At 42.6% G+C, this 103138-nt stretch carries 87 protein-coding genes and 1 tRNA gene; 33 read left to right on the top strand and 55 right to left on the bottom strand.

Going from position 1 to position 103138, the window contains the following annotated elements; translation table 11 throughout:
- Window positions 1–109 precede the first annotated feature (109 nt).
- The 18 genes from G563_RS0113525 to G563_RS0113440 form a co-directional block, all read right to left on the bottom strand.
- Window positions 110–727, bottom strand: coding sequence for a hypothetical protein (locus G563_RS0113525; RefSeq protein WP_028665785.1), 618 nt, complete (start codon window positions 725–727; stop codon window positions 110–112).
- A complete protein-coding gene (locus G563_RS39200; RefSeq protein ID WP_028665784.1) occupies window positions 724–993 on the bottom strand; it encodes a T9SS type A sorting domain-containing protein in 270 nt (89 codons plus the stop codon). Before G563_RS39200 ends, G563_RS0113525 begins: the two co-directional genes overlap by 4 nt.
- Before the next feature lie 114 nt (window positions 994–1107).
- Window positions 1108–1536 (bottom strand): hypothetical protein, encoded by a 429-nt coding sequence (locus tag G563_RS0113515; protein WP_028665783.1) that lies wholly within the window; start codon window positions 1534–1536, stop codon window positions 1108–1110.
- Window positions 1537–1592: 56 nt separating this feature from the next.
- Complete coding sequence (locus G563_RS0113510) at window positions 1593–1994, bottom strand: helix-turn-helix domain-containing protein (RefSeq protein WP_051210963.1); 402 nt, start codon at window positions 1992–1994, stop codon at window positions 1593–1595.
- Window positions 1995–2003: 9 nt separating this feature from the next.
- Window positions 2004–2375 carry a hypothetical protein gene (locus G563_RS37000; RefSeq protein WP_051210962.1) on the bottom strand — a complete coding sequence of 124 codons (372 nt, stop codon included), beginning with the start codon at window positions 2373–2375 and terminating at the stop codon, window positions 2004–2006.
- A gap of 68 nt (window positions 2376–2443) precedes the next feature.
- Window positions 2444–2629, bottom strand: coding sequence for a hypothetical protein (locus G563_RS0113500; protein ID WP_157585309.1), 186 nt, complete (start codon window positions 2627–2629; stop codon window positions 2444–2446).
- Window positions 2630–2697: 68 nt separating this feature from the next.
- Window positions 2698–3078 (bottom strand): hypothetical protein, encoded by a 381-nt coding sequence (locus tag G563_RS0113495; RefSeq protein WP_028665780.1) that lies wholly within the window; start codon window positions 3076–3078, stop codon window positions 2698–2700.
- 12 nt (window positions 3079–3090) lie between these two features.
- Window positions 3091–3447: a hypothetical protein gene (locus G563_RS0113490; protein ID WP_028665779.1), complete on the bottom strand. Its 357-nt coding sequence runs from the start codon at window positions 3445–3447 to the stop codon at window positions 3091–3093.
- Window positions 3440–3808: a hypothetical protein gene (locus tag G563_RS0113485; protein WP_028665778.1), complete on the bottom strand. Its 369-nt coding sequence runs from the start codon at window positions 3806–3808 to the stop codon at window positions 3440–3442. The genes G563_RS0113490 and G563_RS0113485 overlap by 8 nt, the downstream gene beginning before the upstream one ends.
- Window positions 3809–3830: 22 nt before the next feature.
- Window positions 3831–4211, bottom strand: coding sequence for a hypothetical protein (locus G563_RS0113480; RefSeq protein ID WP_028665777.1), 381 nt, complete (start codon window positions 4209–4211; stop codon window positions 3831–3833).
- Between the two features lie 22 nt (window positions 4212–4233).
- The gene (locus tag G563_RS0113475) at window positions 4234–5697 is read right to left on the bottom strand and encodes a hypothetical protein (protein WP_028665776.1); all 1464 of its coding nucleotides are present in this window, start codon (window positions 5695–5697) and stop codon (window positions 4234–4236) included.
- Between the two features lie 87 nt (window positions 5698–5784).
- A tRNA-OTHER gene (locus G563_RS0113470) sits at window positions 5785–5853 on the bottom strand.
- 68 nt (window positions 5854–5921) lie between these two features.
- The gene (locus tag G563_RS0113465) at window positions 5922–6266 is read right to left on the bottom strand and encodes a hypothetical protein (protein WP_028665775.1); all 345 of its coding nucleotides are present in this window, start codon (window positions 6264–6266) and stop codon (window positions 5922–5924) included.
- Window positions 6263–6484 carry a hypothetical protein gene (locus tag G563_RS0113460; RefSeq protein WP_028665774.1) on the bottom strand — a complete coding sequence of 74 codons (222 nt, stop codon included), beginning with the start codon at window positions 6482–6484 and terminating at the stop codon, window positions 6263–6265. Before G563_RS0113460 ends, G563_RS0113465 begins: the two co-directional genes overlap by 4 nt.
- Before the next feature lie 82 nt (window positions 6485–6566).
- Window positions 6567–6926 carry a hypothetical protein gene (locus G563_RS0113455; RefSeq protein ID WP_028665773.1) on the bottom strand — a complete coding sequence of 120 codons (360 nt, stop codon included), beginning with the start codon at window positions 6924–6926 and terminating at the stop codon, window positions 6567–6569.
- Window position 6927: 1 nt separating this feature from the next.
- Window positions 6928–7125, bottom strand: a complete 198-nt coding sequence (locus G563_RS0113450; RefSeq protein WP_028665772.1) for a hypothetical protein — start codon at window positions 7123–7125, stop codon at window positions 6928–6930.
- Window positions 7118–7243 carry a hypothetical protein gene (locus G563_RS39070; RefSeq protein WP_262506115.1) on the bottom strand — a complete coding sequence of 42 codons (126 nt, stop codon included), beginning with the start codon at window positions 7241–7243 and terminating at the stop codon, window positions 7118–7120. Before G563_RS39070 ends, G563_RS0113450 begins: the two co-directional genes overlap by 8 nt.
- Window positions 7240–7476 (bottom strand): hypothetical protein, encoded by a 237-nt coding sequence (locus G563_RS0113440; protein WP_028665771.1) that lies wholly within the window; start codon window positions 7474–7476, stop codon window positions 7240–7242. The genes G563_RS39070 and G563_RS0113440 overlap by 4 nt, the downstream gene beginning before the upstream one ends.
- 195 nt (window positions 7477–7671) lie before the next feature.
- On the opposite strand from G563_RS0113440, the gene G563_RS38645 reads away from it, so the two are divergent.
- The 4 genes from G563_RS38645 to G563_RS0113415 all read left to right on the top strand — a co-directional run bounded on the left by G563_RS38645 (window position 7672) and on the right by G563_RS0113415 (window position 10390).
- Window positions 7672–8886 carry a hypothetical protein gene (locus G563_RS38645; protein ID WP_028665770.1) on the top strand — a complete coding sequence of 405 codons (1215 nt, stop codon included), beginning with the start codon at window positions 7672–7674 and terminating at the stop codon, window positions 8884–8886.
- A gap of 47 nt (window positions 8887–8933) precedes the next feature.
- Window positions 8934–9380 carry a hypothetical protein gene (locus G563_RS36995; protein ID WP_051210961.1) on the top strand — a complete coding sequence of 149 codons (447 nt, stop codon included), beginning with the start codon at window positions 8934–8936 and terminating at the stop codon, window positions 9378–9380.
- Between the two features lie 146 nt (window positions 9381–9526).
- Window positions 9527–9997 (top strand): hypothetical protein, encoded by a 471-nt coding sequence (locus G563_RS0113420; protein WP_028665769.1) that lies wholly within the window; start codon window positions 9527–9529, stop codon window positions 9995–9997.
- A 165-nt stretch (window positions 9998–10162) separates the two neighbouring features.
- Complete coding sequence (locus tag G563_RS0113415; RefSeq protein ID WP_028665768.1) at window positions 10163–10390, top strand: type II toxin-antitoxin system MqsA family antitoxin; 228 nt, start codon at window positions 10163–10165, stop codon at window positions 10388–10390.
- 117 nt (window positions 10391–10507) lie between these two features.
- Here G563_RS0113415 and G563_RS0113410 read toward each other — a convergent pair whose 3' ends face one another.
- From G563_RS0113410 to G563_RS0113380, 7 genes are all read right to left on the bottom strand, one after another.
- Complete coding sequence (locus G563_RS0113410; protein ID WP_028665767.1) at window positions 10508–10942, bottom strand: hypothetical protein; 435 nt, start codon at window positions 10940–10942, stop codon at window positions 10508–10510.
- A 301-nt stretch (window positions 10943–11243) separates the two neighbouring features.
- Window positions 11244–11711 carry a hypothetical protein gene (locus tag G563_RS0113405; protein ID WP_028665766.1) on the bottom strand — a complete coding sequence of 156 codons (468 nt, stop codon included), beginning with the start codon at window positions 11709–11711 and terminating at the stop codon, window positions 11244–11246.
- 278 nt (window positions 11712–11989) lie between these two features.
- Window positions 11990–13759 (bottom strand): RagB/SusD family nutrient uptake outer membrane protein, encoded by a 1770-nt coding sequence (locus G563_RS0113400; protein ID WP_028665765.1) that lies wholly within the window; start codon window positions 13757–13759, stop codon window positions 11990–11992.
- Window positions 13760–13778: 19 nt separating this feature from the next.
- On the bottom strand, window positions 13779–17330 hold the full coding sequence (locus G563_RS0113395; protein ID WP_229598504.1) for a TonB-dependent receptor: 3552 nt from the start codon (window positions 17328–17330) through the stop codon (window positions 13779–13781).
- Between the two features lie 221 nt (window positions 17331–17551).
- Entirely contained in the window at window positions 17552–18649 is a 1098-nt protein-coding gene (locus tag G563_RS0113390) for a FecR family protein (protein ID WP_028665763.1), read from the bottom strand.
- A gap of 220 nt (window positions 18650–18869) precedes the next feature.
- Window positions 18870–19460, bottom strand: a complete 591-nt coding sequence (locus G563_RS34670; protein WP_037326797.1) for an RNA polymerase sigma factor — start codon at window positions 19458–19460, stop codon at window positions 18870–18872.
- 93 nt (window positions 19461–19553) lie between these two features.
- Complete coding sequence (locus tag G563_RS0113380) at window positions 19554–20702, bottom strand: Gfo/Idh/MocA family protein (protein ID WP_028665762.1); 1149 nt, start codon at window positions 20700–20702, stop codon at window positions 19554–19556.
- 307 nt (window positions 20703–21009) lie between these two features.
- Here G563_RS0113380 and G563_RS0113370 point away from each other — a divergent pair, with 307 nt between their 5' ends.
- Entirely contained in the window at window positions 21010–22221 is a 1212-nt protein-coding gene (locus G563_RS0113370; protein ID WP_028665761.1) for an MFS transporter, read from the top strand.
- A 78-nt stretch (window positions 22222–22299) separates the two neighbouring features.
- On the opposite strand, the gene G563_RS0113365 is transcribed toward G563_RS0113370, so the two are convergent.
- From G563_RS0113365 to G563_RS0113355, 3 genes are all read right to left on the bottom strand, one after another.
- Window positions 22300–23010, bottom strand: a complete 711-nt coding sequence (locus G563_RS0113365) for a tetratricopeptide repeat protein (protein ID WP_028665760.1) — start codon at window positions 23008–23010, stop codon at window positions 22300–22302.
- 70 nt (window positions 23011–23080) lie between these two features.
- Window positions 23081–23779 carry an MIP/aquaporin family protein gene (locus tag G563_RS0113360; RefSeq protein ID WP_028665759.1) on the bottom strand — a complete coding sequence of 233 codons (699 nt, stop codon included), beginning with the start codon at window positions 23777–23779 and terminating at the stop codon, window positions 23081–23083.
- A gap of 144 nt (window positions 23780–23923) precedes the next feature.
- Entirely contained in the window at window positions 23924–24916 is a 993-nt protein-coding gene (locus tag G563_RS0113355) for a 2-hydroxyacid dehydrogenase (RefSeq protein WP_028665758.1), read from the bottom strand.
- A 126-nt stretch (window positions 24917–25042) separates the two neighbouring features.
- On the opposite strand from G563_RS0113355, the gene lysM reads away from it, so the two are divergent.
- Window positions 25043–25504 (top strand): peptidoglycan-binding protein LysM, encoded by a 462-nt coding sequence (lysM, locus tag G563_RS0113350; protein WP_028665757.1) that lies wholly within the window; start codon window positions 25043–25045, stop codon window positions 25502–25504.
- Between the two features lie 73 nt (window positions 25505–25577).
- Here lysM and G563_RS34665 read toward each other — a convergent pair whose 3' ends face one another.
- Together G563_RS34665 and dnaA are read right to left on the bottom strand one after the other, a co-directional pair.
- The gene (locus G563_RS34665) at window positions 25578–26534 is read right to left on the bottom strand and encodes a GNAT family N-acetyltransferase (protein WP_084650846.1); all 957 of its coding nucleotides are present in this window, start codon (window positions 26532–26534) and stop codon (window positions 25578–25580) included.
- An 83-nt stretch (window positions 26535–26617) separates the two neighbouring features.
- On the bottom strand, window positions 26618–28048 hold the full coding sequence (gene dnaA / locus G563_RS0113340; RefSeq protein WP_028665756.1) for a chromosomal replication initiator protein DnaA: 1431 nt from the start codon (window positions 28046–28048) through the stop codon (window positions 26618–26620).
- A gap of 351 nt (window positions 28049–28399) precedes the next feature.
- Here dnaA and G563_RS0113335 point away from each other — a divergent pair, with 351 nt between their 5' ends.
- The 4 genes from G563_RS0113335 (at window position 28400) to G563_RS0113320 (ending at window position 34929) form a co-directional block, all read left to right on the top strand.
- Window positions 28400–29788 carry a methylmalonyl-CoA mutase family protein gene (locus tag G563_RS0113335; RefSeq protein WP_028665755.1) on the top strand — a complete coding sequence of 463 codons (1389 nt, stop codon included), beginning with the start codon at window positions 28400–28402 and terminating at the stop codon, window positions 29786–29788.
- A gap of 133 nt (window positions 29789–29921) precedes the next feature.
- A complete protein-coding gene (locus G563_RS0113330; RefSeq protein WP_028665754.1) occupies window positions 29922–30956 on the top strand; it encodes an AI-2E family transporter in 1035 nt (344 codons plus the stop codon).
- A gap of 49 nt (window positions 30957–31005) precedes the next feature.
- Entirely contained in the window at window positions 31006–33153 is a 2148-nt protein-coding gene (scpA, locus tag G563_RS0113325) for a methylmalonyl-CoA mutase (RefSeq protein WP_028665753.1), read from the top strand.
- A gap of 219 nt (window positions 33154–33372) precedes the next feature.
- Window positions 33373–34929 carry a glycosyltransferase family protein gene (locus G563_RS0113320; RefSeq protein ID WP_028665752.1) on the top strand — a complete coding sequence of 519 codons (1557 nt, stop codon included), beginning with the start codon at window positions 33373–33375 and terminating at the stop codon, window positions 34927–34929.
- Window positions 34930–34947: 18 nt separating this feature from the next.
- Here the strand turns inward: G563_RS0113320 and G563_RS0113315 are convergent, their stop codons facing one another.
- Window positions 34948–36519 (bottom strand): calcineurin-like phosphoesterase C-terminal domain-containing protein, encoded by a 1572-nt coding sequence (locus tag G563_RS0113315; RefSeq protein WP_028665751.1) that lies wholly within the window; start codon window positions 36517–36519, stop codon window positions 34948–34950.
- A 180-nt stretch (window positions 36520–36699) separates the two neighbouring features.
- Between G563_RS0113315 and eat the strand changes: the two genes are divergently transcribed.
- The 3 genes from eat to G563_RS0113300 all read left to right on the top strand — a co-directional run bounded on the left by eat (window position 36700) and on the right by G563_RS0113300 (window position 40279).
- Window positions 36700–37989: an ethanolamine permease gene (eat, locus tag G563_RS34660; protein ID WP_037326794.1), complete on the top strand. Its 1290-nt coding sequence runs from the start codon at window positions 36700–36702 to the stop codon at window positions 37987–37989.
- Window positions 37990–38235: 246 nt separating this feature from the next.
- Window positions 38236–38388: a hypothetical protein gene (locus tag G563_RS38045; protein ID WP_157585300.1), complete on the top strand. Its 153-nt coding sequence runs from the start codon at window positions 38236–38238 to the stop codon at window positions 38386–38388.
- A 61-nt stretch (window positions 38389–38449) separates the two neighbouring features.
- Window positions 38450–40279, top strand: a complete 1830-nt coding sequence (locus G563_RS0113300) for an alkaline phosphatase (protein ID WP_028665750.1) — start codon at window positions 38450–38452, stop codon at window positions 40277–40279.
- A gap of 182 nt (window positions 40280–40461) precedes the next feature.
- Here the strand turns inward: G563_RS0113300 and G563_RS34655 are convergent, their stop codons facing one another.
- The 3 genes from G563_RS34655 to porW all read right to left on the bottom strand — a co-directional run bounded on the left by G563_RS34655 (window position 40462) and on the right by porW (window position 46274).
- Window positions 40462–41604: a glycerate kinase gene (locus G563_RS34655; RefSeq protein ID WP_037326792.1), complete on the bottom strand. Its 1143-nt coding sequence runs from the start codon at window positions 41602–41604 to the stop codon at window positions 40462–40464.
- Between the two features lie 60 nt (window positions 41605–41664).
- Complete coding sequence (locus tag G563_RS0113290; protein ID WP_028665749.1) at window positions 41665–43989, bottom strand: penicillin-binding protein 1A; 2325 nt, start codon at window positions 43987–43989, stop codon at window positions 41665–41667.
- Window positions 43990–44111: 122 nt separating this feature from the next.
- Window positions 44112–46274, bottom strand: coding sequence for a type IX secretion system periplasmic lipoprotein PorW/SprE (gene porW, locus G563_RS0113285; RefSeq protein WP_169579755.1), 2163 nt, complete (start codon window positions 46272–46274; stop codon window positions 44112–44114).
- A gap of 566 nt (window positions 46275–46840) precedes the next feature.
- Between porW and G563_RS0113280 the strand changes: the two genes are divergently transcribed.
- Both G563_RS0113280 and G563_RS0113275 read left to right on the top strand, forming a co-directional pair.
- Window positions 46841–47278, top strand: a complete 438-nt coding sequence (locus tag G563_RS0113280; RefSeq protein WP_028665747.1) for a DUF2452 domain-containing protein — start codon at window positions 46841–46843, stop codon at window positions 47276–47278.
- A gap of 258 nt (window positions 47279–47536) precedes the next feature.
- Complete coding sequence (locus G563_RS0113275) at window positions 47537–50065, top strand: DUF5686 and carboxypeptidase-like regulatory domain-containing protein (RefSeq protein ID WP_063828407.1); 2529 nt, start codon at window positions 47537–47539, stop codon at window positions 50063–50065.
- On the opposite strand, the gene G563_RS0113270 is transcribed toward G563_RS0113275, so the two are convergent.
- Window positions 50045–51076 (bottom strand): glycoside hydrolase family 113, encoded by a 1032-nt coding sequence (locus G563_RS0113270; protein WP_028665745.1) that lies wholly within the window; start codon window positions 51074–51076, stop codon window positions 50045–50047. The genes G563_RS0113275 and G563_RS0113270 overlap by 21 nt on opposite strands.
- Before the next feature lie 496 nt (window positions 51077–51572).
- Here G563_RS0113270 and G563_RS0113265 point away from each other — a divergent pair, with 496 nt between their 5' ends.
- Complete coding sequence (locus tag G563_RS0113265; protein WP_028665744.1) at window positions 51573–53666, top strand: tetratricopeptide repeat-containing sensor histidine kinase; 2094 nt, start codon at window positions 51573–51575, stop codon at window positions 53664–53666.
- A gap of 94 nt (window positions 53667–53760) precedes the next feature.
- On the opposite strand, the gene trxA is transcribed toward G563_RS0113265, so the two are convergent.
- Window positions 53761–54147 carry a thioredoxin gene (trxA, locus tag G563_RS34650; protein ID WP_051210959.1) on the bottom strand — a complete coding sequence of 129 codons (387 nt, stop codon included), beginning with the start codon at window positions 54145–54147 and terminating at the stop codon, window positions 53761–53763.
- 163 nt (window positions 54148–54310) lie between these two features.
- A complete protein-coding gene (locus G563_RS0113250) occupies window positions 54311–55336 on the bottom strand; it encodes a glycoside hydrolase family 43 protein (protein WP_028665743.1) in 1026 nt (341 codons plus the stop codon).
- A gap of 314 nt (window positions 55337–55650) precedes the next feature.
- Between G563_RS0113250 and G563_RS0113245 the strand changes: the two genes are divergently transcribed.
- From G563_RS0113245 to G563_RS0113235, 3 genes are read left to right on the top strand one after another with little or no spacing between them, the layout of a single operon-like run.
- Window positions 55651–56079 (top strand): ester cyclase, encoded by a 429-nt coding sequence (locus G563_RS0113245; RefSeq protein ID WP_028665742.1) that lies wholly within the window; start codon window positions 55651–55653, stop codon window positions 56077–56079.
- A 13-nt stretch (window positions 56080–56092) separates the two neighbouring features.
- The gene (locus tag G563_RS0113240) at window positions 56093–56845 is read left to right on the top strand and encodes an HpcH/HpaI aldolase family protein (protein WP_028665741.1); all 753 of its coding nucleotides are present in this window, start codon (window positions 56093–56095) and stop codon (window positions 56843–56845) included.
- 12 nt (window positions 56846–56857) lie between these two features.
- Entirely contained in the window at window positions 56858–57349 is a 492-nt protein-coding gene (locus tag G563_RS0113235) for a DUF4231 domain-containing protein (protein ID WP_028665740.1), read from the top strand.
- On the opposite strand, the gene G563_RS0113230 is transcribed toward G563_RS0113235, so the two are convergent.
- Complete coding sequence (locus G563_RS0113230) at window positions 57346–58152, bottom strand: carbohydrate-binding family 9-like protein (protein WP_028665739.1); 807 nt, start codon at window positions 58150–58152, stop codon at window positions 57346–57348. The two genes, G563_RS0113235 and G563_RS0113230, sit on opposite strands and share 4 nt — an antisense overlap.
- A 153-nt stretch (window positions 58153–58305) precedes the next feature.
- Between G563_RS0113230 and G563_RS0113225 the strand changes: the two genes are divergently transcribed.
- Window positions 58306–58641 (top strand): type II toxin-antitoxin system RelE/ParE family toxin, encoded by a 336-nt coding sequence (locus G563_RS0113225; protein ID WP_028665738.1) that lies wholly within the window; start codon window positions 58306–58308, stop codon window positions 58639–58641.
- A 2-nt stretch (window positions 58642–58643) separates the two neighbouring features.
- Entirely contained in the window at window positions 58644–58970 is a 327-nt protein-coding gene (locus G563_RS0113220; RefSeq protein WP_028665737.1) for a helix-turn-helix domain-containing protein, read from the top strand.
- Window positions 58971–59020: 50 nt separating this feature from the next.
- Here the strand turns inward: G563_RS0113220 and G563_RS0113215 are convergent, their stop codons facing one another.
- From G563_RS0113215 to G563_RS0113180, 8 genes are all read right to left on the bottom strand, one after another.
- Entirely contained in the window at window positions 59021–60325 is a 1305-nt protein-coding gene (locus G563_RS0113215) for an enolase C-terminal domain-like protein (protein ID WP_028665736.1), read from the bottom strand.
- A gap of 249 nt (window positions 60326–60574) precedes the next feature.
- Window positions 60575–61678, bottom strand: coding sequence for a mannonate dehydratase (locus G563_RS0113210; RefSeq protein ID WP_028665735.1), 1104 nt, complete (start codon window positions 61676–61678; stop codon window positions 60575–60577).
- Between the two features lie 79 nt (window positions 61679–61757).
- Window positions 61758–63203 (bottom strand): GntP family permease, encoded by a 1446-nt coding sequence (locus G563_RS0113205; RefSeq protein ID WP_028665734.1) that lies wholly within the window; start codon window positions 63201–63203, stop codon window positions 61758–61760.
- Between the two features lie 86 nt (window positions 63204–63289).
- Window positions 63290–64816: a SusD/RagB family nutrient-binding outer membrane lipoprotein gene (locus tag G563_RS0113200; RefSeq protein WP_028665733.1), complete on the bottom strand. Its 1527-nt coding sequence runs from the start codon at window positions 64814–64816 to the stop codon at window positions 63290–63292.
- Window positions 64817–64835: 19 nt separating this feature from the next.
- Window positions 64836–67916, bottom strand: coding sequence for a SusC/RagA family TonB-linked outer membrane protein (locus tag G563_RS0113195; RefSeq protein WP_157585311.1), 3081 nt, complete (start codon window positions 67914–67916; stop codon window positions 64836–64838).
- 491 nt (window positions 67917–68407) lie between these two features.
- Window positions 68408–69427 carry a FecR family protein gene (locus tag G563_RS0113190; RefSeq protein ID WP_028665731.1) on the bottom strand — a complete coding sequence of 340 codons (1020 nt, stop codon included), beginning with the start codon at window positions 69425–69427 and terminating at the stop codon, window positions 68408–68410.
- A 46-nt stretch (window positions 69428–69473) separates the two neighbouring features.
- Entirely contained in the window at window positions 69474–70157 is a 684-nt protein-coding gene (locus tag G563_RS34645; protein ID WP_051210958.1) for an RNA polymerase sigma-70 factor, read from the bottom strand.
- Between the two features lie 281 nt (window positions 70158–70438).
- Complete coding sequence (locus G563_RS0113180) at window positions 70439–70894, bottom strand: cold-shock protein (RefSeq protein ID WP_028665730.1); 456 nt, start codon at window positions 70892–70894, stop codon at window positions 70439–70441.
- A 447-nt stretch (window positions 70895–71341) separates the two neighbouring features.
- Between G563_RS0113180 and G563_RS0113175 the strand changes: the two genes are divergently transcribed.
- Together G563_RS0113175 and G563_RS0113170 are read left to right on the top strand one after the other, a co-directional pair.
- Window positions 71342–71872 carry a gluconate 2-dehydrogenase subunit 3 family protein gene (locus G563_RS0113175; protein WP_028665729.1) on the top strand — a complete coding sequence of 177 codons (531 nt, stop codon included), beginning with the start codon at window positions 71342–71344 and terminating at the stop codon, window positions 71870–71872.
- Window positions 71873–71962: 90 nt separating this feature from the next.
- The gene (locus G563_RS0113170; protein WP_028665728.1) at window positions 71963–73675 is read left to right on the top strand and encodes a GMC oxidoreductase; all 1713 of its coding nucleotides are present in this window, start codon (window positions 71963–71965) and stop codon (window positions 73673–73675) included.
- Window positions 73676–73966: 291 nt separating this feature from the next.
- On the opposite strand, the gene G563_RS0113165 is transcribed toward G563_RS0113170, so the two are convergent.
- On the bottom strand, window positions 73967–74329 hold the full coding sequence (locus G563_RS0113165) for a DUF2200 domain-containing protein (RefSeq protein ID WP_037326787.1): 363 nt from the start codon (window positions 74327–74329) through the stop codon (window positions 73967–73969).
- A gap of 62 nt (window positions 74330–74391) precedes the next feature.
- Window positions 74392–74964, bottom strand: a complete 573-nt coding sequence (locus tag G563_RS0113160) for a dihydrofolate reductase family protein (RefSeq protein ID WP_028665726.1) — start codon at window positions 74962–74964, stop codon at window positions 74392–74394.
- A 455-nt stretch (window positions 74965–75419) separates the two neighbouring features.
- Between G563_RS0113160 and G563_RS0113155 the strand changes: the two genes are divergently transcribed.
- The 8 genes from G563_RS0113155 to G563_RS0113120 all read left to right on the top strand — a co-directional run bounded on the left by G563_RS0113155 (window position 75420) and on the right by G563_RS0113120 (window position 90048).
- Window positions 75420–76214: a thymidylate synthase gene (locus G563_RS0113155; RefSeq protein ID WP_028665725.1), complete on the top strand. Its 795-nt coding sequence runs from the start codon at window positions 75420–75422 to the stop codon at window positions 76212–76214.
- Window positions 76215–76226: 12 nt separating this feature from the next.
- Window positions 76227–78113, top strand: a complete 1887-nt coding sequence (locus G563_RS0113150; protein ID WP_028665724.1) for a helix-turn-helix domain-containing protein — start codon at window positions 76227–76229, stop codon at window positions 78111–78113.
- 261 nt (window positions 78114–78374) lie between these two features.
- Window positions 78375–81347 (top strand): SusC/RagA family TonB-linked outer membrane protein, encoded by a 2973-nt coding sequence (locus G563_RS0113145; protein ID WP_051210957.1) that lies wholly within the window; start codon window positions 78375–78377, stop codon window positions 81345–81347.
- 54 nt (window positions 81348–81401) lie between these two features.
- Window positions 81402–82997, top strand: coding sequence for a RagB/SusD family nutrient uptake outer membrane protein (locus G563_RS0113140; protein WP_028665722.1), 1596 nt, complete (start codon window positions 81402–81404; stop codon window positions 82995–82997).
- Between the two features lie 43 nt (window positions 82998–83040).
- The gene (locus G563_RS34640; protein WP_051210956.1) at window positions 83041–84351 is read left to right on the top strand and encodes a SusE domain-containing protein; all 1311 of its coding nucleotides are present in this window, start codon (window positions 83041–83043) and stop codon (window positions 84349–84351) included.
- A 99-nt stretch (window positions 84352–84450) separates the two neighbouring features.
- A complete protein-coding gene (locus G563_RS0113130; protein WP_229598503.1) occupies window positions 84451–85383 on the top strand; it encodes an alpha/beta hydrolase in 933 nt (310 codons plus the stop codon).
- 52 nt (window positions 85384–85435) lie between these two features.
- Complete coding sequence (locus G563_RS0113125; protein ID WP_028665720.1) at window positions 85436–87271, top strand: glycoside hydrolase family 13 protein; 1836 nt, start codon at window positions 85436–85438, stop codon at window positions 87269–87271.
- A gap of 2 nt (window positions 87272–87273) precedes the next feature.
- A complete protein-coding gene (locus G563_RS0113120) occupies window positions 87274–90048 on the top strand; it encodes an alpha-amylase family glycosyl hydrolase (RefSeq protein ID WP_028665719.1) in 2775 nt (924 codons plus the stop codon).
- A gap of 34 nt (window positions 90049–90082) precedes the next feature.
- Here G563_RS0113120 and G563_RS0113115 read toward each other — a convergent pair whose 3' ends face one another.
- Genes G563_RS0113115 through G563_RS0113105 form a run of 3 tightly spaced genes read right to left on the bottom strand, consistent with a single transcriptional unit; the run spans window position 90083 to window position 92858 of the window.
- A complete protein-coding gene (locus G563_RS0113115; protein ID WP_211235270.1) occupies window positions 90083–92065 on the bottom strand; it encodes a hypothetical protein in 1983 nt (660 codons plus the stop codon).
- A gap of 11 nt (window positions 92066–92076) precedes the next feature.
- Window positions 92077–92406 carry a MerR family transcriptional regulator gene (locus G563_RS0113110; RefSeq protein WP_037326785.1) on the bottom strand — a complete coding sequence of 110 codons (330 nt, stop codon included), beginning with the start codon at window positions 92404–92406 and terminating at the stop codon, window positions 92077–92079.
- Complete coding sequence (locus tag G563_RS0113105) at window positions 92403–92858, bottom strand: hypothetical protein (RefSeq protein ID WP_028665716.1); 456 nt, start codon at window positions 92856–92858, stop codon at window positions 92403–92405. The genes G563_RS0113110 and G563_RS0113105 overlap by 4 nt, the downstream gene beginning before the upstream one ends.
- 50 nt (window positions 92859–92908) lie before the next feature.
- Between G563_RS0113105 and G563_RS0113100 the strand changes: the two genes are divergently transcribed.
- Window positions 92909–96286 (top strand): methylmalonyl-CoA mutase family protein, encoded by a 3378-nt coding sequence (locus tag G563_RS0113100; RefSeq protein ID WP_028665715.1) that lies wholly within the window; start codon window positions 92909–92911, stop codon window positions 96284–96286.
- Window positions 96287–96483: 197 nt separating this feature from the next.
- On the opposite strand, the gene metH is transcribed toward G563_RS0113100, so the two are convergent.
- The 4 genes from metH to G563_RS0113080 form a co-directional block, all read right to left on the bottom strand.
- Window positions 96484–100293: a methionine synthase gene (metH, locus tag G563_RS0113095; protein ID WP_028665714.1), complete on the bottom strand. Its 3810-nt coding sequence runs from the start codon at window positions 100291–100293 to the stop codon at window positions 96484–96486.
- 309 nt (window positions 100294–100602) lie between these two features.
- A complete protein-coding gene (locus G563_RS0113090) occupies window positions 100603–101241 on the bottom strand; it encodes a porin family protein (protein WP_028665713.1) in 639 nt (212 codons plus the stop codon).
- Window positions 101242–101281: 40 nt separating this feature from the next.
- Window positions 101282–101758, bottom strand: a complete 477-nt coding sequence (locus G563_RS0113085; protein WP_028665712.1) for a hypothetical protein — start codon at window positions 101756–101758, stop codon at window positions 101282–101284.
- 64 nt (window positions 101759–101822) lie between these two features.
- A complete protein-coding gene (locus tag G563_RS0113080; RefSeq protein ID WP_028665711.1) occupies window positions 101823–102563 on the bottom strand; it encodes a YiaD family glycine zipper/OmpA-like lipoprotein in 741 nt (246 codons plus the stop codon).
- Window positions 102564–102850: 287 nt separating this feature from the next.
- Here G563_RS0113080 and G563_RS0113075 point away from each other — a divergent pair.
- A partial coding sequence (locus tag G563_RS0113075) for an Lrp/AsnC family transcriptional regulator (protein ID WP_028665710.1) occupies window positions 102851–103138 on the top strand: 288 nt, incomplete at its 3' end.

Genomic DNA, 103138 nt, shown 5'->3' with positions numbered 1-103138 from the left:
TGCCGTAGACGGCCGCAGGAAAGAGAATAAAACGAAGATTGAGTGTTTGACGTGGAATTATTGAAAAAGCAAAAGCCTCCGTGGTGGAGGCTTTTGCTTAAATTTCTCCTCAATTATTTTCCCCAATAAAAGCAGAAAATTGAGAGGGTTGAATACGTAAAGTATCAGGATAAGTAGAGGTACTCCCTTTTCGAGTTCGAATAAAAGTCATCATAAATTCCCCTTCTATATAGCCTGTACTTTTATCAAGCTTTGTTACCCTAAAATATTGCTTTTCACTGGGTAACACAGTATACTGGTCTTTACCTGCATCAAATTCATGTGTAAAAAATATAGCTTGTGGAATTGTGTCAGGACGACAGGCTGGTTTATATCCTTCTTGGAATACATACTCACCTACTTTTAGAGGAATTGCCCCAAAAGTTATACTCTCAAAGGGATACCTTTTATAATCTTCAAAGTCATAATAACGGTATAGAGATAACGAGAAAAAGCGTTTATAAAGGGTGTCCAAGCGTTCAGCCCAGCAAGAATAACAGGAAGTTCGAGTGGCAACAGCGACACCATTTGGCAAGACTTTATTCCACGGTTCGCCATTCATCACTATTTGAGCAGAATTGCGAGGGGTGGGAAGCGGTTCTTCTTTGGTGTCTTTACGGCATCCCAACACCAAAACAACACACACCCATCCTAACACAAATGTTGGGGTTATCTGCAACCTTTTCATTTTTCTATGATTAGTTTCTCAGTTTTTACAAAAGCACCATCCAATTCCATTTTACATAAGTAAACCCCTGTGGGTTCTGCTGTACAATCATGCGTTAAGTAATAAACTCCACTAGAATATTTTTTATTACTCAACGTGCGGATGATTTTACCTTGAAGATTGATTATATCTATTTTTACGTTCCCTTCTCTAGGAACTTTAAAACCAAGTTGAAATTGATTCTTGACTGAGTACCGAAAGAAGCATACATAGAAAACTGAAGACAATGTAAAAACACTGGCCGTAGACGGCCGCAGGAAAGAAAATAAGACGAAGATTGAGTGTTTGACTTGGAACTATTGAAAAAGGGAAAGCCTCCACAACGGAGGCTTTTTGGTTTATTAGTTATTTTTTGAAATTTCAACTCCAATAAGTTTTAAAAGTTTGATTAAGTCTTTGCCTGTCATCTCCGAAATTTTTTTATTAAGTAGTTGACCCAAATCTTTTTCTGTAGTGTATTGAGTATAAGAAATTATTAGTTCTTTAAAAGTATGATTGTCTCTAATAAAGGGGTGATACGTTGCTATTTCCTTATCTCTTAATAAATTAATTAATTCCTCTTTAATTGATTTGTAGTCGCGTTTTCTACCCTTTATGTCCAATTCCTCGCCGTAAGTCAATAAGTTTTCTGCAATTTTAATGAACTGTTTTAGAGGATTTTTTTCTTTTTCTTCTATTTCAGAAAAAGGCTTGTTTTCATAAGAATGCACTTTATCTAGAAAGTTAGATAATAACTTCAAATCATTTTCATCAATGAGTATAAATGCCATTTTTGGATAAGTTTAATATGCGTTCGAAAATGGAACAGTCCCATCTTAAAAAAAGTTTAAAATGTGCTATCATTTATCATTTTTAGATAATTTTTAATGACTTTATGAAAAGCTGTAATTTGCTCAAGAGACTCTGTTGAGAGTTTGTTAGTTCGGAAGGTAAAAGTTATATTCTCTTCTATTTGAATATCTTCAAGAGATAGTTTGTATGCATCAATACCAAACAGTTCAGAAATTTTTAGTAAATTTCTAGAGGGAATAGTACGCTGTCCGGTTTCATAATAACTAATCGTTACGTGGGAGACTTTTAGGTAATCAGCCAATGCCTCTTGACTTAAACCTAAGCGTTCCCGAAGTAAGCGTATGTTTTTACCAATAATAGTAGGGCGTATATGTTCTCCTTTACGCTTTTTAAGCTGGTGTTCCAAATCTTTGGTTTTTACGTTTTCGAGATTCATAATAAAATATTATTCTACGTTTTCTCTTCTTACTTCTTGATTAGATACTTCCAAAAGTGCCTCAAAATTAACATGGGGGTTAAAAAGGATGATGCCATCCACCTTGAAACCTTCCATAGTTTCATGTTTTAAGGCTGATTCAAATGCTACGTAAGCAGTCTTGATTACTTCATCGTCGGTCATATATTTTGACAAATACCATTTGCGCCCATTCCATGTCTTGAGTTCTCCGGTTTTAGTACAGGGGGCTTGGTAAGTGACCTGAAGGAAAATCCGGCCTGAAGGGTTTTCGTTGTCATGCTCTACTCTCAATTTGAAGGTGCCGTTACCCAAAACCATCATGGTAATTCTATCGACAATTTTTTTTACACGTTCTAGCATTTGAATTGAAGGGAGTGTTTTGCGTGGCCAGCACGGAGCTGACCACTATTGATTAATGATTTCCTAATTTACCCTAAACTGTCAGGTTTTACCTCATTCTCCCAGAATACTGCTACTTGAGTAATCATGGAATGAAGAGCCAATCTGCCTACTTTTTCTGAGAGTTCGGTGATGTCGTCACGTACTAAAATAAGCATTTGACCAGCGGCGCCGTAAAAGGCTCGGCGAGTTTCTTGGAGTTGAATTGGATTCATGGTTAGTGCATTCAAACCTACTCTTTCAAGATATAGCATGAACTGATGTTCAATGTTAAACTTTTCCATTAGTATCGCTCCTCCCATGTTTCCTTGGCGTCTTTGTGTTCGATGAGGGGAGCTTCGGCGAGCTGGAGAGCTGCTTCTACATCGTTGGGTCGATGAAAGGGGTATTTGTCGTAAAACTTGTTAATCACTTCTTCAGCCCTGATTACTTCACGACCGTAATGATTCTGGCTATCGCTTACGATTTCTTTAGCCCGTTCGAAATTTTTTAGGTCTTTTCGGTAGTCGTGGGCTGCTTCCACATCATTACGTATTTGATTGTAGGCCGCTAACATATCGGTACCTTCGGGTACTTCGGCAGTGAGGCCGATGCGCTCATTTTCGTAGTTGCCAAGATTGTAAGTCTTGGAATACTCCACACGGGTGTATTTGATTCCTTCCATGATTGTTGGATTTTATTGTGGTAAAAAATTACGATTAGTAAGCTGTCGATGGATTTGGCCAAGTACCATATTGAGGTGAGCAGGTATGGGTGTGTTGGTCATTTCCGTCATTAGTATTCTAGCTATGCTCAGGGGGATGACGACTGATTTTGGGATAGCGGGTGAGCCTTGTTCTATGCGTAGGCTACGTGCCATGAATTTAGTACAGAGCCACTCAGACAAAATAAGATGAGCGTTGGAAGCTGTCCCCTGCAGCTCATATACATCAGCCAAGATATTGAGAAGGTAAGCCCGTAATAAATGGGCTTCTGTGCGATAGAGCTTGATGCTGATAGGATCCAGTGACGTATTGCGAGAAAGTTCATTCATACTTCACCTCCTTTCCCAGTTTTTCTGCTTCAGCTTCGGTTAAGGGTTCACCCTTGTTTATTTTCTCTACGATTCGCATTAAGTAGTCTGACTTAGGCGAAGAGCGTTTGTATATCCAGTTAGTAGTGATAAGGCATTTTTGACCTTTGTGCGCTTGCAGAAGTGCCAAAAACTCAGCTTTCATTTCGACTGTAAACCCGTATGGGTAAGTTTTCATGGCTTCAGAGAGCTGAAGGAAATCATCATCAATACGCTGGATTGTATTGATTTTATCAGTATAACCAGCCTCAATGAAAGAGACCAGACCGTTGGCTCCGAGCGTGGTAAATTGAGATTGGGTGATTACGGAAAGTCGTATCATAGTTATATATAGTATGATGTTGTTACCACGAAATCGGCTGGACTAATCGCCACGAGCCTTTTTCGTATTGGTATATTTTGTTGCAGTTGGGGTCACGCTCAGAGGCGATACATTGCTTCAGCGTACGCGTATCAAAAATGGCGGCTTCTCGGATTTGGCCTTTGAAGTATTCCTCACACACCCGGAACATTTCGTTAATCCACTCATTGATTTTGCCCTTATGGGGTTGCTTCCATTCGTTCGACCATTTTGACCATTTGTTACCGTCGTAGAAAGTCACGGTCAAATAGCAGCTTGCTTTGGCTCTTTGCTCGGCGCGTTGCTCATCGGTGAGGGGTTTGCGCTCGTGTTTGACGGTCTTTTGTTTCGCTTTTTGCTTTTGTAAGATGTACGGTGACGACATATTGATAAGAGGTTAGAGATTGCTATGAGTAATATCCATCATCCCAAGTCATGTAGTCTTCTACGATGATGACCGTAGGAGCATGGGCAAGTTTGCGTTGACGGCTTGGCTTCAGATAGGCCGGGGGCTGGAAGTCGTTGGCTTGCTGTTCGAGAAATTGTTTCATAAACCTATCGTTCCATTTTTTGCCAAGGCCACTGAAAATAAGGCGATAATAATTCCAGAGTGCCATCAGGTCTTTGCCCTGGACTTCCTGACGCATCGGTTGGCCAGCGCGGAGTTTTTCGAAGTCTCGACGGGCTTGCCGCATAAGGCTTTCGCCGCGTTTTTGCTTTTTCTCCCTTTCCTCTTCGTAGGCACGTCGGCGGCGACTGGCCAAGGCCGAATCGCGCTGTAACCATGCCTCTATGCCCTTAAATCCGCGGGTATTTTCGGCATCGAAGTAGCCACGACCTGCCACATGGACCGCAAAGGGGTCAGGTAGATATGCCTCCGGGTGGTGGTCGTAGTATCGGGCGGCGCGGTCGAGTTTTTCGAGCTGTCTGGCCTGAAAAGCAGCCCAATCAGCAGCCGTACGGGCATCGTCAAAGCGGTTGTAAACACCCGTATATATCGCTGAAATGGCCTGTTCTTGCTCCTTTTTGCTGAAATCGCGGCTAGGATAGAGTACTTTCCAAGCGTGTAGCCAAAACTGCATCAATATTTCGGCGAAGTACTTTTCGAGACGTGGGGGCAGCTGAGGGAGTTTACTGCGGACACGGTCGGCGCGTAAGTTGCGTAGCTCCTCGTCCTGGGCTTGTTTTTGTGCGCGCCGCCCCCCGCCGCCCCCCAGCCCTGTTCTCTCTGTAGTAAGCTCAGAGGACTCATTTTCGGGGCTTTGGTTGGCTGTCCGACCCCTCTGTCCCTCGTTGTTCTGTCCCTGTCCACATTTCAAGATTTCCGCTCTATCATTTTCGTTTACGATAGTCTCTACGTAGATATTACTAAGCGGAAAACTTTTCCTGTTGGTGGGCGAAAGGCTTGATTTTGAGCTTTTTAAAGTTTTCGGTTTTTCGCTCGTTTCCCAAAGGATTTCTTGACTTATCCACAGCTCAAAATCATGCTCTCTGCCACGAAACTTGGTACGAATCAGCCGCAAATTGCGTAGCGTAGTGAGGTGATTGCGAATAGTGCGGTCGGTACAGTCGCAAATTTCGGCCAGTCTTACGTTGTTGGTCAGCAAACTAGGTAGCTCCTGATGCACCAGCGGCGCCGTACTCGCTACCTGATTGTAAGCCTTGGCATACTCCTGTAGCAGTATATAAAAAGTGGTCTTGAGCTGCTCAGGCAGCAAACCTGTGCGGCGCGAGTAGTTGTATTCTCGGATGGTACCGTCTTTGAGACGGATCCGTCGCAGGTGTTCCACCGAGGGGCAAGCCTCGTTGTGAGTGCGATAGCGGCCTAAGAAGCGCACAAAGGCTTCAGCGTTGTCAATTTTGCTGTACATTTTACTTATTTAGTAAAAACTCCCCTTTCCCCACGCTCGGGCGTTACTCCGTGCGCGGGTACTTGGGTTGTAGGCTGTCCTACCCTGGTCTCCTGACTGGACTCGAACCAGTACTTTCCCTGTGGCGGGGGTGTGTTACCATTACACTACAGGAGACATTATCTGAAGTTTCCGCCGGACACTCATGCGCATCAGCGATGCGCTGAGTATCCATCCTCTAACCCTTAACCTCTATGAGAGTCCGGCGGCGGGGGTAAATGTTCGACTTCTTGTAAAATCTGGCCTACCTGTATGCCCCACACTAGGGGGTACTTTTCTTTGGTAGCCATATTCAAAAAATACAGCATAGCAAGATGGTCATTGATACCACCCGGTACATTCATCATCAGCCCCATAGGTACCAGTTCTTTGGGCGGGCTGGGCAAAATACCCCCGTCGGTATAGACACTCTGCTTTTCATTGAATTGTAATACGGCTATGCAGTTTTTGACGCCCGTTTTTGCCATAAACTCCTGAAAGGCTTCTTGGACGATTTTTGCTCTTTCATCCGAATTGGGGATTGCTATCATGATTTGAGGGTTAAGAATGTATTGAAATATCGAGTTTGTGCGCGAGTGAAACGGTAATGTGCATACGCATAGCGTAGCCTACCTAGTAGAGCAGTATGGTGGCGATGCCGCTCCAGTTGCTTGTACCAATAGAGCACTGGCTTGGCGGCTTCCTCTATTTTCTGAACGAGACCTGCCGCAAACAGGATACTCTGTACGGAGATAGGTTCCTTTTTCATTTTTCAGATTTTTGGGGACTAATACGCGTCAACCACGGCCATAAAACCACGAACATAATGAGCCAAAGCACTGTATCTGCGGTCATTTGGTAGCCTCCTTTCCATGCTTCAGTAAGCATCGCCGCTCACCGTGGCCATTAAACGCCTTTGCTGAAAACTGTTTGCCACAACCCCGGCACGTATGCATGTCATTCTCTTCAGTGATGTTTTTGGGGGTATCCAGAGGCTTAGGAGTTACTGTTTTGGGAGGTTGATACAGGTTACGATAGTAGCCATCCAAAAAATCACTAATCAGCACTCCCGCCAGGCTCAGTTTTGCTATTACCAATCGCATTTGAGTCTCTTGAAACACCCGATTGTGAGGCGATTCCCGTAAGACATCCATGTCCTGAGCCGCTTTTTGGAGCAAATCTTGTTGTTTAGGGTTGAGCGAGGGTATCATATTAAGGTTTAGATTGGTGGCGTTTGATTACGGTTTCAAAAACCGACTTCATATTGGCTTCTCCCCTCAGATGAGCATTCACATCTTTGGCGGCCAACTCAAGCAAACACATGGCTGTTGTAGGATTTTTTACGGTCTTAAATCGATTGAGAGCTACCTGCAAATACCCCCCAATCAGCGGGTCGGGATGTCTATTCATGACGCTTTTTAGGAAAATTGATTCTGATAAGCTCTACGCACAAGGCTACAGGAGCCACAAAAAAAACGACAAAAAGCAACAAAGCTTCGAGCCAAAAACGAGCTTCAAGGGGTATCATTGGAAAGTAAGTTGGTGCTCAGTGTAATGGTTGTGATAACGCTGCACAGTGTCCATCAGCCAATCCAATTCTTTGGGAGTAGGGATTTCTGAACTTCCTACGGCCATCATCATTGTGAATTGCTGGTCGGTAGAGTACCCAAAAAGCTCCACAAAGTCTTTCTTAATTTCGGAGCGGGCTTTCTTTTTGATGACCCCATCGTGGTACATCCGACGTACTTCTTCGAGTGTCATAACTTTGCCGTTTAGTAAATAATTATTCGATTTATTACAACTATTTTCTAAAAAGTTGTTTATTTGTTGTTGTAATTGAGTACAAATATCATATAATTATATGATACTATCAAATAATTATAAGAAATAAAATTTTGCAAATAATGTAAATTATTGATTTTCAATAATTTAAAAAAATAAACATATGCCATAATTATGATATTTGTATCGGCAAAATATCGAGTATTTCTGCTATTTATTCTGTTTGTCTGCGGATGTAAGGAGACTCCTGAGCCAGAATATGAATATATTATAGAGAATATTTCTAAACATACTGTAATTGCCTATAATAATGATGCTACTAGTCCTATAGACAATTTCGAAGAAGTGTCGCTTGAACCTCAGACGAGAGCTACAGTTAAAACCAAGTCACCAGATGGATTAAAACCTAAGTTTAGGTCGTCGGATCCTGATTTAGTGTTTGATATCAAGAGGGATATAGACAAAAAGACTTACTATGTAAACGCTGACTATAAATACTATGAATATACTCTTGAAAACCTATCAAATTTTACCATAACAGTATTTAACAATGATACAATATCTCTTAAAGACAACTTTAATGAAGTAACAATTGCTCCTAAAACTAAAGCTACTGTCAAAACAAAGTCCGCAGACGGGTTAAAACCAAAACTTAAATCTTCTGACCCTGATTTAGTATTCGAAGTGAAGAGCGACGCTGAAAAGAAGGTTTATTACTTGAGTGCTGACTACAAACAGTATGAATACATTGTTGAAAATACCTCTAATTTTCCTATCACAGTTTATAATAATGATTCTAGTAACCCAAAAGGGAACTTTTCTGAAACTACAGTTAATCCTAATTCTAAAATTGTAATTAAGACGAGAAATGGCAATGGAATGGTACCAATGATGAAATCAGGTGACAGAATCACAGAATACGAAGTTAGTGGTAAGACTTATATTCTAAATGCCTACTTAAATACATTAGAGTATATTTTTTCAGGAACTTCTAAAACTGTAAATATATACTATACTACTCCTGAAGGGAAACGTGATTCTTTGCTTAATGTGAATTTACCTTCAGAGTTGAAATTCAAGTTATTTGGCGCGGAAACCGCTCAGATAACTGTTTACAAACCTTATGTATCAGGTAACATCACAATTGAGGTTTATTTTAAAGGAAAATCAGTCCACAAACTTACTGGAAGTGACCCTCACTTACGTTTAACCTCTTCCTATAATGCAAAAACGAAGAAGGCTACCGAATCACGTTCAGCTCCTGAAGAGTGGCCTTGTGGAGTTTATAATGGCCGAACTCTAATTACAGGGCCAAGGGGAGGCTGTTACTACATTAATTCAAATGGTAATAAAACGTATGTAGATAGAAGCTATTGTAATTGTGACTAATCAGAAAATTGAAATCAATTTTAAAAACAAATAAATGTATTAAGGGTATGGAACATCCAATTGCAAGCCGAATTGAGAGTTTGATTAATGCGCTTAAGATGAACAGGAATACCTTCGCAAAATCGCTAAATAAAAGTTTTAGCTCTATTCAGATTATAGTTGAAGGTAAAAGTAAACCGGGTTATGACTTATTAGAAACCATTTTGTTAGCATATCCACAGGTAAACTCTAGTTGGTTGATGAAAGGAGAAGGTGAAATGTTTTTAAATGAAGAAAGTAAGCACATCGCTCCAACTGATTACCTTCAAAATCATCTACAAAAGCTGGAAGAAAGCTTTCAGCGCCTTAATCAACAGATTGAAGTGAAAGATAAGCAAATTGAGTATTATCAGCGTCAGAATGAGCGCTTGATGGATTTACTGGGAAAGCTTGATGGCGTAGTCGAAGAGGCGCAAATCGTAGCTCTTTGGAAAGAAAGTCAGGCAAGAGCCTGATTTTTTGACTCAACCCGCAGTTACGTTTGCGATTACGTCATAAATCCGAGATTCGGATTTGCCTCATAGTCAGGTTTTTAAAGAGAAGAGTTCGAATCCCTCTCTCTCTGCAACTGGCTGTAAATCATTGATTTACAGCCTTTTTTGTGTTTAAGTTTCTTCCTTTTTTTACTTCTGACTATACTTTGGCTTGGCCATTTACAGCAATGAAAGGTTTAGAAATTACATTACTTTGGCAGGATCCTAACATAGAAGAATTTTATTTTAGGATAAGTAATGAAATGAATTCATGTGAACTGACCCTATACATACTAGTGCAATCCTTGTATGATTTTGGTAAAAAGCTACAAGAATTTCCTCAATCAATTAATGATAAAATATCTTTTGAAATCAATTCAACAGATAGCTGTTATTTGTTATTGGAGGCTTTGTGCTATAACCAATTTGGCCATGCTGCTCTAAAAGTGCATGCGATTAATAATAGTATTATGCCACATATTTTTGATTTGACATTTTATATTCAATGTGAAGTGGCAGCCATAAATGAATTAGGAAGTCTATTGGCTAGTTGGGATTTGGATAACAATTACTATTTGGAATGGCATCCTAAAATGTAGAGATTTACCATAGCTATAAATGTTAATAAATTTTGATTATTGTGTAGACATATTTAACCATTTATGAAACAGTCATAGATTGGCGTTTTCAGCTGTTAAACCTACTAAAGATGCGAATTTAAAGAAAGTAAAACGGCTAAATAAAGTTTGGTTTTAAAGAATAAAATGGAATGTGTAGTATGTAAGCACGGAACGACCTATAAGGGTCATGTGACCGTAAAACTAGAGCGTAGAGAATCTATTGTTTTGTTTAAAGTTCCTGCTGATATTTGCGAAAATTGCGAACACTTCTATTTAGATGAACATACCGCAATAGTTATCTTAAACGAAGGTGAGAAGGCTATCAAGCAAGGCGCTGAATTCAAAGTAGTGCGCTATGGTTGGGTTGCCTAGTAATTTTGAGGCACTGGCCGTAAGCATTCCCGTTCGTATAGTTGGTCCGTAGAAACAATAACAGCCGGGTGAGGCTTAAATTGGCCGTTGGGGAGTTGAAAATTTAGAAATACTACATCACGCTGATTCACCTTCATACAATTTTTGGGCTATTATGTTACGGCTTTTGACACGGGAAGCGGCTTTAAAGATTTCTGTTTCGCGGTCGTCAGACTCGGATAATTCTCCCTTAATTATCTTGTCTAGTAAAATACCCCAAGGTGAAAGTTCATAGTTTATTTTGGCATAACGCTCATAAAGACCATCAGGTAGGGCATTTATGATTTCGGGATAATTGGCCATTACTTTCAGCATTCGGTGCGAGGTAGTCAGTAAATTGTGGTATGGTTCGGCCTCTACCTTTGTAACCGTATATGGGTCAAAATCAACCGTAAAATTGCCTATATCATCAATCATTTGCTTTACATCGTCTGAATGTAAAAATTCCAGCACATTGAGCAATGTTTGAACACTGAAGTTGGTAAACGGGCTAAGTAAGTCTCTTTGGCTCATATCATAAGCATTATTAATAATCAAATTTAATAAATTTATTAAATAGGTAAGGTATTCGTGAAAAGTCGTCGTAGAGGGTGTATCGAAATTTTACCCTATGGCCAACAACTTCCAACATCGCTTTACTTCAGTAACGTTGTTTTAGTAGGTGTGATCGATATTTTCACGCAAAAAGCCATTTTTGAAGCCTATGAGGTGCTTTTTGACAGAGTGGTTTTCTGCATTGTAGGGGTTTAATTCTCAGTTTTTGCGTCGCATACAACACTATTTTATCACATACGAAGATCAAAACAGCTATACCTTATAGTCCAGCGGGCTTCACAAATATGTATTTATCTAAATAGCCTTTTACTACCCTGTCATTCTGAATTTTACTTACGTATACATAGGCAGAGTCATTGGTTTGATCAGGAAATTCAAATTTCATTTCTATCTGTAGTCCTCGGTCTGTGAGCAAATAAAGATGATTTGAACCTCCTACTTTGTCAGTTTGAGCAACGCGATCCTTGAAAATAATCTTGTTGTCTTTTTGGAAATACACACTATCTAAGCCTCGGGCAGGCTGTGTCAAAGTCCACCCCGACCAAGTACGTATGAATAATTGATTTTGATCCGTGACCCTTGTTTCATTTCCTTTTTCATCAACTTCTGCTACTTTTTTCCAATAGGCATAAGCGAAAGCATCATAGGCATCCGAATCAATCATATCCCTTTTTTTACAAGAAAAAATAGAAATCAATAGGTAGACGTATAATAATGTATTTTTCATAGCTTTCTTTTTATAAATACTTATCTGTTAATCGTAAAATACAGATTGGCAGTGGATTAAACCTATTCCTGAATAAAAAATAATAGAAACTAATAACAATTTCTTAGAGAAAGATAGTCGCCTGCCATAGAACTACAACTCGTAGTTTCCCTTGATTTGAGGATGAAAATAAGTGTTTTTTGAATTTGTTTCTACGTCCTACGCTATAAACATCATTAGCTCAACCAATGGTCGAGCTAATGACTTAAAATTCAGAGGGATTATTATTTGTTTTTTTTCTACCAACCAGGGTTTTGGGTAAGTTTCGGATTTGTAATAATATCGCCTGTGGGAATGGGGTAATAATAGTTTTTGTCGGTCCATTTACGAGGAATATTGTTTAGCCATGTTAGTTCGCCAGAAGTTTCACCGGAGATAAGCTGGGAGTTTGGTTTGCCCGCAATCATCGGCGACACCTCTACGTAAGTCACCCCTGTTACTTTGGTAGGAGCGGTTGTTTTATAAAACGCCACGTCCAAAATTCCGTCTTCATTTAAGTCCATTGGGGTATTGAGGGCCGGCACATACATACCGTTCCATTCCATTTGCATGAGTTCTCCTCTTCTCCATCTTACGATGTCGTCGAAACGAAAACCTTCTAAACACAACTCAATTCCCCTTTCGCGACGCACTTCGAGTAGTACAGGGTCAGAGATAGCAGGGAAGTATTTTGACTGTAAATACGTATCGACCTTGGTAGGTTTGGTGGTCAATCCGCCTGTGATACCCGCCCGCTTCCGCAAAGCACCGATAGAAAGCGCCCAATCAGCGTCGGTAAGTGTACCAAGTTCGGTTTTGGCTTCGGCATAGTTGAGAAGTACTTCAGCATAGCGAAAAATAGAAATAGAATTGATATTCAAATCGCGGGTGTCATAATACATATCATCCAAAGTCCACTTGATGGGCATATAGCCTGTATAAGTGTACGAAAACAAAGGTGGCGAAGGAACCAACTGCCCGCCGCTTGTGCGCTTATAATCTCCTACCCGAATCGTCTGCTGCAGGCGTCGGTCACGGCCTTTTACCTCATCTTTGAAAAGCATGGTTTTATAGGCTGGATTGTCGGTAAAGGGCGTACCGTCGATGTTCAAATAGGTATTGATAAAAGTCCGAATAAAACTCGCTTTATCACCATAAGTACCACTAGTCCAGTACCAATTGGCGTCGTTTAGATTATTTAATGCCAAATCGCACACCGCCGAAAGCATCACTTCGGTAGTGACAGGGGCAGGATTAATAAATACTTGGCGGTAAGACTTGTCGGTACCCGAGCCGTCAAAAAGTTTGTATCCACCCTCGTCTATTACTTTTTTGGCAGCTTCAGCAGCTTGATTTAAGAAATTGGGGGCTGTGGCTTGCAGTCCTAAATTGGTATGGTATTTTCGGAAAGTTCCTTCATATAGACATACCCGTGATTTGAAGGCATAGGCTACGTATTTTGTCACCAGGCTTCGGGTAGGCTCGTTGGCAGCGGTGATATTTTGGCAAGCATAATCCAAGTCTGCTACTACCGAATCCATCACCAAGGTACGCGGGTCACGGCCTTTGTAAAGCAATTCTGCATCTGATACATCAAGGGCTTTGCCGTACCAAGGCACATCTCCGAAGCGTTTTACTTTATCAAAATAAAACCATGCTCTAAAAAAACGAGCGATACCGAGGTAATTTTTACGAACCGCGAGGGGGACTTTAGGGTCGTTGCAGTTTTGGATAAAATAGTTTATATTCCGCAAATCTGACCAGCTCCAGCCTGTGCTTACTTGGGGGCTATAGTTGCCTTCGGTAATAAAAGGAGGCGATTCGCGGCGCGCAAGATAGTCAGACATGGCATCGGCACGGTGGAGATTTTTGCCATTAAACATCGTGTAAAACGAGTTGGTGTACAACACTAGTCCACTTTCACTGCCAAAAATAGGCCCTTTGGAGGTGGTAGCTTCGGGTAGCTCTTCTAAATCGCAGCTTACGAGGAAGACCGCAGCTAGTAAAACAAGGATATATTTTAGTTTCATTTGCTTCATTGTTTAGTAGTTAGAATGTAACAGACAAGCCCCCCGTCACACTTTTCATCATGGGGTAATTGTAAGCGTCGCCAGAGTTGCCACCGGGATTGAATACTTGATCAGAGGCTACGGCGCTTTCTACGTCAAAATCACGGGTACGTTTGTGAAGTGGCGATAGCGTCCAGATGTTTTCGGCAGAAATGAAAACGCGAGCGGCCGAAGCCCCAATTTTAGAGGCTACCTTACGCGGGATATTATATCCAAGTTGGATGTTTTTTAGCCTCATATAAGCTACATTTTGGAGATAACGAGTCTGAGGAGCACTCAAAGTACCGTTGGCATTACTTGCTATCCGTGACACATATCTTGGGAAATAAGCATCGGGATTGTCTTCAGTCCAAATATTTCCCAATTGGCTTTTGGGTACATCTCCATAAGGACGGTTGTATTGTCCCCAAAATAAGCTTGCTTCTCTACTTGGATACCAATTTTGCTTACCTACTCCTTGAAGGAAGGCCGAAAAGAAGAAGTTGTTCCAATCGGCCCCAAGCATGATTCCGTAGGTGTAGCGTGGAGTAGAGTTTCCGATGATAGAACGGTCCCCAGGGTTCTCAAGGCGGTCGGTGCCGGGGGTAATTTGACCATCTCCATTGACGTCTCTAAATTTAATGTCTCCCGGAAACCATAGTCCATTGGATGCCGTACGGAATAAGTTTTGGCTGGCGCTGTTTTTGACATCATCGGCAGATTTGAAAAAGCCTTCGGTAGTATAGCCCCAAATCTCACCCAATCGCTGACCTTCGTAATAGTCACTCAATAGTTTTTGAGGATTGTTGTATTTAGTAATGACGGCATTGTAGTCGGCCAAAGTAAGTCGAATGTCAAAATTGAAGGGCTTAGAAGAGACATTGAACTTATCTCTGTACGAAAGCATGGTTTCCCAGCCTTTGGTTTCGAGATCGGCATAGTTTCCCTTAGGCGCAGTAGCGCCAAAAACCGCTGGTAAGGTAAGCCCGACCGTAAACATATCGGTCGTAGTACGGATATAGGCATCAGCCACGAAAGTCAAACGATTGGAGAGCATCGATAAGTCAATACCGATGTTTTTGGTGGTGGCGGTTTCCCAAGTAAGTCCTTCAGGCAATACCGTTGGGTTTCGGGTTTGTTGGGGACGCTGACCATTGAGTACCATTGAAGATTGAGAAATCGAAAACTGCTCTAAATAAGCATATGAGCCAATATTTCCGTTTCCTAAAGAACCATAAGAGGCTCTCAACTTCAGATCTGAAATGACTTGCTCGGGTACTCTCCAAAACGATTCTTTGGACAGACGCCAGCCTACTGAGTACGAGGGGAAGAAAGCAAAGCGCTGATTGGCAGGGAATTTGGAAGAGCCATCATAGCGCCCGTTGAGTTCTAACAAATAGCGGTCTTTAAAAGAATAGTTGAGCCGCGCAAAACCTCCTTGGATTTTCCAACGCTCCCAGCCCCCCGATGTAGTAATGGCTTGGCCTAGCGCAAGGTTAATATCGTTGGCATCTTCAAAAATAAGCCCATTTCGCTGCGCCGATAGCCTCTTATAATTGGATTGCTCATAGTTATATCCCACCAATGCCTTTAGATAATGGTCTTCTTTGAAAGTATTTTCATACTCAGTATAGAAGTTGGTCGTCATGTAGGTAGTTTCGCGATATACATCAGTGAGGGAGTTGGTAGTAGTTCCTACATACGCGATAGTGCCAGGCTTTACGCTGTAAGGAACTGGTACGGATTTGGTTCTGTCGTTGTTGTCAGTATTCTGAATGGTAAAGTCTCCTTTCACTCTCAGTTTGTCATTAAAAAACTGCGCCGCAAATCCAGTTGTATTTCTAAATACTTTTTTGTGATTATCAATACCGTTTTTACCATAATAAAAATCACCAATGCTGTAAGCGGCTGAGAAAGTGATCGTACCGTCTGGATTGAGCAGAGGTGATAGAGGGTGGCCTTCATCGGCAATATTTCGCCATATACCACCACCTTCTCCTACATTGAGGGGGTTATGGTATTTCATGTCAGAATACTGCGACATGTTGTTGATTTTCAACCAAGGATAAAGCTGAATAGAGCCTTTGCCCGTAAAGTTAAACATCTGATAGTCGTCAGAGTTGTAGCGAAATAGCCCTTCCTGTCCAAAATACCGTCCTGTGATTAGGTAGCTTGCTTTGTCAGTACTACCCGAAATACTGAGGTTGTGTTCGTTGGAACTGTTGCGATCTTTGTACAAAATACCATAATAGTCTGTGCTACCATAGTAAACATATTCGCCAGTGACGGGGTCGATTTCGACTTCGGGCAAACCGCCAATTTCTGAGCGTCGTTTGAGTTCGTTGAGATAAGCTTGCGAAAATTTGAGTGTTTTGTTGGCATTTTGAGGAAAAGTCCCTCCAAAATTGACAAAAGATTCGGCAAACATCGACGCCCATGTGTAGCCGTCAGTGACTAAATCGGGGCGTGCAATGGGGTTTTTGAGGGAATAGTTGGTAGAGTAAGTAACACTCGTTTTGCCAGCGGTAGGGTTTTTGGTCGTAATCAATACCACCCCAAATACGCCCCTTGCTCCATAAATAGAAGCCGACGCGGCGTCTTTTAGAAGCGTCACACTCGCAATATCGTTGGGATTGAGCAAACTAGGATCTCCTTCTACGTTGTCGATAAGAACAAGGGCGTTTCCGCCTTGGCCAATGGATGTAGTCCCACGAATGTTGAAGCTAGGTGCTTGATTGGGCTTACCGTCCCCCATTTTAATATTGAGGTTAGGCAGTACCCCCTGAAGCCCTTGGTTGACGTTGGTCAGAGGGCGGTTGTCAAATACATCGCTTGTGATCATATCTACCGCTCCTGTCAGATTGGCTTTTTTCTGAACACCGTACCCTACTACAACTACTTCGTTGAGGGTTTTGAGGTCGGATTTGAGAGAGACATTAAAAATGGTCTGACTTCCCACCACAATTTCTTGGGCACTATAACCTACGTAGCTAAAGATAAGCACTGCTTTTTCGTCAGGCACCGACAATGTAAACTCTCCGTTTGGGTTGGTAGTTACGCCACGTTGCGTTCCTTTTACTACCACGCTTACACCGGGGAGGCCTTCTCCTTTTTCGTCCACTACACGTCCTCTGATGTTTTGGTCAAATACTTTGGTCGGAACCAGACTTCGTTTTTCAAGAGATTGTACCTCTGCTTTGGTGATGATGATATACTCTCCCGAAGCTTCATAAGCTAGATTGAGCGGTTTGAGTAGTTTATCAAGTACCATAGCTAAGGGCTGATTGATAGCCGAAACCGTTACTTTTTCGTTTTTGGCCACGAGTTGTGGTAGGTAGGTAAATTTGACTTTAGCCGATTTTTCGACCATACCCAAAGCTACTTTGAGTGGCTTATTATCAATTTGTAGGCTAATATTACGTAGAAGAGCTTCTTGGGCTAAACTCTCATGGGCTACGGCCAAGCTACTGAGCATGGCGCTTACTAGTAATTGTAAACAAGTGATTCGCATAACTAGAAGCAACAGTTTGCGCTTTTTTGTGAAACTTTCCATACATTTGGATTGGTTTAAGTTCAATTTTTTGGACAAAAACTCCCCTCAGCACCCGATTTTTCGGGTATTTGCCGCAAACAAATAAAGGAAGGGAGCTAAAAGGTCGGTAATGCTCGCAACATTACCGACTTCTTTTTAGAGATGAGGTAGTTATGGGGACATAGAAAACAGTTAAAGATTGTTAGTTAGGTTTTATAAGAGATAGATAAATAAGTATAAGATTAGTGGCAGCCACGGCTATTGATAAAAACCTTTGTTTCTACGATTTCGTAGCGTGCGCCAATGGTTTTACAAATAATATCCAACTTCACAAAAAGAGGTTCGTTGCCTAAGGGGGCCGTAACCGAACAATTTTTCATAATATCACTATCATAAATAATCTCTACGTTGTAAGCTTTCTTTAGACTTGCAAAAACCTCCTTGATAGGTGTATTTTCAAAATCAAAACTTGGGGTCGCGGTCGGTTGAGTGATAATGGACGGCTGCTCCACTAACGCCTTGTTAAATCTTTCATTTTGACGTTCAAAAGTTGCCTTCTGATTGGGGGTTAGGTATAAGCTTTGTACTTGATATTTGGCATTCTTTTGGGATTTTTTCAGTTCAGAAAGCGGAAAAACCATAACCTTTCCCGTTTTGACTGCTACCACTACTTGCTGGTCTTTTGAATATGCTTTGATATTGAAACTCGTCCCTAATACCCGTGTAACGAGCGTATTGGTATATACATAAAAAGGCTGATTGTCTTTTTTGACAACCTCAAAAAAGCCTTCTCCCGTCAGAGAAACTTCCCTTTTGTCGCCTAAAAATCGCTCTGGAAAGCTTATTTTACTGCCTTTTTTGAGTTTAACGGTACTTCCATCGGGTAGGGTAGTAGTATAGTCAGCGGGCGTATTGTTGAAGACTTCTACTTCTTGATTTTTGGGTAGGTTTTTTGATGCCTTTATTTGAGTTTTCATAGTCGAAATCTCTGAAGGACGATATTTTATCCAAAAACCGCCAATCGCTCCCACCACCACAAGTACTGCTGCGATACGTTGCCACTGATACAAAACCGAACGCTCCCAAAAAGGCTTTTTTTTGACCAAGCCTACCATCTGTTCCACCTCTATTGAAATCTCATCATCGCTAATAGCAGTAGGTTGATTTTTGAGACCTAATAGCAAAGCCCTTGCTTGGGCAAGCGTTTCAGATTTTTCGGGATGCGCTTCTTCCCAAAACTCCCAAAAAGCCGTGTGTTGGGGCGAAGTGCCCTCTACCCACTGCTGAAAAGAAGCATCCGTAACAAAATCTTCAACTTTAAATTTGCTATAATCAATCATAGAAAAAATAGTATTTATCTGTGGACTTATAAGGTATATCCACAAGTGATGTAGTAATACTCATCAAAGCACGAAAAAATTTTAGCATCCTAATTCTTCTTAGGGGTTATGAAATTATTAACCTTTGTCACCTTAGGACCTATCGAATATAAAATAGTGTTTGGAAAAGAAGAACGGTGCTTTTAGAAGAAAGTTAGAGGGAAGGAATCACAACGATTTCTCAAAAAAGAAGAAGCATCAACAAAAAACCTATGATTGAAAAAAATAGGCGAGTTTTAAGTAGTCTGAGGCCATTGTAAAGAAGATTGGCGACCGATTGGCGATTGATATTCATAATCTCTGCAATCTCTTCATTGCTTAGATTATCATAAAATTTCAAAAAAAGTACCTCTTGCTGTCTTTTTGGTAAGTTTTTGACGTGAAGGTTAAGTTTACTAATGATGTTTTGAGTTGATTCTTGGGAGATGATCAATGTCTCTTCCGAATCCGTGATTTCGAGATAATCAAAATAGTCTTCTGAGGCTCTGAGTTGTTGTTTTTGGAGTTCTTTAAAAAGCCGATTTCGAACAATCTTAAGAAGATATACTTTCACATTTTCGTCAGTATCAATATGAGCTCTTTTCTGCCAAATCAGTAAGAATACATCCTGAATAACATCTTTGATAAGTTCACGGTCTTTAGTGAATTTGCGTCCATAATCAAAAAGTAAGCGATAATATTGGGTAGAAATTTTACCAAAGGCATCAGTATCACCGTCTTTGAGCCTCTCCCAAAGGTGGTGTTCTTCCTGATGAACTTCAGTGGTTTTCATTTTTAGAATAAAAATAATGGGCCATTGATATGCTTTCTCTCGCGCTGAGTTATGGGAGGTAGAGTAGAAATTGTCTACCCTACCTCTGATTTTTTAGCTCTTAAACTTCACCCATTTTTGGTTAGCTTTACCAGAAGCAATGACTGTTTCGACAAACTGCATTCCTCGGATACCGTCATCAATAGTAGGAAAATCCAAATCAAATTCATTGGGTTCTTCACCGTTCATTCGTTTGCGAACAGTGCGGGCAAAGTTGCGATAGATATTAGCAAAAGCCTCCAAATATCCCTCAGGGTGACCAAATGGAATACGAGTATGCGCATTGGTCGAATCCGAAAGTTTACCTACGGAAGGTTGGTAAATTTGATAGCCTTCGGTGCTTTTGTGGTGGAGGTATTGGGGTGTCTCTTGCTGCCAATGTAGGCTTCCTAGCTCTCCATATATTCTGATATTGAGGCCATTCCAGTCTCCATTAGCAATTTGGCTACAGTGAAGAATACCTTTGGCACCATTGTCGAAATGAAGAAGTACGTTGGCGTCATCGTCGAGTACCCGACCTTCTACGACCCGGCTTACGTCGGCGCAAAGTTCGGTGATTTTTAAACCTGTAATGTATTCGGCCAAGTTTTCGGCGTGCGTGCCTATGTCGCCCACTGCCCCTGCGATACCCGAACGTTTGGGGTCGGTGCGCCATTCGGCTTGTTTGGCACCTTCGCGCTCAATCGGAAACGACAGCCACCCCTGCGGATACTCCACAATCACCTTACGAATCGTGCCAATCGCTCCGCTTTGGATAAGGGCACGTGCTTCTTTGACCATGGCATAGCCCGTATAATTATGGGTAAGGGCAAAGGTGAGACCCGTTTTGGCAATGATTTCTTTCAATTTTTTGGCCTCCGACAACGAAAACGTAACGGGCTTATCACAGATAACATGGAAGCCATTTTCGAGGGCCATTTTAGCCGGCGCAAAGTGCATGTGATTGGGGGTTACAATCGAGACTACGTCCATGCGGTCTTTGCGGCGTTTTTCTTTTTGAATCATTTCTTTGAAATCGCCGTAGCAACGTGCGGGGTCGAGCATGAGATCTTCGCCCGATGCTTTTGACTTTTCGGGTGTGGAGCTAAAAGCCCCACAGACCAAATCGATTTCGCCGTCGATAGCCGCAGCAATACGATGAACGCCCCCAATAAAGGCTCCACGACCTCCTCCGACCATCCCCATTCTGATTTTACGTGACATATTTTAATGGATTTTTAGATGTTGGTTTTTAATACGTTAGCGATATTTTGAAATAATAAACTTATAGTAAAAGTAAGCTTCTTGTGATAACTTGAATTTTGAAGGTATCAACTTACCTACTTTTGTTGACTTACTTTCATACCCCTATCTTGGTTATTTTTTTATTTTCTTCAAAAGACGCTTTGGGAGTAAAAGTAAAAAAAGGCTTTTTTCTCACGAAATTGTGGGTAAAAAAAACATAGGTGTTACTTTGCAGACTGTAACAAGCATTATACTCTTTAGTCTTAAACCAAACCTTTAAAAAATCATGATTAATAAAGACAGATTGTTTTATGGTAGTTGTTTCGCTTTGATTACTACTGCTTTTTCTTTTAGTATCAGGGCAGGTATCTTGGCTCAACTCGGAACAGAATTTAATTTAAACGCTGAGCAGCTTGGTTTTATCAACTCAATGTGGTTTTTAGGTTTTCCTTTGGCCATGATTGTGGGTGGTCTTGTGTATCACACTGTAGGGCCTAAAACCATCATGCAGATTGCATTTGTAGCACACGCGTTAGGAATTCTTCTTACAATCTACTCAGGTGGGTACACAGGATTATTGATTTCAACCTTTTTGATTGGATTAGGAAATGGCTGTACCGAAGCGGCCTGTAACCCGATGATTGCTGATACCTATTCGGGAGCTGATATGAGTAAAATGCTTAACCGATTCCACATGTGGTTTCCTGGGGGGATTGTAGTAGGTAGTTTGATATCAGAGTTTATGACCAAGCAGCTCAATACGGGCTGGCAGCCTCAAATCTGGGTTATTCTTGTCCCTACATTGATTTATGCTTATTTGTTTTGGGGACAAGCTTTCCCCAAACCCAAAGTGGAAGGAGCCGCTTCGTTGAGCGAAAACTTCAAAGCCATGCTTACGCCTTTGTACATCTTTATGTTTTTGTGCATGGCCCTTACGGCGATTTCGGAGTTTGGCCCTCAACAATGGACAGGTCTTATCATGAGTAAGTCAGGTGCAAGCCCTATGTTGATTCTGGCATTGGTAACTGGACTTATGGCCGTGATTCGGTATTTTGCAGGACCGATTGTTGCCAAGTTTGACCAAACAGGGGTTTTGTTAGGCTCGGCTGTATTAGCCACCATTGGTATCTATCTATTTAGTACCCAAACCGGCACTATGGCCTATGTAGCGGCTGTATTTTTTGCGATGGGTGTAGCTTTATTCTGGCCAAACATGATTGGTTTTATCGCCGAAAAAGTGCCTCTTAGTGGAGCTTTAGGAATGTCAATTTTGGGAGGTGTAGGGATGTTTTCAACCTCTATTTTCCAACCTATCATTGGTAAGTGGATTGATGATGCCCGTGCAGAGCAAACAGCCAAAGGCCTTACGGGCGATGCTATGGAGCTTGCCGCTGGACAGGCTACTTTGAGCACTATGGCACTATTCCCTGGGGTTTTGATTGTGGCTTTTGGTATCCTTTATTTCTGGATGCGTAGCCGCAAAACTACTACTGCCTAAGCTTTAGAGGTTATATATATATCAAAAAGCCCTGCCGACCAGTCGGCAGGGCTTTTTGATGAGAGAGAAATCAACGTTTTACTTACAATATTGCTCTAAAGAAGCTTTGGCCGCAGGATAGCCGAGGCGCTCGGCTTGCTTGAGGCTTAAGCAACCTACTTCTTTTTGATTTACCATGATTTGTGCCACCCCTAAGGCATGAAATGCCTTCCCAAATTTTGCATCGGCTTTTACTGCTTTTTCAAAACTCACAATCGCCGTTTTGTATTCTTCTCTTTGAAACAAAACATTACCGCGATTGTACCAACCCAAGGCATTGGTCGAGTCTAAGTTTACGGCTTGTTCAAAATCGCGTAAAGCGGCGTCGGGTTGAGCCAATGCCGCTAAGAGCTGTCCTCGATTTACGTATATTTCGGCATTGTTAGGGTCGAGACGAATCGCTTCAGCATAGTCTTTCAAAGCGCCGTTGCCGTCGTTTTGAGCCATTTTGAGCAATGCTCGATTGTAATAAGGGCGATAATAATTAGGGTTGATTTTAAGCGCTTGTTCATAATCCAAAAGTGCATTGGTATATTCTTTAAGCTCAAAATAAACCACACCACGGGCATTGAGGGCTTCTACATTTTTGGGGTCACTTTCTACGGCTTTGTTCAGAAAATCAAGGGCTTCCCTGAATTTTCCTTCTTTCATCAACAATTTTCCTTTTTCGAGCTGAGCCTCTGACGAAAAACTACAAGCTTGTATAATAAACAATAAGCTGCTGATAATAAGCAATATAAAAGATTTCATGAATCGTATTTTTGGTTAAAAGCTCCAAAGATACGACCAAAAGCGTTGTTTTAGTACTTGCTCATAAGGATTATAAAAGAAGTAATCCCGCCAAAATAGCTCCCGTAATAGGCCCTGCAACAGGTACCCAAGCGTACTCCCAATGTGAGCTTCCTTTACCACTTATTGGCAAAATAGCGTGAGCTATGCGCGGCCCTAAGTCACGAGCAGGATTGATAGCATAGCCCGTAGTACCGCCCAATGATAAGCCAATCGCCCATACCAAGATACCCACCGCAAAAGGACCTAAGCCCGTCGTAACAGCTCCAATGCCTTTGATACCCACCAAAAGCACAATAGTCCCTATCACTTCACTAAAAAAATTGGAGCCTCCCGAGGCAATGGCTGGGTCGGTGGCAAAGGTTGCTAATTTAGCTCCTTTGTCTTCGGTTTTGGCATAATGAGGCAAATGATACAACCATACCAAAGTAGCCCCTAAAAAGGCACCAATCATTTGGGCACTTACATAATCGATGACTTTGCTGTATTCGTTTTTGGCAATGGCCAGTCCAATCGTAACAGCAGGATTGAGATGAGCATCATAGCCACCAAACGCCTTGGAGACAAAGATGGCAATGGTAACGGCAAAAGCCCAACCTGCCGTAATGACAATCCAGCCACTGTTGTGGCCTTTCGTATCTTTGAGTACTACATTGGCAACGACACCATTGCCCAACAAAATCAACACAAGGGTGCCAAGAAGCTCGCCCATAAAAGGAGAAGAGTGCATTTTTTAGGAATAAGGTTAGAAAGTTTGGCGTAATTAATACTTTATCCCGTAAAGATGCAACTTTACTACTTTTACTCCACTGCTTCTTGGTACCAACTTTGTGCTATTTCTCAATAGCTCATAAAATTTATTTGTTGTCTACAATCAGCCACCCACCAAAGTGGTAGCAGGATTGAGATGTCCAGATTCAAAATCACTGAGGTTTTGTAAAGTGACTTTGGCGATTTCACTTAGTGCTTCTTCCGTAAAAAAGCCCTGATGAGCCGTAATCAACACATTCGGAAAAGACATTAGCCGTAGCAACATATCATCTTGGATAACATACTCCGACAAATCCTTAAAGAAAAGATCGGCTTCTTGCTCGTAGACATCAATTCCCAGATACCCTAGCTGTCCTGTTTTTAGGGCATTGATTACGGCTTTGGTATTGATGAGCCCCCCTCGGCTCGTGTTGATGAGCATGGCATTGGGCTTCATAAGCCTCAAAGTATCGGTACTGATAAGGTGGTGAGTTTCGGGGGTAAGTGGACAGTGAAGTGATATGATATGGCAAGAGCTGAGGAGCTCGTTTTGCGATACATAAGACACCCCCATCGCTTCTAAGTCAGCAGAAGGGTACAAATCATAAGCCAAAACTTTACAGCCAAAACCTAACATGATTCGGGCAAAAGCATTGCCGATTTTTCCAGTACCTATCACCCCGATTGTTTTTCCATAAATATCAAATCCCGTGAGGCGTTCGAGGGAGAAGTTGCCTTCTCTTACGCGGTTGTAGGCTTTGTGAGTTTTACGATTGAGGGCCATTATGAGTGCTACCGCATGCTCGGCTACGGCCTGAGGAGAATAAGCCGGTACTCTTACTACGGCTATACCTAGTTTTTGGGCGGTATCGAGTACTACATTATTGAAACCGGCACAGCGGAGTGCAATGATTTTAACGCCTATTTCGTGAAGTTTGTGGATGATTTCGGAGGTGAGTTGGTCATTCACAAATACGCACACTCCGTCACTTCCTTTGGCCAAAAGAGCACTTTCAAGACTAAGGTGCGTATCAAAAAAAGTAATCTCGTGAGAGGTGTTAAATCGTTCAAAAAATTCTCGGTCGTAAGATTTTGTACTAAAAAATGAAACTTTCATGATAGAGGATATGTGACTTAATGGTGAAATAGTAGTCTAAGGGTTTGCAAGCACTCAAAAAAAACTTAGATTTGGGTCTTGTCAAATTAACTTTTTTTCAAAAATTAAACAAAATCTTTTTCAATCATGGGATTAATGTCATTTTTTAAAGGCGTAGGTGAAAAACTCTTTGGAAAAGAGGAACCAACAGCAGCACCCGAAAAGGTAGCTGAATTAAAAGCGAGTGCGTTGCTTCAGCACGTTAAAACACTTGGTTTGGCTTACAATAAGCTTATTGTTAAGGTATCAGGACAAACGGTTATTTTGGAGGGTGAAGTAGCTACCCAAGAAGACGCCGAAAAGCTTGCTTTAGCCGTAGGAAATGTAGAAGGTGTAGAAGCGGTTGATAACAATTTGGTCGTAGCTACTCCTGCGCCAGAAGCCCAATACCACACAGTTGTAGAAGGCGATTGGCTTTCTAAAATTGCGGCAAAGTATTATGGCGATCCTCAGAAATACAACATTATTTTTGAAGCTAACCGCCCAATGTTAAGCCATCCTGACAAAATTTACCCAGGTCAAGTGTTGCGTATTCCTCCGTTGTCATAGGCAGAACTAAACTTGGTATTTTTACCAAGAATTGATATAAAAGTGAAATACGAAAAGGGTAACTTTTCGTATTTCACTTTTTTGTTTTTAAGCGATAATGCTGAATTTGGCGTAGTGGAAAGGGCAGCTGATTGAGCCTAAGTGAATGGTATATTTCTGGGTAGGTTCCAAAACTTTTGTAAAAGGCCTCAATTGAAGGAATTTCTGGACTTTCAAAATCAAATACAACAGGGCGATTGGCGTATTGCTGAATAATATAATCAATAAGCCAAGTACGAGCATTTCCTTTTCGGCCTAGGGGAGAGGCCGCATTAAACAAATAAATAATGCGATTTTCAGAAATGGCAAACAAAGCGCCTGCCTCTATTTGATTGTTTTTGGTAGCATATAGCAGCCTCGCCGCATTTTTTTCTAATAAAACCGCAAATACGTTTTTCAATAATTCATAAGCAGCATCGGCTACGCCTCCTTCAATGTTGGAAGCATGATTTTCTTTAAAAAGCCGAAGAAGAGGGACAATATCTAGGCTCTCTTCCAATTGCCATTCGTTTTTTTGGGCACGTGCAAGATTGATACGTCGGTCGCGGGAATATCCTTCACGAATCAGTTCGTAAGGAGCATGCAGCGACAAAAGATAGTTGAAATGAGTACGGATATCGTAGCTACCCGGGTTTATAAAAGGGGCTCCTAGACGTCCTGTATAAATTGAAATATACCCAAAATAAGCGGGAAGTTGCTGGAGAAATAGCGAGGTAAACTCTTCGGTACAATGGTTGGGATGTGTAAAAATACCCAATAATTGACAAAAGAAAGGCTGTTGGATGACGCGTGTCATCCATTTTCGACGAATAGGAAGCGGCATGACCGCTTGCCAACTGCCATTTTGAGAAATGACCAAGGCACCCCATTGGGGCGATACTACGTCTAAGTACCAAGTGTAGGCATATACAATACGCTGAGGGGAGGTATCAATGAATTGGTTCCATTGGGCAGTAGAGATTTCATGTCTTTGAAGGAATGAAATAGCCATTTTGGGCAAAGCTAAAGTGAAGTACTTACTAACCGCAGTGCACCGCTGCCACTCAATTACTTAATGATACAACAGAGAAGCGATTAAGCAAAATTGCTCCGTATCTTTTGAATAGCTTCTTTGACGGCGTCTTCTTGTTCCATCAAATCGCTGATAGTTTGTATGGCGTGAATGACCGTGCTGTGGTCTCGCCCTCCAAAATGATAACCGATTGATTTTAAAGATAAATCCGTTAGTTCTTTCGCAAAAAACATAGCTACCTGACGAGGGTATACCAATTCTTTTTTGCGACTTTTGCTTTTCAAATCTGCAATCGTAATATCGTAGTAATCAGCCACTACCTCTTGAATGGTATCGATTGTTACCTCCTTTTCTTCGGCTGATACGATGTTTTTGAGGACATTTTTTGCCAATTCCAAGTCAATGTCACGGCGTACCAAGGAGGCTTGTGCCATGAGTGATATAATGACTCCTTCTAGTTCTCTAACGTTGGTATTGACACTGTGGGCTACATATTCGATAACGCCTGCATCGATATAAATCCCTTCGGCTTGGAGTTTGCGCTGAATGATCGCAATTCTTGTTTCGAGGTCGGGCTGTTGGAGGTCGGCCGTAAGCCCCCACTTAAACCTCGACAGCAAACGGTCTTGAAGCCCCTGTAACTCGCTCGGACGGCGGTCGGAGGTCATGATGATTTGCTTGCCCGACTGATGTAGATGATTGAAGATATGAAAGAACGTATCTTGGGTTTTTTCTTTGCCCGACAAAAATTGTACGTCGTCCAAAATCAAAGCATCTACCTTTACATAAAAATCCGTAAAATCTTGTAGCGTGTTGCTTTTGATGGCATTGATAAATTGATTGGTAAATTTTTCAGAGGAAACATATACCACAAATTTATCATGATAATGCCCCTTAATATGATTCCCAATCGCCTGTACGAGGTGAGTTTTGCCCAAACCTACTCCACCATAAATCAAAAGGGGATTGAATGAAGTGACGCCAGGGCGCTGTGCAACCGCCATCCCAGCCGAGCGTGCTAGGCGATTGCAGTCTCCTTCAATGTAGTTATCAAAACTATAGTTTGGATTAAGAAACAAATCCATCTCTGAGGTATCGGGGCTCTTTGGAGGCTGCGGCGGCGTATGTCTTTTGGGGTCGGCAGCCGCTTTTTGGCGAGCTTCGGCGGCTTCGGGAGAGTTGGTAGTCGGAACGTGCACTTTAATGGGTGGCTGACGGTCTCCACCAGTATCTACAATAATGGAGTATTCGAGCTGACCATCACGCCCTATGGCATAATCCAAGGCACGTCGTAGGACATGAATGTAGTTTTCTTCCAACCACTCATAAAAAAACTGACTTGGAACCTGAATCGTCAGGGTTTTGCCGGCCAACCTAAACGGAACAATCGGCTCAAACCATGTTTTAAAGCTTTGTTCGGAGACGTTTGCCTTAATCACTTGAAGGCAATTTTCCCAAACGGCAGCTACATCATGTTGAAACTGATTATTCACGGGGTAAATTTTTTACTTGTTATTGCTACTATATACTTTGAGAAACAAGATAACACCATGAAAATGTAGGGGTTATAAAAACCAACTGCACTTTATTTATTACTACTACTGTCCCTATTGGTGCATCTTAAAGAATAAAGGGCTGCAAAATTAGGAAAAAGATAGTCATAAACAATGATAGAAAGGGAATCGTGATAATAAAATAGCAGGTAAAAATGAATGTTGCAAAATTGGGATAGATTGAACGGTAAATATGGAATAATGAGTTGAAATCCGAAAATATATATTCTAATTTTACCTTTCTTTTTTCCAATTTAAAGTCATTTCTTTCAAAAGTATAAGATACTGTACATGGGTTTGCCACTATTTTCTGAATTTTCAGCCAGCAATAAAAATACTTGGAAGCAACAGGCTCTCAAAGATCTTAAAGGAAAAGATTATGATGATACTCTTCTCTGGAAGACCCATGAAGGGATAATTGTAGAACCTTATCATGCAGCTGAAGATGCTGCTGGAGAAGGGTATGACGAAATCCGAGAAGCTCAAACCAAATCCTCTGAATGGGTCAATCAACCTTTGGTGGCGTTTGAGAACGAAAAAGTGACCAATGCAGTTATCATCAATCATTTTGCGAAAGGGGCGGAGGCAATTATTTTGGATTTTGGGGATAAGTCCATAGTAGAGGTATCGCTGAGCAGACTACTTCATGGAATCAAACTCAGCGAAACGCCCGTTTATTTTCTCACCCATCACCAAGCTTTAGCCCTTCTCAATGGCTTGGAGGCCGTGATACCTTATCAAATGAAGGGAGGACTGTGGGAGGATGGGCTGGCACTGTGGATGACAAGGGGGCATTTGCCTGATGCGTATTTTAGAGATTTGGCTGAGATAACAAAAAAACAACAAGCAGCACCTCATTTCAAAACCATCTGTGTAAGTAGTCATGCCTTTCATGATGCTGGGGCGAACATCGTACAGGAGTTGGCGTTTACTTTGGCCTCGGCTATTACATACGTCGATAAATTAACTGACGAGGGTATGCCTTTGGCTTTGGTGATGGAGAAGTTGATTTTTTCGGTATCGATAGGAACTAATTACTTTATGGAAATCGCCAAACTTCGTGCGTTGAGGTATTTGTGGAGGCGCATTCAGCAGGCGTGGAGTACATTGGAGACGCTTACTATCGAGCCGTGTTATATTCACGCCCAAACGTCGTATTTTTATGATGCTGCCATTACGTCCAACACCAATATGCTGAGGGCTACCACGGAGGCTATGAGTGCGGTAATAGGTGGATGCAACGCGCTCACCGTAAGGCCTTATGATGAGGTGTTTAGAAAACCAGATGAATTTTCGGATAGGATTGCCCGTAACATTTCTGTATTGTTGAGCGAAGAGAGCTATTTAGACAAAGTTATTGACCCCGCCGCAGGAAGTTATTTTTTAGAGAATCTTACCTTGTCAATATCAGAGGCCGCTTGGGAGTTGTTGTTAGAAATTGAAAATAAAGGTGGGCTGATGGCTGCATTTGAACAAAATTTTATTCAAAATCAAATCGATGCTGCTTTTCAAAAGAAAGTAAAAGATTTGGAAGAAGGTAAGCGTACAATGGTGGGAGTCAACAAATTTAGAGTTGACGAAACACCTTTGGTATTTGAAAATCATTCCCCAAATGCACAACCTACCGCTTCTTTTGAGCTACTAGCGCGAAAGCGTATTTCTGAGATTTTTGAAAAATAAAAGAGAGTAATTTACGTATTTCACGGCGAATATTTCCCAATTAAGCTAAAATAGCTAAATAAAAAGTATACCATTTTGTAAATGCTTGATAATTAGCATTCTGCTACATTTTCAAATAGATAAATTCACTATTATGCCCACATCCGAACGCGTTAATCGATATTTACAAATAGTAGTCATTATAGCTTTGTTAATGTATTTTACAAAAGTAATCACCATTCCTATGACCTTTGGGCTGCTGGTTGCGATTGTGTTGTATCCTTTATGTAAATGGCTCGAAAATCGCCGTTGGCCACGCAGTTGGGCGATTGCAGCTTGTTTGTCGGTGGTATTGTTTATCAGTGTAGGATTGTTAGGAATCATGATATGGCAAGTGGCAGAGCTTCGAAAAGAACTACCTCGTTTGACTACCAAGAGCGATTTGGTATTGGTTCAGCTGCAAGACTGGCTAACTGTAAAGTTTGGTATCACTCTTGACATGCAAATCAGTTGGTTGCGTCAAACGGCCAATAACTTGAGCAGTAAACTTGGAACAGTATTGGTCGGCACCGTGAATGCCACCGCAAGTTTGTTGTTCAATCTAGTGATTATCCCTCTGTTTGCGGCTTTATTTCTACATTATAGAGGTTTGCTAATGCGGGGGGTGTATGAAATTTTTGGTACAAAACACCAAGAAAGAGTCAAAACGGTAGCTACTCAGACCGTTGATACCTATTATAATTATATCAAAGGGCTGCTGTTGGTGTATTTGATTGTGGGAGTTTTGAATACCCTAGGGCTGGCCATAGTAGGCATTAAACAAGCGATTTTATTTGGTTTTATTGCATCTATTCTGACCATTATACCCTATATCGGCATTGCGATTGGTGCCCTTTTGCCGATTTCGATTGCCTGGATGATGCACGATTCTATTTGGTACCCTTTGAGTGTAGTCGCGGTGTTTGGTGTGGTACAGTATTTGGAAGCCAATGTGATTTTTCCGTGGGTAGTAGGGGTACAGCTCAAAGTCAACACCTTGGCTTCGGTGATGGCGTTATTTTTAGGGGGAGTTATTTGGGGAGTTTCAGGCATGGTATTGTTTTTACCCTTTGTGGCGATTATTAAGGTTATTGCAGACAACGTGGAGGAATGGCAGCCTCTGGCGACCTTTTTAGGGCCTGAAAAATAAGCGTTAGTTTTGCGGAAATAGTAGATTGGCAACAATCAATGAGATAATTATGAAACCCAATTTCACCGACCTACCACTGCGCATAGAGCATCAGGAAGGCACAATAGTGTCCTCCTCTACTAAACCTTTCATAACGGCAGAAGGTATCAAGCTAAAACCTCGTTTTACAAAAATAGATATTCAAAATGCCGAGCATCTTGGTTTTGCAGCGGGCATACCGCCGTTTTTAAGAGGCCCTTATAGTACGATGTATGTGCAGCAGCCTTGGACGATTCGGCAGTATGCGGGTTTTTCGACGGCCGAAGCGTCCAATGCTTTTTATCGTCGTAATTTGGCCGCTGGGCAGAAGGGGCTTTCTGTGGCATTTGACCTAGCTACTCACCGAGGTTATGATTCCGACCATCCACGGGTGGTAGGTGATGTAGGCAAAGCAGGAGTTGCAATCGACAGCGTGGAAGATATGAAGGTACTGTTTGACCAAATTCCTCTTGACCAAATGTCGGTCTCAATGACCATGAATGGAGCCGTGATTCCGATTATGGCATTCTACATCGTGGCCGCCGAAGAGCAAGGGGTGAAGCCTGAACAATTGGCAGGGACTATTCAAAACGATATTTTGAAAGAATTTATGGTACGCAATACCTACATCTATCCTCCTACGCCGAGTATGCGTATTATCGGGGATATTTTTGCGTATACGAGTCGTTTTATGCCAAAGTTCAACAGCATCAGTATCAGCGGCTACCACATGCACGAAGCGGCTGCGCCAGCGCATCTGGAGCTTGCTTATACCTTAGCCGACGGCTTAGAATACCTGCGAACGGGTATCGCCGCTGGGATGGATATTGATGGTTTTGCGCCTCGTCTTTCTTTTTTTTGGGGAATTGGGATGAATCATTTTATGGAAATTGCCAAAATGCGCGCAGGTCGTTTGCTTTGGGCCAAAATTGTGAATCAATTTAAACCCAAAAACGCCAAATCGCTCGCTCTACGTACGCATTGCCAAACATCAGGTTGGTCGTTGACAGAGCAAGACCCTTTCAACAACGTAGCTCGTACCACGATTGAGGCGATGGCGGCGGTATTGGGGCACACCCAAAGTTTGCACACCAACTCACTGGATGAAGCGATTGCGCTACCTACCGATTTTTCGGCGCGGATTGCTCGAAATACCCAATTGTATCTTCAACATGAGACGGATGTATGTCGGGTCGTCGACCCCTGGGGAGGGAGCTATTATGTAGAATATCTCACCAAAGAATTGGCGGAAAAAGCGTGGGCATTGATTGAAGAAGTAGAAACAATGGGCGGCATGACCAAAGCAATCGAAGCAGGTTTGCCCAAAATGCGTATCGAGGAGGCGGCAGCCCGTAAACAAGCAAGGATTGATAGCGGTAAAGATACGATAGTGGGCGTCAACAAATTTCGCCCCGATTCCGAAAAGCCTTTAGAACTCCTAGAAGTAGATAACAAAGCGGTGAGAGAAGCACAAATCGCAAGGCTCCAACAGCTTAAGGCTGACAGGAATCCCGAAACAGTGAAGCAAGCCCTTGACGCATTAACGAAGGCTTGTACTCAGTCGGGAGGGATGGAGTATACTACCAACCTGCTCGCATGTGCGGTAGACGCCGCCCGGGTAAGAGCTACATTAGGAGAGATTTCGGATGCAATGGAAAAAGTTTTTGGAAGATATAAAGCCGTGATACGTTCAATTTCAGGAGTTTATAGCGCGGAGGTGTCGGACGATGAAAACTTCCGAATAGCCCGCCAAATGGCCGATCATTTTGCCGAATTAGAAGGGCGTCGCCCTCGTATTATGGTGGCCAAAATGGGACAAGATGGCCATGACCGTGGCGCCAAGGTGATTGCCACAAGTTTTGCAGACTTGGGTTTTGATGTGGATATGGGGCCGTTGTTCCAAACCCCCGAAGAAACCGCCCGACAAGCCGCCGAAAATGACGTGCATATCGTAGGGGCATCGAGCCTTGCCGCAGGGCATAAGACCTTGGTACCTCAGCTCATCGAAGAACTCAAAAAACTAGGCCGCGAAGATATTATGGTGATTGCGGGAGGGGTGATTCCGCCCCAAGATTATGACTTTTTGTACCAAGCAGGGGTAAAAGGGGTGTTTGGACCAGGTACAGTGATTTCGATTGCGGCGCAGAAGATTTTGAAGGAATTGATGGGGGAGAAGTAGAAGTTTGTGTACCCATCCTTAGTATGCACAAAAATACATACCAGTAGTTTCGAAAAATACCTATGCAATATCAATAGGTATTGATTTTAGGATAAAAAAAGCATCCGTTTGATAAGTTTTTGCCGTTATTAGGCATGTCATACTTTAAACCACTTTGCCCTACTTTTTTATTTTCGGATATTAGGTTACCTTTTTTTCTGGCCTATAACTATCTGCGAAATGAAAACCCATCTTTTACCAGTTTATTCCTTTGCCCGTACTCATTTTCTTGTTCTTTCGCTGTTTTTTACCGCTTTATGTATTGCGATTATTCTTAGTGTAAAGATTATTTTTATGGTGAGTCATCACCCCGATATTTCGGGAAGTGAGCGTACGACCACCTATGGTATTCAGGTAGTGGCGGCCAATTTACCCTTGTACCAAAATCCTAGTCTCCCTCCTTTTTGGATTACTCATTATTCACCGCTTTATTATCAAATCGTCGGCAAAATCTATGCTTTAACAGGTTGGGAAATTAATAATGTTTTTCGTGTACAATTTGTGAGCAGAGTAGTCTCTTTTATTTTCATTCTAGCAGCCTTATGGGTTGCTTTTATTACCCTAAAACTTCTGCATATTCCTAAATATTATCGTCCTTTCGTATTAGCTCTTTTGTTTGGATTGTTACAACATTGGTATTTTACCAATTCCCGTATCGATAGCCTGCTTTTCTTGTGTCTTACTCTTTTTGTTTATTTTATGCTTCGCTCGTTTCAAGAGAAGGAAAGCTGGAATAGGTACGTTATAGCAGCAGTGGTTGTGAGTATGATAGCATTCTTCACCAAGCAAATTGCGTATATGTATATAGCAGCATGGGTTGGCTATTTTGTATGGATGCGCGAATGGAAAAACTTGCTACGAACTTCCATTTTGTGTTTGTGTCTACTTATTTTATTTACTTTCCTCTTAGGAGGTCAAGACACAAAATTATTTTATGTCAATCTGATAGGAAGCCTTATCGTGAGGTTAGAGCCTTGGGGGTATTATGGATTTACTTACAAACAATTGATTCCTCATTTTGCGGTGCTCATCGGCATCAGCAGTGTGCTAGCTTTGAAAGGAATTTTTGATCAATCTGATAAATCCAAAGTTTTTTTGGGAATTGCCACGCTCTTGTTTTTTATTTTCTCAACCGCTAATGCTTTCAAATATGGCGCAGGTGTGGGGTATTTTCATGAATTTGCCTATGTGTCTTTACTCTCTATGTTTTGCTATTTTTCTGAAAAGATAGCCAAATCCTATTTACACTCAGAGACGCATTATTTTTTTGTATCGATTATTTTACTCACGCTACTGTATTTCACAACTACCCAACTAGAAAGGCTACATTTGGCGGATTTCAATCGATATACCAGCGAATACAATCAACAAAATGACGTTAAAAAATACCTAGAACCTCGACTAAAGCAAGGGGAGTACATCGCGGTGTTGTACGGTGACAATTTTCGTGGAATGCTTTTACAACAAATGCTCTTTAAACACAATCTTGCATACCAAGATGACGTCATACGAGAGCTTTATCTGTCAAAACGAATCAAATTTGATGCTTTTTTTGACCTCGATAAAAGGGGCGGAATCAAGTATGTTGTTGCGCCAATGGGTCAATCATATTACTATCCTGCTTTTAATCATCAGTTTGACTCTACGCACTATCAGCTTGAAAAAGAAATTCACGGCTATAAACTTTACCGATTTATCCCACAAAAAAAACGAGTTGCATTTACTGCAACTCGTTAGTAATGAGTGCTTTTGGGGTTATCTAGGTGTTTTTTCGATACGATAGGTTTTGGTCTGCGTAAATGTGCGCCCAAACATATCCTTGGCACGTATTTCAATCGTATGCATTCCTTCTGCAAGACCTGAAGGGAAGCCGGTTGTCCACAAATGTTTTGATTTGACGGCATTGCTCGGACGTCGTCCGCGCATGAGTGTTTCGGTAGTATCCCAGCGATTGAGCAAGCTTAAAAAGTGAGGGTCAAACTCCTCTACATAATTCATGGCTTTCCAAGGCAACTGGTCGATACGGTATTCTACCACGTCATTTTTGCTTCCCATAAAGAAATTAGCGTATATCTTGGCGGTGGTGTTTCGCTCAATAGGTACTACATTGGGCGCAAAAATATCGATTTGATATTCTTTTGGTTTGCCTGCTACTTTATAATCAATGGTGTATTGGTTTCCTTGGAATGAAAGGAAAATATAGCCTTTGGGAGTGCCATCGCGCATGGTAGCGGCGGGTACGCCTTGTTCGTTGTATTCTCCTGAATACCAGTCGCCTGAGGTTGTTCCGGCGTTGTATTCATGATGCGGTTTTTCTTGCAACCACCCGTCTGATTTGGTATAAAAATTTTGCTGTTGATAATGCGTATGTGCCGACAATGATAAAGTATGGGGAAAATCTTTCAATATCTCAAATAGCCTTTGGCGATCTTCTAACCTGAAAGACTCTCCGTCGGTATAAAGAGGAATATGAAAGGCCAAGACAATCAAATGATCTTTGGGGACGAGTTTTAGGTCATTTTCCACAAAATCAAGCTGTTCTTTGCGGAAACCTCCCCAATACCCCTTACCGTCGCGGGGGTCGGGATGTAAAATATCATCTAAAACAATAAAGTGGGCTTTCCCATAATTGAAGGAATAATTGGCGGGGCCAAAATGCGCCTCAAAAGCTTCGTCGGCGTGGGCGTCGGTAGTGGCGTCATAGTTCATGTCATGATTGCCCATAAGATTGTACCAAGGAATACCGACCTTCTTGACAGCAGTGCGGTAAGCAGCGTGCAAATCGAGGTTGTCGCCTACCAAATCGCCCAAAGTTAAGCCAAAAGATACGTTTTTGATTCCTTCTACTTCACCGACGATTCCCTTCGTAAAATTCTCCACATCTTCCTGAGTATAAGGCTGAGGGTCACCAAAAACCAAGGCTGTAAAGTTCTCCTCTTCTTGGTAGGGCGTCAATGCAAAATCTACTGAAGCTGGCAACGGGCCTGTGGGTGCAACGCCTGCGTATTTTAGAGTTGGCGAACCATTGGGTTTGTGGATATAATAATATTGGGGAAGGTTGTTTTCATCAAGGGCAATTTTATAGCCCGATGGCTTAACCACAAACAGAATATTGTCGTCTCCTACAGGTAGTTGGTATTCGCCTTTTTCGTTGGTCAATACCACTTGTACCCCATTTGAAACCGCTACATTAGCAATACCTTTTTCTTTTTTATCCTTCTTATGGTTGCCGTTGGTATCTTCGTAGACATACCCTTTGGCGGTAGATTGTGCCCAAAGCGACGACACGCACAGGCCGCACAATAACACAAGTGAGAGTTGTTTCATTTTTAGCATTTTTGAAAGAAGTAAGTAAGTCTTATTTTTGAGCTGACAGTAACCCAACAAAACAACTGCAAGTAAGGCATCTATTGTTAACTCATGATGAAGTTGGGAAGTTTGTTTAGGAAACTTTATTAAAACAAAGCTTTTGACTTTTTATACTTTTCAACCGGTTTGTTCTTGCCCATGTCACCCACTTCTCCTGCCCTCAAACGAGTTTTAAATACTACCCAACTATGGGGCATCGCCGTCGGAATGGTCATTTCGGGGGTTTACTTCGGGTGGAATTATGGGTGGGCTATTGCTGGTACGTTAGGCTTCTTAGTGGCTACTCTTATTGTGACAGTTTTGTACGTTACTTTTATTTTTAGTTATACCGAGCTCACTACCTCTATGCCTGACGCAGGAGGCCCCTTTACTTTTGCCTACCAAGCCCTCGGGCCTATTTTTGGATTTATAGCAGGTTTTGGGACACTCGTAGATTTTGTACTTGGCCCACCTGCAGTGGCGTTTGCGTTAGGGAGTTATGCGCACTTTTTATATCCTGCCATTCCTACGCTGGGTATTGCAGTATGTGCTTATGTGGTTTTTATTGGTATCAATTTGTTGGGCATCAAAGAATCTGCCAACTTTTCAATGATTGTTACGCTACTTTCAGTAGTAGAGTTGCTGATTTTCATGGGGTTAGTAGTACCTTACTATGAAACCAAAAATTTTACAGCCCACAATACACCTGTTACATTGAGCGGCGTTTTTGAGGCTTTACCTTTTGCTATTTGGTTTTACTTGGCTATAGAAGGGGTCGCAATGGTGGCTGAAGAAGTCAAAAGCCCTCACCGAACCATTCCGCGTGGCTACCTATTGAGTATTGCCACTTTGGTAATTTTGGCTTTAGGTACTATGTTGATTAGCGGTGGCGCCACTGATTGGCGACTTTTGGTAGATATTGATTATCCTCTTCCCGAGACCTTATCTTTGACTTTGGGGCGAGAGAGTGGTTGGGCCAAAGCCTTCACAAGTTTGGGGCTTTTTGGCCTTATCGCTTCTTTTCATTGCAATACGATTGGATATTCTAGGCAGATTTATGCCTTAGCAAGGGAAGGGTATTTGCCTACATTTTTAGCTTCTGTCAATTCTCGCTTTCAAACTCCTCATTGGGCGTTGATAAGTGGTGGGTTTTTGGGGTTAATCGCACTATTGCTAGGCCGTACCGACGATATCATTATTTTGTCGGTATTGGGGGCAATGCTCATGTACATTACAAGTATGGTGAGTCTTTTTGTGTTGCGCCGTACTCAGCCTCTTCTTGCTCGTCCCTTCGTGACACCTTTTTATCCTTGGTTTCCAATGATTGCCCTTTTGCTTTCGGTCGTTTGCTTAGGAGCTATTGTTTATTATAATCAAGGTTTGAGTTTGTTTTTCTTTGCTGCTTTAGCAGGAGCACTCTGGGTCTTTTCAAAATTAGCAAATCGTTAGGTGTTTAAAATCAGCACTTTAATGTTTTGAATTTTACGTTGTTAGATATTTATACAATCATTAAAACAATAACAAACAAAATATTCTCTAGAGGTATTGTGTGGCTTATTCAAAACTGTCTCTAGGATTTATTCCTAAAAAGTTGAAGTCTCTTATTGGCTCTTCTCGTCATTATCTTCACATAACCTTCATATTTGAATCATTTTTAAGACACATTTGAGCCGTTGTTTTGTAAATAAAAACGGCATGAAAATCACCAAAATATCACCTCCTTATCCACATTGGAAACTCAAATGGGGATGGCGCCAACAATACATTACCCTTCGTACAAAACCGAAAAAAGACGACATCCAAGACCTCCAAGAAGCCAAACGCTCTTCTTATTCTGTCACTTTTTGAGGCTTTTTTACCTACATTTGTCCCTTATTATCACTTTCTTCTTGTTTGAATCCATTTCCATATGAAACGTTCTTTGATTCTTATGTTGCTTGTCGCGGTTGCAGTGTTGCCTGCATCGGCCCAACTCAACTACGCTGCTGCGCAAGCCCACTCTCATAACGACTACGCCCAAGCCAACCCCCTACTAGGAGCCTTTGGGCTACAATGTGGGTCGATTGAAGCAGATGTGTTTTTACAAAATGGTGAACTAATGGTAGCTCATACGCCGCGAGAAATCACCGCTGGAAAAACCCTACAATCACTCTACCTTGACCCGCTTCAAAGCCAATTGAAAGCAGGGAAGATGTATTCATTACAATTACTGATTGACCTCAAAACGCCCTTCAATCCTACTCTTGATACCTTAGTAAGCCAACTTAAGCGCTATCCAGAATTGGTAGGAGAAGGAAAACCCCTGAAAATCGCAGTAAGTGGAAGCATGCCTGCTGCTTCTGATTTTGAAAAATATCCTACTTGGATAGGGTTTGATGGGCGGTTTGATCAAGTATATTCTTCCCAAGCACTAAGCCGAGTGGCTCTTTTTAGTGCGCCTTTTAGCGTAGTTTCTCAATGGAAAGGCCAAGGGCTTTTTCCGAAAGAAGACCGTGAAAAATTGGTGGAATTGGTAAACACCGCTCATCAAAAAGGAAAAAAAGTTCGTTTTTGGGGTACTACTGATACCGAAGCTGTTTGGAAAGAATTAATGGCTGTAAATACCGATTGGATCGGTACCGATACTCCTGCCTCCTTGATTAATTATTTTAAAAGCGTTAAACCCGCCGACGGAGAGCATACCCAACCTACGGAAGCGTATATCCCTTACATTCCTTCCTATAAAAGTGACGGCACTAACAAAACACCCAAAAATATCATCTTTCTCATTGGCGATGGTATGGGGCTTGCCCAAATGCACACTGGGCTTATCGCCAATCGGGGGCAGCTGCATATGGCTTTATTCAAACACCTAGGCTTAATGCAAACCCAACCTGCCGAGTCTTTTATTACAGACTCAGCGGCAGCGGGTACTGCTCTAGCCACAGGACACAAGACCAAAAACGGTACCATTGGAATGGATGCGACCTTGGTAGCGCGCCCTTCTCTGACAACGACTGCCAAACAACGCGGCAAAAAATGTGCTATCATTTCGTCGGGACCTATTACGGATGCCACTCCGGCGGTGTTTTATGCTCACCAACCTAAGCGTAGTATGCAAGAAGAGATTGCGGGTGATTTTCTGAAAGAACCTATGGATATTTTGGCCGGAGGAGGTACCAAATATTTCTTCGACCGTAAAGACAAAGGCAATATTGGCGACTCTCTCAAGGCTCGTCAATATGATGTATTTAGAAAATATAGCGACATCTCTAATGACAATAAAGCAGAAAAGTTTGTGGTTTTGGACGACCAAGCAGCTCTCTCAATGGAAAAAGGTCGCGGCAATTTTCTTCCTCTTACGGTAGCGGAAAGTATCAAACATCTTCAGAAAACGGCCAAAAAGGGCTTTTTTATCATGGCCGAAGGCGCTCAAATTGATTATGCAGGTCATGCCAACAATGTATCTTATGTAGTAAATGAGGTACTAGATTTCGACAAAGCGGTTGGGGAAGCGCTGCGTTTTGCGGATCAAGATGGACAAACCCTCGTCATCGTCACAGCTGACCACGAAACAGGTGCTATGAGCATCACTGGCGGCAATGAAAAAGAAGGAAAAGTGAAAGCCAATTTTGGTTCAAAAGGACATTCGGCTATCATGGTGCCAGTCTATGCGTATGGGCCTCAGTCTCAGCTTTTCGGGGGGATTTATCAAAACACCGAGCTATCTAATAAAATCAGAACATTGCTCGAAAAATAAATATTTTGATATAAACGAAGAGGCTGTATCAAAAGTCTTTGTTGCCAAATTTTCTTTTGTGCCTATTTAACCTCACCCCCTAAATCCCCCTCTCCTTTCTGGAGATGGGGACTTTTAAAGCCCTTCTCCTGCCAGGAGAAGGGTTGGGATGAGGTTGAAACCAAAGAATATTTTGTGACCTTTTACTTTTGAAACAGCCTCTTTGACGTTTTGCAAAAAAGATGAGTCAATTGCTGTGATGCATCTTTGACTCCGTTGTAAGCGTTTGCTATGGCTTCGTCTAATGTCATGGGACGATTGATAATAGAAGTAGCATAGCTAAGACCGATTCTCCGGATATCTTCGGGCGATACAAGCAGTGCTCCGCACAATGCAACCACGGGAATTCCTCTTGATTGTGCAGCATTTGCGATTCCGGCAATCAATTTCCCCTGTAATGTCTGTTCATCTATTTTACCTTCGCCCGTAAATATCCAATTTACACCTTCTAGCTTTTCGGCAAAGTGAGTTTGTTCCATTACGATTTTTACACCTTCTTTGAGGGTTGCTCCTAAGAAAAACAAAGCCCCAAATCCCAATCCTCCCGCAGCGCCCGCCCCTGGCACGTGAGCCAAATCAAGCCCAAAATCTTTTTTTACTAAGTCGGCTAGGTGTTTGAGTCCTTTGTCTAGCTGGGCTACCATCTCAGGCGTAGCTCCTTTTTGGGGTGCATAAAGCTGGGCAGCTCCGCCAATACCATACAGTGGAGCAGTCACATCACAAGCCACTTCTACTTGAATTTGGGGGAAGTTAGTAGGTCTAACAATTTTGTGAATTTTAATAAGATTTTTGCCATTAGGTTCCAGCAATTGTCCCTCAGCATCCCAAAATTGCCAGCCCAGTGCTGTTGCCATCCCCATTCCGGCATCGGTAGTGGCACTTCCTCCAATTCCTAAAATAATGCGGGTAGCTCCTCGCTGAATAGCCTCTAAGATGAGTTGGCCTGTACCAAAAGTGGAGGTCAAACACGGATTGCGCTCGTGCGGCTCAAGTAATCGCAATCCCGAGGCCGAGGCCATTTCTATGAAGGCGGTAGCACCATCGGCTGAGATTCCGTAGGTAGCTTGGATATTTTTCCCAAGGGGGTCAGCTACGGGGGTAGTAAGCATAGTACCGTTAGCATCAAAAGTCAAGATTTCGGCAGTGCCTTCTCCTCCATCGGCCATTGGGAGCATGATAATATCTGCCGCTGGAAGTACGAGTCGGATTCCTTCTGCCATTGCGCTGCAAACTTCTTCGGCAGTAAGCGAACCGCGAAATTTATCAGGAGCAAGTAAAAATTTCATACCTAAAAACAAAAAAGAAGGGCAAGCAGTGGATTGCTTGCCCTCAAAATAAAGGATTTTTTAGAATAATATACTTTCGTCGTCGGTGACTTTAGGTCGTAAATAAGTATTGATAGTATCAATTTTTACGCCACCACAGCCAATATTGGCTTCCATACCATCAGGCTTAATAAAACGGTCGCGGCGATAAGGTGAACGTTCATTGCCGGCCAAATCTGGATCACCATATACTTTTTGCATATACAGCCCCCAAGCAGGCATGGCGATACGCGCCCCCTGTCCATACGCCATGTTGGTAAAGTGGACGTGGTTGTCTTCACCACCTACCCATACGCCTGTTACGAGGTTAGGGGTCATTCCCATAAACCATCCGTCGGTATAGTCAGAGGTTGTACCCGTTTTGGCTGCGATGTCGTTGTTGTCGGCTAGTTTATATTGGGTACGTAGGCGTTGGGCTGTACCCCAAGGGTCTTCTACAGCACCTCGCATGATAAACAACATTTGATAGGCAATACTTGGGCTAATCACTTCTTTTTCATTAGGTGGAAAGTCTGCCAACACTCGTCCATCTTTCAAAGTAATTCGAGTCACAAAACGTGGATCAACATGTTTGCCACTATTGACAAATGTACAGTAAGAGTTTACCATCTCAAAAACCGATACATTAGGTGTACCTAAGCAAATCGTCACTTCTTCGGGGATCGTACTCGTAATTCCTAGCTTGTGTGCATACTCTACTACCGCTTTGGGTCTTACGAGTTTCATGAGGTGCACACTGATTGAGTTTACAGACTTAGCCAGCGCTTGTCGCAGCGTAAGCGGCTGCCCTGAATAGCTACCCGTTGAGTTTTTGGGACACCAATCTCCAATACAAACTTGTCGGTCAACGATAGGGTCACAAGGGGTGACAAAGTTGAGGTCAATAGCCGAGCAGTATACAAAAGGCTTAAAAGTAGAGCCCGGCTGACGTTTGCCTTGTTTTACTTGGTCGTACTTAAAGTGTTTAAAATTAATTCCTCCCACCCACGCTTTTACGTCGCCATTGCGAGGATCCATTGATACCATTCCTATTCTCAGGAACTTGTTGTAATATTTAATCGAATCCAACGGACTCATGATAGTATCACGCTCTCCTCTCCACGAAAATACCTTCATCTTAATAGGTCTGCGGAGTTCGGTCCAAATCTTGGTTTCATCATCCCCATACATCCTTTTCAATTCGCGGTATCGCCAGCTGCGTCTGACGGCTCTTCTTTCAAAACCAGGGTCGGGGGCATAGCCTCCACCTTTGCCTTTTACTACCCAAGGATCCATTTTAAGGGCTTTAAAATGGTTAAAAAACTTGGTTTGTTGGTCTTTCATATGCTCTTCGGCAGCTTGCTCAGCGTAGTTTTGCATACGCGAATCGATAGTGGTATAAATCCTCAGCCCATCGGTATAAAGGTCATAATCGGTACCATTTTCTTTGTTGTAAGCCGCCAACCATTCTTTCATCCAATCCCGGAGCGTTTCTCTAAAATAGGGGGCAGGCCCTGTATTGTGGTTTTCAATATTGAAATTGAGAGCTAACGGCTTCACTTTTGTTCTCAAAAATTCTTCTTGAGTCAAAAAACCGTACTTCATCATTTGACCTAGTACCACATTGCGACGCTCAAGAGCCCTTTCTTTAAAAATGCGTGGATTATAACGTGAAGGGTTTTGAAGCATCCCAACAAGCAAAGCCGCTTCGGGCAAATCCAAGTTCCAAGGTTCTTTTTTGAAATAAGTTTTAGAGGCAGTCTTGATACCGTCGGCATTGTTTCCAAACGAAACTGTATTGAGGTACATCATCATGATTTCCTGCTTCGTGTAGTTACGCTCCAGCCTTACGGACAATATCCATTCTTTGGTTTTGGCAATTACAGTTTTGATAATGGGCAAATCTCCCAAAGTACCTTTGTACTTTTCGCTACGCGTCTGAAACAAGTTTTTGGCTAATTGCTGCGTGATGGTACTTCCCCCACCAGTGGTACTTTGCTCACTAGAGGCGACGCCTTTCAACACCCGAAACATGGAACGGGGGTCGATACCAGAGTGTCTTACAAAGCGGGCATCTTCAGTGGCAATGAGCGCTTTGATGACATTGGGCGAAAGTTGGTCAAACTCAATCGGAGTACGATTTTCTATAAAATATTTTGATAACGTTTGGCCATCAGCCGAAATAATCTCCGACGCCACCTGACTCTGTGGGTTTTCGATTGCTTTCAAATCGGGCATTCCCCCAAACAACCAGAAGAAGTTGAAATAAACTGCCGTTATGTAAAATACAATACCGCCGATAAAAAGGCTTGCAAGTATCCAAAAACGGATAATAAGTTTGCGGTATTTTCCTCTCAAAAAAGTCATAGTTATGTTTAACTTGATTCAATAAACTTTATGAGTTAGTTTTTCATAAAATCTACCTAAAATCGATACAAATGCAATAATAAAAATTTTACACTAGAATAATGGCTAAGTTCACATTTTCCCTAGTCATTTTTCTTGACAGAGGTAGATTGTTGTGATTCGAGGATTTCTCTCACACGTGGCAACAATGGGCTAGTGGGATAATCTTTGATAAAACTATTGAGTGCTTTTAGGTATGCTTCACGTCCTTGGAGTTTTCCAAGTAAGTAAATTCGGAGCAAGGCGTATTTATCTTCAATTTTGCTGCCGGCGTAGGTTACGATTGCCATTTCGAGCTGAGCATAAGCCTCCGAATAGTTGGCGTTTTGGTATAGGGTCAATATCTTCTCGTAATCTTTTAAGGCTTCTAGCTCTATATTGCCTGAGGCAGTGGTTGCACCATTGGCTTTTGTTAATAAGCGAGTATAAGAAGAATTAGGGAATTCTTTCAAAAGCCTTTCTTTCCAACTTTCGGGGTTGGTTTTGGTAGTAAGATAGAGCAAATAATAAAGCTCAGGTTTATAATTAGAATTTGGAAAGCGAGTTAATGTTTGTTCAAACGTCTTAACGGCGTTTTGGGGTTCTTCCAAACTAAACTTATAAATTTTTCCTAATTTATAATAAGCATCTTCTATGCGTTGGTTCGAAGCATCTAATTCTTGTTTACGAAGTGGAATGTTGCGATACAGAGCATCTTTTTTGGCTTTCCACTCAGGCGAACCTTTCGTCAATTTTGCCATATTATCGCCCATCGCAATGCTATTTACGCTTTGACTTTGCGGTGCTACAGGCGTTATATTGTCGGTTTGAGTCACTAGATTAGACACTTTCGAACTTCTTCGCCAATCATCTTCTAGCTTTCGAGTGCCCCATTTTTGTCGAAACTCTACTTTTCCTTGATTGGCTACCACCATATCATACAGCACAAAGCGTTCGGTAGGGTCTCCCGCAAAAGGCTGCATATTGGTGCTTCGTGCTTGGGCTTGGGCTACTAATTTTTCGGCTTCTTTGATTTTCCGTTCTTGGGCTTCGATTTCATCTTCTATGACTCCATCCAAAAACTTATCTAGCGCCGCAGGATTGAGTTGCGACAACCGTTGAAGACTATCTTCGGTACGAATCGTGGTGATTTGTTTTACAAACTCATCCAATACTTCCTTACGTTCTTTGATTTTCAAGAATTGTGGGGAGTTTGGCGGTAGCAACGTCAATGAGCTATCAAAATAAGCCTTAGCTAATTCATAATCTTGTAAATGCTCATAATACAACTTCGCCATTTCTAAATAGGTGTAAGGCACCTGCGTGGTATTGACGGTAGTCTGTCGTATCGATTCCTCAAAATAGCCAATCGCTTTAGGGTAGTTTTTTTTTCTGGTCTCAATGACCCCCATCGAATAATACAATCTATCTCTTAAGTCGCTTGTTTTACGGTCGTTTAGTAGTCTTTTAAAACCTCCTTCGGTCGATATATTTGGGTCAAGTACCGCTTGATTTTGGAGCGCGTTCATGTTTGCAAAAAAGCTCAAATCGTAGGAAGGACGATTTTTGCCTACCGCTTTATAGTGCACATTGGCGGCTTGGGGTTTGTTGAGCAAATCGTACATTTGTCCAGCCGCAAAATGAATACGAGCCGTCTCTTCACTTTTAGGAAGCAGCGGAAATGTCTCTTCCAAGATAGCCAAAGCAAGCGGATATTCTTCTCTTTGTTGGTGCAAATAAGCTTTTACTAGATAAAAATGGCTCGTGTTTTTGTCGTTGAGTGGCTGAGTGCGTAGATACTCTGATACGCTAAGAGCGCTGTTGTAATCTTTTGTTTCTGTATAAGCCCGCATGAGCCAAATCAGCCCTTCGTGTTTGTCTTCTTCATCTCTTCCTTTGGCATTGACATACCTGAGGGTTTCGATGCCGTCGGTAAACTGTCCTTTATACAATCTAGCTTTGCCAATTTGAATGAGTGCATTGTCTACCCAACGACTATTTTGGTGACGGTCAGGTATTAACGACGCCTTCTTGATAACATCTACCAACAAATCATTGACGGGCTGGGCTTCGACCGAATCAAGCGGAGGAAAGATAGGAAGGATGAGATTGTAATTGTCTTTGTGATTGCGTCGCATTGCAAGTTCTGCTTCGCGCATCTTGTCTCTTGCAATAACGTAGGCGTTGAATTTGGCCGTAAGATTATGATACCCTACGCTCACTCGTCCCGTGCTGTATTGCGAACAGCCAATAAATAAACTCGACATCCCTAACAAAAAAAGGATTGAGAGTAGAGATAAAGAGCTTAGGTGTTTATTGATTTGCATTAATCGACTCGCTTTCAGGCATTTGCCCAAAAATAGGCTTAAATATGTCGTAAAAATAACGTTTTTGCTGAACTAAAATTATACAAGCATAATGCCAAACATAGATTTGTGGGGAAATTTTGGATAAAAACCACAGATTCTCAAAAAGAATCCTCTTCTCGCTACTTAGCTTTAAGCATTAGGAAATTCTAGCGTAGACTCGTTGATGATGCAAAACCATTTTTAATAAAAAGCTCATGGCTTACCGCCTACGGGTCGCCCGCGCGGAGCATATTGCTGAGTAGTCATCATGTTTTAGAAATGATAGACGTTTGGCGATATGTTTATATATGTAAATTATTTATCTGTTTTTTTGATTTTAATTAAATAAAAAATCTATTTTAAAATTTAATAAAGGATTATTTTTTATTATTTATGGCTTCATTGTTAGCTCTTTATCTATGTATGTTAAAACAATCTTTAATTTTGTATTGTTGAACCAAACGAACTACCAACCAACCAATCCAATGATAGAAAATCCTATCAACCCCGATCATGTAGCCGAAAACCCAGGTCTAATGGCTTATGCCCACTCCGTGGGTGGAGCAGTCATTAAACCCGAAGATATGGGTAAGGTAAAAGGAAAAGCGGTGTTGGCGATGCGTCAACAAACCGAAAGGCAACTCAACCAGATTTACCAACAAATGGCGATCTTGGCGCAGCAGGCCAAAGATTTGCGTCAGCGAGTAGATATATCGGAGCGTATTTATGCGGCTCAAATGAACTTCGAACCAGTTCTCAACGAGACCTATTATGTCTACGAAAAAGAAGATGGTAAAGATGTGTTGTCGATGGTAGCTCCTCACGAATGGGGACGTTCGTACAAGTTTAGTCGCTACATCGCCAAAGTTACGATGCTAGCCGATCACACTTGGCACGTAGAATATAACGAATCAAATACCTAAGCTCTTCTTTGTGCGGTACTCCTGAAATGCTTTAGGTAAGTTGTGGTTGATAAATGCTCCCCATTTTTTAAGAAAATCGACGTCCTCTCTGTGTTGTCACGAGAGGATATTTTTTTTGAAAAACTAAGAATATTGCAACACTCGTATCTCTAAAGTGCGTATTAAGAATAAAACCCCTCAAAAAAATTATTATTTTCAAACAAACTTTTTTATCTTCATCGGTCGTTTGTTACTTGCCATGAATCAAAGCCCCCACCCGTGATTAGACATTTACCGCTCTTTCGACAAGCTTGCCTTTTGTTTTTATTTATTTTGTTTGGAACCTTTAAGGTTTTTTCCCAAACATCCTACACCATTTCAGGGCGTGTTACGGATGCTCAAACTGGCGACCCTGTACCCTTTGCAGCGGTTGCTATTAAGGGAAAAACGGCTGGTGTTACTACCAATTTTGAAGGATTTTATATTCTCAAAACAACCCAAATCGGAGATTCGCTCGTTGCTTCCTCTATGTCTTACCGAATACGAGCCAAAGCTATTAAAAAAGATTCGCTCTCTCAAGTCATTCATTTTCAACTCGAGTCGTCCGAAATCAAGCTCCAAGAGGTCAAAATTTACGCCGGCGAAAATCCCGCTTATAATATCCTGAGGCGTGTGGTCAAAACCAAACCTCAACACAATCCATCCAGATTGGGAGCCTACGAATATGAGAGTTATAATAAAATTGAAGTAGATGTGGACAATATTTCTGCCCGACTTCGAAAGCGTAAATCTATGCGTCAAATCACTGGTGCGGTAGACAAGTTTCAGAAAATAGCAGGGGAAGATGGTAGGCCCATCATTCCGATTTATTTGTCAGAATCTATTTCCAATTACTACTACCGCGAAAATCCCCGCAAAAAGAAAGAACAAATCCTTAAAACCAAAGTGACGGGTATTGCCGTGACCGATGGAAGTTTGATATCTCAATTGATTGGGTCGTCTTTTCAACAGTATAATTTTTACCAAAACTGGTTAAGCATTGTCGAGAAAGATTTTCATTCGCCTATTGCTGATGGATGGAAGTCTACCTATGAATATTACCTTATCGATACCGTTTTTGTGGGAGGCTACTGGTGCTATCAGGTGGATTATGAACCCAAACGAGCGCAAGATTTGGCTTTTAGTGGGTCGATTTGGATTGATACCCTTTCTCATGCACTGGTTCAGGTAGATGCGTCGGTGGGCAAAAATGCCAACATTAATTTTGTAGAGCGTATCAAGATTCAACAAGAATACGAAGAAATAGGAGATAGCACTTGGATGCCCGTCAAGTCTAGAGTGCTGATTGACGTAGCCGAACTCACCGACTCCACGGCAGGAATGCTGATTAAGTTTTATACTTCAAATCGCAATATTGTAACCAACAAGCCGCATCCTCCTAAGTTTTATGATTATCCCATTGAACTATCGGAAAACTACCGCGAATATGACAAGGATTATTGGGACAAAGTGCGACATGAGCCCCTAAGTGTAGGCGAAAAAACGGCCTATCAGCTCATAGACTCTGTAAAGCAAGTCCCGGTGGTGCGTACTTATATGGAGGTCATCAACATGGTGGTCAATGGCTATAAACGCATTCCTAAAGTAAACATTGACGTTGGACCCTTTCTTTATTTGTATTCCAACAATGCTATCGAAGGCAGTCGGATCAGAATCGGTGCCAAAACCAATCCTGATTTCAGTAGAAAATGGGTAGTGAGTGGCTATGCTGCCTACGGAACCCTCGACCAAAAATGGAAATACAATCTGAGTGTTGATTATATTTTTAGTCGTAAGCCTTGGACTATCGGCGGGGTAAGCCACAGCTATGATTTGGAGCGAATCGGACTTTCGTCGGAAGCCATCGGCAACAATGTGCTTTTTGGAGCCATGACCCGCTGGGGCGCGTATCGAAGAGGGTATTTTGAAGAAGTAAGTAGCGCGTATCTTAAACGCGAGCTTTTTAGGGGATTTACCCAAACGGTAGGCCTACGACATCGGTCTTTTGATCCTATGTATGCTTTTGCGTATCGCACTACACCTACCTTAGGAGAGCGCTCTCCCATCCAAAGCAATTATCAGAATACTGAGCTGTTTTTTGAGACGCGATGGGGCAAAGATGAAATTTTTATCTATAATGAAAACGAACGCCTTACTTTAGGTACTCAGCGGTGGCCTTTGGTGATTTTTAGGTATCAAATGGGGATGAAAAAATTACTCAATAGCGATTTCAACTACCATCGCCTTTCGCTAAATATCAAACAAAATTTTAGAGTAGGCATCTGGGGACGCTCTTATTATAACCTTACGCTAGGCTATATTCCGTCTACACTTCCTTACCCTATGCTTTATACACCTTTGGGCAATGAGTCGTTGTTTTATGTCGAAAATGCCTTCAATCTCATGAATTACTTTGAGTTTGTGAGTGATACTTATGCCCAATTGCGCTATGAGCATAATTTTGAAGGTTTGTTTTTTAATCGCATTCCTCTCATTCGACGTTTGAAGTGGCGTTTTTTGGCCAATGCCCGGGTACTTTATGGTACTACTCGTCCCGAAAATATGGAACTTCTTGCAACGACCGATTCACAAGGGCGGCCTGTTTTGGGCTTCAATACCCTCGACCGATTGCCTTATGTAGAAGTAGGCTACGCCGTTGATAATATTTTTAAGGTGTTGCGGGTAGACGCTATTCATCGACTTACTTACCGTCAAAACCCCAATGTTAGTCCTTTTGCGGTGAAGTTTTCATTTTGGTTTAATATCTAGGTCGGCTTTTCCAAACTCCAGTTTGAGTACTTGTTCGGCAGGTTTGTCTTGCGGCGAGTAGCTATCTCTATCGCCATGAAAACGGCGCGGGCGGTGCAAAAACCATTTCCAGGCAAACATTCCCACTAACCATTGTTTGTCCCACACTTCCCGAAAAAAAGCTCGATAAGCATCTGCTTGTAGCTCATGATTTTGAGGACTTTCTTGGTAAGATTCCCAAGGTTTGGTCGTGGCAAAGTCTACACTTCTGTAGCCTAATTCGGTAAAAAGTACCGGCTTTTGAAGGGTAGAAGCCAATTCTTCCAAGCCTTCTAAATGGGTTTTCCAACCTTGTTGGAGGGCATCCACCGAAGGATGTTTTTCGGACGAAAGAGGAAAATAAGCATCTACTCCGATATAATCTAAATCGGCCCAAAATGGATTGCGATGATAGTGATTCCAGTTGTCGGCGTAAGTAAGGTCTCCGTGGTATATTTGGCGTGTTTGTTTAATGATAGAGCGCCAAAAAGAAGCTCTTTTACGGACAAAATTGTCCATCTCGGTGGCGATACAAAAAAGCTCTACTTTCATCGAATCTGCCAGATGCGCGTTGGCTAAGATATAGGCTCCAAAATCTTTTTCGAAAGCCTGCCATTCTGCTTCTGACTTAAAATCCAAATCACCTGTGTAAGTTCCTCTTCCTACCCAAGCATGGGGTTTGAGCATCACTTTGAGGCCATTTTGATGAGCCAACTTAATCGTCTCAGCCGTTCCCTTTAGGCTTTCGCCCCACCATTGTTGCTCCATATTGAAATAAAATCGCGGTTCTCCCTCACGGCAAAAACCATAGGGAATCACCGCGACCCACTCAGCATTTATATTTCTGATAGGAGCAAACGCCGCCGAATCGATAGGTTCGGAAGGTGCTACAGTATTGACACCTCGTATTTTGGTGCCTTGATACACAGGAGGTGAGGTACGAGTGCATCCCGACAGTACCATCAAAAACAACAAAAAGGCTCTGATAGGCATGGTCTATTTTTTCAAAACAAAAGCCTTCAGCTCTTTCAGCTTACTGCTTTTTGTTTGTACAAAAAACCATTTTACAAACTATGATAATACAGGAATGAAGCAACCTCCCAAACCAACGAGATACTATTTTTTCTGATTAGTATCTTTATTTTAGGACTCGAAAAAAACAATCTACGAAAAAGAAATAGCCCAACTTGAAGCCTTGTTTAAAGCAAAATGGGAATTGACCGAAAACTCTTTTCTTGATAAGTAATGAAACACTATGACTGACTCGATAAGTATATTCTCCATAAGTTTCGTTTCATGGTTTTTATCCTTAGAAGGTTACTGTCGATTTTGTGGTCAATTTGATAAGTTCTTTTAGATTTGTACCTTCTAAGAAGGAATATTTTTTTCTTTTGAGGTATAGAAATACGGTATACGTATATTGAGGACGGTATACAGGAAAGTAGTCTATCGCTTTTAAAAGGAAAAATTTTCGTAACGAACTTTACGTATGAAGGCTCTAAAGGAGGATAGATTAACTGGTCACACCCTCATTATTGTTTTTTTGGTGCTTGGAGCTTTCTTAAGTTCTTGTCAGACAAATTCTACCCAAAAGGTAAACTATCCTGCTATCTCCGCCAAAATTATTGACCATGCGGCAGAATTGGGAACCACCGAAACCCCTCAACGAGCCATACACTATTTAGATTCGGCCTACCATAGATTTCCTAACGCTGGGCCGGAAGACCTGTGGAGAAAATATCGCTTCAAATTCGAATACTATCTTTATCACGAATATACACCTACCTTACTAAGAAATGTCATCGATAGTATGTATACGGTGCTAGGAGGAGAAAATGGGCCTTATAAAGAACTTTATGCCCAAACTTTTTTTTCGGAAGGAGACGCTCTAATGAATGAATATCTTTATTCCGAGGCTTTTGACCGCTATTATCGAGGCAAAGATTTTGCAAAAAAACACCTAGATTCCTGTAAATATTCGACATTTAGCTACGGTTTGGGAATCGTACGTTATAAACAAGAACAATATGAAGAAGCCAATGCCATGTTCAGAGAGTTTCTGACCGAAAACAGCCGCTGTCGCTCAGGATTTAACGAACGACTTATGCTTCCCTACAACGCGCTCAATGCGATGGCACTGTGCTTCGAAAAGCTAGGCAAGCTAGATAGTGCCCTTGTTTACTATCAGAAGAGTTTGTCTTTTCTTGATCATCGAGAACCGGAATTTCTTCCCGAAAAAGCTTCTTATTTTGAAAGAGCAAGAGGAGTGGTATATGGAAATATGGGCGGAGCATACCGCAAGCTGGGCAATGCTGACCTTGCCGAATTGTATCTAAAAAAAAGCATTCAAATCAATAAACGTCCTGGGTACGAAATGCCCGACGCTCTTACGGCAGAAATCAAACTAGCCGAACTCTACCTCCAATCTAAGCAGTATGCTAAGGCCGATAGTACTTTGAGGCAAGTACAGGCAGGAATCGACAAATTGCGCCATATGAAAAGGCAAGTGGGGAGTTCGTTGCTCCCTTACTATCGCCTAAGTTGGGCGCTGGCCGATAGTCTTGGAGATAGTAGTAGAGCCTATCAGTTTTTGAAGTCCTATCAACATTTGGAGGATTCTATCGCTAGTGTCAACGCCAAAAAGCAGCCCAAAGATATGGGCTCTGTTTTTCAATTAAAAGATCAGCAATATCAATTGACTTTATTGGAAAAAGACAACAAAATCGCACAGCAATCTTTACTGATGGTGGCTGGGTTTTCGGTCATGTTTGCGCTCCTTCTAGGAGTGGTTTGGGTAAATTACAGACGTTCTTCCAAACAAGTAAAAGAACTCACTCGGCTCAATCAACTCATTGGGGATCAGAATATTCATATGCAAGAAGCATTGAGAGATTTAGAGCAAAGTCAAGAAGACAATAGCCGTCTCTTGCGCATCGTAGCTCATGATTTACGCTCTCCTATCAGCAGCATTGCGTCTTGTATTTCGTTGTTACAAAGTGATAATCTAACGAAGGAAGAAAGAATGGAGTTTTTGAAAATGATACAAAATGCTTGCTCCAATACTTTGGCATTTACCAATGATTTACTACAAACTCATTCCCAAAAAAAACAACTACAGCTTTCGCCAATCAACCTACGCCGAATCCTCCAAGACTGTATTGATGTACTACAACCTAGGGCGCATAGCAAACAACAGCACATCGAATTTGAGGGGGATGATTTGGTGGTGTTGGGAAGTAGCGAAAAAATATGGCGCGTGGTCAGCAATCTTATCACCAATGCCATTAAATTTAGTACATACGAGGCTATCATTAAGGTGCAATTATCCCAAGAAGGCGATAACGCTCGAATCGCTGTAACTGACCAAGGTATTGGAATTCCGGAGGATTTAAAAAACAAACTCTTTAGTACAACTGGCGAAATCGGTAGGGTAGGTACCGAGGGAGAAGAATCTTTTGGGTTGGGATTAGCGATTTCCAAACAGATAGTAAATGCTCACGGTGGTCATATTTGGTTTGAAAGTCAGCAAGAGCAGGGAACTGTATTTTTTGTGGAGCTACCACTACCCCAAAATCATCAATGATAGTATCTATCGCATCAGAAATTATTTTTTTGGGAGAATTTTTCAAAAAAACATTGAAATCTAAGCCATACTTAAATACAGAAGCCCACAACCGTTAGTTCAATTGCTTCACGACTTCTTCTTTAGGAATATAACCTACATTTTGCCATACTAAACTTTTGTTTTTAAACAACAATAAGGTTGGCAAGCCCTCAATACTGAGCTGTTGGGCTAGTTCGGGGTTGTCGTCGGTATTGATACGAACAAGCTTGACTTTGTCCGACATTTCGGTTTTGATTTCTTCGAGATAAGGGGTCATTTTTTTGCAAGGACCACACCAATCTGCGTAAAAATCTACCAATACCAGTTTGTCAGAATCTAATAAAGCGTCAAACTGCGGTCGAGTCATATTGACAAGATTTTCTTGCTGATTTTGCTTCGTACCACACGCTCCTAATACCCACAATAAGGCCAATACAAATGCAAGACTATGTCGTTTCATCTTCAAAAATCTTTATTGTGTATGTGTAAAATTTGGACAAATCTCGGTCATTTTTTTTGCATCTAATGCAACTTTTGTCACATAATCTATCAATGTAGCTCTAAAACGCCTTTTCTAACTTTGCTACGTCAAATGCAGGTAGCAAAGTTAGAAACTTTAGCCACTAGCGACGCGGTACAGACAATTCAATGCTCGTTGATAGTGGGCTTCCAAATACAGGTGTGCCGTTGGCACTAAAAGTAAAAGGTTGCATACGAGGAGAGCGTTCTTTTCCACATCCTTGGCCTGCTTCACTATTGGCGTGGTATAGTATCCAATTCTGACTTCCGTCGGGAGATTTGAAAAAACTATTGTGGCCTGCTGCGTGAGTTCCTTTGACATTGTTGGCCCAAAAAACAGGGGTAGGGTGTTTTTTCCAAGAAGAGGGGTTCATCAAGTCTGCATCAGGAGCGGCATAAATCATTCCTAAAGCGTAGTAGTCTGTCCAACAGCCACTTGCTGAAAAAATAATGTTGATTCTGCCATTGGGGCTTTTTAAGAATTGCGGACCTTCGTTGACCAAAACGATAGGTTTATCATCAGGCCCTGGGCGATAGAGTGAGCCGTGCTGTTCCCAGTCAAATTGAGGGTCAGAAATTCTCACGCGTGGTCCTACACAAGTCCAAGGGTTGCTCATTTTGCACAGATAAATATCTTGGCGGCCATTTTCATCTCCTTCCCAACCCGACCAAGTAAGATAAAGCTGACCTTTGTGTTCAAAAACAGACCCATCAATAGCCCATTTGTTTTCGGGGGTTTTGAGTTCGCCTTTTATCGTCCATGTACCTTGCGTAGGGTCAGCAGCGGTATTTTCTAAGACATAAAGACGGTGATTGCGGTTGCGACCATCGTCAGCAGCAAAATAGATGTACCATTTCCCCCTTAGAAAGTGAAGCTCAGGAGCCCAGATTTCTTTTGAATAAGGCCCGGTGGCAGGAGGGACCCATACCGTAACTTTTTGAGCCGTAGGTAATTCGGACAAATCTTTCACTTTCCAGATGTTGAGGTCTCGGGTAGTGGTATGCATATAATAATAGTAACCATCTTTGTAAAAAGACCATGGATCGGCTCCTGCGGGTAGGAGGGGATTTTTGAAAGTTTGGGCTTGTAATAAGGTGGGGATAAGTAAGAGAAAAAGGAAATTTTTCATTTGTGAACGGTGGTTAGTTTACCAAGAAATTGCGACATGGACTTTAAGTATTACAGCTGTAAAGACATAAAAAAGGAAGAATTACTTTCCAGATAAGTACATGAGGCAGCTTAAGGAATAAAATAAACAAACAGAAATTATACTTTTTGAAGCATGGTTTAACACAGCAAACTGAGCAGATTATAAGGCAGTTGACTTATCAAAAAAACCGAAAAATAATCTAATGAAACTTTCTATAAAAGACATGTAATAAATGATTACATTTGGACACATAAAATTCTCAATCGTTAAGAAAACCTAAATCCTTTACCGCAATGGCGACAGCCAACGTAGAACGCAACAAAGCTATCATGCGTAGCATTGTAGAAAGCAATGATGCACGTCAATTTGACGCCTATTTAGACGTAGTTTCCGAAGATTTTGTAGGACACAATCATTTTGTTCCGGGCGATTTGCGCGGCAACAAAGCCCTGAGTTACTTCTTTTATCAGACAGAGGCTGTTGCTTTTCCTGATGGAGTACATACGATTCATCATTTGTATGGCGAAGACGACTTAGTTACGCTTGAGCTTTCTTATACTGGCACATTCGTAGCGCCTCTTCCCAATGGCACACCACCCAATGGCCAAGTGTGTGAATTTAGATACAACATGATTTGCCGCTTTGAAAACGACAAAGTCGCCGAAATCTGGTGGTATCCTTATGATTCGTATAGTCTTATGAAACAACTCGGCATGATTTAATCTTTCCCTTTCAATGACTTTCAAAGAAAAACTTCATGCCGGAGAGATTCTCTATGGCCTTACGTTGACGCTTGGCTCTCCCAAAATTGCTGAAATCATCGCTCATTTAGGCTTCGATTGGATATGGATTGAAGCGGAGCATACCACTATGAGCCTTGAGGATATTTTGTCGCAGTTGCAGGCGGTCAATGGTACCACTACTACCACTATTGTGAGAGTAGATAACAACGATGCTACTACCATAAAGCGGGTGTTGGACACCGGCCCTGATGGTATTATTGTGCCGTCGGTCAATACCCCTGACGAAGCGAGACAGGCAATCAAAGCCCTCAAGTATCCTCCTCTTGGTGAAAGAGGAATAGGACTAGGACGAGCGCAAGCCTACGGGCAAACGCTGGGTGAATACATCAAAACCGCTAATGACAAGCTTGTGACGCTTTTTATGATTGAGCACATCACGGCGGTTCAAAATATCGAAGAGATTTTAGCGGTGGAGGGCCTCGACGGAGTCATTGTAGGCTCGCTTGATTTGGCAGGAAGTATGAATCTCCAAAATGATTTGGGAAACCCTCTCCTCGAAATCGAAGTCCAAAAAGTATTGGCGGCTTGTTTGAAAGCTGGGGTAGCTTGTGGCATTTTTGTGGGGAATGCTCAGCAAGCCAAATTCCGCATCGACCAAGGTTTTCGGATTGTGACTTTAGGAGCCGATGTATTCTTGCTGGCCACTGCAGCCAAAAGTGCCCTTGATTTAGTGAAAGCTACTTAAACTTTAAAGGTCATGAATGATGAGCAAAACACCCGAGAAGCACTGTTGCGGCTGATTGACAAAGTACATCGCCAATACGAAACTTGGTATGCTAAAGTTTCTAGACGAAACCACCGCGTGTGGTATAGCCTTCAACTTGTGTCATTGTTGTGTGGATTTTTGACGTCTATTTTTGTAGCTTTCCAGACAAAAGCTACTTGGACACCTAATATCAAACTCATTTGTGCTATTATACCATTGATTGGGTCGTTAGCCTCTACGATAGTGCTCCAATTCAAAGTCTTTGAAACGTGGCGTTTACGCGAAGAAGGGCGTATTTCGTTTCATAATTTGGTCAACTATGCTAACAGTGAGTTGTTGAAATGTAAAATGCCTGAGGATTTTCAACAACTGTTTGAAACAATTACGCAGAAAACCAACGAACTCGAAAACGAACAATCCAATAAGTATTTTTCACTCTATGGAAGTAACTTTATTGCTTCTTTTCCTACCAAAAAAACTTAAAAACTGACAAACTCTATTTTGCTCCATTGGTCGGGCAGGTGCGTGTCATAAACTCCGTGGCTATTCAAAGCCATCGCGGGGTGAGGTTGTACTTCCTTACCCCCTATCATAAGTTTTTGAAACCTTCCCAAAAACAGACGCCAAATATCACCGTGCATAGGCGGAAGGGAGCGGCCATTTGCAAGTAACTCCAAACTATGCCAAGGAATGGCGATTTCGACACTCCAACCTTGGTCAATATCGCTGTGATCGTTGAGCGTACCCTCCACTTGTACGGCAGTTTGGAGGCCAGACATGTCAAAGTTCGTAAACGCCCAACGAATGCCCCGTGGGTGAGTTCCTTTCCAAAAAGTAGCCCCGCTCCGGTCGTAGTCTCCGCCAAAAGTATAGGCTTGAGGCTGGTGAACGTCAAACTGCGGAATATCAAATTTGCTCCCTTTGGTATAAGCATCTTTCCAAATAAAGAAGACTTCGTAGAGGGTATTAGCGGCGTTGATTTCTAGTTCGTAATAGCAATCTTCGCCGTCGATAAATACTTCCAAATCGTTTTCGAGAAAAATAATACTATCTCTTTGGGTGAGTTTTGCCTCTACAAAAGGCTCTTCGGCCACAAAAGCGATATAAAGGTAGGCGTCATTCCAGAGCAAAGCCGCTTGGGTATTGTACATGCCAGCCTCGCCGGTGGTCATGTCCACAAAACGTTTGCTCCAAGTGGCTTTTTTCCAAATATCTTTCTGGATATTGCCGTCTATGGTAATGGTTTCGGTTATTTTCTTTGCTTGATAATCTGCTGGAGAAGCCATAAAAGTTGAGGAATGAGTTTGTTTGCTTAAAAAAACAAAACCTGCATTGTAAATACAAATGGTGTGTGCCTCCATATCCAAAAAATGGGACTAAAAAACTTGTAAAGGTTTCAATTTTTAGAAACTTTTGTTATTTTCGTCTAAAAATTGTTTGTGAGATATTTTGAAACAAGATTTTTAGACGAAGCTGACGAGTTTATAGCAGAACTTGATCGAAAATCCGCCAGTAAAGTGTTTTATAACATTGATTTGGCTGAACAAACCAATGACCCAAGGCTTTTTAAAAAATTGCAGGGGGAGATTTGGGAGTTTAGAAGTAAATACATGGGTAACCAAAACAGGCTCCTAGCATTTTGGGATAAAACTGGACCCAAAGAAACGCTTGTTTTGGCAACTCACGGATTTGTAAAGAAAGACCAAAAAGTACCGCAAAAAGAAATTGATAAAGCGGAACGAATTAGACAAGAATATTTCAAAAACAAACGATAGTTATGGAAAATAAAGAAATAAAATCATATTCGCTTGCCGAAATGAAAGATAAATATATCGGTAAAGTTGGAACAAAAGAACGAGATGAATACGAATACGAACTTCGTATGGATGTATTGGGTAAAATGATAAAAGCTGCCCGAAAAGAGAGAAATTTGACACAACAACAATTGGGCGAACTTGTTGGTGTGCAAAAATCTCAAATTTCAAAATTAGAAAGCAGTGCAAATAGTGCAACAATGGGTACCATTTTGAAAGTATTTAAAGCTTTGAAAGCAGATATCCATTTCAATGTTAAAATTGAAAATGAATATCTACAACTCATGTGAAAAGCAGTTATTCTATACAATACGTATCCATCTCTTTTGCAAAAAACAAACTACCAACGAACGGATTGGAACTTCCAGCCCGGAACTACCTTTTGCATTTCGATTTCGTCGTCGCGCTTGGTGAGGCCACAGGCTAGGTAGTTTTGGTGCAATTTGGCAAGGGCTTCGCGGTCAAGTTCCACTCCTAGTCCAGAGCCTTGGGGTACTGCTACTGAGCCTTCTTCAAATTTTAAACGTCCTCCCACAATGATTTCGTCTGACTGCCACGGATAGTGGGTATCTAAAACATATTTCATGCTTGGCAGCGCCGCCCCTAAATGAACCATAGCTGCCAATGAAATACCCAAATGACTATTCGAGTGCATCGACAATCCCCTTCCAAAAGTCTCGCAGATGCCTGCTAAGGTCATAGAAGAGCGCAGACCTCCCCAAAAATGGTGGTCGCTCAGGATAATATCTTCCGAACCTACGGCAATGCTATTAGGAATATCATCAAAGGAGGTGGTGCACATATTGGTAGCCAAGGGAGTTTTGAGGGCTTTTCTTACCAATGCCATATTGGCTTGGCCACGTACAGGGTCTTCGAGGTATTCGAGAATAGGCTCCATTTCTTTGCCATATTTGATGGCTGTTTCCACAGTCCAGAGGGCATTTGGGTCAAGACGAAGCGGCACATCGGGGCCAAATGCTTCGCGTAGGGCGATAATAGCATCCACTTCTTGACGAGGCTCGAAGGCGCCACCTTTTAGTTTAATCGACTGAAAGCCAAATTCTTTACACATCGCTTTGGCTTGGGCTACGATTTCGGCGGGGTTGAGTGCACTTGCTTGGCGTGCCGCTGCCCATCCTGTAGCATTGGGGTCGACGTTGAAACCTAACTCTCCGCCAGCACCTTCAAATTTATAAAATAAGTAAGCCGAAAAAGGAACGTGGTCGCGCATTTTACCACCTAATAAATCTACCACGGGGCGTTCGGCGATTTTGCCAATAATATCCATGCAAGCTACCTCAACTGCACTAAAAATATGTACAAGTTTGCGTTGGTCCCAAGGAGCTTCGCCACGTTGGGCGGCGGTTTCGGTGCCAAAATGTCCTTCTAAAACGTGTCTGATTTGATTGAGCTGAAATACATCTTTTCCGATAAGCAAGGCTCGTGAGGCTTCTAGTGCAATGTCGATGTCTTTATTGCCAGGGATTTCGCTGATGCCCGAGATACCATCTTCGGTGACTAGCTCTACTACTGTCCGCAGGGCATAAGGAGCATGCAAACCAGCGGCATTGAGCAGGGGAGGGTCAACGATGGCAATTGGGGTAATATACATTTCCTTGATGCGAGGGCCCGTTGTGTATGTCATAAGAGTAAACCTTTTGAGTGGTAAGCTACAGTTGTTTATTGAGTTTTTTGCTTTGATTATCAGTGTTTTATATTTTCATGGCTACTGGATTGTTGATTGTCAATCCCTTACAGACCCCGTAGAGAAGTACTGCTTATATGAAAACAAAAACGCTAACTATAGAAGTGGATTTATCCAAGATTCTAATAGTCAGCGTTCTTAAACTCTCATAAATTTTACCAAATAGAGCAGCCTTTCGAGGGGTTTTGGCTACATATCAGCCGAGACCGTTTGGAGCAACCCTTTGATATAACCATAGCAAAAAGAAAATGCTTGCAAGCTGCTATTAGGATCGGGGTGAGTGGGTACGTGGTCGGGCATTACCATTCCCGAATAGCCCACATCTCGCAAAGCCCGAATGACCTGTACGAAGTTCATGTCGCCGTTGTCGGGATATACTTCTTGAAAATTGTTCCAACCACCTTTGATGTTACGTAAATGCACATTGAAGATTTGATTGCGTTCACCCACCCATTTGATGATAGGAAGGATTTCAGTTTTAGGGTCTTTGAGTCCTTCCGCAATTGAGCCTATACATAGATTAAAACCGTGATATTCGCTGTCATAAAGTTTCGCAAATCTCTGAATGCCTTTAAAAACATCGGGGCTATTCCAGCGGGTGATTCCGCGATACCCTACAGGAGTAGGAGGGTCGGCGATGTGGTTGGCGAGTTTTACTTTGTATTCTTTGGCAACGGGCAAAATACGGTCGAGCAAGTAAGTGATTCGCTCAAACATCTGATCGATAGATACATCTCCCGCCCTGGTTTTGGGGTCGTTACGTTTGATTGCTTCCTCATAATTCCACGTGCTGTAGGCGGCGTTACCGCGTTTGGGGTCGATGGTTTTGCCAGTACGTAATACGGGCAAAATCGTCGTGTTATAATTCAATACTTTGATGCCGCTTTTGCCCGCTACCTGAATCATTTGTTGCAAAATTTCAATTTCGCGGTCTCTTTCGGGGCTTTTGCCAAGCATGATATTGGGGTATTCGACGCGGTCGATACCCGCCGAACTTAGCGGAAAGTGATAAGCGTCGAGACTGATGCCGTATTTTTCGCAAGCTTCCTTTTTGGCTAGCGAATCTTCCAAATCCCAGCCTTTGCCCGGAATTGTTTTGGGTGCACCGCCGTCGAGATTATACACACCGTGGCGTGCTTTAAATTCGAGATTCTCAATTGAAGTCCCTCCTGATTGGCAACCCACTTTCATTAGTACTTTTTTGGGAGGAGTGGCTTGGGCAGGTTTGGATTCTAAGACAGCCGCTCCTACCGAACCCGCCGTTATGACTTTTAGAAAATTGTTACGATTCATAAGTAATATAGGTTGAAAGGTTCTGAAATTTGTTTTCAATTTTAGAGAAATGTAGTTTGAAAAAGATAGAGATTAGTTGTTAGATCAGAGGAAACAATTTAGCCCCAATCATAATCACAACCAGCCCCGTAAGTCCCATGACGACTAGCAAAGGGGAAATCGTTTTAAGAGCTTCTTTTTCGGTAAGATTACTGAGTTTGCAGATAATCCAAAAGCCAGCGTCGTTCATCCAAGGCACGAGTTTAGAACCGCACCCAATCGCCAATCCTAGATAGACAGGGTGAAATTCTAAGTTGGCATTGCTAGCCATTCCTGATAGTATTCCAGAAGCCGTAATAAGTGCTACCGTGGCCGAACCTTGTGCCGTGCGTACCACTGCCGCAATCAAAAATGCCAACGGAATAAGCGCCATTTGGTACTCTTTGGTCATATCGGCAATGCGAGAACTGATGCCTGTTTGTTGGAGCATTCCGCCAAAAGCCCCTCCAGCGGCAGTGATTAATATGATTCCCCCTCCGCTCATAAGGGCGGCTTGCACAAAAGGAGTCAGGCCGTCTTTGTTGTCTTTTTTCTGTTTGGCCAAAATCAACAGAGCCACAATTCCCCCCGTGACGATAGCGATGTTTTTATCACCAAAAAATTTAACCAACGCGATAAAGTTTTGTACAAAGGGAGAAAACGCCTGAATATCACCTGCTTTGTAGAGGGCGTTGATAGCAGTATCAGCACAAATAAACACCAATGGAATCAAGACAGGCAGCAACGATACTCCTAATGCTGGCAAATGCTTATCTTCTTTGGCCGCGATAGATTTAATATCTTCGAGTTTGGCATCTAAAGAATCACGAAGTTCGATAGGCCATTTTTTGTTGGCCCAAAGGGCAAAGAAATAGCCAGAAGTAATCGTAAAAAGCCCCACAATCGTTCCGGCAATCATCATCAAGCCAATGGGAATGTGCATTTCACCAATCAAAAACAAAGGTCCAGGTGCAGGGGGAACGAGGGAGTTGGCCATGGCTGCACCCGCCATGATACAAAGTACCAACAAAAGGTAGTTTTTGCCGATGCGCAGAGTCATGGCTTTGGCAAGGGGCATCATCAGAAAGATAACCGTATCAAAAAAAACAGGAATACCCAAGAAAAAGCTACTTACCAAAAACGCGATTGGCGCTTTTTCGATGCCTGTCAAGCGAAGCATCGAGCGGATGATTCGTTCGGCGGCACCGCTTTCGAGCATACACTTGCCTATGATGGCGGCCATTGCAATCAAAATACCGATTTTGGCGCAGGTATTTCCAAACTCAGTAGCGATACGCTCGCCAATGCTCTTTTTGGAAAGTGCGAGCGCCGCCGCAGGAGCGGAGCCTTTGGCTAGGGCGTATTGTTCAATCACGGAGGCAGGCGTGAGTAGTGCCACTACAAATGCTCCTAACAATAAAGCCAAAAAAGGATGCAATTTGAGGCCAATGATACCGCCGACCACAATAACTACACCAACGGACAAGATAAAAAGAGGGTCTGTCATCAAACAACTAGGTTTAGGATTTATAAAAAAGGGCTACTTGAGGGCAGCCCTTTGGGAGCGGGGTTAATCACTTATTCCAAAAAATATTACTTTTTGTCCCACCATATTCGGGTATCGAGGAGATTAGGGCCTTGGCGACTTATGGCTTGTTCCACATTCACTTTGTTGACATTCAGCTCGGCATCCGTATAGGTCAGACGACGAATAAAAGGCTCAGTTTTGAGATCGCTACCCGGAAAAGGATTAGGAGTGAGAATCGGAAACCCACTTCGACGGAAATTGGCCCAAGATTCGGGACCATTCAAAAAAGTAGCTACCCAATATTGGGTGTTGATTTGCTCTAATTCTTTACCAGTAGCGAGTGGGTTGGCTTGTACATAGGTAGTAATCGCCGCATCGGCGATAGCGGTGTTGGTACCATAGCTCGCAAACTGCTGCATGTTAGCTCTTATACCGTTGCTATAAAAAGTAGCGGGGTCGCCAGTTGTCCATTTTCTAAAGGCAGCTTCGGCGAGTAGGAGTTGGGTTTGGGCATAAGTAATCAAAAAACTCGGTGCCGTGAGACTTGCCATGCGTGTACGGTCCAATTGGCTATAATCCCACAAGCTCGCCAATTTTTGGGCAGCTACCGCCGAACTGATAGTGGTATTGTCGTAGCCAAGGGGAGCGCCTATCTGAACAGCAGGGGTGCGATTGGCTCGCGACTCTACTTGCTGGGCCCCGCTTGTAGCTCCTACATAGCGTACAGCAATAGAAGCTAGGCGTGGGTCGTTGTTTTTGCTTAAATAACTCACAAAATCTTCGGCCAAATAAAAGAAGGCCGATTGCCCACCATTGAGCTGAGAGCCTATGGGGTTGGTAAAACTTGCATTATGCCGAATGATAGCATTGTCGGCGTTGGATTGCATTACACCTCCTGCTACGGCTTTGGCTACGTATTCGGCGGCTTTGGTTGGATTGACTTTGGAAAGGCGCATGGCTGCTCTCAACAACAAAGAATAGCCCAAGCGTTTCCATTTGACGACATCCCCATCATAAAGCAAATCGCTTGCTACTTTGGCTTTGGCGGCATCTAGTCCCGCCGAACCAGCATCCAATTCACTCAAAATAGCATTATAAACCGATTCTTGACTGTCATAAGCGGGGGTAGCAATGCCTTCTAAATAGCTTCTTCCTGCTTGGGTATAAGGGATATCTCCGTAAGTATCAGTAAGAATCATAAAACTATAGGCTTGCCAAATCCGAGCCATATTGTAGAGGTTGGAGCGAGCAGGTACATCTTTGGTTTTGGCAATGACATCCGTTAGCTCTTTGATATTGGTCTGATAAAATGTATTCCAATTGCCCGCCGCTACAGAGCGATTGTCTTGGTTGAAATTGGCGGCCGAACCTTGACCACTGAAGGGCGTAATCATTTGTTTGACGATAGTGGTCTCATAACTCAAATTCCCGTAAGCAGGAGCCGTATTTACGATGGCCGTATTGAGTTGATAACTTGGCTCTACCGCCGTGAGAGCAATGGGATTGACATTCATTTCGTCAAATCCTTTGTCGCACCCAAAGAGAAACAAGCTAGTCAGGGTTGCACCAATATATTTGTTTAATGTTTTCATTTTGAGTCGTTTTTATGAATTAAAATTTAACATTAAGGTTAAAACCAATATTACGAGTAATAGGCAAGCCTGTAGCTTCGAGGCCAATCAGGTTGTCGGAAGGAAATCCAAATTGCTCGGGGTGAATATTAGGAACCCATTTTTTGAGAACTGCTACGTTGTTGGCAACGGCATTCAATCTGATGCCTTTTACAAAGCGTGAGGAACTAGGCAAGAACTTTGAAAAATCATACCCCAGCGTGATTTGGCGAAGCTGCCAAAGGCCCGCATTGTATACAAACTCCTCGGCGATGTTTTGAGAACGTACCGTTTCGTAGTAAGCCTGTACTCCCGATTTGGTTTGATTAACTTCGCCGTTAGGGTTTACACCATTGCCAATCACAAAGTTTTCGGCACGTCCTACGAGGGTTGCTTTGTGTAATCCGTGGCGCCAGGCATTGTGATTAGTACCCGAAATCATCTTGTGACCTAGTTTGAAATCAATCAAAAACGAAAGATTGATGCCTTTGTAAGTGAAGCTATTGGTGATACCCCCTACCCACAACGGCAGCGCACTTCCAAAGGCGATTTGGGTAGGAGTACGCAATGGACGGCCATTGCCCGCATCAAACACTTGGCGGCCTTGGGCGTCTCTTAAATACCCAAATCCGTATAATTGACCCATCGGCTGACCTACAACTTGGCGAAGTTCACCCGTGAAATCGCCAGTACCTACCGTAATCATATTGTTGCTCACACCTTCTCCAAGATTCAGTACCTTTGTTTTGTTATAAGCAGCGTTGAAAATGGCGTTCCAACTGAAATCATCTCGCCTGATGGGGTTTAAATTGAAAAGCATTTCAATACCTTGGTTACGGCTTTGACCTACGTTGATGAGTTGGGTCAAATATCCCCCGGCGTTAGAGGTTTGAGCGCGCAATATTTGGTCTGAAGAGAGTTTGTCATAATACGTAAAATCAATTCCTAAAAAGTTGTTGAACAATTTTAGTTCAAAACCAAACTCTTTTTCCGAAACCCGCATGGGGCGCAAGTTAGCATTAGGTACTGTGGAACCATTGATAGTTGCGAGCGGCTGAGCTACTCCACTTGGTGAGGGAAATTGCTGGGGATTGATATTGTAAAATAAATTGTTGGCGTAGGGCGAAACATCGGTGTCGCTACCTACTTCAGCGTAAGCAGCTCTGATTTTGCCGAAACTAATCCAAGTAGGTAAAGAGGTAGCAAAAGCTTGAGAAAAGACAAAACTTGCCGTAATCGACGGATATAAAATACTGCGATTGGCAGGAGATAGGGTTGAAAACCAGTCGTTTCTGACAGTTCCATTCAAGAAGATATAATCTTTGTAAGACACCTCCGCCGAAGCGTATAATGAATTAACTTGTCTTTCTGAAAAATCATAAATGGCGTCTCTCTGACGGCTGTTGCCGATGGTATAAAGCCCTCGTGTATAAAAATCTTGGACAAAAACATTGTGCCGGCTGATGCGTCGATACATTTGGTTTCCGCCCACGTTGGCATTGACCCCAATCGCCCCAAAAGTACGATTAGCACCCAAAAGAAAGTCAGCGTTGAGTTCGCGTACATTACGAGCATCTTGTACATATTGCCCGTTCACAAAGCCCGCAGGTGCCGCAGGCTGGCGTTGGGTACCCGTTGGAAGATTGTAATCTTGCTCACGTGAGTAATAATCCTGCCCAATACGACCTTGCAAAAACAACCAAGGAGTGAAATTATAGCGGGCTGTGAGGTTTCCAAAGATACGGTCGTTGTGGATATTGTCGAAACGCTTAAGGGCAAAATAGGGATTGGTACGGTTGGTAAATCTCGACCAAACGGTTTCGTTGCCGTTGGCATCTTCGGCGTATTTTTCCAACAAATCAAGGGGCATAGAGTTAGCCATGTTGAAAATCACGACAGGGCTGTAATCTTGCTCGGCGATGTTTGGTGGGTTTTTACGAAATTCGTTTGAGTAATTGACGTTGCCTGATACGGTCAATTTCTTGGCCAATGTTTGCGTAAAACCCAAATTGACAGTACGGCGGTCGTAGCCTGAGCCTCTCAAAATGGTGCGATTGTCGAGGTTAGAAATAGAAAGGCTAAAGCCGCCATTGGCTCCTCCCGACGAAAGCGAGAGGGTGTTGGTCCAAGTGTATCCTTTTTGGTAATATTTCGTGATTTGGTTACGCTGTGGCTCGTAAGGCACTTGTACTCCATCAAATAGAACTTGGGTCATACCGGGCTGAAATTTTTCACCAAAACTCCATTGTCCAGAAGTGGGGAAAGGAGCCGTGGGTCTGGTACCATTTTCACCCTGTCCATATTCGTATTGATAATCAGTATAATCGAGTGGCGTTTCGGAAGTAAAGTTGGAATTATAGCTGAGCGAAACCCCTGAGCCAGTACCACGGCTTTTGGTGGTAATCATGATTACGCCATCTTTGGCGCGTGAGCCATAAAGTGCCGAAGCCGCTGCGCCCTTCAAAACGGTCATGGCTTCGATATCGTCGGGGTTGATACTACTCAACCCATCGCCACCGTCGGAGGTGCGGTTGCTTCCTCTTTCCGACACATCTCCCCGTGCTCCGTTGTTGGTGTTATCGATTGGCACCCCATTTACTACGATAAGAGGAGAGTTGTTGCCTCCAAAAGAAGATTGACCCCGAATCCTGATTTTGCTCGTACCCGCAGGGCCAGAGCCTAGCGAGGTGATATTGACACCCGCCATTTTGCCTTGAAGGGCATTCATGAAATTGGCGGTACGGTTGATTGTCATTTCATCAGTGCCTACAGTGGCAGTGGCATAGCCTATGCTTTTGGCTTGTTTTTTGATACCAAGTGCCGTGACTACGACCTCACCGAGCGATTTGCTTTCGGGGGCTAGCGAAAGGCTGATAGTGGTCTGATTGCCAACGGTTATTTCTTTGCTTTCATAACCTACGTAGCTGAATACCAATATAGAAGAGGAGCTAGGGACGTCCAACTGAAACCCGCCTTCGGCGTTGGTCGTGGTGCCTCTTTGAGTACCTTTGATGAGTACGCTCACTCCGGGCAAAGCTTGCCCTTTTTCATCCACTACTTTACCTTTGACCGCTTGCTCCATGACTTCGATGCGAGTCGATGTTTTTAGAAGTGGAATATCCGTAATTTGGGGCTTTTCGACCGAGATTTCGGGGCTGATACTCTCCTGAAATCGGGCTTCGGCAGCAGCCGTTTTTTTTGCTTTTTTGGCTTCTAAAATCACATACGAGCCATCTTTGACTTTTTTATAGCCCAATCCTGTGGTTTTCAAGACCTGCTCTAAATTTTGTTCAAGTTGCGCATTGGGGTTGATTAAATCAGAAGAGACCATAATGCCTTCAATAAGACCTCCTTCAAACAAAATATCGACGCGGTATCGGCTTTTTAAATCTTTGAGTACATCGCGCAATTTTAGCGTAGTGGGAGCGGAGAGGGTTTCCGCTTTTTTGGGCAATTGGTGAGCCCTTGCGTAGGTTTGAGCCCAGCTAGGTCGTCCGCATAAGAGCAGCGAAAGGAGAAATATCCCCATCCAGCATGATTTGTGTAGGTTTTCCTTCATTTTACAAAAAGGGTTTAAGGGGCAGTTGAATGATCGGTAAGTATTACTGAGTCGCCATTTCTGACGATATTGATATTGAAGATTTGAGAAATAATTTCGAGAAGTTCGTCGGCATTTTCGGCCCTGAAAGAGCCTACTAAAGTGCGCTTGGCCAATGCTTGGTCTTCAATTTTGACCTTGAGACCGTAGTTTTCTTCCATGATTTTACCAAACTCTTCTAGGGTAGTATCATCAAACACAAATCGGTGGTCTTTCCAAGCGGCGTATTTTTCGGGCTGTGAGGTCACGGCTTGTTGTAAATGATTGCGTTGGTCGAGTGTCACCAAATCGCCAGGTTTCATTATGACCTGTTTTTGGGATTGGCCTTCTTGGTAGCGCAGCTGTACTTTACCTTTGTTGAGGACTATTTTGGCGCGTTGCTGGCGAGAATAGACCGTAAATTCCGTTCCCAATACCACTACTTCAAAATCTTTATCGGTTTTTACCACAAATTTTTGATTGTTGACTTGGTGGGTTACGTCAAAATTGGCTTCTCCCTTTAGAAATACTTCACGGGTTTTGTCTCCAAATCCAAACCGTGGAACCCGAAGTGACGAGTTGGCATTGAGCGTCACTTGGGTCTTGTCTGAAAGCAAAATAGAGCGCGTTTCTCCAAACGTCGTTGAATGGGTTTGGTACACTATATCATCCTTAAAAAGCCACCCCAATGCTACTAAAGTAAGACTGAGAGAGGCCGCTATCATGAGTGTATTCCAAAACCTCGGCGAAGATTTTAATGAGGGCTTTGTTTCTTTAAAAGTTTCGTGCGTAGGGTCGGCGTCAAATCTGTCGGCATAGGCATGAAACTGTTTGAGAGCCTCGGGGAGTTGGGTGAGGTATTGCGGATGTTGATATTCGTATTCGACGAGCCACTTATAAAACAACTCCTCGTTGGCGGGCTGTTTGACCCACTCATCCACCATTTGTTTTTGTAAAGCCGATGTCTTACCCGACAAATAGCTAAATATAAATTCTTTGTTGATTTCTGCCTTCATTGATGCACTAGAGTGATAGTTCAAAGCATAGAGAAGCCGTCAAATCTTAGAAAAAAAGACTTGAAAGTAAGCTGATAAGAGAGAGCATCCACTTGTCTTTGAGGAGGTTGCGGATATACTGACTGGCGCGGTTGAGTTGGACATCTACCGTCTTGACTGAGAGGTTGAGTTCGTCGGCAATTTCTTGGTATTTTTTTCCTTCAAATTTGCGCATGAGATAGATTCGACGGCGTTCGAGGGGGAGTTTGTTGACGGCTTCTTCTACATCATGATACAATTCTTCAAACTGACTGATTTGGTCAGGTTGGGATTCGTCCAAAATAGGCTTTTGGGAGGCTTCGAGTAGGTCGGCTTTGCGGCCCAAGTCCCAACGGAGATAATTGTAGGCGCGATTGCGTACGGTGCGAAACAAATAAAAACGGTAAGAAGTGTCGATTTCGAGGAAAGTCTGTTTGGTATAAAACTGAAAAAAAATCTCTGATACCAAGTCTTCGGCTGCTGCCCTTGAGCCTACAAATTTGACGGCATGAGTACACATCGGCTGATAGTATCGCTTATAGAGCAATTCCACTCCCAAGCGAAGATTAACTTCGAGTGTTTTTCGAATAAACAGCTCATCATCAGTCTCAAAATGAGAACTATAATTCTCAGAAGCGGCATGGAGAGGAAGGGATTCTCCAAAAGGGGTAGAGCCTTTGTTGTCGCTGTGGTCGGGGTAGACTTGCTCCATGTTTCTTTCTTTATGACAACTTCCTGTTAGAATCGTTAAATCTTGGGTAACTTATTATAAAGACAAGCAGCGTGCAGAAAACTCCTTACAGTAATAGAAAAATATTTTTATTTTTTTGAACAATATTTATTTGTGTATTGGAATTTAAAAAGAGAAATGTTCATGCCTATGCCTATAGGCGAGGGGTATATTGTTGATATTGAGGGTATTAATGTTGTAAAATAGCAAATGCCTCCAGAATTTACTTCTGGAGGCATTTGCTATCGAAATATTAATGAATGCTAACTGATTTTTTTGACTGAAATGGCACTTGGTCCTTTTTGGCGTATTTCTACTTCAAAAGTGACTTTATCGTTTTCTTTGATAGGGCCAGACAGTTCATGAACGTGTACAAAAATACTTTCTTGGGTCTTGAGGTCTCTGATAAAACCAAACCCTTTTTGTTCGTTGAAAAAACTCACCACTCCTTCTCTGACAGTCTCTACAGGTTCGGTATCTTCTTGTTTTGAGATTCCGACCGGAATGTCTTCGGTATTGATCGTTTTCTTTTTGCGGGGGTCAGGAGGAGTACTTGTAAGGTTGCCGTTTTCGTCAACATACGCAATCATATCATCCAACGACATGCCTTTTTTGGCATTGGCTTGCCGTTCTTCTTTTTTTTCCTCCTTGTCTTTCTTCTTTTTAAGTTTTTTCTTTTCGCGTTCTTTTTTACTGAAAGTTTCTTGTGAACTGGCCATATTTTTCTTTTGCTTGGGTGTTTGTATCTGCTTTTTTGGGAAGTAACAAAAAAAAAGCAGATGAGTGAAGAGATATACCAAATAACTAAAGTGGGTCGGCTTAGTGACTTGCTTAATTGCCTATAAGAGTTGTAGAACCAAAAGTTTACAAAGGGAAATAGGGCTTTGGTAGTCTATATAGTACAAATAACGTGATTTTTGGATTAATAATTTCGCTTTTTCAAATATTATATCAAAAAAACTCACTCAGGGATTGAACACAAACAAAGTAGATAGATATACCTATAAGAGGTAGTAGACAGGAGCTATTTCGGTAAGCCACCCCATGAATTTGGAGGCTTATTTTTTAGTTTTGGGCTTTTGTGATTATTTGCATAGTTTTTTGAAACCGAGTTAGTAAGATTGACTCGATTCATCCTTTAACATTACTAAACCACCCGAAAAAACATGAACCGTAGAGATGCTATTCAGCAGGTTGCCCTCCTTTTGGGGACTATGATTTCTGCTCCAACCATGGCCGGTGTATTGGGCCAAAAAACTAATTTAGGGGAGAGTGTACTCGTTTCCGCCGAGCAAGAGGCTTTGTTGGCCGAAGTTGCTGATGTAATTATTCCAACTACTTCTACTCCAGGGGCTAAGGCTGCGGGTGTAGAGAAGTTTATCGTCAGAGTAATGCGCGACTGCTATCCCAAAGAAGACCAAGAGAAATTTTATAGTGGCCTTACTAAAATCAACTCCGACAGCAAGTCTAAGTTTGGTAAAGGGTTTGATGAACTTAGCAGCCCTCAAAAAATCGAGATGGTGAAGCTTTCTACCGTCAATGATAAGCCTTTCTTTTTGCGAATGAAAGAATTGACCGTGACAGGCTACTTTACCTCTGAAATCGGGGCTAAGCAAGCACTTGAGTATTTGCCTATTCCTGGGCGTTTTGAAGGATGTGTACCGCTCAAACCTGGTCAAAAAGCTTGGGCTTTATAAGCTAGTAGAAGTCTTCTATTTATGTATCACGCGTGGGGAGTGTTTGAGCAAAAGCTACACAATGCAAACCACAAATTCCCTTAAACCGAAATGTATCTAAATATAGATTCCCAAAAAGAAATGACCTATGATGCCATCGTGATTGGCTCAGGAGTAAGTGGTGGCTGGGCTGCCAAAGAATTGACCGAGAAAGGATTGCGGGTTTTGATGCTCGAAAAAGGTCATAAACTCGAACACGTAAGCGGCTACGAAAACGCCATGAAAGACCCTTGGCAAACCCAATATAATGGCCGCCTTACGATGGAGCAGAAAGAAACGCATCCTAAGTTGAGTCGTGATTATCCTTACAACGAAATGTCGGAAAAATATTGGATGAACGATTCTGACTCCCTTTATAAAGAAGTAAAACGTTTTGACTGGTATCGCCCAAATATCGTAGGTGGAAAATCTATCATGTGGGGACGTCAGTCTTACCGATTGAGTGATATTGATTTTGAAGCCAACTTGAAGGAGGGGGTCGCAGTAGATTGGCCTATTCGCTACAAAGACATTGCTCCTTGGTATAGCTATGTAGAGAAAATCGCGGGGATTTCGGGCGAAAAATTAGGGCTGCCTCAACTTCCCGACAGTGAGTTTTTGCCACCAATGGACATGTATTGCGTGGAGAAGGAAGTACGTAAACGCATCGAAAAGAATTTTCCTGGACGTACGATGACGATTGGGCGCGTGGCCAATTTGTCAAAACCTACCACTGTTCAAATCAACAACGGCCGTGCGGCTTGTCAATACCGCAACAAGTGTGCGTTGGGCTGTCCTTTTGGGGCTTATTTTAGTACTCAATCTTGTACGTTGCCTCCGGCCGTAAAAACAGGCCGTCTTACCTTACGTCCTGAGTCGGTAGTGACCAATTTGATTTATGACGAAAACAAGAAAAAAGCTACGGGGGTGCGTGTCATTGATGCTGTAACTTTGGAGGAAAAAATCTATAATGCGGGCTTGATTTTTGTGTGTGGCTCGGCTTTGGGTACTACTGCTATTTTGTTGAATTCTACTTCTAATCGTTTTCCTAATGGTTTTGGGAATGATAGTGGCGAGCTTGGCCACAATCTCATGGATCATCACTTCCGTGTCGGAGCAAGTGGGACTTGGGAAGGCGATGAAGATAAGTATTATTTTGGGCGCCGGGCTAATGGTATTTATATTCCACGTTATCGCAATATCGGCAACGACAAGCGCGATTATCTCCGTGGTTTTGGATACCAAGGTGGTGGAAGTCGCGCTAGTTGGCAACGCAACGTAGCCGAGTTGAGTTTTGGGGCTGATTTCAAAGAAGAACTCACCAAACCAGGGCCTTGGTCGATGGGCTTGGGCGGTTTTGGTGAAACCCTTCCATACCACGAAAACAAAATGTATCTCGACCCCAAAGAGAAAGACAAATGGGGAATGCCTTTGGTGGTATTTGACGCTGAGTTGAAAGAAAACGAGCGTAAAATGCGCGTCGACATGGGCAACGATGCCGCTGAGATGCTCGAAAAAGCAGGTGTGAAAAATGTAAAAATCAACGACCGGGGTTCATGGCTTGGAATGGCGATTCACGAAATGGGAACCGCACGCATGGGTCGTGATCCCAAAACTTCGGTCTTGAATGGCAATAATCAAGTGCATGCTTGCAAAAACGTATTTGTGACCGATGGTGCTTGTATGACTTCGGCCTCATGCGTAAACCCTTCGCTTACCTATATGGCGCTTACCGCTCGTGCGGCTGATTTTGCGGTAAAAGAGAAGAAAAAAGGAAATATTTAATTTTTAGAATATCCTTAACTGAGGCGTTGACAAAGCGAGAGTTTAGTCAACGCCTTTTTGATTTATTACTAAGCTGATTATGGCTTTTTGTGGAACATCTGACTTCCAAATGCTTGTGTATTGAATAAGCCGATTGTGTAGCTAAGTGATTTCTTTTTCCATGCCCTGTAACTATAATTTGAACATTCGGATATTGCTTTTTCAACGGTGCCTGACCACTCTGCAACGTTAGCCTCTCTGCTATTATAAGAGATATGTGGTCTTGTTCTTCTTTACAAAATCATCCGTGTTTTAGGTACGTAAAATTTTGTCCATTTTTCGACCTTTTGCCAACTCATCTACCAGCTTGTCTAAATACCTTGTTTTTTGGGTTAATGGGTTTTTGATTTCTTCGATGCGATACCCACAAATCACGCCTGTTATCAAATGTGCGCCTGGGTTTAGAGTTGCTTCCTGAAAAAATTGTTCAAATGTGGCTTTCTCCTCTATGAGTTTTTGTAAGGCTTTTTCATCAAAGCCTGTAAGCCATTGGATTACTGTATGAAGTTCGTCTATTGTTCGGCCTTTTTTCTCAACTTTTGTCACATAATGTGGATAGACAGAAGCAAAAGTCATTTTTGCGATTCGTTCATCATGCAGAATGGTATCGTTCATCGTTCTGTTACGGATTGATTTTGAGGAATTCGATGGAGCTACATAGCGCTTGTCGTGGGGCGTTATTGCCTGTCTACGAGGTAGTTGAGTTCGGTTACTCCAGAAGCAAATTGTCGAGTACTTAATAACTTTAGTTTTATTGGGTCTTTGATGTCCACAAACAATGGAATGCCTTGTCCTAGAATAATGGGATTAACAAATAGCCAATAACCGTCGATTAGATTTTGCTGAATGAGTGAATGTGTGGCGGTGGGACTGCCAAAAAGTAAAATATCTTCACCTTCCTGTTGTTTTATTTCTTTTATCTTGTCCGGAAGGTTGTCATTAATAATTGTCGTGTTAGTCAAATCAGTGTCTTGCAGGGTATTTGATAAAACCACCTTGTGGACGCTGTTATACCACCTTGAATGCTCAATATCGTGTTTGGTGGCATCAGGTTTGTCGCCCGCCGCAGGCCAGTAACTCTCCATCATTTGGTAAGTGGTTCTTCCATATAGAGCAGTTTTGCCTTGGCTAATGCGTTGACCAACATAATCAAAAATTTCTTGGTCAACTGTAATCCAATTCATTTCACCGTTAGGGCCAGCCACAAAACCGTCGAGCGATATGTGCATGAATGAAATAATTTTTCTCATAAAGGTTTATTTAGAGGACTTATCTACAACAGTTGGCAAAGATAAGTTTCTGAGGAACAAAGTTGTTGTATTCTAATCGGCAAAACTACTGTTTATGAGTAATTTGTTAGCGTCGTTATGGTTGTTATTTCGCCAAAAACTGTTTTTCTTTTGCGTTATGGCTTCCACATTACACTTAACGGATTGCTGCTAGATCATCAGAGGTTTGCAATTCATAGTAACTTCTGTAGTCTATAAACGGCAATTTGGTAGTGACAAGTGGTATGTTCTTTATACAATATTTGATCAAGTATCGTGATGAAACAAAAATGGGAGTGGTAAATTAGAATTCTTTATGGTTCATAAAGAGCTTTCACTAAATCTTTGTGGCCAATTTTTTGTTAGAGTGTTTGTACGGATTTGTTAACTTTGCCGTGTGAGTTTTAATCACGGACAGGATGTCCGTACCACTAATTATGCAACAATATCACGACTTACTTCGCCATATTCTGACCCACGGTACTCGCAAAACGGATCGTACAGGTACGGGTACTATTAGTGTTTTTGGGTATCAAATGCGCTTCAATTTACAAGACGGCTTTCCGCTGGTTACTACCAAAAAAGTACATACAAAATCTATCATTCATGAGCTTTTGTGGTTTTTGAAAGGCGATACCAATATCAAATACCTCAAAGACAATGGCGTGAGTATTTGGGACGAATGGGCCGATGCCGACGGAAACCTCGGCCCCGTATATGGCAAACAATGGCGTAGCTGGGAAGCTCCCGACGGGCGAGTGATTGACCAGTTGCAGGATGTATTGAAACAACTCAAAAACAATCCTGATTCGCGCAGAATCATTGTATCTGCTTGGAATCCAGCGGATTTGCCTAAAATGGCCTTAAGCCCTTGCCATGCTTTGTTTCAGTTTTATGTGGCAGACAATAAGCTCTCTTGTCAGCTCTATCAGCGTAGTGCTGATGTGTTTTTAGGAGTGCCGTTCAACATAGCAAGTTATGCTTTATTGACGATGATGATTGCCCAAGAGTGTGGTTTTGAGTACGGCGATTTTGTCTGGACAGGCGGTGATACGCATATTTATCTCAACCATTTGGAGCAAGTGGAATTGCAACTATCGCGTGAGCCGCGAGCGCTGCCTGTGATGAAATTAAATCCAGACATAAAGAGTGTATTTGACTTTACATTTGAGGATTTTACGCTCGAAAACTACAATCCTTGGCCTGCCATCAAAGCGCCAGTGGCTGTATAAAAATTGACAAAAATGAGGTATATCGTTGGGTTGGTGTTGTGGTGGCTTGTTCCTTTTTGGGGAAAATCCCAAATCAGGATAGAAGTGATACAACACGCACCTTTCAAAACAGGAAACCAGCGTCTTTTTTTTGCTTCTGATTTCAACAATTGGCAGCCTGGTGACCTTAATTTTGAATTTAAACGTCAAGAAGATGGTATTTATTTCTTGAATTTACCCGATACACTTCGTCACTTTAAGTATAAAATTACGCAAGGAAGTTGGGGATTAGCGGAAGGAGATTCCCACGGAAATAGCCGACCTGACCGTACGTATGAGCAATCGGCGGAGGCGAATCCCAAACTTATCCAAATCAAAATTGACGGTTGGGAGTCACATTCTACCTATCGGTTTGTAGTGACCGAAATTCCTCCTAATACCCCAAAAGATGCCACCCTTTATATCACAGGCAACTTCAACAAATGGGACCCTGGCGATGAATACCACCGCCTTCGTCCACAAGTAGATGGTACTTATCGGGTTACGATTGTATCTGATTTAGAGCGTATTGAGTATAAATTTACGCGAGGTGATTGGAACACAGTAGAAGGCCGAGAAAATGGCAAAACCCTTCCCAATAGGCTGTTATATCGCGAAGAAATAACCAACAATGACAACATTGAAGTGAAAATCATCAGTTGGGAAGACCTCTCAGGTACTTTTCGTTCTATTTCAGTCTATGATTTGTTGCTGTTGTTTTCGGCATTTCAGAGTTTGTTATTGATTATTGCCATTACTTCCATGCAAGATTACAACCGCCAAGCCAATCGATGGCTGGTGGTGGCGCTCGGCTTCAGTGCTTTGATTGTGTTTATCAGGGTTGTGAGTGCCTACAAAGAAGTGGCCCAAAACTATACCAAATTACTGCTAGTACCTGATTTTGTTTTGTTCCTGTACGCGCCTCTCTTTTATTTTTATATTCAAAAATTACTTTTCAAGACCTCCAAACTTCCCGCCAAATGGTGGGGGCATTTTGTGCTGCCAGGCGTTCAGTTGATGCTATATCTACCGTATTTTTTTATGGAAGAAAAAAGCCTTCAACTCAAGATTGTAAACCGCGAAGCCGATTTGGTATGGCTTTTTTGGAGCATGGGAAGTATTGCATGGATTGTCAATGTTTATTATTGGGTATCGTGTCGTAGGGTGATTCGCAGCTATCGGGTGCTTTATACTACCCAATCCTCTTACGAACAAAACCTCCAATATCTTTCTACGGTACTTGTATTGCAGGCTGTATGTTTGGCATTATGGCTATTTTCGGGTCTTATTTTTTGTATTGGGTATTTTTTTGGAATTGATACAGGTTTTATTGTCCTCAAAAGTATCGATACTATTTGGCTTGCTTTCTCCACGATTCCCTATTTCTTAGGGTATTTTGCTATTCACCAACCTGAGATTTTCAAACTTCCTAATCAACCTATCCCCTTCTTAAATCCCACCGAATCGCCTTCGGTAGTGATTCAGGATGCTATGGCTCCATTGATTGAAAAAGAACCCGAGCTTCTCGACAATCTTAATAGCTACAAAGAAAAAATTGAGGGTTTTATGAACAAACAAAAGCCCTATACCAATGCTGGGCTGACCCTCAACGAACTTGCCTCTAAACTAAAGATGTCGCCGCATCTTCTCTCTAAAGTCATCAATGAAGGGTACGACAAAAATTTCTTTGATTTTATTAACGAATACCGGATTGAAGAATTTAAGCAGCGTTTTGAAGACCCGCGCAATAAGCAATACACTATGTTGGCCATTGCATTTGAGGTGGGCTTTAACTCCAAGACGGCATTCAATCGTGCCTTCAAAAAAATGACTCAACAAACTCCCCGTGAGTACTTCTTCGAATCTCGCGTCGAAGATTAGGAATTGACGCTTCGTTCAAGCCATTTATTTCTTCTTTTTCTTCTAAAAATAGGTGCCACCTTATAAAGTGGTACAAGTTGTTTTGTGATAATTATCTGATTGTCAATAGGTTGTTATGTGGCTTTAAAAATAAGTCCCATCTCAAAAAGTGGAACGACGAAGGAATATATCTATGGTACTTTTGCAAGAACAATTTGACTATTAGTTTATTCAAAGTCAATTTTCTGCTTCTTAACTACTAATTTTTTTTAATTTAAACCTATGATTATTCAATTCTATCAGTTGGAAAATCGGTCAAACGTGCGTTTGAGACGATTAGGTTACTTGATGATGGTATGGGTTTTGGCGAGTATGTCGCTAGTGGCCCAAGACCGTGCAGTGTCGGGAAAAGTAACCGAGAGTAACGGAGCCATATTGCCGGGTGTGAGTGTATTGGTAAAGGGTACTGTAAGAGGAACCCAAACCGATGGCAATGGAAATTACAAATTGGAGGTTCCGGCCAATGCCACTTTGGTTTTTAGTTTTGTGGGAATGCTTACGCAAGAGGTTCCAGTAGCCACACGCACTACTATTGATGTGGTTCTGGAAAATGACAACAAGCAACTTGCCGAGGTGGTTGTGATTGGTTATGGCTCACAGCGCAAAAAAGACCTTACGGGTTCTATTGCCGCTATCAATTCTGCTGACTTCAACAAAGGCAACATCGCAACTCCTGACCAACTCGTGGCAGGTAAAGTAGCGGGTGTACAAATCACGCCCAATGGCGGAGCACCCGGCGCAGGGAGCACTATTCGGATTAGGGGAGGGGCTTCTTTAAATGCCAGCAACGACCCTCTTATCGTGATAGACGGTGTGCCACTCGACAACGGCGAAGTGAGAGGCGCGGCCAATCCGCTGAGTTTGATTAACCCCAACGACATCGAATCATTCAACATCCTGAAAGATGCCTCAGCTACGGCCATTTATGGGTCGAGGGCTTCTAATGGGGTAATCATGATTACGACCAAAAAAGGTAAAAAAGGGGATGTGATGCGTGTCAATCTCAGCACGCAAGCATCGGTAGCCCAGCGCACTGGTCAAATCGATGTACTAAGCGCGGACGAATTTCGGACTTTGGTCAATACCTACGGAACCGCCACTCAAAAATCTCTCCTCGGCGCTGCTAATACCAACTGGCAAGACCAAATTTACCGCACCGCTATCAGTACCGACAACAACCTAAGCGTAACAGGCTCGCTAAAAAATACCCCTTATCGGATTTCGGTAGGATATACCAATCAAAATGGTATTTTGAAAACATCAAACATGGGTCGTACCTCGGCTTCTATTGGGCTAACGCCTATGTTGCTCAACAACCATTTGAAGGTTGACATCAACCTAAAAGGCTCTTCTATCAACAATATATTTGCCAATCAGGGGGCGATTGGGGCGGCAGTAGCTTTTGACCCTACGCAGCCTGTTTTTTCGGGCAAAGAGGCCTACGGTGGATACTACGAATGGGTCAATGCTGATGGCAAGCCCAATACTATCGCTACCCGAAACCCGCTCGGTTTGCTGAATCTGACTGATGATAAAAGTAAAGTATTACGCAGTATCGGAAATATGCAGTTGGACTATAAATTCCATTTTCTCCCCGAACTTCATGCCAACTTAAACTTGGGCTATGACCTTTCAAAAAGCGATGGTAACAAACTTATTCCGGCTTTTGCAGCTTCCAATTTTAGCAATGGAGGCGAAAAAACAGTCTATACCCAAGACCGCAGCAACAAACTCCTTGATTTTTATCTCAACTACGTCAAAGATATTTCCAAAGACATTCGTCTTGATTTGATGGCAGGGTATTCGTACCAAGATTTTATCAATACCACTACGAGTATTACGAAAGATGCCGCCGAAACTAAAATCATTAACGATAGCCCTTATAAAACTCAAAATACTTTGGTTTCCGTTTTTGGACGTGCCAATTTGAACCTCCAAGACCGCTATTTGCTTACGTTCACGTTACGCCGCGATGGTTCCTCACGCTTTGCCAAAGAAAACCGTTGGGGTACTTTCCCTTCGGCAGCTTTTGCGTGGAAAATCAACGAAATGGATTTCTTAAAAGGCTCTAATGTATTGTCTGATTTGAAGTTGCGTCTGGGGTATGGCGTTACAGGTCAGCAAGATGTAGGTCAAAACTTCGCTTATTTGGCACGTTATACGCCAAGTACAGCTACTGCACAACAACAACTTGGTAATACTTTCTATACCACACTGCGTGCCGAAGGCTACAACGCCAACATCAAGTGGGAACAAACCACGACCCAAAACGTGGGATTGGATTTTGCTTTCAAAAAAGCTCGTCTTTCGGGAAGTATAGATTATTACATCAAAAAAACCACTGATCTTCTCAACGTAGTGCCTATCGCCGCTGGCACAAACCTTACCAACGAAATCTTGTCGAATGTGGGTTCGATTGAAAATCAAGGAGTTGAGTTATTATTAAACTACAACGCCATCAATACCGAAGATTTTACGTTGGATTTGGGCTTCAATGCGACTTACAACCAAAACAAAATCACCAAACTCACCTCTGCCAATGACCCCAATTATAAAGGAGTACTCGTAGGAGGTATCGCTGGAGGGGTTGGAAGCACGATTCAGATTCATTCGGTGGGCTATCCTGCATCCTCGTTTTTTGTTGCACAGCAAGTGTACGACGAAGCCGGCAAACCTATTGAAGGTGTGTATGTGGATCGCAACAAAGACGGCAAAATTACTATCGACGATTACTATCATTATCAATCTCCTGCCCCAAGGGTATTCTTAGGGTTCAATGCCCAAGCTACGTATAAGCAGTGGAGCGGGGGTTTTGTGATGAGAGGAAATTTTGGCAATTATGTATACAACAACATCGTCTCTACCAATGGTGTATTGCAGGCTTTCCAAGGGGCCAACAACTCCCTAGCCAACGTGGTGCCTAACGTCAACGTGACTCAGTTTGCTAGACCTCAGTACTTCTCGGATTATTATATGGAAAACGGCTCATTCCTGCGTATGGACAATCTTTTTGCGGGCTATAATTTGGGCAATGTCTTTGGTGGGAAAACCACCGCTCGCGTTGCGGCTACGGTGCAAAACTTGTTTGTCATCACCAAATACACAGGTTTAAACCCCGAAGTAAGCGGCGGCATCGACAACAATATTTATCCTATTCCGCGTACTTACACCCTTGGCCTCAACATCGGTTTCTAAGCACAAAAACGAATAGATTTGAGTTTGATAAAACTGTTTTTCAAAAACAAGACAATGAAGAATTTCATCAATAAAAATATAGCTTTAGGAGGAGTTGCCTTATCGTTGGTGGTATCCTCTTGTATCAAAGACCTTGACCGTCAGCCTTTCAACGAAGTTACTTCCGCTACGGTCTATAACGACCCCGCCGCTTACAAACAAGTAGGCGCAAAACTATACGCTGGTCTAATGCTTACGGGGCAGCAAGGCCCCGCCGGCGACGACCGTACCAAAGACATCAAAGGCCAAGATGAAGGGTTTTCGAGCTATTTACGAAACTATTGGTATCTACAAGTACTCACTACCGACGAAGCCGTCATTGCCTGGAACGATGCTGGTTTGCCAGAATTACATCAAATGAAATGGTCTTCAAACAATGCTTTCGTGAGAGGTTTTTACAATCGGGTATTTTATCAAATTGCTTCTTGTAATGAATTTATTCGCGAAACAAGCGATGCCAAACTTTCGGAAAGGGGTGTGACGGGGGCTGTATTGGCCGATGCCAAAGCCTTACGCGCCGAAGCGCGATTTTTGCGGGCATTGAGCTACTGGCACGCGCTTGACTTATTTGGTGGAAATGTGCCTTTTGTAACCGAAAGCGACCTCGTGGGGTCTGCCCCTCCCAAACAAACCAACCCCAAAGATTTGTTTGCTTACATTGAGTCGGAGTTAAAAGCCATTGATGGTGAGTTGGTTGATGCGCGCAAAAACGAATACGCTCGCGCAGACAAAGCCGCCGCTTGGATGCTGTTGGCAAAACTATACCTCAATGCTGAGGCGCAAGGTCAAGGCAATCGCTACGCTGATGCCGCCACTTACGCCAAAAAAGTAATTGATGCGGGCTATACTCTACAAGCTAAATATGAAGATTTGTTCAAAGCTGATAACCACAATTCGCCAGAAGTGATTTGGGCATTGGCCGCTGATGGCAATCGCAGCCAAACTTGGGGTGGGATGACTTTCCTTTGTCATGCACCTGTAGGCGGTTCGATGCCTGCTTCTAGCTACGGCCTGGATGGTGGCTGGGGCGGTGTGCGGGTTACGCCCTCTTTTGTCAAACTATTTGCTGACCCTACGGGCAAGACCGACAAAAGAGCGATGTTTTATACCGACGGACAAAAGTTAGAAATCAATGAAATACCGACTTTTACCGACGGCTATGCCATGCCCAAATACAAAAATATCACCTCTACGGGAGCCGTCGGAAGCAATCTTACGCATCCCGATACCGATTTCCCCATGTTTAGATTGGCCGATGCGTACTTGATGTATGCCGAAGCTGCTGCAAGAGGCGCAGGAGACAAAGCCTTAGCGGTGGAGTATATCAATAAACTCCGCGTGAGAGCCTATGGCAATGCGACTGGCAATATCACTTCAAGTGAGCTTACACCAGATTTTGTATTGGCCGAACGCGCTCGCGAACTGTCGTGGGAAGGAAGTCGACGTACCGACCTAATTCGTTTTGCCAAATACACGGGTTCATCGTATTTGTGGTCATGGAAAGGTGGGGTAAAAGACGGAGCATCGGTGCAAGATTATCTCAAAATTTTCCCGCTCCCCTCAACCGATCTTACCGCTAATCCTAATCTGATTCAGAATACAGGCTACTAATAGACTAAAAATGAGTTGTTTCTCTAATTAATTGAGCACAAAAATGAAAAATTGGTTCTATAAATTCATATATGCAACGGCCATAATGACGGTATTGTGGTCGTGCGAAAAAGACGAAATTAAGGCTGTCATGAAAACGGGCACAGTACCGATGCCTACCTTATCTTCGCAAACGGTGGTATTGACCAAAGAAAATGCCGACAAAGACGCCTTGACCATTTCGTGGCCGCAGCCCGACTATGGTTTTGATGCCCCGGCTGCTTACACGGTTTTGATTGATAAAAAAGGGGGAGATTTCTCCAATGCGACGTCTATTACTACAGGTACCGAATTGAAAAAAGTATTCAAAACGTCGGAGTTGAATCCGATTTTATTAAAAATGGGTTTGAAACCTGCTACAGTAGGCGATATTGACATCAAAGTGCAGTCTTTTTTGGGCGGAAGTACTACGCTCAATTCGGCCGTAATGTCGGTAAAAGTAACTCCTTATCTCGACAAACTTGATTTGAGTACCAATTGGGGTGTGGTAGGAAGTGCTACCCCCAATGGCTGGAATGGCCCTGATGTGCCTTTTTACAAAACCGACAAAGCAAATGTGTTTGTAGCATATGTAGGGCTGCTAGAAGGCGAAATTAAATTCCGTCAAGACAATAAATGGGACGTAAACTATGGCGATACAGGGGCAAACGGAACTTTAGAAGCAGGTGGCGACAACATCAAAGTAAAAGCCGGAACCTACAAAATCACTTTTGATGTAACGGCTCTTAAATATACTATCGACAAACTCTCATGGGGCCTTGTGGGAAGTGCTACCCCCAATGGCTGGAATGCTCCCGATGTAGCATTGAACTATGACCCTTCCTCTGACCAATGGCGCGCTATTGCTACCCTCAAAGACGGTGAAATCAAAATCCGTCAAAATGAGGCTTGGGATCTCAATTATGGCGACAAAGGCGCTGATGGTATTTTGGAAGCAGGTGGCGACAACATTGCCGTCAAAGCGGGAATATATCTCATAACCGTCGATTTTAAATCATTGAAATATACCATCGAGCCTTATAAAGTATGGGGTCTTGTAGGAAGTGCCGCCCCTAATGGCTGGAATGGCCCTGATGCCTTTTTTATGCCTGATTTTGGGTCAGAAGGAATTTGGAAACTCAACAACATCAAGCTCATAGATGGTGAAATCAAATTTCGCCAAAACAATGATTGGGGTGTCAATATGGGCGACGATAAAGCCGACGGTGTGCTCGAAGTAGGTGGTGCCAACATTGTAGTCAAAGCAGGTACTTATGATATCGTACTCGACTTTTCGGTAGCGAGCAAGCCCACTTATAAGCTTACCAAAAAGTAAAACGTTGCATTACTCTTTTAAACAAACTAAAACTGATAGAATCTCGTGACTCAGATAAGCACCGATGAATTTTTGTCGGTGCTTTTTTTAATAAACAAAATGATGAAACGACTGTTCTTCCTTTTAATCCTTTTTTACAAGGTATCTGTGGCAATAGCTCAGGAAAAAATACCAATGCCTTCAGCGGGTATTGTAAAACGCTTTGAAAATTTCAAGTCTCGCTACGTTTCTGCTCGTCATATCGACGTGTGGCTGCCAGAAGAGTATACCCCCCAACGCAAATATGCAGTTTTGTACATGCACGACGGGCAAATGCTCTACGACTCTACTACAACTTGGAATAAACAAGAATGGGGAGTAGATGAAACATTGACTCGGCTATTTAAACAATTACAAATTCAAGATTGCATTGTTGTAGGAATATGGAACTCAGGTGCGGGACGCCATGCGGATTATTTTCCACAAAAGCCGTTTGAGCATCTATCTCTATCCCAACAAACATGGGTAACCCAGCAGCTTCAAAAAGCAGGTCGTACCCAAGAAAGCTTTCATCCAGTTTCGGACAACTACCTCAGGTTTTTGGTAAAAGAACTCAAACCTTTTATTGATAGTACATTTTCTACTCTTAAAGACCCTTCAAATACGTTGATTGGCGGTTCGAGTATGGGTGGCTTAATTTCTATGTATGCTTTTTGTGAGTATCCTCATGTCTTTGGTCGTGCAGCTTGCCTTTCTACGCATTGGCCTGGCATTTTCTCGCTCGAAAACAATCCCCTTCCTGATGCTTTTGTAGCTTATCTCAAAAAGTCTTTACCCCTAGCTCGGCAAGGTCATAAAATATACTTTGATTATGGCACAGCTACCTTGGATGCTTTGTATGAACCTACACAACAACGGGTAGATACCATTTTAGCCTCAAAAAAATACCATTCTAAACATTGGGAAACCCGCAAGTTTGAGGGAGCGGAGCATTCTGAAAAGGCATGGAAGGAAAGGCTTGCTATTCCTTTGACGTTTTTACTAAAAAAATAAACCTACGCTTATCTCACCAAAAACTGCTTGTAAAAACAAATCCATTAAAATAATGAAAAAACTGTTCCTCATTTTTGCTACCTATTTCTACATATACATCGCTATGGCACAGCGTGTGGAGCCTGCTTTTTGGTGGGTCAACATGAAAGAACCAAGTTTGCAATTGCTAGTTCATCAAGAAAATATTGGTACAGCGCAGCCTTCTTTCGATTATGCAGGAGTCAAATTGGCTAAAGTAACCCGCGTCAAAAGCCCCAATTACCTTTTTATTGATTTGATAATCAGTCCGCAAGCTAAAGCGGGGAAATTTCCTATAAAGTTTAGTAAAAACGGAAAAACGGTTTTTTCTTACGATTATGAACTCAAAAACCGAGAACCCAATTCTGCGCTTCGTCAGGGTTTTACATCAGCTGATGCCATGTATCTCATTGCCCCCGACCGCTTCGCCAATGCCAATCCTGCCAATGACAATGTGTCGGGTATGCCTGACCTTGTAGAGCGAAACGGAAAAGATAAAAGGCATGGTGGTGATATTCAGGGTATTACTGAGCACTTAGACTATATTCGAGACTTAGGTTTTTCGTCTTTATGGATTTGCCCTCTTCAGGAAAACAATCAAAAAATGGGCTCATATCATGGCTATGCTATGACAGATTTGTACAAAATTGACCCTCGTTTTGGCTCCAACGAAGACTATCGAAACTTATCAAAAGAAGCCCAAAAACGCGGAATTAAATTGGTACTTGATTGGGTGCCTAATCACTGTGGTTCGGAGCATTGGTGGATGAGCGACCTCCCTACCGACGATTGGCTCAATTTTCAACAAAATATTCAAATCACGCACCACGCCCGCGAGAGTGTTCAAGACCCTCATGCAAGCGAATACGACAAAGAACTACACGCAAGTGGGTGGTTTGTAACAAGTATGCCCGACCTCAATCAACGTAACCCTTTGATGGCAAATTACTTGATTCAAAATTCGATTTGGTGGATCGAATACGCTGATTTGCATGGCATTAGAGTGGATACGTACCCTTATTCTGATAAAGATTTCATGGCAAGATGGTCGCAAAGAGTGATGAGCGAGTACCCCAATTTCAACATGGTGGGTGAAGAATGGTCGGCCAATCCTGCGATTGTGGCGTTTTGGCAACGTGGCAAAAAAAACGCCAACGGTTACGTTTCATCCATGCCAACTATGTTTGACTTCCCGTTGCAAATGGCTTTGATTGACGCTCTCAACGACGACGATAAAATCTATAATACAGGTCTGACGAAATTGTACCAAACACTTTCCCAAGACTTCTTGTATCCCAATGCTGCCCAGCTCGTCGTTATGGCTGACAATCACGATATTACCCGTTTTTATTCCCAAATCCACGAGAATTTTGATTTGTGGAAAATGGGCCTGACTTTTATTTTTACAACCAGAGGATTACCCCAAATTTACTACGGAACCGAAGTGCTCATGACTAGCCCTATGGCTAAAAATGATGATTTGATTCGGAAGGAAATGCCCGGCGGTTGGCCCGACCACCCCACAAATGCTTTTACGGAAAAAGGCCTCACTCCTCAGCAAGTAGAAGCCAAACGTTTTTTGACAAAACTTCTTCAGTGGAGAAAAGCCACACCGGCAGTTCAGACAGGTCAATTAAAGCATTTCGCGGCGCGTGATGGACTTTATGTATATTTCCGCTATAATGACAAACAAAAAGTGATGGTGGTGATGAACAAAAACAAAGAACCTTTGAAACTTGATTTGAATAAATACGCCGAAATGCTTAAAAATGCAAAATCAGCCAAAAATGTGGTTACAGGAGAAATGACATCACTCGCTGATGGACTAACTGTGGCGGCAACAACAGCGATGATTTTAGAAATAAAATAACCATGAAAAAAATATTTATTTTTTGGCTACTTGCTGTTCAATTGGCTTGGTCACAAGCATTGATAGTAAAGCCCGATTTTCCGACGGCTGATGGCGAAATCACCCTTACTTTTGATCTAAGCCAAGCAAAAGACAGCCGTAAAGCGGGTTTGCTCAATCAAGCAAGCGGGTTGTATATTTGGGCGTGGGGAGGGAGCAATCCTGACAATAAAACGGCTGAATTTAGCCCCTCAGGCCAAAGCAACTTTGGGCAAGCCTTCGCGCCGGGGCTATTGACGCGCGTGGGCGATAATCGGTGGAGTATCAAACTCACTCCTTCCAAATATTTAAGTATTTCGGCCGGAAAAACGTTACGTTGGATGGGAGTTTTAGTCAAAAATGCAAGTGGCTCTGCCCAAACCGAAGATTTTTTGTTTGACTTATACGCTGCCAATCAGTTGTTTGTACGTTTCAAAACCCCAACCCAAAAAAGTTTCTTTGTAGATGCCAACACGCCGTTGCCCGTTCAGGTGAGTGCCTCTTCCAAAGCTCAATTGACTCTAACTTTGGATGGCAAAGTGGTAGCTTCGGCCAATGATACGACCTTATCCACCACGATTTCGACGGGAAATAGCACGAGTCAAAAGCATACTGTTAGGGCGACGGCCACGGCCAATAACCAAGAAGTGACTGACGAGTTTAGTTTTATCGTCAATCCCGCCCCTTTGGTAGCCTCGCTTCCGTCGGGCTTGCGGACGGGTATCAATTATACTTCGGCCTCGTCGGCTACGTTGGTGTTTTTTGCGCCAGAAAAAAAGTTTATATACGTATTAGGTGATTTCAATGATTGGGAAAGTAAGCCAGAGTTTTTGATGAATCGGACTCCTGATGATCAGACTTATTGGTTGGAAATCAAAAACTTAACACCCCAAAAAGAATATGCTTTCCAATATTTAGTGGACGGCACAATCGGGGTGGCTGAGCCTTATGCCGAAAAGATTTTGGATCGGAATAACGACAAATTTATTCCCCAAAATACCTATCCCAATCTGATGCCTTTTCCTACCAAAGCACAAGGAAATACGGTGTCGGTTTTGCAAACAAATCAAACACCTTATGCTTGGAAAGTCAAAGATTTCAAACGTCCTGCGACCGAAGATTTGGTCATTTATGAACTGCTAGTGCGCGATTTTGTGGGAAGTCGTTGGTATAAAACCGTAGCCGATACGCTTCCTTATCTTAAAAAAATGGGTATCAATGCCATTGAGCTAATGCCTATCATGGAGTTTACAGGTAATGAATCTTGGGGTTATAATCCTACTTTTCACCTTGCTCCTGACAAAGCCTATGGCACATCGCAAGACTTGAAGGCATTGATTGATAAATGTCACGAAAACGGGATTGCGGTGATTTTGGATATGGTACTCAATCAGGCCGATTATGAATTTCCCTATGTCAAAATGTATTGGGAAGGCTCGCAGCCTTCGGCCAATAGCCCGATGTTTAATCAGCAAGCTACGCACCCCTTTAGCGTATTTTTTGATTTTAATCACGAAGCTCCCGCCACCAAAGCCTATGTAGAGCGCGTCAATGAATTTTGGTTGAAAGAATACCATTTTGACGGTTATCGTTTTGACCTTTCCAAAGGTTTTACCCAAACCAATTCTGGAACGGATGTGGCGCTGTGGGGGCGGTATGACGCAAGCCGAATCGCGATTTGGAAGCGCATTTATGACCAAATCCGAAAAACCGACCCTACCGCCTACGTGATTTTGGAGCACTTTGCCGACGACCAAGAAGAAGCAGAACTTACAAATTATGGGATGATGGTGTGGGACAATCAAAATGGTGCTTTTCGAGAAACAATCAAAACAGGAAAGGGGAATTTCAACAGGATTTCGTGGCGAAATCACGCTGGATTTCAACGGCCTGCCGTGATTGGTTTTATGGAAAGTCACGACGAAGAGCGCGTCATGTACGATGCCATTATGAACGGCAGCCCCGAAGTCAAAAATATAGCCACGGCACTCGAACGTATCAAGGCCGCCGCAGCTTTGCTTTTTTTGACCCCCGGCCCTAAGCTGCTCTGGCAATTTGGTGAATTGGGTTATGATGTATCTATTGATGAAAACGGCCGAACTGGCAATAAGCCCATCCGTTGGGAGTATTTTAGAGATCCCAATCGGCTCAAATTGTACAAAGTTTTTTCGGAGCTGATTCGTTTCAAAACTACCCAAGCAAGCACCAAAACCAATGATTTTGCGCTCGAAACTTCCGAAACCCTCAAACGCCTCACGCTCGTGCATCCTAGTATGGAAGTAAGGGTAATTGCCAATTTTGGTTTAGCTATGCAAACTACCACACTACCTGTAGGACGGTGGTACGACTATTTTACGGGTGCCGAAATAGAAGTTACTTCTTCCAATTTCCCTTTTAGCTTTCAGGCGGGGCAATTTCATATTTTGACTTCGGTGAAGCTTCCTACTCCTGAGGCAAACTTAGTACCGTGGAGGTTGGAAACCGTAACTTCGATTTTGCCCGAAGTGGCTGAAGAAATGATATTGTTTCCCAATCCTACGCAAGAATGGCTACAATTAGAATGGGAAAGCCACTACGAGGGTGAAGTAAAAATTGAAATTGTGGAAATAAGTGGACGACGGATTCAACATTTTTTGCCCCAAAAAACAACGCGCTCTATTCGACAACAGATTTCTGTAAAAGGACTACCGACTGGTACCTACCTCCTCCGAATTGTGGAAGGAGATTCTTTACAATTAAAACGTTTTGTTAAACAATAACACCCTTGGCGGCGTTTTTCAACGCTGCCAAGGCTTAATCTAATGCCTCTATATAAAGGGCATTGCCTTCTGCGCTACGTTGTATCTTTTTACCATTGATTACAGTCGTAAAGGTAACTTTCTCAAAAGCTTCCGCAAAATTGTCTTGAAACAGTAGAAGACGCTTGCCTGTTCGGGGATTCTTCCATACTTGGAGCCAAGGCTGGTTGTACTTAAACGCCCGTGCAAATTCGCCCGTATCGTTGTTCCAAATAGCCTGAGTGTTTTTTTGATTGCTACGTTGGTATTCAAAACCATGGCTTTCTCTTATCTGACTACCATCCAAAATCCCTTGATACTTGGCAAATAGCTCGTGGGCTTGTACCATAGCAGCTACCCCAAGAGCATCTTTTCCAATATAATCTTCGTTGAGACTGGGACAAGGAGGTTGGTCGGGACCTTGGTATTCATACACAAAATACCCGCCCGTATTTTGGGAAACGCACGAAAGAGTCCCGTTGATTTTGGCATAGCGCAAGGCTTGGTAAGGATTGTAGGATTGCCCAAAAATCCAATAATTACTATAAAAAACGCGCGGATTACAGAGATGAACAAACACCGCATCTCTTACGAGATTCATGGGGTACATCACCCGATTGTCGATTTGGCGAATAAAGCCTTTGGTACCATTTCCTACCGAAAAACGACGCGTAAGACTACGGCGAGCATCGGAGGGCTTGTCTTCATAAGGCCAAAAGAAATTCATAAGCTTGAGGTTTGACGGAGTAGTCAATATCTTGAGATTCAATATATCTAAAGTTCGTAAATACCAATTGACGGGTGCTTTCCATACTTGGGCAGGCTGGTCGGTAGCATCGGCTGTATTGATAGTAGAGGAAGTATAGCCAAAGCCCGTCATCAATACCACAGGCGAAGGCAGTTGAATATTTTGGATCGCTTTCGGGTTTTGGTGAACCGCCAGATAATCGTCAATGTTTTTTTTGTCAGCACTCCAGTTGTCGTTGGCGTAGCCATCCAATTTAAAATGTTTGCCTTGAAAATCAAAAGTTAGTGGCTCTCCAATCCATGAATAAAACAGTTTTCCGTGTTTTTTATAAATGCGTTCGGAAAGTCGATACATGGTTTTGCGAAAATTGGGGTCTCCCATATCCCACTGCCATCCTTCAGAAGCATGGCCCGGTTCAAAATCGACAGAAACAATATCTGAAGGTGTGTTTTGGGCAAGCCAATCAGCTGCTTTATCAAGTTGTGCGTCATCAAACTGAGTTACGCCTCGCCTACCACTGGGCTTTACGTGCTGCACCATCGACGATACTTCGTTGGTATAGTAAAGTTTAAAACGATTGGGACCCATGTTCCAACTCACTTTTTGGAGATTGGCAGTCGGCTCGTCGAGGGGCAGAGACTCTGAGCCATATCTTTTGGAAGGAGGAAGTTTGAAGGCGGGAGTTTGTTTAAAAATCTTAATATCGCCCACTGCTTTATTGTTGGGCCACAGAGGTTGGGTGTAGGTAAGGGGAGAAGAAGTTTTTGAGAGGGAATCGCGTACCCAGAAAATGACTTCATACGAGGCGGCAAATTTGGCTTGTCCGGCGGCTACATTTAAGGCCGAAGTGAGCCAACTTTCTGAGTTGACATTGTTTACCTCGGTTACGTATTTTACCAAATGAATCCAACGATTGGGTAAAATAGGCCGTTGACTAAGCTGACGAGCATCAACTCGATTGACGCTCCCATTGAGTGCATAATAAGTCTGACGGCCTTGCTCGCGTGGAGAAGCATCTACGAGGTAGAGTTGATTGTCGGTACGGCGTTCGAGACGTAGATTGATTTGTTGGTCTTCGTAGCGATTGGGGTCGGGTTCAAATTCAAAATAAACGATAGCCGCTTGAGTTTTAGGAAGGGCTTTAAGTAGGGGAGGCGGTGTTTCGGCTACCCACGTTGCTTGAGACTCTTTGTGGGTTTGCCACCAAAAAAAAATGCTTAAAACAATCCCCGCACTGACGGCTATCTTCATGATGTTTTTTTTCACTTATAAAGTTCTTTGATGTCTTGGAGATAACGTTTGACGGTTTCGAGCTGTTGTATTACACGATTGATATTGTTGCGTTGGCTTTTGCCAGATTCGATGATTTTGCGAGCTACCGATAGCTTTTGTTTTTGATTTTCCACAAGATATACAATCTCGTCAAGTAGCTCAATATCAGCCGGTGTATAAATCCGATCCCCGCTTCGTTTTTCGGGCTGAAGCATCGGGAATACCGTTTCCCAGTAGCGTAATTTAGAAGGTTCAAAACCATAACGAGCCGCTACTTCGTTGATGTTGTAGTAGAGTTTATGAGGGTCAAGTGGTTTCATAATTGGATTAGAGTATGAACATGCTTTTTGAGAACCGAATCTTGTAACATTTGATTTTTGATGTGTTTAAACGTATCGGCATCAAGGCGAGAGTGGCGACAAATGACATCAACACCTTCGGGAGTGAAAAGAGTTTTGGAAAACCAGATTACGGCCCATTGCCCGTCTTTATCCAGTAATTTGACTTGCCATTTGCTTTTCAATACTCGCAGAATCCCTTGACCACGCCATACAAAGGCGCTTGGGACTTGATTGTCTTGATAATCAATGCCTCTAATGCTTTTTTCTTTTCCTTTTTTTAAGAATTTTACTTCATCGAGGAGTTGGCTTTCTTTTCCTTTAATGATAGAATAATTAAATGTAGGATTGGTTTTATTGCCTTTGAGCCACATCGGAAAATTGGTAAAGCAAATAAACCAAGTTCCGACCAAAGTAGGAATGATTGAATTCATAAAAAAATAAATAAGCTATCTTCGTTGGAGATTTTATTGATTCAAACCACATGGAAAATATTATTGTTAAACCTTATCAACCCAGACATCACGTCAGAATCGTAACGGCGGCGAGTCTTTTTGACGGCCACGATGCGGCTATCAATATCATGCGGCGCCTCATGCAGGCTTCGGGGGCAGAAGTGATTCACTTGGGGCACAATCGCTCGGTGCAAGAAATCGTCGAATGTGCCATTCAAGAAGATGTGCAAGGCATTGCGATTACGAGTTATCAGGGAGGTCATGTTGAGTTTTTTAAATACATGTACGATTTGCTTAACGAAAAAGACGCTGGGCATATCAAAATCTTTGGTGGCGGTGGTGGAACAATTCTACCCACCGAAATCGCCGAATTGCAAGCTTATGGTATCACTCGCTTGTATTCGCCAGACGACGGACGGGAAATGGGCTTGCAAGGAATGATTAATGATTTGCTTGAAAAATGTGATTTTCCCACAAAGTTATGGGAACTAAATGGCCAATTAAAAAAACTTCCCCTGTCAAAATCTCCCCAACTCATTGCGCGTCTGATCAGCGAAGCCGAAAACAATCCCGAAGCTTTTGTTAAAAATGACTTATCTCTTTTGCCCAAAAGCAGCACAGTTGTTTTGGGGATTACGGGTACGGGAGGAGCAGGAAAATCGTCATTGGTGGATGAATTGATTAGACGTTTTTTGCTTGATTTTCAGGATAAAACATTGGCTGTTATTTCCATTGACCCTTCAAAACGCAGAACGGGAGGCGCACTGCTGGGCGATCGTATTCGCATGAATTCTCTGCATCCAGACATAGCCCGTGGGCGCGTATATATGCGCTCACTTGCGACCCGACAGTCCAATCTAGCTTTGAGTAAACATATCGCGGAGGCCATTAATATCTGTAAAGCGGCTCATTTTGATTTAATTATTGTAGAAACATCGGGTATCGGTCAGTCAGATACCGAAATCATCGAGCATTCGGATGTATCGCTTTACGTCATGACTTCCGAATATGGTGCTGCTACGCAACTCGAAAAAATTGATATGCTCGACTATGCCGACCTCATCGCCATCAATAAGTTTGATAAACGTGGCTCACTTGATGCGTTGCGCGATGTAAAAAAACAATACCGCCGCAATCACCAACTTTGGGACGTGGCTGAAGAAGCTTTGCCAGTTTTTGGGACGATTGCGAGTCAATTCAACGATGCAGGTATGAATGCGCTCTATCTCAGGTTGGTGGAGGTGTTGGAGCAAAAGCAAGAAAACAAAGAATACTGGACAAAGGGGCAATTGTTTAATAAGCTTTCGGTCAAAAAAGGGAATTCACAATTAGGCCACACAAACAGTATAATGCCTCCCGAGAGAGTACGGTATTTGGCCGAAATTGTCGAAAATGCGCGGAATTATGAGCAATTTGTGAACGACCAAGCCGCTATTGCGCGTCAGTTATATCAGCTTGATGGTACAATTAAGACCTTGACTCAACTTCAGCTTTTGGACAATGCCGAAAGTCTTCGGGATATTTATCAAGAATTGGAAAGTCATCTGCATTTTGATTGTAAAAAATTGCTCGAAAATTGGCCCGAAACCGTCAAAAAATACCGTGCCGATAAGTATCAGTTCAAGGTGAGGGATAAAATCATTGAGCAAGATTTGTGGACGGAGACATTGTCGCACCTCAAAATTCCGAAGATTGCACTGCCTAAGTACAGCGATTGGGGAGATATTTTAAAGTGGGTACTGACTGAAAATGTACCTGGCGAGTTTCCTTTTACGGCGGGTGTTTTTCCGTTAAAGAGGGAAGGGGAAGACCCGACGCGGATGTTTGCAGGAGAAGGTGGTCCCGAACGTACCAATCGCCGTTTTCATTATTTGTCTAAACAAATGCCCGCTAAAAGGCTTTCGACAGCCTTTGATTCAGTAACACTCTACGGCGAAGACCCAGATTTTCGGCCCGATATTTATGGTAAAGTGGGTAACTCAGGCGTTAGTATTTGCAACCTCGACGATGCCAAAAAACTGTATAGTGGTTTTGATTTGTGCGACCCTTCTACTTCCGTTTCGATGACTATCAACGGCCCCGCGCCTATTGTGTTGGGGTTCTTTTTGAATGCTGCTATCGACCAGCAATGCGAAAAATGGCTACAAGCACAAAGCGATATTTGTTTTGAACCCAAAGTGACTTACAGTGGTACTTTGCCAGAAGGACACAATGGGCTAGGATTGGGGCTATTGGGCACTACGGGCGACCAAGTATTGCCTCTCGAAGTTTACCAAAAAATCAAAGCAGATACGCTTCGTCAGGTGCGAGGTACGGTACAAGCCGATATTCTGAAAGAAGACCAAGCGCAAAATACCTGTATCTTTTCGACTGAGTTTGCGCTTAAGCTCATGGGCGATATTCAGCAGTATTTTATTGATAATCAGGTGCGTAATTTTTATTCGGTTTCGATTTCGGGATACCATATTGCCGAAGCGGGTGCCAATCCGATTTCCCAATTAGCCTTTACGCTTTCTAATGGATTTACCTTTGTAGAATATTACCTCAGCCGAGGAATGCACATTGATGACTTTGCGCCAAATCTTTCTTTTTTCTTTTCCAACGGTATGGATCCCGAATACACGGTGCTGGGAAGAGTGGCAAGGCGTATTTGGGCCAAAGCTATGAAACACAAGTACAAAGGCAATGAGCGCAGTCAAAAACTAAAGTATCATATTCAGACTTCTGGGCGGAGCTTGCACGCCCAAGAGATTGCGTTTAATGACATCCGTACTACTTTGCAAGCCTTGTTGGCGATTTATGACAATTGTAATTCGCTCCATACCAACGCTTACGATGAAGCAATTACGACCCCGACCGAAGAGAGTGTCAGACGTGCGATGGCCATACAGTTGATTATCAATCGAGAATTTGGTCTTACCAAAAACGAAAATCCTTTGCAAGGAGCTTTTATCGTAGAAGAGTTGACCGATTTGGTAGAAGAGGCTGTCTATCAGGAATTTTTGAGTATTAGCGAACGTGGGGGCGTCTTGGGCGCGATGGAGCGTATGTATCAACGCAGCAAGATTCAGGAAGAATCGATGCATTATGAAATGCAAAAACATACGGGGGCATTGCCTATTATTGGGGTCAATACATTTTTGGATGAGCGTGGTTCGCCCACGATTTTACCGGCGGAGGTCATTCGCTCTACAGATGAGGAAAAGCAATATGCTGTAGCGTATCGGCAAGATTTTCAGACTCGCTACAAGGATGAAGCAATTGCTGCTCTTAATCAACTCAAAGAAGCGGCGCTTCAGAATACCAATCTTTTTGAATCACTCATGGAAGCTACCAAAGTATGTACCTTGGGACAAATCTCGGCGGCATTGTATGAGGTAGGAGGGCAGTATCGGAGAAATATGTAGTAAAAAAAATGCAAAAAACGCAAGCAGGGTTCGAGACAGAAAACGCAGGCAGGGGGTTCGAAACCCTGCCTGCGTTAGCTTTGGAACCCGTCCCCGTTGGCCATTTAATCATAATTCAACACAGGAGCTATGCAGCGTTTGGTGATAAAAACACAGAAAACGCAGGCAGGGGTCGAAACCCTGCCTGCGTTAGCCATTTAATCATAATTCAACACAGGAGCTAGCCAGCGTTCGGTGTCTTCGAGGCTCATGTTTTTACGGAGTGAATAGTCTTCGACTTGGTCTTTGGCGATTTTGCCAAGGGCAAAGTACCGAGAGGCAGGGTGCGCAAAATACCACCCACTCACTGAACTAGCAGGATACATCGCAAAGCTTTCGGTCAATTCAATTCCTACTTGAGCTTCCGCATCTAGGAGGTCAAACAACGTACGTTTTTCGGTATGGTCGGGGCAAGCAGGGTAGCCTGGTGCTGGACGAATACCTTGGTATTTTTCGGAAATCAATTCTTCATTGCTGAATGTTTCTTCTTGAGCATAGCCCCAAAACTCCTTACGGACACGTTCGTGCATCAGTTCTGTAAAAGCTTCGGCTAAGCGGTCGGCGACAGCTTTGAGCATGATGCTACTGTAGTCGTCATGGTCGGCTTCGTATTTTTCCAATAATGCTTCGATACCAATACCCGCAGTGACGGCAAAAGCGCCTATATAATCGGTACGTTTGGCCGAGGCTGGCATTATATAGTCAGAAAGGCACAAATTGGGAAGATTGGCCGCTTTTTGATTTTGTTGACGTAAGTTGTGTAGTACTGTTTGCGTGAGGCTAGAAGTCTCCAAGTCAAGATTTTTGACTCTAAAATCTTTTCGTTTGGCTTGGCCCTGCCCTGCAAAACTTACTTCCAATTCTTCAAACTCATGCAAAACAATATCATCTTCTACCGAATTGGCAGGATAAAAACCAATGACTGCGTTGGCTTTCAGAGATTTGTTTTTGATGATTTCGGCTAACATTGCTTTGGCATCATCGTACAATTTCTTAGCTTCTGCTCCTACAGTCGCATCCTCAAAAATCTTGGGGTATTTACCATGCAGCTGCCAAGTTTGGAAAAAAGGAGTCCAGTCTATGTATTTGGCAATGTCTTCGAGCGGGTAGTCATAGAAATACTTATTACCCAAAAACTTCGGTTTGGTAGGCTCAAAATTTTCCCAATCAATCTTAGTTTTGTTGGCTCTTGCTGCCTCCAATGTTACGGCTTCTTTCGCTTGTTGGCGTTTGGCGTGGTCCTCACGAAGTTTAGCGTATTCTTTTTTGATGTCAGTCAAAACGTCGGCGTAAGTCTGTTCATTTTGGGTCAATTTTCCAGCCACCGGTACCGCACGACTCGCATCCAACACATGGATAACGGGGCCGCTATAATGAGGGTCGATTTTTACGGCCGTATGAATCCGTGAAGTAGTAGCTCCTCCGATGAGTAATGGTAATTTAAAACCTTGGCGTTCCATTTCTTTGGCCACGCCTACCATTTCATCGAGTGAAGGCGTAATCAAACCCGATAGACCAATGATGTCCACGTTGTGTTCTTTGGCAGCAGCCAAAATTTTATCGGTAGGCACCATTACTCCTAAGTCAATGATTTCGTAGTTGTTGCAGCCAAGTACTACGCCCACTATATTTTTGCCGATGTCGTGTACGTCTCCTTTTACCGTAGCCATCAAGATTTTGCCAGCGGCGGCAGCGCCGCCAGCTTTTTCAGCTTCGATGAAAGGCGTAAGATAAGCTACCGCTTTTTTCATGACTCGGGCTGATTTTACTACTTGGGGCAAAAACATTTTTCCTTCCCCAAATAAGTCACCAACCACGTTCATACCATCCATAAGTGGGCCTTCAATCACATCAAGTGGGCGGCTCGACTGAGCACGAGCTTCTTCTACGTCTTCATCTATAAACTCAGTCAGTCCTTTGATGAGGGCATGTTCGAGGCGTTTGGAGACGGGTTGAGCGCGCCAAGCATTATCTACTACTTGTTCTTTACCTTTAGATTTTACGGTTTCGGCAAAGGCCAACATCCTTTCGGTAGCATCAGGGCGACGGTTGAGAATCAGATCTTCGCAATGTTCGAGCATATCTTTGGGGAGGTCGTCATAAACCCCCAACTGCCCTGCATTGACAATACCCATATCCATCCCTGCTTTGATAGCATAGTATAAAAATACCGTATGGATTGCCTCACGAACAAGCTCATTCCCTCTGAATGAAAAGGATACGTTTGAGACTCCTCCACTTACTTTGGCATAAGGCAAATGCTCTTTAATCCAACGAGTAGCGTTGATAAAATCAACAGCGTAGTTGTTGTGCTCTTCCATACCCGTACCTACGGTCAGGATATTGGGGTCAAAGATGATGTCTTGCGGAGGGAATCCTACTTTATTTACCAAAATCCAATAGGCGCGTTCGCAGATTTCGATACGGCGCTCATAATTGTCGGCTTGGCCTACTTCGTCAAAAGCCATCACTACGACCGATGCACCGTAGCGTTTTACTTTTTCGGCTTGTTGGATAAACTTCTCTTCTCCTTCTTTCAGTGAGATAGAATTGACGATGGCTTTGCCTTGCAAACATTTTAGACCCGCCTCAATCACCTCCCACTTAGACGAATCGACCATGAAAGGAACACGGGCAATATCAGGCTCGGCCATCAATAAATTGCAAAACTTCGTCATGGCTTGCACGCCGTCAATCATCCCTTCATCCATGTTGATGTCCAGAACTTGTGCTCCCGAATCTACCTGCTCGCGTGCTACTGCAATAGCGGCATCATAGTTGCCTTCGCGGACGAGGCGTGCAAATTTTTTGGAACCTGTCACATTACACCGCTCCCCAATATTGACAAAGTTGGTCTCCTTCGTGATTTTTAGGGGTTCTAGTCCTGATAGTTTTTGGACATGGTCGTTTTCGGGAATATCACGAGGTTCGTATTTGGCTGCTACGTCGGCAATGGCTTTGATATGGGGTGGGGTAGTACCGCAGCATCCGCCGATGATATTGATAAAACGATTTTTTAAGAAATCGTCAATAATCACCGCCATTTGTTCGGGACTTTGGTCATATTCGCCCATTTCGTTGGGTAAGCCTGCGTTGGGGTGAGCTGAGGTATAAAACGGCGCTTGATTGGCGAGAGTTTGAACATACGGGCGCATTAAGTCAGCACCAAGGGCGCAGTTGAGACCCACGGAGAGCAGGGGCATATGCGATACCGACGTCAAGAAAGCTTCTGTAGTCTGTCCTGAAAGCGTACGGCCAGAAGCATCCGTAATCGTTCCCGACACCATGATAGGCAATTGCGTTTTCGTAGTATTTATAGCTTGAGGCGTAAATGCTCCATTGATAGCCCGAATCGTTCCTTTTTTGACATCATCAAAGTACAAATCAATCGCGTACAAAGCGGCTTTGGCATTCAAAGTATCAAAAATGGTTTCGACCAATAATATATCCGAACCACCATCTACCAAGGCTTGCACTTGTTCATAATAAGCATCTACCAATTCATCAAAAGTAACGGCACGGTAGCCAGGGTCGTTTACATCGGGAGAAAGCGACGCGGTGCGGTTGGTAGGCCCAATCGACCCCGCTACAAAGCGTGGCTTATCGGGATTGGCAGCGATGTATTTATCACAAGCGTGACGGGCTAGCTGAGCCGATTCATAATTAAGCTCATATACCAAGTCTTCCATGTGATAATCGGCCATAGCGATAGTGGTACCACTAAAAGTATTGGTTTCGATAATGTCTGCCCCTGCTTCCAGATAAGCTTCATGAATTTCTTGAATCACATCGGGCCGCGTCAACGACAGCAGGTCATTGTTGCCTTTGAGTTCGTGGGGGAAATCTTTGAAACGTTCGCCTCTATAATCGGCATCGGTCAATTTATAACGCTGAATCATCGAACCCATCGCACCGTCGAGTACAAGGATTCGTGATTTGAGGATTTCTTGAATGTCTGGGTTTTGCATTTTTACAAATTATAATTTATTCAGGAACGAGGCCTATAACACAAACTCAAAAGTAGGCTTGTAGCGTCCACTTTAACAAGCTACAAATTTACACAGAAAGATACGGATAGCTTTTTTTTTAGATGAATATTCTATATATGAATATAAAAATAGATAATTTGTGCAAATAAATACGTATAAGAAGAAGGGTTAAACAAATGTGAGAGGTGACAATCAAAGAATATAGATATTTTGTCTAATAGAGTTATGCATAAAAAATCCCATTTGACTTACGCCAAACGGGATTGTATAGAGTAGTTGTAATGGAGGCTAAAACGTATACCCTATGCTTAGCTGAGCGGCAGAATTTTTGGCATTGTCTAGGAATACTTTGGCTGCGGTACTTGACGCTACGGGGCGTAGGCCATAGTTGTAGCGAGTAGCTAGCATTATTTTTCCAAAATAAATACTTAAACCAGCCGCAAGACCATAGTCAAAATTGTTGAAATTGTCGCGATTGAGTACGGTGGCGTTAAAGCCTGCGTCGCTTTTACTTTCGGTCGAAGCATTTACTAAAAAACCTCCGTAAAGCCCACCGTGAATATCAACAAAATTGCCAACCTTGAGCGTAGCTAATACAGGGATTTCAAAGTAATCCATTTTGAAGGTATTTTGTCCTCTAAATGTGCCATTGAGCAAATTGTACCGAGCAGTGACGCCTTTGGTAGAATATCCTACCTCAGGTTGTAAGTAAAGCATACCTTTGATAAGAGGTACTTGCGTAAAAAGACCCACATGAAATCCGTAGCGAGGATTACGGTCAGTCACGTCTTTGATATAAAGATTAGATACATTGAGTCCCCCTCTGATACCTGTACGGGCTGAAGCATCTTGCGCATAAGTCTTAAGATTGGCTTGAAAGAGTAAAGTACTTAATCCTAAAAAAAGATATATTGGGTTGAATTTCATGGCTTTATGATATTTTTAGTGAGTGGTTAGAAAAATTATATCAAAATATGTAGCGAATAGAAAGGGCGGCATCATCACCCCAGAAATTGTCAGCTACGTTGAAATTGAAGGTAGGTTTCCAGTCAATACTCAAATTGATAGGGATTTCGCGGAAGTTATATTCTAGCCCTAAGATACCATCTAGTCCTACTACGCTATTACGTTCTGGAAAAGGAGATGAGCCGCGTCTTCCTTCACCCCAAAAGTAAATATGAGCACCTGCACCGTAGTAAAAATTAAGACGATTGACATCAAAAGCGCGTGTATGACCTTCAATCAAACCCGTGAATCCAAGTCCTCTCCAGCGCGAGGAAATAATACCTTCGACAGCTACGCGAGGCTTGGTATAGTGCTTGATAGTGAGGCCATTGGTGCTCCCTGCTCTAAGACCAATACCTGTACGGTAATCTTGTGAGTAGGCAGCAGAAATAGATAGTAAAGAGACTAATGCGATGAGGAGTATGTTTAACTTTTTCATTGTTGTGGAGGGATTGTAGTGCTACAAAAAAATTATTAGTTTTCGTAGCACTGTTGATGATTGATTATCTAAGACTGATAGTGCCGTTTTGAGCGGCTTTTTTCATTTCTTCGCTGGCATAAAGACCAATTTCTACCCGGCGATTTTGTTGACGTCCTGTTTCGGTATTGTTGGAAGCGACAGGATTGGCTTCGCCTTGGCCAATGACTTTGAAACGACTAGTGGAAACTCCTTCTCCAATCAAAAAATTGGCAACGGCTTGAGCGCGTTTGTTGGACAAGTCTCTGTTAAAAGCTTCAGAACCTACGTTGTCGGTGTGTCCTTCTACAAGAAGCTCAGTCTTTTGTTCGTCTTTGAGGGTATTGGCCATTTTTCGGAGACTTTCTTGGGTTTCGGGACGTAGTGATGAAGAGCCGAAATCAAACAAAAGGGCGTTGTCGAAAGTAAGCTTTACACCTTCTCCTACGCGTTCTACTCTTGCAGTTTTACCTAAATCTTCTTTTAGCCTTTCAGCTTGCTTGTCCATACGTTGACCTATTATTGCCCCAGCGGCACCACCTACAGTAGCACCTATAATGGCTCCAATCGCGGTATTTTTGTTGTTTTTGCCAATAATTCCTCCTACGATAGCTCCAGCACCTACCCCAATCAAAGCTCCTTTTTGAGATCTTTTGAGCTTTGTTTTATCGGTTTTGGTAGTTGTATTTTTTTTCTTAGTTGACTGTTGAGAAAATGCAACCTCAGGGGCAGAGGTGGCTATCAAAGTGACATAACCTAAAACTATATACTTGGTTAGCGTCTTCATAATTTTTTGAAATTTGATTTATTAAGAAATACTAAAAAAGCATACCTTGTGGATTTGTGTATTTTGTAATTATTTGACAATTAGTGCATTATGCTTTTTGGTGTTGTGGTTTAGGTAAAGTGAAAAATTTTTTGTGTGGAAAATTTTGCTCGAATTGGGGTGGTGGTATTAAGTTGTGAAGGCGTTTTTGTTGATTTGTTTAATATTTTGACATTTTTTAGATAAAAATTCAAATATTATTACCTTTATAAAGATTTTATATCTTATAAACCATATAATAAGTCTATATGATAAAGTTGGATATTACGGATAAAGGGATTTTACGCTATCTGCAACAAAACGCACTTTTGACGACTAAAGAGCTTGCGGCGCAACTAAATTTGTCATACACTCCTGTATATGAGAGGGTTCGCAAATTGGAGCGGGAAGGAGTTATAAAGAAATATGTGGCATTGGTTGATAGAGAAGGCATTGGCAAAAATTTAGTCGCTTTTTGTAATGTTTCTTTGAAGGAGCATAGTCGGGCCAATGGTGAGAAGTTTGTGTCGGCCGTTATGACGTTTGAAGAGGTAATG

Source organism: Runella zeae DSM 19591 (assembly GCF_000423565.1).
GTDB lineage: Bacteria > Bacteroidota > Bacteroidia > Cytophagales > Spirosomataceae > Runella > Runella zeae.
Note: the sequence above shows the minus strand (reverse complement) of the source record. Positions and strands in the feature narration are given on the sequence as shown.

Bases quoted from the DNA above. Each gene is read 5' to 3' on its own strand.
- G563_RS0113210 (WP_028665735.1), bottom strand. From the start codon at position 61,678: ATGAATCGTAACAATTTTCTAAAAGTCATAACGGCGGGTTCGGTAGGA.
- G563_RS0113440 (WP_028665771.1), bottom strand. From the start codon at position 7,476: ATGACACTCGAAGAAGTACGTCGGATGTACCACGATGGGGTCATCAAA.
- G563_RS0113160 (WP_028665726.1), bottom strand. From the start codon at position 74,964: ATGAGAAAAATTATTTCATTCATGCACATATCGCTCGACGGTTTTGTG.
- G563_RS34665 (WP_084650846.1), bottom strand. From the start codon at position 26,534: ATGGCTATTTCATTCCTTCAAAGACATGAAATCTCTACTGCCCAATGG.
- G563_RS0113100 (WP_028665715.1), top strand. From the start codon at position 92,909: ATGGAAAATATTATTGTTAAACCTTATCAACCCAGACATCACGTCAGA.
- G563_RS34670 (WP_037326797.1), bottom strand. From the start codon at position 19,460: ATGAAAACCACTGAAGTTCATCAGGAAGAACACCACCTTTGGGAGAGG.
- G563_RS0113115 (WP_211235270.1), bottom strand. From the start codon at position 92,065: ATGAAGATAGCCGTCAGTGCGGGGATTGTTTTAAGCATTTTTTTTTGG.
- G563_RS0113170 (WP_028665728.1), top strand. From the start codon at position 71,963: ATGTATCTAAATATAGATTCCCAAAAAGAAATGACCTATGATGCCATC.
- G563_RS0113390 (WP_028665763.1), bottom strand. From the start codon at position 18,649: ATGATTGATTATAGCAAATTTAAAGTTGAAGATTTTGTTACGGATGCT.
- G563_RS0113250 (WP_028665743.1), bottom strand. From the start codon at position 55,336: ATGAAAAATTTCCTTTTTCTCTTACTTATCCCCACCTTATTACAAGCC.
- G563_RS0113165 (WP_037326787.1), bottom strand. From the start codon at position 74,329: ATGAACGATACCATTCTGCATGATGAACGAATCGCAAAAATGACTTTT.
- G563_RS0113490 (WP_028665779.1), bottom strand. From the start codon at position 3,447: ATGAATGAACTTTCTCGCAATACGTCACTGGATCCTATCAGCATCAAG.
- G563_RS37000 (WP_051210962.1), bottom strand. From the start codon at position 2,375: ATGCTAGAACGTGTAAAAAAAATTGTCGATAGAATTACCATGATGGTT.
- G563_RS0113335 (WP_028665755.1), top strand. From the start codon at position 28,400: ATGGGTTTGCCACTATTTTCTGAATTTTCAGCCAGCAATAAAAATACT.
- G563_RS0113480 (WP_028665777.1), bottom strand. From the start codon at position 4,211: ATGTCGTCACCGTACATCTTACAAAAGCAAAAAGCGAAACAAAAGACC.
- G563_RS0113105 (WP_028665716.1), bottom strand. From the start codon at position 92,858: ATGAATTCAATCATTCCTACTTTGGTCGGAACTTGGTTTATTTGCTTT.
- G563_RS0113090 (WP_028665713.1), bottom strand. From the start codon at position 101,241: ATGAAATTCAACCCAATATATCTTTTTTTAGGATTAAGTACTTTACTC.
- G563_RS0113130 (WP_229598503.1), top strand. From the start codon at position 84,451: ATGATGAAACGACTGTTCTTCCTTTTAATCCTTTTTTACAAGGTATCT.
- G563_RS0113515 (WP_028665783.1), bottom strand. From the start codon at position 1,536: ATGGCATTTATACTCATTGATGAAAATGATTTGAAGTTATTATCTAAC.
- G563_RS0113360 (WP_028665759.1), bottom strand. From the start codon at position 23,779: ATGCACTCTTCTCCTTTTATGGGCGAGCTTCTTGGCACCCTTGTGTTG.
- G563_RS0113220 (WP_028665737.1), top strand. From the start codon at position 58,644: ATGGAAAATAAAGAAATAAAATCATATTCGCTTGCCGAAATGAAAGAT.
- G563_RS0113370 (WP_028665761.1), top strand. From the start codon at position 21,010: ATGATTAATAAAGACAGATTGTTTTATGGTAGTTGTTTCGCTTTGATT.
- G563_RS34640 (WP_051210956.1), top strand. From the start codon at position 83,041: ATGAAAAATTGGTTCTATAAATTCATATATGCAACGGCCATAATGACG.
- G563_RS0113475 (WP_028665776.1), bottom strand. From the start codon at position 5,697: ATGTACAGCAAAATTGACAACGCTGAAGCCTTTGTGCGCTTCTTAGGC.
- G563_RS0113460 (WP_028665774.1), bottom strand. From the start codon at position 6,484: ATGAAAAAGGAACCTATCTCCGTACAGAGTATCCTGTTTGCGGCAGGT.
- G563_RS0113410 (WP_028665767.1), bottom strand. From the start codon at position 10,942: ATGAGCCAAAGAGACTTACTTAGCCCGTTTACCAACTTCAGTGTTCAA.
- G563_RS0113180 (WP_028665730.1), bottom strand. From the start codon at position 70,894: ATGGCCAGTTCACAAGAAACTTTCAGTAAAAAAGAACGCGAAAAGAAA.
- G563_RS0113510 (WP_051210963.1), bottom strand. From the start codon at position 1,994: ATGAATCTCGAAAACGTAAAAACCAAAGATTTGGAACACCAGCTTAAA.
- G563_RS0113380 (WP_028665762.1), bottom strand. From the start codon at position 20,702: ATGTCACGTAAAATCAGAATGGGGATGGTCGGAGGAGGTCGTGGAGCC.
- G563_RS0113175 (WP_028665729.1), top strand. From the start codon at position 71,342: ATGAACCGTAGAGATGCTATTCAGCAGGTTGCCCTCCTTTTGGGGACT.
- G563_RS0113320 (WP_028665752.1), top strand. From the start codon at position 33,373: ATGAAAACCCATCTTTTACCAGTTTATTCCTTTGCCCGTACTCATTTT.
- G563_RS0113415 (WP_028665768.1), top strand. From the start codon at position 10,163: ATGGAATGTGTAGTATGTAAGCACGGAACGACCTATAAGGGTCATGTG.
- G563_RS0113525 (WP_028665785.1), bottom strand. From the start codon at position 727: ATGAAAAGGTTGCAGATAACCCCAACATTTGTGTTAGGATGGGTGTGT.
- G563_RS0113395 (WP_229598504.1), bottom strand. From the start codon at position 17,330: ATGGAAAGTTTCACAAAAAAGCGCAAACTGTTGCTTCTAGTTATGCGA.
- G563_RS0113195 (WP_157585311.1), bottom strand. From the start codon at position 67,916: ATGGAGCAAGCGGTCAAAGGTAAAGTAGTGGATGAAAAAGGGCAAGCT.
- G563_RS38045 (WP_157585300.1), top strand. From the start codon at position 38,236: ATGAAAATCACCAAAATATCACCTCCTTATCCACATTGGAAACTCAAA.
- G563_RS0113080 (WP_028665711.1), bottom strand. From the start codon at position 102,563: ATGAAGACGCTAACCAAGTATATAGTTTTAGGTTATGTCACTTTGATA.
- G563_RS0113355 (WP_028665758.1), bottom strand. From the start codon at position 24,916: ATGAAAGTTTCATTTTTTAGTACAAAATCTTACGACCGAGAATTTTTT.
- G563_RS0113245 (WP_028665742.1), top strand. From the start codon at position 55,651: ATGGCGACAGCCAACGTAGAACGCAACAAAGCTATCATGCGTAGCATT.
- G563_RS0113300 (WP_028665750.1), top strand. From the start codon at position 38,450: ATGAAACGTTCTTTGATTCTTATGTTGCTTGTCGCGGTTGCAGTGTTG.
- G563_RS0113500 (WP_157585309.1), bottom strand. From the start codon at position 2,629: ATGAATCCAATTCAACTCCAAGAAACTCGCCGAGCCTTTTACGGCGCC.
- G563_RS0113190 (WP_028665731.1), bottom strand. From the start codon at position 69,427: ATGAAGGCAGAAATCAACAAAGAATTTATATTTAGCTATTTGTCGGGT.
- G563_RS0113330 (WP_028665754.1), top strand. From the start codon at position 29,922: ATGCCCACATCCGAACGCGTTAATCGATATTTACAAATAGTAGTCATT.
- G563_RS0113215 (WP_028665736.1), bottom strand. From the start codon at position 60,325: ATGACATACACAACGGGCCCTCGCATCAAGGAAATGTATATTACCCCA.
- G563_RS0113265 (WP_028665744.1), top strand. From the start codon at position 51,573: ATGAAGGCTCTAAAGGAGGATAGATTAACTGGTCACACCCTCATTATT.
- G563_RS39070 (WP_262506115.1), bottom strand. From the start codon at position 7,243: ATGATACCCCTTGAAGCTCGTTTTTGGCTCGAAGCTTTGTTGCTTTTT.
- G563_RS0113280 (WP_028665747.1), top strand. From the start codon at position 46,841: ATGATAGAAAATCCTATCAACCCCGATCATGTAGCCGAAAACCCAGGT.
- G563_RS0113085 (WP_028665712.1), bottom strand. From the start codon at position 101,758: ATGAAAAAGTTAAACATACTCCTCATCGCATTAGTCTCTTTACTATCT.
- G563_RS0113405 (WP_028665766.1), bottom strand. From the start codon at position 11,711: ATGAAAAATACATTATTATACGTCTACCTATTGATTTCTATTTTTTCT.
- G563_RS0113455 (WP_028665773.1), bottom strand. From the start codon at position 6,926: ATGATACCCTCGCTCAACCCTAAACAACAAGATTTGCTCCAAAAAGCG.
- G563_RS0113465 (WP_028665775.1), bottom strand. From the start codon at position 6,266: ATGATAGCAATCCCCAATTCGGATGAAAGAGCAAAAATCGTCCAAGAA.
- G563_RS0113205 (WP_028665734.1), bottom strand. From the start codon at position 63,203: ATGACAGACCCTCTTTTTATCTTGTCCGTTGGTGTAGTTATTGTGGTC.
- lysM (WP_028665757.1), top strand. From the start codon at position 25,043: ATGGGATTAATGTCATTTTTTAAAGGCGTAGGTGAAAAACTCTTTGGA.
- G563_RS0113315 (WP_028665751.1), bottom strand. From the start codon at position 36,519: ATGAAACAACTCTCACTTGTGTTATTGTGCGGCCTGTGCGTGTCGTCG.
- G563_RS0113200 (WP_028665733.1), bottom strand. From the start codon at position 64,816: ATGAAAACATTAAACAAATATATTGGTGCAACCCTGACTAGCTTGTTT.
- G563_RS34655 (WP_037326792.1), bottom strand. From the start codon at position 41,604: ATGAAATTTTTACTTGCTCCTGATAAATTTCGCGGTTCGCTTACTGCC.
- G563_RS0113400 (WP_028665765.1), bottom strand. From the start codon at position 13,759: ATGAAACTAAAATATATCCTTGTTTTACTAGCTGCGGTCTTCCTCGTA.
- G563_RS0113120 (WP_028665719.1), top strand. From the start codon at position 87,274: ATGAAAAAAATATTTATTTTTTGGCTACTTGCTGTTCAATTGGCTTGG.
- G563_RS0113450 (WP_028665772.1), bottom strand. From the start codon at position 7,125: ATGAATAGACATCCCGACCCGCTGATTGGGGGGTATTTGCAGGTAGCT.
- G563_RS0113495 (WP_028665780.1), bottom strand. From the start codon at position 3,078: ATGGAAGGAATCAAATACACCCGTGTGGAGTATTCCAAGACTTACAAT.
- eat (WP_037326794.1), top strand. From the start codon at position 36,700: ATGTCACCCACTTCTCCTGCCCTCAAACGAGTTTTAAATACTACCCAA.
- G563_RS0113365 (WP_028665760.1), bottom strand. From the start codon at position 23,010: ATGAAATCTTTTATATTGCTTATTATCAGCAGCTTATTGTTTATTATA.
- G563_RS0113150 (WP_028665724.1), top strand. From the start codon at position 76,227: ATGAGGTATATCGTTGGGTTGGTGTTGTGGTGGCTTGTTCCTTTTTGG.
- G563_RS0113140 (WP_028665722.1), top strand. From the start codon at position 81,402: ATGAAGAATTTCATCAATAAAAATATAGCTTTAGGAGGAGTTGCCTTA.
- metH (WP_028665714.1), bottom strand. From the start codon at position 100,293: ATGCAAAACCCAGACATTCAAGAAATCCTCAAATCACGAATCCTTGTA.
- G563_RS0113235 (WP_028665740.1), top strand. From the start codon at position 56,858: ATGAATGATGAGCAAAACACCCGAGAAGCACTGTTGCGGCTGATTGAC.
- trxA (WP_051210959.1), bottom strand. From the start codon at position 54,147: ATGAAACGACATAGTCTTGCATTTGTATTGGCCTTATTGTGGGTATTA.
- G563_RS0113145 (WP_051210957.1), top strand. From the start codon at position 78,375: ATGATTATTCAATTCTATCAGTTGGAAAATCGGTCAAACGTGCGTTTG.
- G563_RS0113155 (WP_028665725.1), top strand. From the start codon at position 75,420: ATGCAACAATATCACGACTTACTTCGCCATATTCTGACCCACGGTACT.
- G563_RS0113485 (WP_028665778.1), bottom strand. From the start codon at position 3,808: ATGATACGACTTTCCGTAATCACCCAATCTCAATTTACCACGCTCGGA.
- porW (WP_169579755.1), bottom strand. From the start codon at position 46,274: ATGTCGAGTTTATTTATTGGCTGTTCGCAATACAGCACGGGACGAGTG.
- scpA (WP_028665753.1), top strand. From the start codon at position 31,006: ATGAAACCCAATTTCACCGACCTACCACTGCGCATAGAGCATCAGGAA.
- G563_RS0113270 (WP_028665745.1), bottom strand. From the start codon at position 51,076: ATGCCTATCAGAGCCTTTTTGTTGTTTTTGATGGTACTGTCGGGATGC.
- G563_RS38645 (WP_028665770.1), top strand. From the start codon at position 7,672: ATGATATTTGTATCGGCAAAATATCGAGTATTTCTGCTATTTATTCTG.
- G563_RS0113110 (WP_037326785.1), bottom strand. From the start codon at position 92,406: ATGAAACCACTTGACCCTCATAAACTCTACTACAACATCAACGAAGTA.
- G563_RS34645 (WP_051210958.1), bottom strand. From the start codon at position 70,157: ATGGAGCAAGTCTACCCCGACCACAGCGACAACAAAGGCTCTACCCCT.
- G563_RS0113290 (WP_028665749.1), bottom strand. From the start codon at position 43,989: ATGACTTTTTTGAGAGGAAAATACCGCAAACTTATTATCCGTTTTTGG.
- G563_RS0113125 (WP_028665720.1), top strand. From the start codon at position 85,436: ATGAAAAAACTGTTCCTCATTTTTGCTACCTATTTCTACATATACATC.
- G563_RS0113230 (WP_028665739.1), bottom strand. From the start codon at position 58,152: ATGGCTTCTCCAGCAGATTATCAAGCAAAGAAAATAACCGAAACCATT.
- G563_RS36995 (WP_051210961.1), top strand. From the start codon at position 8,934: ATGGAACATCCAATTGCAAGCCGAATTGAGAGTTTGATTAATGCGCTT.
- G563_RS0113240 (WP_028665741.1), top strand. From the start codon at position 56,093: ATGACTTTCAAAGAAAAACTTCATGCCGGAGAGATTCTCTATGGCCTT.